Here is a 115,343-nt window from a genome sequence, read left to right on the forward strand (position 1 = left end):
TACAGGGTGATCAGCGCCCAGAAGTGCACGATGGACAGGCGGTAGGAATACACCGGACGACCGGCCTGCTTGGGCACGAAGTAGTACATCATGCCAAGGAAGCCGGCGGTGAGCAGGAAGCCCACGGCGTTGTGGCCGTACCACCACTGCACCATGGCGTCGGCGGCGCCGGAGTACATGGAGTAGGACTTCATGCCGCTCAGCGGGATCGCCATGCTGTTGACGATGTGCAGCACCGCCACGGTCAGGATGAAACCGCCGTAGAACCAGTTGGCCACATAGATGTGGGAGGTGTTGCGCTTGTACAGGGTACCGAAGAACACGATGGCATAAGACACCCACACTACCGCAATGGCGATGTCGATGGGCCACTCCAGTTCGGCGTATTCTTTGGTGGTGGTATAGCCCAGCGGCAGGGTGATCACGGCCGAAAGGATAATGGCCTGCCAGCCCCAAAATACGAAGGACGCCAGCGGGCCCCCGAACAGACGGGTCTGACAGGTACGCTGCACCACGTAAAAGGAGGTGGCCATCAGGGCGCTGACACCGAAGGCGAAAATAACCGCATTGGTGTGCAACGGGCGTAACCGGCTATAGGTTAGCCAGGGAGTTTCGAAGTTGAGGGCAGGCCAGATAAGCTGTGCCGCGATCAGCACGCCCAACGACATACCTACAACGCCCCAGATTACGGTCATGACCGTAAACTGACGAACTACGGTGTAGTTGTAGTTTGGTTGATTATTAGTTTGACTCATCGTTATAGTTCCGCTTCCACTGCTGTTATTCAGGTTTTGTGCTCACCCAGGGTGCTCACATCGGAAGGATAAAAGACAACCGGTTTTACATCGGCGGTTCCGGATGCCTGTCCGCTTTGTTAAGCCTTTGTTAATAAAGAGGCCGGGCACCAAAACACAGCGCAGATGATAAATGAGTGGCTGCAAAAATAACAGTATAAACAGTAATATGATTACCACTTAACGCCGCCATAAGGCATAAGGGCACGCCTTGATCGAGATCAACCGGCCCGGTGGATTGTGTGCAAAACAGGATGATAATGGGGATGAGAGAGCGTCTTACCGGCCCCCGGCTGGTCCAAATTTTGGTGGTGACAGGGGTTTTGTCCGGCGCCTTCTGGCTGCGAACCTGCACTACCGTATCCGAGCCGCCGGAAAAAGCGGCGGAAAAGATTCCGTTTTGTGACATTGCTCACCATCTCTGCCGGCAGCAGCAGGATGGCGTGGAGGCACAGGCCCGGCTGGTCACCGAATCGCTGGGCGCCGAGCAGCCATTCGCCCTGGAAGTGCGCTTTTCCGATCCCGAGATTCGGGTGCTGCGCAGCGTGCTGGAAGGAGAGAGCATGTACATGGGGACACTACCGGCGCTGCTTGAGCAGGCCGAGCCCGGCCTCTGGCAGGGCCAGGCCCTGGTGGGGGCCTGCACCGAGGCCCGCATGGTCTGGGCCTGGGTGCTGGACACCGAGCGGCAAGGAGAGCGCCGCCGTTTCCGCTTTCATTTTGAAGTGCGGCGCTGAGCCGCCCGCTTATTCCTCTTTGCGGGCCAGGCTGGCCTGCAAAAACGCCTGCAACTGCCGCCAGGAGTCCTGATCCGCATCCCGGTCGTAGCCCAGGGGCAGGCCAAACCGGGCTGCGGCCTGGTCCGCCGCCGGATTGGTGAAGCCGTGCAGCGCGCCGGGATAATCCACCAGCAGGTAATCGGCGCCGGCGGCCTCCATTTCCTGGCGAAACGCCCTGAGCTGTTCGGCCGGCACCATGGGATCGGCGGCGCCGTTGAATACGGCAATACGGGTCTGGCTGCCGGCGGGCAGGGGAGCTGCCAGGGGGGTTAGCGAGCCGTGGAAGCTGGCCACCGCATCCAGATCGGCACCGCTTCTGGCCATGTGCAACACCACACCACCGCCGTAGCAATAACCGATGGCGGCGATGCGCTCGCCATCCACCCGTCCATCCCCGGCGAGCAGGGCGAGGGCGGCATTGAAACGGGCCTCGGCCTGGGGCAGGGAAGCCAGCGAGGCCTGGGCGAACTCACCGGCCTGTTCGGGGTGGCTGGCCTGCCGGCCATCGCCGTACATGTCGAGGGCGAGGGCGGCATAACCCAGCTCAGCCAGCATGTCGGCCCGTTGGCGGGCATAATCGTTGTGTCCCCACCATTCATGAACCACCAGTACGCCGGGCACCGGGCCGGGGTGGGCATCGTCGATCGCCAGGTATCCCTTGAAGGTCTGATCGCCGACCCGGTACTCCAGCTCTTCGGTGATCACGGCAGCCTGGGCGGAACAGGCCAGCAGGCCGGCCAGGCTCAAAGCGGCAATTCTCATGGGCAACTCCTTGATATGTTGGGCATACCGGGACCTGGAATTGTCCCGGTGTCCCGGTTATAGTAGCCGCCTGATGCCGATAACTGGATTTATCGGCATTGCGCCGCCACGGCGCCGCGACCTCACAACCCCAGACCGGACCCGGCCCATGATGCTTCCCCCCGTTATCCCCCTGTTTGATGCACCCCATCTGCTGGAAGAGGGCAACAGTCTGATCAACCAGCATATTGCCGAGGTGACCCTGTGCCGGGTGCCCGACGCCGCCTTTGTCTATGAACATGCGGTGGACTGGCTGGCGGAAAGCCGGTTCAACGACAACAACTACAAAACCTACCGCAGCGAGCTGACCACCTTTTTGCACTGGTGCTTCGACGTGGAGCAGTTGTCGCCGCTGGAAGCGGGCCGGCGCACCATGAATCGCTATGTGGACTATTGTCTGGCGCCGCCGACGCCGCTGATTGCCTATCGCAACGTGGCCCAGTTCGTGGCCGACAAGGAACTGGGCGAACGCCGGCCCAATCCGTTGTGGCGGCCGTTTCTGGGCAAAAAGATTGACGCAAGGGAGCAGCCTTACCGGTTGAGCGACAAGGCGCTGAAAACCAAAATGGCGGTGTTGTCGTCCTTTTATGCCTATCTCATCAACGAGGAAGTGACCGAACGCAATCCGGCGATGATGTGGATGCGCCACAGCCGCTTTGGCTCCCGTCCCGGCCTGGCGCCGATGCCCGGCGAGGAGGACGAGGTGAGGGTATTCAGCGATCTGCAGTGGTCATACGTCATGGCCACGGCCCGGCGGTTGGCGGATACCGAGCCCGATCGCCACGAACGCACCCTGTTTTTGGTGTCGCTGATGTACGGCTGTTACCTGCGCATTTCCGAAGTGGCGGCCCGGCCCGGTTTTTCGCCGGTGATGAGCCAGTTTCGGCGCGACGGCAACACCGACATCTGGAGTTTTCACATTCCGCTCAGCAAGGGCGGCAAAAGGCGCACTGTGGCCGTTTCTCGCGAACTGCTGGCAGCGCTTGAGCGCTACCGGCACCACCTGGGGCTGGCATCGCTGCCGGCGCCGAATGAACAGATTCCCTTGTTTGTCCGCCACCGGGCCGCCGGCCGGGGCCGGGACCAGGGCCTGATCAACGCCAATCTGGGTATTCGCCAGTTGCGGGAACTGCTCAATGAACTGCTCGACAACGCCGCTATGGCCGCCGCCGCCGATGGTTTTGCCCAGGACGCCGCCGAAATGCGCACCCTGACCGTGCACAGCATCCGCCACACCGGCATTACCCACGACATCAACTACAACGGCCGGCCCTTGTCCCATGTGCAGGCGGACGCTGGCCACGACAGCATAGACACCACCAGCCAGTATTTGCATACCGGCAAGGTGGAACGTCACGAAAGCGCCGCCAACAAGCGCCTGGACCGGTTAAGTGACTAACGCCGGAAAAGCCGTCCGGCAAGGCCTGCCGGGCGGCGGTTACCTCTGACATGACGCTTCGCATAATGTATATTATGTTAAATAATAAATTATAAGGTTCAGAACACCCGGGTTCTGCCGCCCGGTTTTAAAGATTTATCGGTACCGTTACTTTGGCCGCTGTGATTTTTTGCGGCATTGTTCCATTACTATGGATTAAGCCCGAAGATCACCGACGCCACCCTGGGATCCGGCCATTCTCGCCCCAGCGCTCCCTTCATCTTTTGGCTGAAGATCTCAAACTCGAAAGGCGTTTGTTTTAGTTTTTTCAGCACATCCCGGTACCGGACCAGCCGTTTATTGCCGTCCCGTTTGAGTTTTTCAACATAAAGGGGCTTGATCATCTGCTGGAAAGTGTCGGCTATCGCTTCCAGTGCCACAGCATTCGGTATGTCGAACAGACCATCGTGTTTGTGGCCACCAGGCAGACGTTGTGCCAACTCAAAATAAAAGTCCAGCTCGGCCTGGCACCGGCTTTCGGCGGCCATTTTCGACAGTACCGGATAAAAGGCGTCCGCTCGTCCATTCTCCCGTTGCGACTCGCCAAAACAGGCGAAAGTGTTATCCAGTGGCTGGACACGAACCTACTGACCGCTCCGGCGCCCGGTTAGTGCTCGCCGGAGCCGGTCACCAGATGGATGATGTCCAGGTAGTCGCTGTGCTCCACCCGGGTTACCGCCAGCGCCTGCTGGCTGGCCAGAAAGGGGGCCAGTGCGCGTGGCGATCCGGTCAGCAGCGCGGCAATGCGGTCCTTAAGCGGCGGGCAGAGTCCGGCGCGAAACACGAAGGGATCGTAATGGATGGGCCGCGAGCGCCACAGCTCGCGCACCTGGCCGGCGGCCATAATGCCCCGGCTAAGGTACTCGTCCGCCCGGGCGCTGGAGACAAAGGCCGCTTCCACCCTCCCCTCGAGCAGCGCGTCCAGCGCCTTGTCGTGGGAGCCCGCATAAATCCGGGCGCCGAACAGCTCGTCCAGCGGCATCCCTGCGGCCCGAGGAAACTCGCTGGCCGGGATCAGCGCGCCCGAGGTGCTGGCCGGGTCGCTCAGGGCCACCCGCACACCCTGCAACTGCTCCAGCCGGTGCAGTTCGCTGTCTCCCCTTACCAGCAGCAGGGCGTGGTAATAGGGTCCGGCCGGGGTGAAATGGCCTTCGGCCATCGCCAGCGAGGCAAAGGGCTCCAGCCGGGGCTCCCTTTGCTGTGCCAGGGCGTAGGCGGCCGGGCCAAGGACGGCAAAGTCCACCCCGCCGGAGACCAGGGCGTCGATCACGCTGTCGTAGGAGCTGGCCCTGAATACCTCCACCCGCCGGCCGGTCGCGTGCTCCAGCAGCTCGAACAGGGGCCGGTATTCGGCAATTTGCTGGTCGATGTCCTTTTTCGGGATCAGGGTGAACCGCAGCCGCTCCGGGTGGCAGTCGGCCAGCAGTGGCGGGCTCAGGAGCAGGAACAGCAGGGTTATCCAGACACGCATCATGCGCTTGCCCTCATGGTGGAAAAAGCCTGTTCAAATTCCGCCAGCTGTTCGGCCGGCATGGGCCGCCCCAGATGATAACCCTGGGCAAAGTCGCAGCCGGCCAGTTTGAGGTAAACCAGCTGCTCCGCGGTTTCCACCCCTTCGGCCACCACCTGCAGGGCCAGCCGTTTGGCCAGGGTTATGGTGGAAGAGACGATCAGACTGTCGTCGTGGCTGTTGGAAAGCTGGGCTATCAGGCTGCGCTCTATTTTCAGGCGGGTCAGCGGCAGTGCCTGCAAATGGGCGAAGCCGGCATAGCCCTTGCCGAAATCGTCCAGGCTAATGCCCACCCCCGCCGCCTTCAGCCGGCACAGTTGCTGGATGGCCAACTGCTGGCGTTCCAGCACCGAGGTTTCGGTGATTTCCAGCTCCAGCCGGGCGGGATCCAGCCCTTGCTGGGCCAGCTCGGCCAAGACCCGCTCGGCAAAGTCCGCCTGACCGAGTTCCATTGGCGACACGTTTACCGCCAGGGTTCGCTCCGGCGGCCACTGGGCAAGTTCCCGGCAGGCTAGGCGCAGCACTTCCCGCCCCAGGGCGAGGATAAAACCGCTGCGTTCGGCGATGGGGATGAAGCGATCCGGATAGATAAGCCCGAATTGCGGGTGCTGCCAGCGGGCCAGGGCCTCGTAACCGGCCAGGCTCATGGAGCCAACCCGCACCAGGGGCTGGAAATGCAGGCGGATCTGGCCCAGCCGCAGGGCATCGCCCAATGCCTGTTCCAGCTGGAACTCTTCCATATCCACCCGGTTTAACGAGGGATCGAAAAAGCGGTACTGGCCCCGCCCCGCCCGTTTGGCCGAATACATGGCGGCATCGGCACAGCTCAGCAGGCCGTCGATATCCTGGGCATCCCGCGGACAGATGGCGATGCCGATGCTGGGGCTGGTGTTGAGCTCGCTGCCCTCCAGGCTGTAGGTGGCCGAGAGCCGTTCGGTGAGGCGCCGGACCCATTCCTCGATGCGGCTTTCGCTGCGCTGGCCGGCCAGCAGTACCACGAATTCGTCGCCGCCAAAGCGCGCGGCCTGATCCCCTGCGGCCAGCATGCGCCGGATCCGTCCCGCCACCGCCTGCAACAGCAGGTCGCCCGTGTGGTGGCCCAGGGTATCGTTGATGGATTTGAAGCGGTCCAGGTCGATAAACAACAGGGCGCTCAGCTCTCGCCGCTGGCGCTGCTCGGCCAACTGGCGCCCGGCCAGCTCGATAAACTGGCGGCGGTTGTACAGGCCGCTCAGGTGATCGGTGGCCGCCGCCGCCGAGCTGCGGCTGTGAGCCTGTTCCAGGCGCTGGATGAGCAGACGGTTTTGCTGGCCGGACTGCTCCAGTGCCTGCACGAACTGGCGCTGATCGCGCAGCAGCCGCACCAGCCAGCCCACGGCGCCGGCGATGGCCAGGCTCAGCAGCAGTTTAAGCAGCCACTGGCGGCTGCGTTGCTGGTAAAAACCGGCCAGCATGTCGTCGTGCAGACGGCTGACCAGCACCGCAAACCCCTGTTCAGGCAGGGCATGAAACAGGCTTTGTGCTCCGGCGGCGTCCACCCTCCCCTGGTGCTGCCCGGTCTTAGGCCAGCCCGGGTTATCGGGTGCGTGGCCGCCTTCCACCATGCCGCTGCCGTTGGCGCGCATCCGTTCTTCTCCCTGGCGGTCGACCAGTCGGATAAGCCCGCTGTGGCCCAGCTCAAGGTGTTGGTAGAGACCGGCGAGGTAGCCCAGTTCCAGCTCCAGCAGCATGATGCCGGCCAGGTGGATGCCGCCGGTGTCGGCCAGGGGCACCAGCAATGGCAACCGCCAGCGACCGGCCAGGGGCTGGTCTGCCGTTTGGGTGGGCAGAAAGGGCACGAAGCCAAAATGCGCAACCTGACTGTTGACCTGGGCCAGCCAGCCCGGCGGCAGCGTCGCCAGGGGGGAATGGCTGGCATGGCGACCCTCGCCGCCTGGCCCGTAAAGGCTGAGCCGGCTGAACATGGGATCGGCCGCCAGAAAGCGGCTCAGCTCGGGGCCGAAGGCGGCGGTAGCCGGGTCGGCCAGGCGGGCGATGGCCACCGCCCGGTCGGTGATCTGGCGCAGGTGCTCGGCCACCATCACCGCCACATGGCGGTGCTCGGCGGCCCTGGCATCCAGCTGTTCTGTCCGGGCCAGGGCGTTCTGGTGCACGAACAGGCCCCAGATAAAGAGAATCATGAGAATACCCAGGGCAAGCACCAGGCCCTGGATAACGGAAAGTGAAACCGGATGCCTGCGACCCATGGATCTGGGCGTTCCTGTGCCATCAAATAACACCAGTGTGCCAGGCCCAGATGACGCGGTTATGACAGCCCCAGGCCGGGCGGAAAACGCACCTCTGCCCACAAGGATTGGCACAGTGCCTGGCGCTGTTCCCAGCGGCCCGCCAGCACCCAGTCCGCCACCCGGGGAGCGATCTCCGGATACGCCACCGGCATGGCGGCCGGAGCGGCCAGCCAGCCGGCCACCGCCTCCCGGTCCAGTTGCGGCATCACCCGGGCCAGTCCCAGCCGCTGCAGGGCAAGGGCATTGGAGGCCTGCTCAAACTGGCCCTGTACCGGCTTGACCAGCAGTTTTCGGCCAAGGCTCAGGGCTTCGGAGGGCAGTTCGAAGCCGCTGTTGGCAATGACTCCGGCACTGTGTTGCAGACAGTCCCGGAATGCCTGGCGGGAGGGCGAATACCACTCCAGCGTCCCCTTGCGTCCGGGCTCGGCCCGGGGATGGAAGCTGACGAAACGATAATGGCCAAAGGGAGCCAGCAAGCGAGTGATGGCCGAAGGACATTCAAAGGGCAGATAGACCAGGATTTGATGCTCATCGGCGCGTCCGGCCGGCGGGTGCGGCTCTACCAGGGGCGGCAGCAAGGGCTGATCGAAGTGGTGCCAGTGCAGGCCAAGATGATAATCCGCCGGGGCAAAGCGGTGCAGCAGGATGTCCGCCAGCCAGCCTCCGCCCGCTCGCGGCACCGGGTGCAAAAAGGAGGCCTGGTGGCTCAGTGCCAGGCAGGGCACGCCCGCGTTCCGGGCTGCCCAGGCGCTGATGGGCTCGAAGTCATTGATCACCAGGTCATAGTCGAGCACGCGCAGTTCGCGAATATCGCGCAACAGTTGCCCCGGTCGGCACCGGCGCAGGGTGCCGAGCGGGCGAATGCGGCCCCGCCGGGTGACAAAGGTCAGCCCCTCGCGGGTCTGGTAATCGCCGAAGGGCGCCATGTCGAAATATTCCCCGGGAGGGCGCCCGGAAAAGATAAAATCCACCCTCGCCCCGCGGCGGGCCAGGGCGTTGGCCATCAGCCGGGCCCGGGTAATGTGGCCGTTGCCGGTTCCCTGAACGCCATAAAGCAGTCGCATCCTGTTGCTCCTAGGTCCCGGCCAGCAGGGCGGCACTGGCGCCCAGGGCAATGCCGGCAATGATGTCGCCGGGAAAATGTACCCCCAGCCAGACCCGGGACCAGCCCACCAGCAGTGCCCAGGGCAGCAGCCACAGGGCCAGGAACCCCGCCTGCAGCCACAGCAGGGTCAGTAAGACGAAGGCGGCGGCGGTATGGCCGGAGGGAAAACTGAAGGTATCGGCGGGGGTGATAAATACCCGTGCCTGGGGCAGGGCCACGGCCGGGCGGCGTCGGCGAAAGAGCTGCTTGAGCAACAAATAACAGGGCAGCTCCCAGGCGAAGGCCTGCAACGCCTGCTGTACATACCCCTGCAGCGCGGGCTGGCCGCTGCTCCACAGCAGCAGCCCGAGCAGGGCATAGGGCGGGCCGTCGCCGGTACGCGACACCCAGCGGGCCAGCCGGGCCCGGCGCTGCCAGTGGCGGTGGCCCTGGCTTTTGAGAAACAGGCGATGATCGAGGCGGGTCAAGTGTTCCAGTACCATGGCGCTTCCTCCCTGACCCTTTCACCTTAGGGCCAAAAAATGACAATCCCATGATCAACCGGGCGAGATTTTGCCGGCGAGGCTCGATCTGTCCGCCGGCTCAAGTATACTGGCAGCAATTTACCCCAGATGATGAGTTTTCGAGTGCAACCACTGAGTCCCGCCGAACTGACCCCCGTATTTCCGCTTCCCGAGCTCACCACCCTGAACGATGCCTTTGCCCTGCCCTTCAGTGCACTGCAGGCCAGGGCCGATTCGGCCTTTGCCACCCTGGCGGGGCTGAACGCGGTCAACCCCATCCTGCTGCTGAACGGCTTTGCCGGCGCCGATTACGAAGAGCTGGTGCAGGATCTGGTCAAGAAGCACGCCAACCACGCGGATTTGTTCGATCTTTGCTATGCGGAAAACCTGCATCATCCGCAAAAGCCAATTTGGCTGCGACTCAAGGTGGGCACCGGCATCGAGTTTTGCGAACTGGTGGGCCAACTGCTGGAGCTGTCCTCGCGCCACCTGGAGGCGGAGCATATCGTCCAGCGGATCCTGAAAAAACAGGACAACGACGAGAAGATTGCCGATTACCTGTCGCTGCTGTCCCAGCACGTGGCGGCCGGTGGTGGCTTCAGCCACCCTGTCCTCATCAACCTGATGGTGCATCGTCACGACAGCACCATCCCCATCGTCCATGCCCGCCAGTTCAGCGCCGAGCAGCTGTTCGGGGCCATCCATTTCCAGACCGAGCAGGGCTCGGTGTTCAGCCACCATCACCTGCTCGAGCCCGGGCTTATCCACCAGGCCAACGGCGGCTACCTGATCGTCCCCATCGAGGAACTGCTGGATCAGCCCAACCTCTGGTTCCGGCTCAAAAATGCCCTGGTCAGCCGCCGGGTGGACTGGAGCCGGCCGGCGGAAATGGCCGCCTTCTACTTCCAGCCCGAGCCGCCGCCCCTGGATATCCACCTTATCCTGGTGGGGGATAGGCTGTCGGTGGCCGAGCTGTACATGCTCGACCGGGAGCTGGATACCCTCGTCTTTTTACGGGCCGACATCATTCCCGAATGGGATGCCCAGGCGGATCTGGCTTCCTATCTCGGCTACCTGGCCCACCTGCGGCGCAAACACGACTTGCGGGATCTGGACGCCGGCGCCGTGCAGCGGCTGTGCCGCTATGGCAGCCGGCTGACCGAGCACCAGCACCGGCTTTCCCTGGTGGAGGCCCAGCTGACCGCCATGATGCAGCTGGCCGACGTCATCGCCCACCGGGAGCAGTCGCCGCTGATCACCGAACAACATGTGCGCCAGGCCCAGCAGGAGCAGGACTACCGGCTCAATTTCCTGGTTGAACACTCGGATCTGGGGGTGCGCGATGGCCAGTACCTGATGCAGACCTGGGGCAGTGAAATCGGTCAGATCAACGGCCTGTCGGTGATCCAGATAGCCGGCCACCCCTACGACTTCGGCGAGCCGGTGCGGCTCACCGCCACCGTGCACCTGGGCGACGGCGATATCGCCGACATCGAGCGCAAGGCCGAGCTGGCCGGCCATATTCATGCCAAGGCGATGATGATCATCCACGGCTACCTGGCCAACCTGTTCGGCGCCGAGCACCCTTCGCCCCTGTCCGCCAACCTAGTGTTCGAGCAGTCCTACCATGAAATCGACGGCGACAGCGCCTCCCTCGCCGGCCTGTGTGCCCTGCTGTCGGCCCTGGCCCGGGAGCCCATCCACCAGCATTTCGCCATCACCGGGGCGGTGGATCAGTTCGGCAATGTCCAGCCGGTGGGCGGGGTGAATGAAAAAATAGAAGGCTTTTTCCGGCTGTGCCGCCTGCAGGGCCTGACCGGCGACCAGGGCGTGCTGATCCCGGCCAGCAACCGGTTGCAGCTCAACCTGTCCGACGAGGTTGCCGAAGCGGTGGCCGAGGGACATTTCCACATCTATCCGGTGGCCCACGTAGAGCAGGCCATCGAGTTGCTCACCGGCTGTGTGGCGGGTGATGTGGAGCAGCCCGACACCCTGTTCGGGCGGATCCGCGAGCGGCTGGACGAGCTCAACGGCCATACGGTGGAAAGCGGTTTTCTGCGCCGCCTGTTCCGCCGTGGCTGAGCCCGGCATGCCGGCTTTGTGAAATCGATCCAGAGATCGGACTTGTCTGGCGCACAACTGTTCGCTAAAGTGGCGCCAATTTTGTCAACGGGCCCAGGCCCGACCGGAACGGAAACATCAGATGTCTTCACAAAAAGAACTGGGCAAGCACGCCTTTAGCAAAGACGAACTGCTGGCCTGCAGCCGCGGCGAGCTGTTCGGCCCGGGCAACAGCCAGCTGCCCGCCCCCAACATGCTGATGATGGACCGCATCGTGCACATCAGCGACGAAGGCGGCGAGCACGGCAAGGGCGAAATCCTGGCCGAGCTGGATATCAACCCCGAGCTGTGGTTCTTCGACTGCCACTTCCCCGGCGATCCCGTCATGCCCGGCTGTCTGGGCCTGGACGCCATGTGGCAGCTGGTAGGCTTTTTCCTGGGCTGGAAGGGCGGCCCCGGCAAGGGTCGCGCCCTGGGCGTGGGCGAGGTGAAATTCACCGGCCAGATCCTGCCCACCGCCAAGAAGGTGAGCTACAAGATCACCATGAAGCGGGTGATCTGGCGCAAGCTGATCATGGGCATCGCCGACGGCATCGTGGAAGTGGACGGCCGCGTGATCTACGAAGCCAAGGATCTGAAGGTCGGCCTCTTTACCGACACCTCCAGCTTCTGAGCCATAAACAGATACGTTAAGGCCCCGATGATCGGGGCCTTTTTGTTGAATGGATGGAACCTTTGCTTATTTCATGAAGAGGCCAGAGCCTTTGTCTTCCATTGCGTCTCGCCAGCCCCCCAACCAATGGCCTTTGGCATCAAAATCGTTGTAGGGACACTGCTCTTTAGAACGACCACTGACTCCAGCTTGGTAACCGCGGGTACGCGCTCTTTCCAGACGGTCACGTTTTTGTCTCTTCATAGGTATAACCCTCATTTGATCAACAAAAAGTGGGCGGCTTGTCCAACAGCCGCACCCTATGAATAGTTGAGTTGGGGGTCCGGATCAAGGCCAATTTCTGAGCGTAGTTCAGCTTAAAAGATTAGCCACTGATATTTATGAAGTTTTGATGAAAGAGCAAAAGCCGGAATTGTGAGCCGGCTCACTCAGCCGGCGGCCATTTCCTCCAGTTCCTCCCAGCGGGCGAAGGCCTGCTCCAGCTCGGCTTCCACCGCCGCCAGGGCCTGCAGCCGGGACTGGGTGACCGCCTCCGGCTGGGCGAAGAAGTCCGGCGCATTGATTTCTTCCTGCAGGGCGGCGATTTGCTGCTCCAGCTGCTCCAGGCGGGCGGGCAAACCGTCCAGCTCCTGCTGCAGCTTGTACGACAGCTTCTTGCCGGACTTGGGCGCCGGCTTCTCCACCCGGGGCGCGGGCTTCTCTTCCCTCTCCCTGGTTGGCGTTGCCTCGGTCTGGTGAGCACGCTGGAACAGCATGTCCTGGTAGCCGCCCACATACTCGCTCACCCTACCCTCGCCTTCGAACAGCCAGCAGTGGGTGGCGGTATTGTCGATAAAATCCCGGTCGTGGCTGACCAGCAGCAGGGTGCCCTGATAGTCGGCGAGCAGCTCTTCGAGCAGCTCCAGGGTTTCCACATCCAGATCGTTGGTGGGCTCGTCCAGCACCAGCAGGTTGCTGGGCCGCAGGAACAGCCGGGCCAGCAGCAGCCGGTTCTTCTCGCCGCCGGACAGCGCCTTCACCGGGGTGCGGGCGCGCTTGGGCTCGAACAGGAAATCCTGCAGGTAGCCCAGCACGTGGCGGCTCTTGCCGCCCACTTCCACTTCCTGCTTGCCGTCGGCCAGGTTGTCCATCACGGTGCGCTCGGGATCGAGCTGCTCCCGGTATTGATCGAAATAGGCCACCTCCAGCTTGGTACCGCATTTTAGAATGCCGCCCTGGGCCTCGAGCTTGCCCAGCAGCAGCTTGATCAGGGTACTCTTGCCGCAGCCGTTGGGGCCGACCAGAGCAATCTTGTCGCCCCGCTGCACCAGGGCGGAAAAATCCCTGAGGATGGGTTTGCCCTCGTAGGCAAAGTCCAGGTGTTCCGCCTCGAACACGATTTTGCCCGAGCGGCGCACCTCGTCCAGGGTCACGCTGACCTTGCCCAGGCTCTCCCGCCGCTGGCTGCGCTCATTGCGCAGCGCCTTCAGCGCCCGCACCCGGCCTTCGTTGCGGGTGCGCCGGGCCTTGATGCCCTGGCGGATCCAGGCTTCTTCCTGGGCCAGGCGCTTGTCGAACAGGGCATTCTGCTCCGCCTCCACCCGCAGCGCCTCTTCCTTGTTGACCAGGTAGTCGTCGTAGTTGCCGGGCCAACTGGAGAGCTTGCCCCGGTCCAGATCCAGGATGCGGGTGGCCATTTTGCGGATAAAGGCCCGATCGTGGCTGATAAACACAATGGCGCCGCGAAAATCGACCAGGAAACCCTCCAGCCAGGCGATGGCGTCGATGTCCAGGTGGTTGGTGGGCTCGTCCAGCAGCAGGATATCGGGATCGTTGGCCAGGGCGCGGGCCAGGGCCACCTTGCGCAGCCAGCCGCCGGACAAGTCCTGGAGCCGGGTATCGCCGTTCAGGCCGAGCAGGGTCAGGCTCTGGTTGATGCGGGTGTCGAACTGCCAGCCGTTGGCGTGCTCCACCTGCTCCTGCAGCCGCATCAGCTCCTTCATCGCCTTGTCGGAGCCGTCGTGGCCGACCCGTTCCAGTTGATGATGGTAGGCGGCCAGCAACTCGCCCAGCTCCGCCAGGCCGCCGGCCACGTAGTCGAACACCGTCTGATCGTCGCCAGCCTTCGGCGGATCCTGCTCCAGACGAGCGATATTAGTGCCCTGCTGCAGCTGTCGCCGGCCGTCGTCGAGTTGGATGTCGCCCGCGATCACCTTCATCAGGGTCGATTTGCCGGCGCCGTTGCGGCCGACGATACACAGCCGTTCACCGGCCTGAATGTTCAAGTCCACCCCGTCCAGCAGCGGGGCATCTCCGAACGCCAGCTGGGCGTTCTGCAGGGTCAGCAAACTCATGATATTACTCGGCTAAAGTCGGTAAGGTCGGCGGCACTAAAGGGCCAGTCCAGCTCGGCGCCGTCGGCGCGGCGCAGCACCGGGATGCGTACCGCGTAGGCGGCAAGCCAGCGTTCGTCGTCGATGATGTCCTTGATGTCGGTGTCGGCGGCCAGGCCGGCCTGCTCCAACAGGGCCCAGGCCTGCTCGCACAGGTGGCAGCCGTCGGTGGAAAACAGTGTCATCCGGTTACTCATGGGGTTGGCTCCAGCGGATTTCCCAGCAGTTGTGGATCTGCGGGTTGCGGGCAAAGTCCTTGGGCAGGCTGGCCCTGGTGATGTCTTTCGCCGCCAGTCCCAGCTCGGCCAGGGCGTCGTGATCCAGCTTGAAGTGGCGCTTGTTGTTGGAAAAAATCAACAGCCCGTCCGGGCGCAGCCGCTGGCTCAGCAGGCGCAGCAGCTCCACATGATCCCGCTGGACGTCGAAGCTGTCCTCCATCCGCTTGGAGTTGGAGAAGGTCGGCGGGTCGACGAAGATAAGATCATAATCGGCACCGGGCTGGCTCAGCCAGCCCAGGCAGTCCGCCTGGATAAACTGGTGGCGCCGGCCGGAGAGGCCGTTGAGCGCCATGTTGCGCTCGGCCCAGGCCAGGTAGGTGCGGGACATGTCCACCGTGGTGGTGGAACTGGCGCCGCCCAGGCCGGCGTGCACGGTGGCGGTGCCGGTGTAGGCAAACAGGTTGAGGAAGTCCTTGCCCCGGGCCAGCTCCCCCAGCCGCTTGCGGATGGGCCGGTGATCCAGGAACAGGCCGGTGTCCAGGTAGTCGTACAGGTTGACCAGCAGGCGGGCGTTGTGCTCCTGCACCTCCATCCACTGTTCGCGCCGGTCCAGCTTTTCATACTGCTCGGTGCCCTTCTGCCGGGCGCGCACCTTGAGCACCACCTTGTCGCCGGGCACCCCGGTCACCGCCATGGTGGCCTGCACCAGATCGAAGAAGCGGGCCCGGGCCTTGTGCTCGGGGATGCTCTTGGGCGCCGCGTATTCCTGGATCACCAGGTGATCCCGGTAGCGATCGATGGCGGCGTTGTACTCGGGCAGATCCGCATCGTACAGCCGGTAGCAGTCGATCTGCTCGGCCCTGGCCCACTTTTCCAGCACCTTGAGGTTCTTGGCCAGGCGGTTGGCGAAATCCTCCGCCAGCGGGCGGGCGGCCCTGGCATCCTCGGCGATGCGGTAGTTGCGCAGCTCGCAGGCCAGGGCGCCGTTGAACAGCTTGTAGCTTTTCTCGGGCCGCAGCCGCAGGCAGCTGAGCAGCTCCGGGGAGCTTGAGATCAGGCTCACATGCCAGCCCTTGAACTGATCCCGCAGCTTGTCGCCCAGGGCCTGGTGCAGGCCAAGCAGGGACGGAAACTCGCTCAGGCGCTCGCCGTAGGGCGGGTTGGAAATCACCCAGCCGGGTTGTTCGGCGGGATTGACGAGGGCATCGACGCTGCCCTGCTCGAAACGCACCAGCGCCGCGACCCCGGCCGCCTCGGCGTTGTCCCGGGCGAAGCCCAGCACCCGTTGGTCCTGATCGAAACCAAACAGCACCGGCTCGGCCTGCTTGAGGCCGCGGGTGGCGCGCACCGTGGCTTCGGCGTGCAGGCTTTGCCACAGTTCACGGTCGTGACCGGACCAGGCCATAAAACCAAAGCGCGGGCGCAGCAGGCCGGGAGCCTGATCGGCGGCCATCAGCGCCGCTTCTATTAATAGGGTGCCCGAGCCGCACATGGGATCGACCAAGGGAGCGCCTTTGTCCCAGCCGCTGCGCAGCAGTATGGCAGCGGCCAGGTTCTCCTTGAGCGGCGCCTCCCCCGCCTGCTGGCGGTAGCCGCGCTGGTGCAGGGCGGGGCCGGACAAATCCAGGGTGATGCTGAGCTGGTTGCGCTTTAGGTGAGCCAGGATGCGGATGTCGGGCGTGCGCTTGTCCACGTTGGGACGCTCGCCCCGGCGCTTGCTCAGGCGGTCGACGATGGCGTCCTTGATCTTGAGGGCGCCGTACTGGGTATTGGTGATGGCGTTGTTGCCACCGGAAAAGTCTACCGCGAAGGTCTGCCCTTCCTGGATATGCCGCTCCCACTCGACGTTGGCCGCCCCTAGGTAGAGGTCCATGTCGTCGCGCATGGTGAAGTCGGCCAGCTGCAGCATAATACGCGAGGCCAGCCGCGACCACAGGCAGGCCCGGTAGGCGATGTCCAGTTCGCCCTTGAAGGCCACGCCGGCCACGGTCTCCTGGAGCTCGCTGGCACCCAGTTGTTGCAGCTCTTCGGAGAGTAAGGATTCCAGCCCCTTGGGGCAGGTAGCAAAAAACGGCAGCATAATCACGCTTGTCTGATAAAAGAAGGCGCCATTATACCCCAAAGCAGGGTCGGGCTGTAAAAATTGCCCGGCTCGCTGGCTGACAGATGAACATACCGACGGATTATTACGCAACTGAAATAAAGTTTTGGCAAAGCGCTTGCGTTCAGTGATGGGGATCACTAGTATACGCAGCCTGAGGACGCGGGATGGAGCAGCCTGGTAGCTCGTCGGGCTCATAACCCGAAGGTCGTCGGTTCAAATCCGGCTCCCGCAACCAGTTCTCGGAAAGCAATGCAAGGTTTACCTTATCAAGGTCAGGCGCGGGATGGAGCAGCCTGGTAGCTCGTCGGGCTCATAACCCGAAGGTCGTCGGTTCAAATCCGGCTCCCGCAACCAACTTGATAACAGACAACCTGGCAGGCACGCTGTAAGACGTTAAGTACCGGACGCGGGATGGAGCAGCCTGGTAGCTCGTCGGGCTCATAACCCGAAGGTCGTCGGTTCAAATCCGGCTCCCGCAACCAACTTGACGCACCACAGCCTGCAGGCACACTGCAAGACGTTAAATACCGGACGCGGGATGGAGCAGCCTGGTAGCTCGTCGGGCTCATAACCCGAAGGTCGTCGGTTCAAATCCGGCTCCCGCAACCACTTCTTCCGGTAACCCCCTAGCCTACCCTTCTTATTTCATCTTCTTGTTCCGCTTCCAGGCTGAACAGGCGATCGTTCATTACCTTGATGGCACCGAATACAGGCAACTGCTTGCTGTCGCCGAGCTGTATGTCCGCCGACAGGGAAACGCACAGGGACACCGAAGGCGAGGTTTCCACCACCATCATGGTCAGCCGGCGCTGCCCGGCGTTAAGCCCAATGAGTTCTCCCTGCTGGGGCTGGTGATAATCCGCCTGTTGTTCAAAAAACCAGCTTTGGGGCATCAGTGGCTTGTAAAATCTGGCCACCGCCACGCCGTTGAGCGCGGCCTGCACCCGCCGGGAGGGTGTGGCCACGCAGCCGAGGCGATCGAGAAAGGTATAGAACAGGCCGGTGTCTTCCACCGAGAAGCCCTGGCTCATGGGCGCCTGGCAAATCAGGTTCTTATGTGGGTAGGGAGTGGCGAACAGCATGTCGTCACCCAGATCCAGCATCAGGCACCGTTCATCTCCAATAAACCAGCGCCATTGATCATTTGGTTGTAGCAGCATCCGTTCACACCTTGTGCGATTGAAACATTATTTCCCCAATACCTTAATATATATTGAATTTTGCAAGCCGGAGCAAATTATCGGGGTAAAAGCGCATATCTTTCGCTGAACCGCCCGGTTTTGACGGTTGCGGGCGGGCCTGATGCCCACCCCTTTCATTATAGGTGGGTAGCCAGGGTCCGGATAAGACGCGGGCCCTGGTAAATAAAACCGGAATACAGTTGCACCAGGCTGGCGCCGGCCGCCATTTTTTCCCGGGCGGCGGTGAGCGAGTCTATCCCCCCTACCCCTATGATGGGCAGGCGACCGTCGAGCCGGCGGGCCAGCTCGGCAATCACCCGGGTGCTCTTGGTCTGAACCGGCCGGCCGCTCAGGCCGCCCGCTTCATGGGCATGGGGCAAATCGAATACCAGATCCCTATCCAGGGTGGTATTGGTGGCAATGACGCCGTCTATTTCAAAGCGCACCAGGCTGTCGGCGATTTGCTCGATTTCCCCGCTGGTCAGATCCGGCGCTATTTTCACCACCAGGGGCACGTATTTGCCATGGCGTTCGGCCAGCGCCTGCTGTTTTTGCTTGAGGGAAGACAATAAATCGTCGAGTGCCTCGCCATATTGCAGGGAACGCAGATCCGGGGTATTGGGCGAGGAAATATTAACGGTGATATAGCCCGCATGGGAATAGGATTTCTCCATGCAGATCAGGTAATCGTCCTTGCCGTGCTCAATGGGGGTGTCCTTGTTTTTGCCGATATTGATACCGAGCACGCCCTGGTAACGGGAGCGCTTGACGTTTTCTATCAGGTAATCGATGCCCTGGTTATTGAATCCCATGCGGTTGATGATGCCTTCCGCCGGCTTCACCCGGAACAGCCTTGGCTTGTCGTTGCCCGCCTGGGGCCGGGGGGTGACGGTACCCACTTCGATAAAACCGAAGCCCATGGCGGCGAAGGCGTCGATGCAGTCCCCGTTCTTGTCGAGCCCGGCCGCCAGGCCCACCGGATTGGTGAAAGTCAGCCCCATCAGCCGCACCGGATTGTCGACGACGGGACGACGATAAAGGGCGGCCAGCGGACCATGCTGGGTTTTTGCCAGCGCCTTGATGGTCAACTCGTGGGCATGTTCGGGATCGCATTGGAACAACAGGGATTTGGCCAGTGAATACACGTTTTCTTCCTCATAAAAAAGCCCCGGTCATGGCCGGGGCTTTTGTGTTTTACGCCGTGATCAGACAGCGTTGATACAGTTGAGATTGAGCAGGTTCAGCTCGCGCAGGGCGACCGAGAACTTGGCGAATTCATGGCTGCCGGAGGTCTTGAAATCCGCCAGCAGGTGCCGCCACCGATTGAGCAACTGCTCATGCTCATTAAGCCACTGGTCGAGCATACTAGCGCATTCGTCCTGGGCTTTACAGTGTTTCAGCACCACCGACGTGAGGCTGCGCTGCTGGTAGTCCAGCTCCTCGCGGAAGGCGGCGCGGGCCAGGGCCTGCCAGTGGTTGCCCACCGCCTGCTGGTTGATCTGATCCAGGAACCAGTGCAGCTCGAGCTCGGCACCGAGGTGGAAGTAGAGCCGGGCCACCACGGCGATGTCCCGCTGCTGCTCGTTGGCCACCTGGGCCAGGTCCAGCGCCGAAAACAGGCTGCTCATGTGCGCCACCCGGCCGGCCACGCCGGCGGGCACGCCCTGCTCGGTCAGCCGGGCCACGGCCGCCTGATGCTCGGCCACCTCGTCTGCCACCATCACTTCGTAGAGGTGCTCGGTCAGGGCCTCGTAGGCGGGCCGGAACTGGGCGATGGTCTGCTCTATGCTCAGGTTGCGGTTGCGGCTGCGCAGGAACCAGCGGGTTGCCCGGCGGACCATGCGGCGCACCTGGTAGAACATGTGCAGTTGCAGCTCGGCCGGCACCTGGTTGTCGAGCGCCTCGATGTCGCGCATCAGCTGGTTCATGCCGAACACTTCCCGGGCGATCACGAAGCTGATGGCGATGTCGGTCATGCTGGCGCCGGTTTCGTCCAGCATGCGGTTGGCGAAGTTGAAGCCCATGTCATTGACCATGATGTTGGCCAGGCGGGTGGCGATGATCTCGCCGCGCAGCGGATGGCTCATCAGCGCCTCGCCAAACCGCTCGACCAACTGGGCGGGCATGCTGGCGGGCAGCAGGCGGGCGATGTAGTCGTTGTCGGTCAGCTCGGGCACATTGAGCATGTCCTTGAGCACCATCTTGCCGTAGGCCACCAGTATTGCGAGCTCCGGCCGGGTCAGGCCCCGGCCGGCGGCCATGCGCTCGGCCAGCTCCTCATCGTTGGGCAGGTATTCCAGGTTGCGGTCAAGCCGCCCTTCCCGCTCCAGCCACTGCATGAAGCGCTGGTGCTCCTTCAGGGTTTCGGCTCCCCGGTGCTGGGTGATGGAGATGGTCTGGGACTGGCGGTAGGCATTGGTCAGCACTATAGCTGCCACGTCCTGGGTCATGTCGTACAGCAGCTGATCCCGGTGTTTCTTGGTCAGCTCGCCCTTGTCGACCAGGGCATTGAGCAGGATCTTGATGTTGACCTCGTTGTCGGAGCAGTCCACCCCGCCCACGTTGTCGGTGAAGTCGGTATTGATGTGGCCGCCGCCGGCGGCGTATTCGATACGACCGAGCTGGGTGCAACCCAGGTTGCCGCCCTCGCCCACTACCCGGGCGCGCACCTCCTCGCCGTTGACCCGCACCGCGTCGTTGGCCCTGTCTCCCACGTCGGCATCGGTTTCCCGGCGCGACTTGATGTAGGTACCGATGCCGCCGTTCCACAGCAGATCCACCTCGGCGGTCAGCAGGTGACGGATCACCTCGGTCGGGGTCAGGCTGGCCTTCTGGGTGCCCAGCAGCTTCTTCATCTGGGGCGTGAGTTTGATCGACTTGGCCGAACGCAGGAAGATACCGCCGCCCTCGGAGATCAGCTCCCGGTTGTAATCGTCCCAGCTGGATCCGGGCAGTTTAAACAGCCGCTCCCGCTCCTTGAAGGTCGCCGCCGCATCCGGCTCGGGATCGATGAAGATGTGCATGTGGTTGAAGGCGCCCACCAGCCGGGTATGACGGGACAACAGCATGCCGTTGCCGAACACGTCGCCGGCCATGTCGCCAATGCCCACACAGGTGAAGTCGGTGGTCTGGCAGTCGATGCCGAGCTCGCGGAAGTGGCGCTTGACCGACTCCCAGGCGCCGCGGGCGGTGATGCCCATCTTCTTGTGGTCGTAACCGACCGAGCCGCCGGAAGCAAAGGCGTCGCCCAGCCAGTGGCCGTACTCGGCACTGATTTCGTTGGCGATGTCGGAGAAGGTGGCGGTGCCCTTGTCGGCGGCCACCACCAGGTAGTAGTCGTCCTCGTCGTGGCGCACCACGTTCTTGGGCGGGATCACCTCACCCTGGACGATGTTGTCGGTCACATCCAGCAGGCCGCGGATAAACAGGCGGTAGCAGGCCTGGCCTTCCTTGAGAAAGGCAGCGCGATCGCCCACCGGCAGCTGCTTGCACACGAAGCCGCCCTTGGCGCCCACCGGCACGATAACGGTGTTCTTTACCTGCTGGGCCTTGACCAGGCCCAGCACCTCGGTGCGGAAGTCTTCCCGGCGGTCAGACCAGCGCAGGCCGCCCCGGGCTACCTTGCCCCAGCGCAGGTGCACCCCTTCCACCCGCGGCGAGTACACGAAGATCTCGAACTTGGGCAGCGGCAGCGGCATTTCGCTGATCAGCTCCGGCGCCATCTTGAAGGAGATATAGGCCTTGTCGCGGCCGTCGGCGGCCGGCTGGTAGAAGTTGGTGCGCAGCGTCGCCTCTATCATTTCCATATAGCGGCGGATGATGCGGTCGTCGTCCAGGTTGGCGACCTGATCGAGCTCTTCCACCAGCTGTTGGTGCAATTTCTGCAGTTGCTTGGGATCTTGCTTGAGGCGGGGCGACAGTCGGCGCTGGAACAGGCTGAACAGCAGCGCGGCCAGGCCCGGGTAGCGGGACAGGGTTTCCTCGATATAGCTCTGGCTGAAGCTGACGCCGGTCTGGCGCATGTACTTGGCGTAGGCGCGCAGCACGCTGACTTCCCGGCCCGACAGGCCGGTGGCCAGGATAAGGCGGTTGAAACCGTCGTTTTCCAGGCCGTTGTTCCAGATCTGGGCAAAGGCATCCTGGAAACGCTCCTGGCTGGCGTCCAGATCGAGCGGGCCACCGGTATAGAGCATGGAAAAGTCGAGGATCCAGAAGGTCTGTTCGCCGCAATCGATCTCGTAGGGGGTTTCACCAATAACGCGCAGCCCCATGTTTTCCAGCATGGGCAGCACATCGGACAGGTGAATGGGTTCGGCTCTGTGATACAGCTTGAGCCGTACCCGCTTGGAGTCCTTCTCTTCCTCCTGGGCACGGTAGAACAGCATACCCAGGGTATTGTCGTCGCTCAGCGCCTCGAGTTTTTCAATGTCGGCCACCGCCGAACCCGGCATCACTTCTTCGGTGTAGGCTCGGGGGAAGGCGCTGCGGTACTTGTTTTTCAGCCGGTTGCCCTCGGCCTCGCCGAAACTGGCGGACAGGGACTGCTCCAGCTTGTCTTCCCAGCTGCGGGCCGCTTCAATCAGGTTTGCCTGGATTTCGTTCACGTCGATGTCCATTGAGTTGTTCTGCACCCGGATCAGGTAATGGGTGCGGGCCAGCACGCCTTCGGAGAAATAGGTGGTGAATTCCACCTCTTCGGTGGAGCCGAAATAGCGCTGAAAAATACGCTGGGTCTTTTCCCGCAGGGCGGTGTTGTAACGCTCCTTGGTGACGTACACCATGCAGGAAAAAAAGCGGCCGAACAGATCCCGGCGCACGAACAGCCGGGTCATGTCCCGCTCCTGCATGCCGAGCACGCCCAGGCCGATGTCGAGCAGCTCCTGCTCGTTGGCCTGGATCAGTTCGTCGCGGGGATAGGTTTCGAGAATATTGAGCAGCGCCTTGTAGGCATGAGAGCCCGCTTCCAGCCCGGAGGCGTCGATAATGCGCCTGAGCTTGGCGCCGATCAGCGGAATTTGCATGGCACTGGTGTTGTAGATGCTGGAGGCATAAAGACCGATAAAGCGATCCTCGCCGATGACCCTGCCCTGCTCGTCGAAGCGCTTGACGCCGATGTAGTCGATGTAGGCGGGCCTGTGTACCCGGGATTTGTGGTTGGTCTTGGTCAGCACCAGGATGTCCTTGCTGAGCGCCGCCTCCCGCGCCGAGGCGGTCAGGCTGCTGAGCCTGAGCCCTTCGCTGTGCTGCGCCTTGCGCATCAGGCCCAGGCTCGACTCGGGCTCGGGCACCAGCTCGTAGTCGCCCTCGATGGCGGACACATTGTAGCGGCGGTAGCCCATCAGGGTGAAATTGTGATCCGCCACCCAGCTTAAAAAGGCCAGGGTCTGCTGCAGATCTTCCCCGTCCTGATGGCGGGCCTGCCGGGGCAGCGTCGCTATGATGCCGTTGAGTTGTTCGACCATGGGTTGCCAGTCGCCGACCGCCAGCGCCACTTCCTCCATCACCGACAGCAGCTCTTCACGCAGCCGCTCCCGCGCCGCCGTTTCCGGCTGGCGGTCTATCTCTATCAGGAAGGCGGTCTCCACCCGGTTTTGCTGTGCCTTGTCCTTGCTGCCGAGGATGTTCTGCAGCCGGCCCTGGTTGTCGCGCAGCAGGTGCATGGGCTGGTGCAGCATCAGGTGGGAGGTAATACCGAGGCGGGTCAGCGCCATGCGGATGGAATCCACCAGAAAGGGCGCATCCTTGATAATCAGTTCCACTATGGTGTGCGGCGACTGCCAGCCATGGCGTGACAGCTCGGGGTTGTAGACCCGCACATAGGGTGACTGCTCGGCTCGGGTTTCGAAGGAATTCCAAAGACTGATGGCCGCACCGTACAGATCGCCGTCGTTACGATGGTTGAGATCATCGGCCGTCATGCCGCTATAAAGCTTGCTGACAAAGGTTTGCACCAGGGGCGCGGTCGATTCGGGAAATTTGTGGTTTACCAGTTGATTGACGTTTTCAAGCAAAACGGATGCTGTGGCGTCTTTGAATATCATGGCGTCGTGTTCCTCGGGTACAGGCAATAACCATGGGGAGAGTAGCCCCAACGGGACCCGTCCAGTTTAAGCCCGGCCCATGGCGAATGCGAGTAAAGCAGAGAAACAAGGTCTAAAAATATCGACCAGGTCACTTGTGGCTGGAATATATACAAAGAGAAATTGGGTGCTTACGGGATAATATTCTAAAAGTAAATGAATTGTTTATTTCTTATTTTGAATAAATAGGCATTTTCGTTATTAATTACGATAAATGGCTGAATAAAAAGATAAAAGGCCCGGAAAACGGGCCTGGTTAAAGCTGTGCTGGTCGGATCAGAGCCGGAGCAGGCGGTGAAATTGATTACCGCTGCTCAGTTCGATTTCAAAACGACCGTTCAGGCCATCGTGACCGACAAAGGGGCGGAAATGATGGAGCGGCACCTGCAGCCGCAGTCCCTGCTCCGTCATCACCGACAGGGAAGCCACCCTGCCCTGGTAATACTGCAGCAATTCGGGCCGGGAAATGGCCAGCCGAAACCGCAGCCGTTTCATCAGTCCAGCGCCTTGCTGATTTTTTCGAACAAATCCCGGGCCAGATCCGGCCTGTCCATCAGCCGTTGCAACCGCTCGCGGATCAGCAGTCGGCGGGCCTCGTCCAGCCGGGCGAACTGGATCAGCGGGGTCAGCAGGCGTGAGGCAACCTGGGGGTTGCTGTGGTTGAGTTGCTCCAGCACCTCCAGCAGCAGGTCGTAGCCGGCGCCGTCGATACGGTGGAACTGCTCCGGGTTGCCCTGGCTGAAGGCGCCGATCAGCGCCCGTACCCGGTTGGGGTTGCCCAGGCTGAAGGTAGGATGGGACATCAGCTCACGAACCCGCTGCAGGGTGTCGCTATCCGGTGCCGTGGCCTGCAGCCGGAACCAGTTGTCCAGCACCAGGCCATCGTGGCGCCATTTGGATTCAAAGTCGTCCAGCATGCCATGGCGCGCCTCCAGGCCGGCGCGCACCGCCGCCCGCATTGCCGCCAGGGTATCGGTCATGTTGTCGGCAGCGGCGTATTGCCGCTCCACCCACTGCGCCTCTCCGGCCAGGGCCAGGTAGCCCAGGGCCACGTTTTTCAGCGCCCGGCGGGCCATATCCTGGTGATCGATACGATATTCGGGGGTCAGGTTATCCTGGTAGGCCTGCCGCCAGCAGGGGGCAAGAGCCTCGGCCAGATCCCGGGCCAGCCGGCGGCGAACCTCGGCCAGCACGGTGATGTCCACCTGCTCGAACAGCTCCAGCAGGCTGGCCGGATCGGGCAGGGTCAGCATCTCCGCCTTGAGCGCCCGGTCCAGGCCGGCATCCTCCAGGGTGGTGCGGAAGATGTCCACCAGGCTGCGCGGCAGCACGGCCGGCTGGCGGCGCAGGCAAAGTTCAACGTTGTGCTTCACCGTTTGGTTGACCAGGGTCTGCACCGCGTCCCAGCGGACGAATTCGTCGATACTGGCGCGGGCCAGCAGCGACAGTTGCTCGTCGCTGTAGTCGTATTCCAGCTTCACCGGCGCGGAAAAACCCTGCAACAGGGCCGGCACCGGCCGGGAAGGCACCTGTTCAAATTCGAACCGCTGCTCCGCCTCGAGTACGTCGAGCACGGGGCCGACCGACTCGCCGCCCGCCATCAGCATGATGGGCTCGCCCTGCTCGCTGTACAGGGCGAGGCTGAGGGGAATATGCAGCGGCAGCTTTTCCTGTTGATCCCGGGTCGGCGGAGTGTGCTGGCGCACGCTCAGGGTATAGCGCTGATGCTCGGCGTCGTAGTCGTCCGATACCTGCAGCACCGGGGTGCCGGACTGGCTGTACCAGCGCTTGAAACGGCTCAGGTCCCGGCCGCTGGCTTCGCTCATGGCCGCCACAAAATCATCGCAGGTGGCGGCCTGGCCGTCGTGGCGCTGCAGGTAGAGGGCCAGGCCGGCCTGGAATGCCTGCTCGCCGAGCAGGGTGTGCAGCATGCGGATCACTTCCGAGCCTTTTTCATACACGGTGAGGGTGTAGAAGTTGTTCATCTCGATTACCGCATCCGGACGGATGGGGTGCGCCATGGGGCCGGCGTCTTCGGCGAACTGGGGGCCGCGGATGATGCGTACGTTGCGGATGCGGTTGACGGTGCGCGAGCCCAGATCGGAAGAAAACTCCTGGTCGCGGAACACGGTCAGCCCTTCCTTGAGGGACAGCTGGAACCAGTCGCGGCAGGTAACCCGGTTGCCGGTCCAGTTGTGGAAATACTCATGCCCGATCACCCGTTCCACATCCAGGTAGTCGTCGTCGGTGGCGGTGGCGGCATCGGCGAGCACAAACTTGGCATTGAATATGTTCAGCCCCTTGTTTTCCATGGCGCCCATATTGAAGAAGTCCACCGCCACTATCATGTAAATGTCGAGATCGTACTCCAGGTGGCAGCGTTGCTCGTCCCAGCGCATCGAGGCCTTGAGGCTGTCCATGGCGTGACCGGCCCGGTGCAGGTTGCCCTTGTCGACGTAGATTTCAAGCGCCACCTGCCGCCCGCCGTGGGTGGTATAGCTGTCACGCAGCACGTCGAAATCCCCCGCCACCAGGGCGAACAGGTAGGCGGGCTTGGGAAAGGGATCCTGCCACTGCACCCAATGGCGACCGTCATCGAGCTGCCCCTGCCCCACCCGGTTGCCGTTGGACAGCAGGAAGGGATAGCACTGGGCATCGGCGGTGATGCGGGTGCTGAAGCGGGCCAGGACATCGGGCCGGTCGAGATAATAGGTGATGCCCCGAAACCCCTGGGCCTCGCACTGGGTGCAAAAGGCCGAGCCCGAGCGGTACAGCCCCTCCAACGCGCTGTTGGCGGTGGGATTGATGCGGGTCTTCAGGGTCAGCACGAATTCCTGGGGAACCTGGGGCAGGATCAGGCAGCCCTCGGCCAGTTGATACTGCTCGGTGGCCACGCCATTGACCGAAACGGCCAGCAGCTCCAGCTGCTCCCCGTCCAGTACCAGAGGCTCGCTGTGCTCGCCGTTGCGGCGCACCCGGCTGATGGCCACCACCTCGGTGGCAGTCTCGTCGAGCTGGATATCCAGATCCAGGGTGTCTATCCAGTAATGGGGCGGCTGATAGTCTTCACGGTATTGCACTTGGGGTTTGCTCTGGGTCATAACGGCATCTCGTTAAAGTCTTCGGGCGGGCTTTAATAAGAAAGCCCGGCACCCGAGGGGCGCCGGGCCGGGGATTCAGCCCAGCATGTCGGCCAGGTCGGCGGTGATGCGGGCAGCTTCCTGCAGATAGCTGTCTTCGGGCTCGAAGTCGCCGGGCGCCTGATCGAGGCTGTCCACCGGCTCCTTACCGGCGCGCTGCAGCCGGTCGTTGAGCCGTGCCAGGGTGCGGGCGTCCTGCTCGTCCAGCTCGGCCCGGCGCTCGGCCAGATTGAGGGAAACCGAATCCCTGTCCTTGTGCTGGCGGTACTCCTTGATGTCCTCGAACACATAAGCGAATTCGGGGTCCTGCTCTATCCGTGCCTGGTGGCGCTGGCGCAGTTTGCCGAGCAGGGGGTTGAGATCCTGAATCCGGCTGTAGTCGACGCTGGAGATCTGATCCCAGGGCAAGGCGTTCTTTTCCATGCTCTCGCCGGTCTCCTCCGCCTCGATGGCGGTGGGGAACGGAATGTCCGGCTGCACACCCCGGTTCTGGGTACTGCCGCCATTGATACGGTAGAACTTGGCGATGGTGAACTGCACGAAGCCCATGGGGTTTTCGTAAAGATCGTAAATGCGCGACAGGCTGCGGTGTTGCTGCACAGTGCCCTTGCCGAAGGTATTTTCGCCGAGGATCACGGCCCGGCCGTAGTCCTTCATGGCGGCGGCGAAAATTTCCGAGGCGGACGCCGAATAGCGGTCTACCAGCACCGCCATGGGGCCGTCGTAGGCGAGCTGGTTGTCTTCGTCGCCATTGACCGAAATCCGGCCCAGGCCGTCGCGGATCTGTACCACGGGGCCGCTGTCGATAAACAGGCCGGTGAGCGAGGAGGCCTCGGTCAGGGCGCCGCCGCCGTTGGCCCGCAGGTCGATCACCAGGCCGTCGATGCCCTGCTGCTTGAGCTTGTCGATTTCCTTGGCCACGTCCACGCTCAGGTTGACGTAAAAACTCGGGATCTCGACCACCCCTATGTTGCGCCCGCCCGCCTCCAGCACCTTGCCGCTGGCGGCCCTGTCTTCCAGCCGCACCGTGTCGCGGGTCAGTTCAACGACGCGCGGCGTGGCGGCCACAGCCTGGCCGCGCTGGATCTGCAGCCAGACCTTGGTGCCCTTGGGACCCTTGATCAGATCCACCACCTCATCCAGTCGCCAGCCGATAACGTCGGTGATTTGATCCGCCTGCTGCCCCACCCCGATGATGCGATCGTCGGGTTGCAGTTCGCTGGAGCGGGCCGCCGGGCCGCCGGGCACCAGGGAGCGGATCACGGTGTAGTCGTCCTCTGCCTGCAGCACCGCACCTATGCCCTCGAGGGAGAGGTTCATTTCGGTTTCGAAGCGTTCGGCGTTGCGCGGGCTCAGGTAGCTGGTGTGGGGCTCGATGGCGCGGGCGAAGGCGTTGGCAAAGCCCTGGAAGGCGTCCTCGCTTTCGCTCTGGGACAGGCGCTTGATGGCGTTGTTGTACCGCTTGGCCAGGGTGTCCCGGATCTCGTCCCATTCCTTGTCGGCCAGGGCCAGGCTCAGGGCGTCGAATTTCACCCGCTGCCGCCATAGCTCGTCGAGCGCCGCCTTGTCCTCGGGCCAGTCGGCCCGGGTACGGTCGAACTGATATTCCTCGTCGCCATCGAAGGTCATGGGCGTATCGAGCAACGACAGGGCATAGACCAGGCGATCGTAGCGCTTGAGCAGGCTTTCGTTGTACATCTCGAAGGCGGTGTCCAGCCTCCCCGCACGCAGCAGATCGTCGAAGCTGTGCCGGTGGCGCTCGAAGCGACGAATGTCGTCCCGGGTGAAAATATTCTTGCTGAAATCCAGGCTCTCGATATAGCGGTCGAAGATTTCCTCCGAGAAGGCATCGTCGAGCTGGAACTGTTGATAATGGGAGCGGGTGAACAGCGCGGTGATCCGCTTGCTGGCGGCCGCATGCTGACTCTCCGGCGCCAGGACGGGAATGGCCGAGGCCTCGATGGCCGGTGGCACTGCCCAGGCGATCCCGGCGGCCAGCAAGCCCGCGGCCACCAGGGACAAACGAATTCCGTGACTGATCAAACCCTACTCCTTAGAGAATAAGATGGTCAAACTTGACGCGGACCGACATGCCGGTCTTGAGCTCCACCTGAACGTCGTCGCGGGTCACTTCCTTGATGGTAGCGGGAACCGGCGACTTGCCCAGCAACACTTTGACATTCTGCTCCACCGACAAGTTCGCAGGATCGACCTTGCGCGGGCGGGGCTTGGGTTTGCGGGCGGCGGCAGGTTTGTCCTTGCGGGCGCCAAACACCTTCTCCTTGCTTTCCTTGAGGGTGCCCTTGGCGTGATCGATGTGTTCCTGGGTCAGCTCGCCGCAGACGTTACCGTCCAGATCGACCCGGCTCATACCCGGCTTGAGGCCGTGCAGGTAACGCCAGCTCGAGGTGTACTGGCGCAGAGCGGTACGCAACAGGGTCTTGGATACCTTGGGGTCTTCTGCCAGGCGTTCGGCCAGATCCTGAAAAATCCCTATCTTCAGGGGCTTTGCCTCACCGGTTGCAACGAAGCACAGGGGAAAGCGTTCGGCCAGGTAGGCGATGACTTCTTTACTGTTTTTAAGTTTTTCCGAGTTTTCCATGAAATACCTTGGGATTAAGACCAGAGGGCGCACCGCCCGTTGAAACAGTCACATTATAAAGGGCGCACCAACAAAAGCGACCCCGTCGTTATCACAGCAGCGGCAGTACCGCCGCCACCAGGGCCTGGAGCCCGACCTCGTCCTCCTCGTCGAAACGGTCAAAGCGGGGACTGTCGATGTCCAGTACGCCCCATACCGCGTCGCCCTGCCCCAGAGGCAGCACGATTTCCGAATTGCTGGCCCCGTCGCAGGCGATATGGCCGTCGAATTCATGTACATTGGCTACCCGCAGCACCCGGCTCTGGGCCGCCGCGCCGCCGCACACGCCCCGTCCCATGGGGATGCGCACGCAGGCCGGCTTGCCCTGGAAGGGCCCCAGTACCAGGGTGTCCTGTTCACGCAGATAAAAACCGACCCAGTTGATGTCGTCGAGGGACAGGTTGAGCAGGGCCGACAGGTTGGCGAGTTTGGCAATACGGTTGGGTTCGCCTTCGCACAGGGCCCGGGCCTGGGCAGCGAGGCTTTGATAAAATGCAGCTTTTTCAGTCATAAAGGAAAACACCGTTAATTTTCGCCTAACTTACCTGCCCTTTCCCCAAATGAAAACCCGATGATGGTGATTGATGGAGAAAAAAAGTCTGAACGGGCCGCTTTTGTACTGGTCCACCCTGGGGGGCATGATGCGCCGCCACAAACCCCTGTTGATCAATGCCCATCTCTACGCCCTGGTGGGCACCCTGCTGGCGGTTCCCGTCCCCCTGCTGATGCCGCTGCTGGTGGACGAGGTACTGCTCGACAGTCCGGGCACCCTGCTGGCCTGGCTGGATCGCCTGCTGCCCGGCGCCTGGCAGGGCGGTGTCGGCTATATACTGGCGGTACTGGTGGTGACCCTGTTGTTGCGGCTGCTGTCGTTGGGCTTCAATATTTTGCAGGGGCGCCAGTTTGCCCGGGTGGCCAAACACATTACGTTTCAGATCCGCCGCCGGCTGACCCGCCAGCTGATGCGCACCCCGCTGCGGGCATTCGAGTCGGTCGGTGCCGGCAGCGTCAGCTCCCACTACATCACCGACGTGGAAACCCTCGACAAGTTTCTCGGGGAAACCCTGAGCCGGTTGTTGATCAGCCTGCTGAGCGTGCTCGGCACCGCCGTGGTGCTGCTGCTTATCAATTGGCAACTGGGCCTGTTCATTCTGTTGCTCAATCCCGTTGTGGTGTACTTTTCCAGCCGCCTGGGCGCCAAGGTCAAACACCTGAAACGCAATGAAAACCGGGCGTTCGAGCTGTTCCAGCAAGCGCTGGTGGAAACCCTGGACGGCATTCAGGAGATCCGCGCCGCCAACCGCGAACGCCACTACCTGTTGCGGGTCATTGACCGGGCCCGGGGCGTGCGCGACAGCGCCATCGAGTTTCACTGGAAAAGCGAGGCCGCAGGCCGGGCCAGTTTTTTGCTGTTTTTGTCGGGCGTCGAGCTGTTTCGTGCCGTCGGCATGATCATGGTGCTCTATACCGATCTCACCGTTGGCCAGATCTTTGCTGTATTCAGCTATCTCTGGTTCATGATGGGACCGGTGCAGGAGCTGCTCAACATGCAGTACTCCTTCTATGCCGCCGACGCCGCCCGCAAGCGCATCAATACCATGCTGTCCCTGGGCGGCGAGCCCGAGCCCCAGGGCCGGTGCAACCCTTTTGCCGGTGTCCCTACCCTGCCCATCGAGGTGGAACGGCTGCGGTTTTCCTACGATGGCGAGCGGCGGGTGCTGGACGACGTCAGCCTGCAGATCCGGGCTGGCGAAAAGGTTGCCCTGGTCGGAGCCAGCGGCGGCGGCAAGTCGACCTTTATCCAGTTGCTGCTGGGGCTGTACCCGGCGGACGAGGGCCATATCCGCTTTGGCGGCGTCGACAGCAGCGACATCGGCTTTGCCACCATCCGCGAGCATGTGGCGACCGTTTTGCAGCAGCCGGTGTTGTTCAACGACACCGTCAGGGCCAACCTTTGCCTGGGCGATGAACACCGGGACGATGCCATCTGGCAGGCGCTCAGGGTTGCTCAGCTGGATGAGGTAGTGGCGACCATGGCGCTGGGGCTGGACACGGAAATCGGCCGGCGCGGAGTGCGCCTGTCGGGCGGCCAGCAGCAACGGCTGGCCATTGCCCGCATGGTGCTCAAGGAGCCGGCCATCGTGATCCTGGATGAGGCCACCTCGGCGCTGGATACCGACACCGAGGCGCGCCTGCATCAGGCGTTGGCCGATTTCCTGCGCGGGCGTACCACCCTGATAGTGGCGCACCGGCTGAGCTCGGTACGCCAGGCCGACCGGGTGCTGGTTTTCGAGGATGGCAAGATAACTCAGTCCGGCACCCACCACGAGCTGCTTGAGCAGCCGGGACTGTACCGGACCCTGTATCGATGAGGGGGCTCAGGCGACGGCCTTGATGTCGCCCTTGTCTTCCTTTTCCTTGTCTTCCTTTTCCTTGTCTTTGACCGGTTTTTTGCGCGGTCCGGCGAGCTGGTCCTGGTGTTGGGCCAGATACAGGGCCAGGGCTTCCCGTTCCTGCTCCGCCAGGTTTACCGGCGCCTCGGCCAGCAATTGCTCGATGTGCTCGGCCAGATCGAGCAGGCGATCATAGGCATCCGCCTCTTTCTTGTTGGTAAAGCTCATTTTTTCGATCCCGTTTCTGACAACCAGGTATTGGATGGTTACGGCCATAGCTGACTCCTTTTTTCTGTATATAAATACAGTACTTGGGCTTTTGCCCGTATGCAAGTCTTAGCTGGTGGCGGTTTTTCTTCCCCCTGGCTGGCGGGCTGGTCATTTATGACTAAAATTCAAGCAGAAGTGCACCCTTTCGGTGACTTCTCACTAGCGCACGGCTCAGCAAATGAGCCATTCCCCTAAGCCAGGTACACGGATTTTGTACCTGGCTTTTTTTCATCCGGTTCGTGCACCGAAAGATTATGTAAAATAAACGGCTTTTCTTGTTAGCCCTTGGAGCTTTGTGGTTTGGCGATCTTGCAGTTTCTGAGCGATACGGTAATGTGTTTCTCTACTATTGTATGTTGGCATAATAAATGATGATGTTTACCCTTGCCGCGCAACTGCGCGATACCCTGTTGCAACTGGAAAACGCCATGGCCGATCTCGGCCAATGGCTGCGCCCAGATCGAGCAGGCGATCATAGGCATCCGCCTCTTTCTTGTTGGTAAAGCTCATTTTTTCGATCCCGTTTCTGACAACCAGGTATTGGATGGTTACGGCCATAGCTGACTCCTTTTTTCTGTATATAAATACAGTACTTGGGCTTTTGCCCGTATGCAAGTCTTAGCTGGTGGCGGTTTTTCTTCCCCCTGGCTGGCGGGCTGGTCATTTATGACTAAAATTCAAGCAGAAGTGCACCCTTTCGGTGACTTCTCACTAGCGCACGGCTCAGCAAATGAGCCATTCCCCTAAGCCAGGTACACGGATTTTGTACCTGGCTTTTTTTCATCCGGTTCGTGCACCGAAAGATTATGTAAAATAAACGGCTTTTCTTGTTAGCCCTTGGAGCTTTGTGGTTTGGCGATCTTGCAGTTTCTGAGCGATACGGTAATGTGTTTCTCTACTATTGTATGTTGGCATAATAAATGATGATGTTTACCCTTGCCGCGCAACTGCGCGATACCCTGTTGCAACTGGAAAACGCCATGGCCGATCTCGGCCAATGGCTGCGCCATAGCGCCGGCGAACACCCCGATGCCGCCTGTTACCTCCTGCCAGACACTCCCCTCGGCCAAGAACACGAGCCGATCGACACCATCGCCATTCAGGGCCGGCTCACCGGCCGGGACGCCCTTGAGGCGAGCATCAATGCCTATACCCGCTGGCACCTGCAACCCGACTGCTCGGCCAAGGCCAGTTTTCGCCTGCCGGGCTATATCTGCCTGCCCGCCGGCGCAGCCCCGGAGCTGGCTCCGAGGATAGAGCATATCAATCGGCTCAAGCAGTCTTTCCGCGATCAGGTCCAGCAGTTGGGAAGCCGGGACCGCAAGTTTGCCCTGGTGCACGATACCCTGCCCGGCCTCATCACCCTGCAGGTGTACCGCAAGCTGGTGCTGTTGCCCCGCCCCGCCGCCCGGCTCGGCTTTACCTGGGCCAACAAGCAGATTATCCGCAAGCTCGACAAGTCCGAGCTGGTCGGGCAACTGACCCAGGCCCGGCTCACCCCGCCCCCCCTGGTGGATGCCCAAACCTGGCAACAGTGTGTCGATCGGGAAATTTATGACGTCAAACGGCTGCCGCCCGGGGTGGAGCTGCGCCTGCGCCGACCGGTCAAGACCCACCCCATGGTCAATGTGCGCTGGATGGAGGAAAACCAGCCCCGCCAGCAGCAGTTCAAGGCCCACCTGCCGCTGTTGCTGTGCCAGGATTCCCCGGCCAGGGTAACACCGCTCGGGGATTATCCGCCGGCACGCCGGCGGCAGCGACGGGCGGCGGAGATCGACGGCGAGCCGCTGATCCCGCGGCTGCACATTTACCCCTACCGGCCCTGAGCCCGGTCCATGCCGAACTGGCATGATAATGGTTATCATGTTTAAATTGGTTTCACTTGTTACTTCTGGACCCCGCCATGGCCCTGCCCCTTTCCCTGCTCCTGCTGTTGGCCAGCCTCGCCGGCCTGACTCCGCTCGCCATCGACATGTACCTGCCCAGCCTGCCCACCATAGCGCGCGATCTGGGGGTGCCCATCGCCCAGGCCCAGCTGACCATCAGCGTCTTCCTCGCCGGCTTTGCCCTGGGCCAGCTGTTCTATGGCCCGCTGGCCGACGCTGTGGGGCGCAAACCGGTGATGCTCGGTGGCCTGGCCCTGTTCACCCTGGCCAGCCTGGGCTGCGCCTTCGCCAACAGCATTGAAACCCTGATGGCGTTCCGGCTGCTGCAGGCCATCGGTGGCGCGGCGGGATCGGTGGTGCTCAACGCCCTGTTGCGGGATTTGTTCGAGCGGGACATGTTCGCCCGGGTGATGTCCATGGTGATCCTGGTGATGACGCTGGCACCGCTGCTGGCCCCCATTGTGGGCGGCTACCTGCTGCTGATTGGCCACTGGCACAGCATTTTCTGGCTGCTGGCGGTCATCGGCGCCCTGGTCAGCCTGACCCTGGCCATCAAGATACCGGAAACCCTCAGGCCCGAGCATCGGCAAAGCTTCCGGTTGCTGCCGGTCTTGCGCAACTATGGCCGGGTGCTGGGCAACCGTCCGGCACTGGGCTACATCGGCTGCGGGGCACTGACCACGGCGTCCATGTTCGCCTTTATCTCCGGCTCGCCCATGGTCTATATCGAGCTGTTCGGGGTGGCTGCTGAGCATTACGGCCTGCTGTTCGGCCTGAACATACTGCTGCTGATGCTGCTCACCTTCGCCAACAGCCGGCTGGTGAAAACCCTGGGCAGCAACCGCCTGCTGCGCATCGGCCTCACGGTCGGCTCGGGCGGCGCCCTGCTGCTGCTGGCCACCGCCGCCACCGGCTTCGGCGGCCTGTGGGGCATAGTGCTGCCGGTGATGCTGGTGATCTCCCAGATAAGCCTCATTGGCGCCAACGCCATGGCCGGGCTGCTCGGCCATTTCCCGGAGGCCGCCGGCACCGCCTCGGCCCTGGCCGGCACCACCCGTTTCGGCCTCGGTGCCCTGTCCGCTTTCGCGGTCAACGCCAGCCACGAGCTGTCGGCCCTGCCCATGGCGCTGGTAATGACCCTGTGTACCTGGCTGGCCCTGCTCAGTTACTGGCTGCTGGTGCGCCCGGCACTGACCGGCCGGGCGCAAATTCAGCCCTGAAAGCCGTTTTTTAATACCGGCGCAAGTGTTATAACTAATGGCCGTCGCAGTTTGCGACCCGGACAACATTTATTATCACAAGGAATTAACAATACTATGTTTGAGAAGGTCACCGCCGCACCGGCCGACCCCATCCTGGGCCTGACCGATGCTTTCCGCAAGGATCCCCGTACCGACAAAATCAACCTGGGCGTGGGCATCTACAAAGACGAAGCCGGCCAGACCCCGGTGCTGCGTTGTGTCAAAAAAGCCGAAGCCCGCCTGGTGCAGGAGCAGACCACCAAGAACTATCTCAGCATAGAGGGCACCGAGGCCTACGGCCGCGTGGTGCAGAAACTGCTGTTCGGTGCCGGCTCCGCCGTAACCGAAGCCGGCCGCGCCCGCACCGCCCAGGCCCCCGGCGGCACCGGCGCCCTGCGCATTGCCGGCGAATTCATCGCCCGCCAGCTCGGCGGCGGCACCATCTGGATTTCCAACCCCACCTGGGCCAACCACAGAGCCGTGTTTACCGCCGCCGGCCTGGCCGTGAAGGAATACGGTTATTACAACGCCGCCACCAAGGATCTGGACTTTGACGCCATGCTGGCCGATCTGTCCCAGGCCAAGGCCGGCGACGTGGTACTGCTGCACGGCTGCTGCCACAACCCCACCGGCATCGATCCCACCGCCGAGCAATGGCAACAACTGGCCAAACTCTCCGCCGAGAAAGGCTGGCTGCCGCTGTTCGATTTCGCCTACCAGGGCTTTGCCAAGGGCATAGAGGAAGACGCCTACGGCCTGCGGGTGTTCGCCGAGCACAACCAGGAACTGCTGATCGCCAGCTCCTTCTCCAAGAACTTCGGTCTGTACAATGAGCGGGTGGGCGCCTTCACCCTGGTGGCAACCGACGCCGCCGTGGCCGACACCGCCTTCAGCCAGGTGAAAACCATCATCCGCGCCAACTACTCCAACCCGCCCTCCCACGGCGCCGCCGTGGTAGCCATGGTGGCCGAGGACGCCGAGCTGTACCAGGACTGGCTCAAGGAGCTGGCCGAGATGCGCGACCGCATCCAGGAAATGCGTACCCTGCTGGTGGAAAAGCTGTCCAGCCGCGGTGTGGATCAGGACTTTGGCTTTATCGCCCGCCAGAACGGCATGTTCTCCTTCTCCGGCCTGGACAAGGATCAGGTGGAGCGGCTGAAGAACGAATTCGGTATCTACATTGTCGGCTCCGGCCGTATCAGCGTGGCCGGTATCACCAAGTCGAACATCGACGCCCTGTGCGACGCCATCGCCGCCGTGATCTGAGCCCTGCCCCGGGCGAATAAAAAAAGCCCCGCTTGTAGCGGGGCTTTTTCATGGCCGGCGTTTAGATCACAAAGCGGGTCACCAGGGTGTTCAGCTCGCCCGCCAGGCGTGCCAGCTCCTGGCTGGAGGCGCTGGTCTGGTTGGCCCCGGCCGAGGTCTGCACCGAGAGATCGCGGATATTGACGAGGTTGCCGTCCACTTCCCGCGCCACCTGGGCCTGCTCCTCGGCGGCGCTGGCGATGGCCACGTTGCGATCGTTGATCTGGGAAATGCTGGTGGCAATCTGCACCAGGGCATCGCCCGCCTCCCGGGCGATTTTCAGGGTATCGCCGGTGCGGCTGTTGCTGCTTTGCATGGCGGCTACCGCCTCCTGGGAGCCACGCTGCACCGCCTGGATCATCTGCTCGATCTCCTTGGTGGACTCCTGGGTGCGGTGCGCCAGGGCACGCACTTCGTCGGCCACCACCGCAAAGCCGCGGCCCGACTCGCCGGCCCGGGCCGCTTCGATGGCGGCGTTGAGCGCCAGCAGGTTGGTCTGATCGGCGATCGCCCGGATCACATCCAGCACAGTGGTGATGTCGTTGACCCGGGTCGCCAGGGTCTCGATTTCCTGCATGGTCTCGCCGATTTCTCCGGCCAGGCCCTCGATGGAGGTCACCGTCTGCCCGACCCGCTCGCGACCGAACTGGGCGCGCTCGTCGGCCAGCTCCGATTCCTGGGAGGTGGTGGCGGCATTGCGCGCCACTTCCTCGATGGCGGTGGTCATTTCAGTCACTGCGGTGGCCGCCTGCTCCAGCTCCTGGCTCTGCTGGTGCAGCCCGCGGGTGGAGTCCTCGGTGACCGAGCTCAGCTCTTCGGAGGTGGACGCCAGCTGGTGGGAGGAGTCGGAAATCAGCTTTACCGTATCCTGCAGGCTGCGCTGCATCCGCCCGAGGGCCGCCAGCAGCCGGGCCGGCTCGTCCTTGCCGGACACCTTCACCGGCCGGGTCAGATCGCCGGCGGCGATCACCTCGGCCACCTTTACCGCATCGGAGATGGGTTGCACTATGCTGCGGGTCAGCAGCCAGGCCAGGGCCGCCATGCCGGCCAGCGCCAGCAGCATCAGGATGATGATGGCACTGCGCGACAGGGCATAGGTCCGGTCGGTTTCGTCGTTGGTGTCACGGATGCGCTGCTGTTGCAGCTCGTTGAGTTCACGCAGCACCGCCGTCATCTGATCCGCCAGGGGACCCAGTTCGTCCCGGGAGACCACTGTGGCACGCCAGGTATCGCCGGAAGCCGCCAGATCCAGGGCCTGACGCTGGGTTTCCCAGTAACGGGCTTCCAGCCCGAGGAAGCGTTCGGTCAGTTCGCGGGCCTCGGGCAGGCTCGCCAGTTCGCCGTAGCGGGCCTTCTGTTCATCCAGCTGTTGGCGGGCATTGGCCAGCCGGCTGCGGTACTCCTGCTGTTCATCCCGATTAACTGCGTGGATCAGGCCCAGGGTATGCAGCCGGATACGCAGGAATTCCTTGTTGATGTTCTCCACCGCACTCAGGCTGGGCACCCTATGATCGGCAATCTGGGTGATCTGGGCGTTGAGCCCGGACAGCTGGACCAGGCTCAGCACACCGAGCACCAGCATCAGTATCCCTATGATGCCAAAGGCCAGCGCGGACCTCAGGCCGATATTGATTTGACGAAACACATCTCCTCCCCGGATTCATAATTTTTGGCAATCACTATATCGGCAAAGCGACCGCAACACTTACCAATAAGGACATAAAATGACGCCAAGCGGCGGTATTATCGCCAATTAAGCCGGCATTAAGTGCCAAAATACCTCTTACTGAGTATCAGCCCACCCCCAGATGGACCACCTGCTTCTTGCCCGCCTGCTTGGCCCGGTACATGGCTTCGTCGGCTCGCTGGATCAGCGCCTGCTCGTCCCGTTCCCCGGGCAGCGACAGGATAAGCCCTATACTCATGCTCACCGGCAGCAACAGATCCTCCCAGCTGATCGGCTGGCACAGCACCGCCAGCAGCTTGCGCGCCACCCGCTCGGCAAGGTCGCTGGTCATTTCGGGCAGCACCACCACAAACTCGTCGCCCCCCAGGCGGGCTATGGTGTCGGTTTTGCGCAGCGTTTCGCTCATCCGCTCGGCCAGGCAGGTCAGCACCTTGTCCCCGGCATGATGGCCGTGGCTGTCGTTGATGATCTTGAAATCGTCCAGGTCGATGAACAACAGCGCCACCTGCTGGCCCTGCTCGGCGGCGGTTGCCAGGGCCTGGGCCAGTTGCTGGTTGAGCAGGGTGCGGTTGGCCAGGCCGGTGAGGGCGTCGTATTCGGCCCGCTCGCGCAGTGCTTCCCACTGATCCTTGCGCTCAATGGCAAAGCCCGCCACCTGGGCCAGCCCCTCCAAAAAGGCGGCCTCCCCCGCCGAAGGCGGCATGGTCTGCTCCACCAGTACCCAGAGGTCCCCCAGCAGGCGCAAGCCGTCCTCGCTCGGCAACGGAAAACGCCAGCCGGCAAAGCGGCCCGCCCCGGGCACCCGGCCATCGTCCGCCGCCAGGCAAAGGGCGTCCATGCCGTCCACCCGCGGCGCCGGCAGGTCGTCCAGCCCGGGATGGGAGACGTATTCCACGTTCAGGCACTCGCCCCGGCGGTGGCTTATCAACACCCGGGCGCCCGGCCGGTGGTAGACAATGGCCTCGCCGATGGAGCTCAGGATCTCGTTCAGGCTGTTTTCCAGGGTCACTTCCCGCAGGGTGTGGGCCTGGGTGTCGCGCAGGGTTTCCTCCAGCCGCTCCTGGGTCTTGTCGGTGACCACGCAAAACAGGTAGGGCTGATCGTCCAGCCACAGCCGCTCGGCGTTGACCCCGGCAATGCGCAGGGCGCCGTCCTGTCCCAGCAGGGGCCAGTCGCCGTCCACCCGCAGGCCCTGCTCCAGGCTGGCGGCAATCAGGGTCTGCACCTCGGCACGGGCCGACGGCAGGGTCAGCTCAACCGGATTGGCGCCCTTCAGCTGTTCGGCTTCCAGTTCCAGTATGCTGGCCACCTTGTCGTTAAGCTCGACAATGCAACCGGCCTGGTCGAGCAGCACAAAGCCGATGCCGGAGGCGCGCTTGATCGCCTCCAGCAATTGGGACTGGCGATTACGGGTACGCTCGGACTCGCGCAGCCGGCGGATCACTAGGCGGCTACGCAGCCGTTCGCTGACCAGTTCGGCCAGGGTGCCCAGTTGCAGCAGTTGCAACTTGCTCAAGCCCTCGGGCCTGGGCTCGGTGCCGGCCACGCACAGGGTGCCGAGGGCGCTGATCCCGGGCTCCACCACCAGCGGTACGCCGGCATAAAAGCGTATCCGCCCCTCGGTCACCAGGGGGTTGTCGGTAAAGCGCGGATCCAGGGCGGTGTCGGGGATCACCAGGGGGGCATCCTGCAGCACAGTGTGGCCGCAAAAGCTGATGTCCCGCCCGGTTTCGGACAGGCTGATCCCCAGCCGGGACTTGAACCACTGGCGTTCGGCGTCCACCAGGGTCACCAGGGCGATGGTGCAGCCGGTCACTTCCGCCGCCAGGCGGGTCAGGGCATCAAAGCCCTCTTCCGGTTCGCTGTCGAGAATGGCCAGCTCGTGCAACAGCTGCAGCCGTCTGGCTTCGTCGTCGGGGTGGTGGGGACGCTGCAAGGCCTTTACTCCAAAACTAGGTTGGGACTCTCCCCGGTCGAGCCGGAACCGCCGCCGATGGATGGGCCGGAACAAATCCGGACGGCGGGCGGCGCTATTTTCATCATTTGTTAATGGCCGTCAATAGCCGTTCACGGTTTTGCGCCAAAAATTCGAGCAGGGCCTCCAGGGGCATGGGCCGGGCCAGCAGGAAGCCCTGGTAATAGTCGCACTGGCCGCGCCGCAGCCAGTCCAGCTGGTCCTGGGTTTCAATGCCCTCGGCCACCACCTCCAGCGCCAGCTCGTGGGCCATCACCAGGATGCCGCGGGTAATGGCGGCATCGCGCGGGCTGGTGGCCAGGTCGGTGATAAAGCTGCGGTCAATCTTGACCTTGTCCGCCGGCAGGTGCTTGAGGTAGCTCAGGCTGGAAAAGCCGGTACCGAAGTCGTCGATGGCCACCCCTATGCCGAGCCGGCGGATTTCCTGCAACAGGCCGATGGCGTACTGGGTGTCGTTCATCAATATGCCCTCGGTCAGCTCCAGCTCCAGGCTGCCGGCGGGCAGGCGGTGGCGCGCCAGCACCCCGGTCAGCGCCGCCAGAAAACCGCTGCGGTAGAATTGCAGCGGCGACAGGTTCACCGCCACCCGGTAGCGGCCGTCCTGGTTGAGCCTGACCGCATCCCGGCAGGCCCGCTCCAGCACCCATTCGCTGATGGCGATGATCTGGCCGGTTTCCTCCGCCAGGGGGATAAAGTCCGCCGGCGAAACAAATCCCTGCCGGGGATGGGGCCAGCGCAGCAGCGCCTCCACCGCCACCACCTTGCCGTCGCGATTGAACAGCGGCTGGTAGTGCAGCGCCAGCTGATGGTGGTCGATGGCGTCCTGCAATTCGTTGCGCAACACCAGGCGGCGCTTCATCAGGGTATTGAGGGTTTCGTTGTACCACTGAAAATGGTTGCGGCCCTGGCGCTTGGCCTCGTACATGGCCATGTCCGCCTGCTGGATCAACACCGCCGCCGCCGGCTCGCCGCCCTCGCTCAGGGCCAGGCCGATGCTGGCGGTAATGAACAGCTCGTTATGGGCCACCCGGTAGGGCTGGGCCAGGGTGGTCAGCAGCCGCCCGGCCAGCGCCTCGGCGGACGCCACCAGGGAGGTCCCGCGCAGCAGCAGCACGAATTCGTCACCGCCAAAGCGCACCAGCAGGCCCTCTCCTTCCAGCCCGCGCAGCCGGCGCGCCACCTCCACCAGCATCAGATCGCCCACCTCGTGGCCCAGGCTGTCGTTGATCGGCTTGAAACCGTCCAGATCGATAAACATCAGCACCAGCTGGTCCCGGTAGCCGGTCAGCTCGCGCAGCCGCTGTTCGAGCAGGTTGCGGTTGGGCAGGCCGGTAAGGGCATCGTGGCTGGCGTTGTAGGCCAGCCGCTGCTGATCCTGCTGCTGGCGAGTAATGTCCTTGCCGATACCGTATACCCCGGTAATGCGTCCGTTCACCACCATCGGCAGCGCGGTCAGATCGAGCACCGGCCGCCGGCCCTGGCCGTTGTCCGCCGTCAACTGGTAGCGGTGCGATCGCCCGGCCAGTACCGACGCCAGCATCTGCGCGGTGGCGGGCCGGTCCGCCGCGTCCACCAGCCGCTGCCAGGGCCGGCCCAGCACCGCCTCGGGCGCCAGCGCCAGTTGTTCGCAAAAGGCGCGGTTGACGCTGGTGACATCGCCCCGGGGATCCAGCGCGAACACCAGATCCGGGTGGTTGTCGAACAGCGAGCGATAGCGCTGCTCGCTGTCGCGCAGCTGGGCCCTGTCGTCTTCCCGCTCCATCGCCAGCGCCATCAGGTTGACCGCGTTGTCGATAAAGTCCGGCGCCTTGGGCGGCAGCGCCGCCGGATGGCACAACAGCAGGCCGCCGAGCACCCGCCCATCCGCTGCCTGCACCGGACAGGCCAGGGCGCCGCTGAAGCCGGCCGCGCGCAGCAGCGCCAGCAGGCCGGGCAGGCTGTCTTCGTGCTCTTCGCCGAACACCAGGGTACGCCCCCGGCACAGGGGCCCGGCGGCGGCGGCCAGCAGTTGCTGCTGCAGCCGGGCGGGCAGCCACAGCTCGCCGATGGGCTCCAGCCGGTCCTGGTGGCGGCGCAGCAGCAGGCTGCGACAGGCCGGCAGCTGGCCACCGAGCAGGCGGCCGATCACCGCCAGTATGTCGTCCAGGGGCTGCTGGCGGATCACCATGGCTTCAATCTGGTGCTGGTTTTGCAGGTGATCCCGGGCCAGCTCCAAGGCCCGGCTCTTGGCCAGTCCCAGGCGCATCAGCTCGATGCTGATGGCGGCCAGAAAACTCAGGAAAAAACCGCTCAGGGCCATCAGCAGCCGCAACTGGGCCGAGCGACCGAGGGAAGACATGTCGCCCAGGTAGCTCTCCAGCTTGATTTCGGGCCCGTAGGGCAGGATGGAATGACGCCGGTTCATGAACAGCGGCCGGCGGGCCGGATGCTCGCCGTCGCTCAGCTCAAGCAGGGTACGTCCGTCCAGGTTGACCCGCAGCAGGAAAGGGAACAGATCCATACGGATTTCCTGGCGCATCAGCATCGCCAGGTCGACCCGCGCCAGCAGTTGCAGGCCGGCGTAGCGGCGCTGGATGGCGGGCACGCTGATCGCCACCAGCGCCGGCGCCTGCATGGGATAAAGGGTGTCGAGCACCACCATGCGCGGACGCGCCACCGCGCGCTCCAGCCAGGATGCCAGCGCCGGATGCTCCAGCGCCAGAGGCTCGCCGCTGCCCGGACGCAACTGTCGCCACAGAGGCGCCTGCCCCGGCTGCAACAGGGTGATCTCGCTGATACTGGGCACGTCGCGCAAATAGGCGCGGGCGTCCTGCAGGTGCTGATACTGCTGTTCGGCGTCCGGGCTCAGGGCGATGCGCTCGGCCAGCCGCTGCAACAGTTTGACGTGCACATTCATCACATCGATCATGGCGTTTTCGGCGTTGTCCATCATGGTGCCGCTGGCCCGGCGGATATCCAGGTGGTGCTGAAAGCTCATCAGATACCACAGCAGGCAGGTCACACCGATGCCCAGTGCCGCCACCACGCCGGCCGGGCGGCTCGGGCCGCCCGCGGGCCGGGGCGCACAGGCGAGTAGCAGGGCCAGGCCGAACACCAGCATGAACAGGCTGCCGATACTGGACGAAGCCGGATGCGGCCCCATCAGGGTGGAGAGATCGAACAGCCACTGGCCCACCAGCAACACCCCGCCCCCCACGATCATGCCCAGCCCGCCGATCAGCCGCCACAGCCAGCGACCGTGCCGGTGGCAAGGCGGGGTCAGCAGGCACAGCGACACCAGCAGCAGCGCCAGCCGCATCGGCGCCGGTGGCGCCAGGACAACCGCGCCCATGGAGACGGCGGGGAGCATGGCAACGCCGACCACCGCCAGCAGCGCCAGGGCCGAAAACTGCCGCCCGCGCGGGGCACCGCCGATGGCGCACCCCAGGCCCAGGCCGGCCAGCATCACCCCCAGGGCGCCCAGGGGCGTGATCACCATGCTCAGGGCGTCGTCCGCCAACAGGAAAAAACCGGTGACAAACCCCAGTGCCCCCATCAGGGTACAGGCCATGGCAATCAGCAGCAGGTAGGTATGGCGGGCAATCAGCCTCGCGTCTGTGGGCATCGACAACGGCCAGGGCCTCCGGGCAAGGGAATACCGGCATGGCGCCGGCCAGAGAGGCGTTACCGGAAACATGCCACCAGAAAATCATCTTCCGCCTTTGCGGGACAAGACTCAATAGAAGATAGCCGCCCGGCCCCACAAATGCCCCGCCGGGGCCGATTCGACTTTATTCTTCGCGCCCAACTGTCGTAGTATCAAGCCCCGTTTTTTCATTGCCAGACAGGCTTGCCTTTGACCGACAGCGCACACCCGCCCTACCCGCCGCACGGCGCCGGACCGCACCGGCGGCGCTCGGTGTCGCGCCGGCGCCTGCGGGTCTGCCACGAGTGCGATCTGCTGGTGGCGCTGCCGACCCTGCGCCCGGGGGAAAAGGCCGACTGCCCCCGCTGCGGCCATACCCTGGTGCGCCGCCACGCCAACCCGGCCGAGCGCAGCCTGGCCCTGAGCCTGGCCACCCTGATTACCCTGGCGCTGTCGGTGGCCTTTCCCTTTATCGGCTTTGAAATCAGCGGCATCGGCAACCGCATCGGCCTTACCGACAGCGCCGCCACCCTGATCGGCCTGCACCAGCCGCTGGTGGCCCTGTGCGTGCTGCTCACCGTCATCATATTGCCGCTGGTGTATTTGTGCAGCGTGGCCTGGCTGTGCCTGGGCCTGCTGTTGCACCGTCCCCTGCCCCGCAGCCGGCATATCGCGCGCACCCTGCGCCATGTCACGCCCTGGATGATGGCCGATGTGTTCGTCATCGGTACCCTGGTCAGCCTGATCAAGGTGGTGGGCATGGCCGACATCGAGCTGGGGCTGTCGTTCTGGACCTTTTGCGCCTACGCCCTGCTGCTGTTGCTCACCACCCAGTCGGTGGACAGCGACTGGCTGTGGTTTTCCCTCGACCGGCGCAACCTGGCCCCGGCGGGCAGCCGCCCAGGCCTGAGCGCTGCCGCCCAGGGCCTGGCCGGCTGCACCACCTGCGGCCTGGTCAACCGCCTGCCGGCGCAGGGCAAGGCCCGTTGCCGGCGCTGCGACGAACCCCTGCACCCCTGGCGGGGAATCCGCAACCAGGCCACCCTGGCGCTGCTGGCGGCGGCGCTGGTGATGTATATCCCGGCCAACCTCTACCCCATCATGGTCACCACCTCCCTCGGCAACAGCCTGCCGTCCACCATCATGGGCGGCGTCATGCTGTTCATCCAGCACGGCGACTGGCCCATCGCCTTTATCATTTTTACCGCCAGCATAGCGGTGCCGGTGAGCAAGATACTGGCCCTGTTGTGGCTGTGCCGGGTGGCCGGCCGCCCCCGGGACGGCCTGAGCCGGCTGTCCCGCATCCGCCTGTACCGGATCACCGAGTTTGTGGGCCGCTGGTCCATGGTGGATGTCTTTGTGGTCGCCATTCTGGTGGCCCTGATCCGCAACGGCTCGCTAATGTCCATCGAGCCCGGCCCGGCCGCCCTGGCCTTTGCCGCCGTGGTGGTGCTGACCATGCTCGCCGCCATGCTGTACGACCCGCGCGGCATCTGGGCCGGCGCCGACGCCAACCCGACCCCCACCGAGCCGGCCAAGGCCGCTCAAGCCAAGGAATCCGATTATGTCTGACCCCCAGCGCGCCGAGCGCCGGACCCAGCGCTCCCTTTCCCCCATCTGGATAGTGCCCCTGGTGGCCGTGTTGATCGGCGCCTGGATGATCTACGACAACCTGAGCCGGCTCGGTCCTTCCATCACCCTGATCATCGACAACGCCGAGGGCATAGAGGCGGGCAAGACGCTGATCAAGACCCGCAATGTGGAAGTGGGCCGGGTGGAGCGGGTCAGCCTGTCGGACGATCTCGGCCATGCGGTGATCAGCGCCCGCATGAGTCCCCAGGCGGAAGCCATGCTCAACGACGACACCCGCTTCTGGGTGGTCAAGCCGCGCATCGGCCGGGAAGGCGTGAGCGGCCTGGGTACCGTGCTGTCGGGCGCCTACATCCAGTTGCTGCCGGGCAACAGCGACCAGGGCCGGCGCGAATTTACCGTGCTCGAACAACCGCCGGTAGCACCGCCCGACGCCCCCGGCCTGCGCATCAATCTGGTCAGCCAGGTGGGCAACGCCATCAGCACCGGCGATCCCGTCACCTACCAGGGCTATACGGTGGGCCGGGTGGAAGACAGCCGCTTCGATCCGGACAAGCGGGAAATGCGCCACCTGCTCTACATCCAGTCGCCCTACGACGTGCTGGTAACCACCACCACCCGCTTCTGGACCGGCTCCGGCGTGGACGTGCGCCTGGATTCCCAGGGATTCAGGGTCAATGTAGCCTCGCTGGAGTCCCTGGTCGGCGGCGGCGTCACCTTCGGCGTGCCCGACAACGCCGCCATGGGCCACAAGGCCAAACCCGGCGCCACCTATGTGCTGTTCCCGGACGAGGACAGCGCCAACGAGGGCAGCTATGAGCAATACCTGGAATACGTGCTGCTGGTGGACGACACGGTACGCGGCCTGAGCCCGGGCGCGCCGGTGGAATACCGGGGCGTGCGCATCGGCACCGTGGTCAGCGTGCCCTGGAATTTCACCGCGCCCCAGCCCGACTCCCTGAGCCGCTTCGCCATTCCGGTACTGATCCGCATCGAGCCCCAGCGCTTCGACGACAGCGTGGAAGACATCGACACCGAAGACTGGTACCAACGCCTGGACCGCATGTTCGGCCATGGCCTGCGCGCCTCCCTCAAGGCCGGCAACCTGCTCACCGGCGCCCTGTTCGTGGATCTCAACTTCCACCAGGACGTGGTGCCCTTCCAGCGCATGAGCTTTGTGGAGCGGCGGGTGTTCCCCACCACCTCCGGCAGCTTTGCCCAGATTGAACAGAAGGTGTCGAACCTGCTCGACAAGTTCAACAACCTGGAAATCGAACCCATTCTCGGCACCCTCAATGCCACCCTGGAAAGCACCCGCCAGACCATGGAGAAGGTGAACGGCATCGCGGCCTCCCTCGATGCCCTGCTGGCGGATCCGGCCACCGGCCAGTTGCCGGACAACGCCAACGCCACCCTGCGCCAGCTGCGCGACACCCTGCAGGGTTTCAGCCCCGACTCCCAGGGCTACAACGAGCTGACCCAAACCCTGTCCCGCCTGGAAAAACTGATGCGCGACCTGCAACCCGTGGTGCGCACCCTGAACGATCAGCCCAACGCCCTGATCTTTGACAAAAAACTCACCGAAGACCCACAACCGAGGGCCGCCCCATGATCCAGACCGCCTGTCGCCGCCTGCCCGCCCTGCTGTTGCTGCTGGGCCTCGCCGCCTGCTCCGCCGCCCCCGGCGGCGGCCAGCCCGGCTACCTGCTGCCCGCCGGCACCGCCGCCGCCACCCACCCCGAGGCCGGGGCCGCCATTGCGGTGGCGCCGGTGCGGGTGGCCGATTTTCTTGATGGCGAGGGCATAGTGATGCAGCTCAGCGACATCGAGGTGTACCCGGCGCGACAGCACCTCTGGGCCCAGGAATTGCCCGGCCAGCTGCAGCAACTGCTGCAACAACGGCTGGCCGCCGCCCTGCCCGCCACCCAGGTGGTGAGCCGGGGCCAGCCGCTGCTGGCGGGCCTGCCCGCCCGGGAAGTACGCCTGCGGCTCGACCGCTTCCAGGGCCGTTACGACGGCGTGGCCCTGGCACAAGGCCAGTGGCAGTTGCTCGACGGCCAGGGCCGCCTGCTGGCCCAGGCCGACTTCAGCGTGGCCCGCCCCCTGCCCGAGGACGGCTATCCGGCCCTGGTGCGCACCCTGGCCGCCGCCTGGGAACAGGTGGCGGACGAACTGGCCGCCGAACTGGCCCTTGGCCTTTGATGCCGGCCCATGCCCCACAGCCTTAGCCCGGGCCGGCTACCCCAGGGCGGCGGCCTGCGCTGGAAACTCTGGATACTGACCCTGCTGGCGGCCCTGTGTATCGGCCTGCTGGCCGGCGCCACCCTGTACCAGTCGGTGGGCGGTTTTGTGCGCGCCAAGCTCAATGCCCGCGCCATCAGCCAGTTTGCCGCCAGCTTCGAGGCCGCCAACCACATCTCCGCCGAGCGCGGCCCGGCCAACGACCTGATGAGCGCCGACCCCGCCCGCCGGGAACCGGCCCGGCGGCGGCTGCAGCAATACCGCGCGCGCACCGATCGGAGCCTGCGCCGCCTGGCCACCACCCAGCTGCCCGCCGGACTGCTGGCGAGGGTGGAACGGGATCTGGAGCTGGCCCGGCAGCGGGTCGATATCGTGGCGCTGCTGGATCCCGCTGCGCGCCGCTTCGATCAGGTGCAGGCCGCCATCGACGCCATGTTTGCCGCCTGGGACAGCTATTCCCGCCTGATCCAGTGGCAGGCCGCCCAACTGGTCCGCCAGGACGAGGCGCTGAGCGCGGCGGTGCTAAAGAGCATGAGCCTGGGCAACCTGCGCGAGTACGCCGGCCGGATAGGCTCCTACATCGTCGCCCCCATGGCCGCCGGCATGGAAGTGCCGGTCGCCAACCGTATCCAGCTCCAGATTGCCCGGGGCCGGCTGCTGGAGCTGTGGCAACTGCTCTCACCGGGCATCGAGGTATTACCCGCCGCAGACCCGGTGCGCCAGCAGCACGAACTGGCCCGCCGCCATTATCTGCGCCACGGCCTGGCCCTGGTGGATCAACTGCTCAACGAATACCCCTATCCCATGGATGCCCTGGCCTTTACCGATCACTACGTGGCGACCATGCAGCCGCTGGAAACCCTGCGCAACCTGCTGCTCGGCCAGACCCTGGCCCAGGCCGAGCAGCACCGGCAACAGGCCTGGCGCACCCTCTGGCTGCTCGGCCTGATCACCCTGCTGGCCCTGCTGCTGCTCGCCGCCCTGGTGCTGGCTCTGCAGTATTATGTGTTCGGCCCCCTGCTGCGGGCTGCGGACGCGGTATTTGCCCTGGCCGACGGCGACGCCGAACCGCCCCGGGCCCGGCGGCAGGATGCGGGCGAAATCCGCCGCCTGTTCGCCGCCATGGGCATAGTGTCGGACCGGCTGCGCGAGCGGGCCCGGCTGACCCGGGAGCTGGAGCAGCTGGCGATCACCGACAGCCTGACCGGCCTGCTCAACCGCCGGGCCATCGACCGGCTGGGGCGCAAGGCCCTGGCGGGCACCCGGCGCCAGGACACTCCCTGCCTGATCCTGATCGACGTGGACCATTTCAAGGCCATCAACGACACCCATGGCCACCCCGCCGGGGATCAGGTACTGCGCGAGCTGGCCGGCCTGATGCGCGCCCAGTTGCGCCCGAGCGATCACCTGGGGCGCTTTGGCGGCGAGGAATTTGCGGTGCTGATAGAGGGTGCCGGCCTCGCCCAGGCCACCCGGCTGGCGCGGCGCCTGAAACGGGCCATTCGCCATCACCGCCTGGATCTGGACAACGGCGCGCGCCTGACGATCACCGCCAGCCTGGGCGTGGCCGGTGGCCCGGGGCTCGACTGGGAACAGATGATTGCCCTCGCCGACCAGGCCCTCTACCGGGCCAAGGCCGCAGGCCGGGACAGGGTGCGCAGCCAGCGGGCGCCCGACACGCCGGACTGACCGGGCCTGTTGTCCGGCGTTCGGCGGGCGGCGTATCGGCCTTTTATTGTATGTTGGCATAATATTGTCGGCACGGGTGGGGGATTTTCCGGCCGCCGACACGGTCTTGCACAAGTAAGCCTGGGAGAACCGACGATGACGATGCTGAAATGGGGATTACTGTTGCTGCTGGCCCTGGCCGGGCCGGCCGCCGCCAATACCGACGAGGCCTGGCAGGCGCTCAGGGAAGGCCGCGCCATGCTGCTGATGCGCCACACCCATGCCCCGGGCACCGGCGATCCGCCCGGCTTTGTGCTCGAACAGTGCCATACCCAGCGCAACCTCGACGAGCTGGGCCGGGAGCAGGCCCGGGCCTGGGGCGACCGGCTGCGCGAGCAGGGTATCCACCAGGCACGGGTTTACAGCAGCCAGTACTGCCGGGCGCAGGAAACCGCCACCCTGCTCGGCCTGGGCGAAGTGGTGCCGGAACCCACCCTCAGTTCCTTTTTCGCCCGCCGCGAGCGCCGGGCCGAGCAAACCCGCGAACTGCGCCGCTTTGTGGCCGGGCTGGAGCCCGGCCTGCCGGTGGTACTGGTCAGTCACCAGGTCAACCTGACCGCCCTCACCGGCCTGTTTCCCCGCGCCGGCGAAGCATTGATCCTGGCCCTGCCGCTGGAAGACAGGGTCAGGGTACTGGCACGCATCAACCCCTGAGCCGCGCCCTCAGTCCTGCTCGACGTAAATCAACCGTTCGGTGTCGAAGCCGGCGGCAGGCCAATCACCGGACAAAAACAGAATCATATGGCACCAATCACTGATTCAAAAGGGGATAAAACACCGACAAATGGTATTCAAATGCGTAACTTGCTGGCAAGATAGCGCCAAAACCCGGTTGCAAGGATGCCTGGCATGTGGAATACCGCTTTGCTGTTTGCCTGCGCCCTGTTGGTCGCCGCCCTGCCCGCCCGGGCCGCCGAGCGGCTGGTGGTGGCGACCGAGGGCACCTATCCGCCGTTCAGCTACCACGACCAGGAAGGCCGGCTCACCGGCTTTGACGTGGACATAGCCGAAGCCCTGTGCCGCGCCATGCAGGCCGAGTGCGAGCTGGTGGCCGCGCCCTGGGACAGCCTGCTCGACGGCCTGGAGCAGGGCCGGTTCGACCTGGTGGTGGCGAGCATGGCGGCCACCCCCGAACGCCAGGCCCGGGCCGATTTTTCCGACCACTACTACCGCACCCATTCCATGTTTGCCGGCCCCGCCGGGCGCTATCCGCGGGTGTCGCCCGACGATTTGGCCGGCCTGCGCCTGGCCACCGGGGCAGACACCATACAGGCCGCCTTTTTGCAGCGTCGCTACCCCCGCAGCCGGATCCTGCTGGCCCGGGACCAACAGGAAGCACTGCGCTGGCTGGAGCAGGGCCAAGCGGATCTGGTGCTGTCGGACACCATCAACCTGTTGAGCTTCCTGCAAAGCCCGGCGGGCGTGGCCTTCGACTATGCCGGCGAGCCCCTGGCCGACAACATGCTGCAGTCCGAGGCGCGCATTGCCGTGGCCAAGGGCCGGCGGACCTTGCTGGCGCGGGTGAACCGGGCCATCGTCACCATTCGTCTTAACGGCAGCTACGACCAGATAAACCGCCGTTACATTCCGTTCAGCCTGTACTGAGCCCGGAGGCCACCCCGGTGACATCCCCCTACCGCCAGTTTCACCCCCGCCTTTCCACCACCCTGTCGCTGGTGGTGTGCGCCCTGCTGCTGTTCATGGGGGTGATCTCCTGGCTGGTGGTGCCGCTGCTGTCGGGCATAGACCAAAGCTCGGGCCAGACCCGGGAACGCTACATGCCCAGCATCCTCGACCACCAGCGCAATGCCCTCAAGGTGGAGAAGATCAGCGGCTACCTCAACACCGTGTACTGGGCCCAGGATCCCGACGCCGAGCGCCGCGCCCGGCTGCAGGCCCAGGTACTGATCCAGAGCTTTATGCTGGAGGAGACCTTCGCCCTTGCCGGGCGCACCGCCGAAACCCTGGACATCATCAAGCGGCTGATGGAACTGCGCGAACGCCAGCGCCGGCAGATGGAGCAGGTGGCGCTGCTGCTGGGCCAGTCCGGCTCCCCCGCCCTGGCCGGGCTGGGCCGGCGGCTGCTGCTCACCCCCCTGCGGGAAGTGCGCTGGCCGCCGTTCGCGCCCCTGCTGGCGGCAATACCGGCGCCGGACGACGAGGACCGGATCCGGCTGCAACGGCTGGCACGGCACCTGCAGCAGGTGTCCATCCTCAATTCCCAGGCCGACCAGTTGCTGGAGCGGGGCCAGGCCCAGCTGCAACAGGTGGCCGGCGCGCTCACGACAGACGCCGCCCTGCGGGTACAGCAACTGACCGAAGACATCGGCCGGGACGCCGGCGCCGTGGCCCGCTATACCTACCTGCTGATCGGCGTGGTCACCCTGATCTCGGTGCTGCTGTTTGGTGCCCTGCACCGCTTTGTGCTGCGCCCGCTGCAGGCCTCGCTGCAGGGCCTGCGCGCCATCGAGCAGGATCACAACGACCATGTCCGGCTGCCGCCGGTGCTGTTCAGCGAGCTGAACACCATTTGCCGGGCGGTGGAGGATTATTCGGCCATGACCCGGGAGCTGCGGCAACTGAACGAGGAGCTGCAGCAGCTGTCGCACCAGGACGGCCTCACCGGCCTGGCCAACCGCCGCCATTTCGACCAGGTATTGCACGATGCCTTCAACCGCGCCCGCCGCCATCACGCCCGGCTGGCGGTGGTGATGCTGGATATAGATCACTTCAAGCGGCTGAACGACACCTTTGGCCACCTTAACGGCGACGAGTGCCTGCGCGCCCTGGCGCGGGTGCTCAAGGACTATGCCCTGCGCAGCGGCGAGGTGGCGGCCCGCTACGGCGGCGAAGAGTTCGCCCTGGTGCTGACCGATGTCAACCGCCAGCAACTGGTGCGGCTGTGCGAGCAAATCCGCCAGCAGGTGGCGGCCCTGCAACTGGTGGACGCCGCCGGCCAGGCCATGCCCTTTACCGTCAGCCTCGGCGCCGCCCTGCTGCCCGCCGCCGCCCTGGAGCAGGAATGCGCGCTGCTGCAACTGGCCGACCAGGCCCTGTACCGGGCCAAACAGGAAGGCCGCAACCGGGTGGTGCTGAGCGAGGGCGAAACCCGCCCCGCAGAGGCCCTGGCCTGAGCTTGGCGGGTCCCGCCCTCCCCGGCCCCGCTACCAGGGGCCGCGAGCGGCCGACTTGCCGACTTGCGGGAACGACATACCGATCTGTCCCACCAGCGGGGTGTCGGCGGAAGATCCTCCCACCAATACCCGGTACTGGCCGTTGGCTTCCTGCCAGTCGCCATGGGCCCAAAGGGTGAGATCATCGGGGTAGTCGGGCACGAAGTAAGAGAAGGGATGGTTGGCGGCGCCGGCATCGATCTCTATCCGCACCCGGCGGCTCTCGCCCGGCTCAAGAAAGACCTTTTCAAACCCCACCAACCGCTTGGACGGCTGCTGTGCCTGCCTGGGCAGCATCAGGTACACCTGGGACGCCTCGGCCCCCGCCCGCTCGCCGGTGTTGGTGAGAGTGTATTCCACCGTCAGCACCGGAACCAGCGCGGCCAGTTTCTGCATGGCCGAGGCCGGCCGGCCCTTGCCCGGGGGCATCAGGGGCCCATACTCGCTGCGGAATGCCTTGCTCAGCTTCAGGTCGCTGTAGGCAAAGCGGGTATAGGACAGCCCGAATCCGAAGGGAAAGGCCGGCGCCACGCCATTGGCTTCGTACCAGCGATAGCCCATCTCCAGGTTTTCGGTGTAGTTGCTGATCAGCTGAAGGCCGTTGAGGTCATCCCAGTCGTCCACGTCGATACCGGGAAAACCCGGGCCGCCGGGCTGGCCGGTATCCTCACGGGTGCCCGGGTACTGCTCCAGGGTGGCAAAGGCCGCTTCACTGTTACTGGCGGGAAAGGTCACCGGCAGTTTGCCCGACGGGTTGATCTCGCCGAACAGGATATCGGCCAGGATGCCGCCGTCTTCCTGGCCGGGGAACCAGGCGGCGATCAGGGCGGCGACATTATCCAGCCAGGGGGTCCATCAGAATGCCGGCACCGCTATATAGCACCACGGCGGTCCAGCGCTCGCGCTGGAACTCGTGCTCGTTGCCCACAAAGTGCTTGAGCTGGGCCTGCACCCCCTGGGACTGGATCCCCCTTACCTGGGCGGCACCCACCATCCCGGCCAGGAAAGGGTCTTCACCCGGGTATTCCTGGGCGCGGCCGGCATAGGGAGTCCGGATCAGGTTCAGCGCCGGCCCCAGCAACACCTGGCTGGCAAAGGAAAAGGCCTCTATGCCCACGACTTCGCCCCAGGCCTCGACCCGGGGCGGGTCGAAACTGGCCGCGGCCAGGGTCATGGAAGGCCCGCCGGTCATCACCGGCTCCTGGCTGCAGGAGCCTCCCCGAATACCGTTGCCGCCGTTTATCTGGCGCACCGTGGGGATGCCGAGCCAGGGAATACCGGTAATGCTGCGCCCCACGGCCGAAAAACCGCATTCCCGAAGCGTGCCGCTGCCACCGGCCCGATACTGGCCCAAGGGCAGGCTCTCGGCTTCGGGCAGATTGCCGATTTGCTGGATTTTTTGTTCAAGGGTCATTTGCGACAGCAGGCTGTCGGCAAACAGTTGGTGAGGGCTTGGGTCGGCCGCCAGTCCAAAGGACAGCAGGGTGCCTGCCAGCATGGACATGCCTGTCCTGGCAACACCGGCCGCATGTGAAGAAACTACCATTGTCGTGTCTCCCATCTACCACTTGGGTCAAAGGCGGACACTCCCTGTCCAGACAACAAAGGACGGTTGCTTCGGTGGTGCGTGCGGCGCATCGCACTGGATAGGATAAATAATGCCACCTGTCGAAAAGAAGCAGGCCTTTTCTACCCGAAGCACCCGGCCGGGATGAGCCCGGCCGGTTTAGATAACTCAATAAAAAAGCATAGTGGCGAAACGGCAATCCGGCGAAGCAGGCCCCCAGGGCAGGAGGAAGCAGGCCGCCCCGCCGTTATTCAAACCCGGCCTGCTGCCGGCGCAGGCGCTTCAGCTCGTCCTGCTCTTCCCGGATTTTGCGTTGGTATTTGTCGACCTTGTCCTGCTTGCCGGCCGCCCTGGCTGCTTTGAGATCCGCACGGTAATCCGCAAGCTCGCCTTCGCTGTTGCGGATGTCGTCGGCCAGCTCCCGCCGGAGCCCCTCGTCGGTACAGCTTTGCCTGGCTGCCCGCTGCGCCTTGGTCAGCCCCGCCAGCCGGTGCGTATGGCCGGACTCGCGGGCTTGCTCAATCTGGCCTTCCAGTTCGCAAAACTTCCGCTCGCACCCCGCCAGGCCGGAGCAATTCGACGACGCCAAAGCGCCGAAGGACAGCGCAGACAACAGGAATACCGAGGTTTTGATAAGCATTTTCATCATTCACCTGTTTTTAGTCGGGCAAGCGAAGCCCACAAACAAAAAAACGCAATGCCGGCACCCCGACATTGCGTTTTACGCTGTTGCGCTTACTGAAGACGGAACGCGGTTCAGGACTTTTTCACAAAGGCGGCGGTCACCATCATCTCGCCAATGCCGTCCACCTTGCAGTCCAGCTCATGATCCTTGGCATCCACAATGCGGCGGATCACCGCCTTGGTACCGATTTTAATGACCAGGGAGCTGCCCTTTACCTTGAGATCCTTGGCCACGGTGATTTTGTCCCCTTCCTGCAGCAGGGTGCCGTTGGCATCCTTGGCGGTAAGGGGCGCGTCTTCGGCGGCCGCATCGGCCGGGTTCCACTCATGGCCGCACTCGGGGCAGATAAGCTGCGCCTGATCCTGATAAACGTATTCGGAGCTGCACTTGGGGCAAGGAGGTAATGACATGATTTGCTTCTTCTTCAACGTGAATTTTGCCGGCCATTCTACCCGTTATTTCCCGACTTTTCGAGTGGGTTTGCACCGATACCCGGTTTGACCGACGTTCGCGTTATTTGGCCGTAATAACACCAGTTACTTGCATAAAATGCAATGCATTAGATCACTACAAGCTCAGTTTTCTGGTGTCAATTTTTTCTATTGATGACAACGGTAACACTTTATCTATTTGTAAGCCAGGTTAATAAGTCGACTTTTTCAAAAGCATTTTTATGGAAAAATAAAAGACCAGAGTAGTTTCACTTAGAAAGCTTACAGTTATCCTCTACATACCAAATAATTATTTGTTCAGTATCACCTTTAGATAAATTCTTACCATTGGCAACTTTTGTCCAATACTCTACGCATGCATCAAAGTCAGTTCTTTGATCACATCCCACCAAAAAAATAACGCAAGCAAAAAAAAACAAAAAGCATTAATAAAATTCATATTCACACCATAAAGCCACTGACACAATTGATTAGAGCTGTAAATTTTACGTTCAATCCTAACTTGTTAAATAAGAAAATCTACTTCTATCATCCATGAAAACCCTATACACCATCATTATTTTTCTGCTACCACGCTACCGCCAAGATCTTGCGGGCGAACAGACCACTTTGGTTTTGCTGTAATAAGTACAGTTATTGTGGCTACAAGCCTGGAAAATTCAAATGGAACTTTTGCATAACGGGGGTTTTGCGTGGCGTTTTGAGTGGCTGGCCGCACTCCACGTAAAGGCAAGGGCCCTGGCGTTGGCGCTTCGCGCCAATTTGCAGGCGGGCCGCCTGCGCTCCATGTAGGGCGCAGCGCAAGACTGCACGCACAAATAAAAACGCCCGCGGTGGCGGGCGTTTTGGCACGTGGGGGGGTGGCGTTACGCCGCCTCCCCCGCAAAGCCGCGCAGGCCCACTACGTGCACGTGCTCCTGGTTGCCGTGCACCTTACGGATGAGCTTGTAGGTGGTGCCTTTTTCCGGGCTGATGTTTTCCGGCGCGGCAATCAGCAACTGCATGTCCTGGCGCTCGCACAGCTCGAACAGAGTGGCAATGGAGCGGGCATCCAGCCGCGCCGCTTCGTCGAGGAACAGCAGTCGGCAGGGCAGCACGTCGCGGCCGCGCAGGTGGCGGGCTTCTTCTTCCCAGCTTTGCAGCACCATCAGCAAAATGGCCTGGCCGGTGCCAATGGCCTCGCCGGTAGAGAGTGCGCCGCTTTCGGCACGCAGCCAGCCGTCGGCACCGCGCTGCACTTCAATGTCCAGCTCCAGGTAGTTGCGGTAGTCAAGCAGTGCCTGGCCCAACACCTGCGGGCTGCGATCGCCACGCTCCAGCTCGGGGTTCAGCCGCTGATACAGTTTGCCCATGGCCTCGGAGAAGCTGAGCTCCTTGCTGCCGAACAAGTCCTGATGGCGGCCTTCCGGGTCGCTCAGGGCATCCAGCAGGCGCTGGTAGGTATCGCGAATGTTCACGTTCAGGCGCACCCCGGCCACCAGACCAAAGCGAATGTTCTGCAGGCCCTGGTTAAGCTGGCGAATACGGGTTTGCTCCCGGCGAATAATGGTGTTGATCTTGGCGGCCACTTCCACGGAAGACAGCGACAGCTGGCCTTCCCGCAGGGTGAGCTCGTCGGCCAGGCGCGCCAGCTCCACTTCCATTTCTTCCAGCGCTTCCACCGGATCGTCGGCGCGGATGATGTCGTGGCGAATGCGCGCCTTGAGGTGGCGGAACACCAGAATGTAGAACTGCACCTTTTGCAGGGTGTTGCGGTTGCCCTCGGAAAGGCGCAGGGCATCGCGCAGCTCTTCGTCGTGCTCCACCGCCACCCGCAGGGTGCCGAGCGCCTTGTCGGACATGGAGCGCAGCTCATCGGCATCCAGGTAAGCCAGCTCCGGGCGCTTGAGCCGGCGCTCAACATCGTGCTCCCGGGCCAGCCGCTCTACTTTCGACCAGTTGGCCTTGTGAGCCACCAGCGCCTTGCGGGCGGCAAAGTAGCCCTGGCCGTCTTTGGAGAGGCGCTGGCTGAGGGAGTCGATCTCCCGCTTGGTCACCTGGCGCTGGGCCTCGGTCTGGCTGCGCTTGTTGCGGGTCTGCACCAGCTCGTTTTCCACCTCGCGCTTGGCGTCCCGGGCTGTTTGCTCCATGTCGTCGGCAAGGGTAATGCCCAGGGCCGAAAGCTCTTCACGGAACTCGCCCAGCGTGCGACTGCGGGCATCGCGGCCGGTTACCAGGGCGGTGCGCGCCTGCAGGGCATCGCTTACCCGGCCGGCCAGCTGCTCGGCGCGCAGGCCGGCCTTGCGGCGGGCTTCCTCGGCCTGGGCCAGCTTGGCCTTGAGGCTGTCGTTCATGGCGGAGCTCTGGCTCAGCAGCTGCTCGGCATCTTCATAAGCCAGGTGCGGCAGCCGGGCCACCAGCTGGTTCAGGGCATAGGTGCGGGCACGGGCTTCACGCAGCTCGCTCTCGGCCTGCTCGGTGGCGGCCTTCAAGGCATCAACACCGGCGGGATCCTGGCGCAGCACCTGCACCTGCTCGGCCAGCCGGCCCAGGCGCTGGCCATGGGCGGCCATAACATTGCGGGCCTCGTTCAGTTTGTCGGCCTCGGCTTTGGCGGCTTGCAGCCGCTCGGCCACGCCGTCGTCGGCCAAGAGGGATGCCAGAGGCAGCAGTTTGTGCAGCAGGCCCTGCTGCTCCCGCAGGCTCTCCACCTTGCTGGCCCACTGGGCGCGCTGCTCGGAAAGCGCCGCCCGCTCCTGCTCAAGCTGTTGCTGCTGCTCCGCCAGCTCCGCCAGCAGCGCTTCCGGGCTGGGGGCAAAGGCCTGTTGCAAACCGCTGCTGACAAAGTCGCTCAGCTGATGGTACAGCCGGCTGTGCTTTTGCTGGGCAAAGGCGGCCTCGGCGTAGCGGGCGCTTTCCACTTCCAGTTCGTCGCGCAGCTTGTCCACCTGAGCTTCCCGGGCGGCACGGCCAAACAGCGGCACGGCAGGAAAACGGGAATAACGCAGCTGGCGCTCGCCGTTTTGCACATACACGGCCCCTTCCAGCTCGGTGGCCTGCAGCAGGTCTTCGTCAAAGGCGTCCGGGTTGCCCTGTATGAGATACACATCCGGCGGGCAGGTTTCCAGCGCCTGTAGTTTTTCCAGGGCTGCCTGGGGGTCCGCCACCACAATGGCGTTGCGGGCCGGGCCATAGAGCGCCTCGTAGTAAGGGGCGTCTTCCACAGCGATGTCGTCATACACCTCGCACAGCAGGGTGCCGCCCAGGTGCTCGCACAGGGAGACCAGCTCGGGGGACGCATCGCTGCCGCCGCTCAGCACCCGAATGTGCTGCTCCAGCCGCTGCTTGGCGGCCAGCGCATTTTGCTTGGTCTGCTCGGCCTGATGCTCGTCGCGCAGGGCCTGCTGCATGGCGGCGGTAATTTCGCTGCTGTCGGCAAGGGGCTGGTTCGACAGCTCCCGCAGCCGCTCCAGCGCCTGCTGGGCCTTGTGCCAGGCCGGAGCCTGGGCTTTAAGCTCGTTAATGCGGGGCGCCAGCTGGCCTTCGGCAGACTGCAGCTGGCGCTGGGCCTCGCTGCACTCCGCCAGCTGCTCTTCGGCTTCGGCCTTTTGCTCGTCCAGCTCCGCCAGTTGCAGCTCAAGCTCGTCTTCGCTGTGCACATGGCGGTTGTGGCGCGCCAGCTCCCCTTGCAGCTCGCGCACCTTGTGCAGCCGGGCCTCGGCCTGCTCGGCGTCTTTAAGACTGCGGCGAATGCCTTCTTCCCGGCCAAGCAGGCTCTGGTGCTCCCGGCCCTGTTCAATCAATTGAGTGGCCTTGCTGAAGGCGGCGGCCCTGTCCACGGGGCCGGCCACGGCTTCCAGCAAGGCCAGCGCCTGGTCATACTGGGCGCGAGCGGCCTCGGCCAGGCTCAGTTGCTGGCGTTGCTCCAGCACGGTTTGGGTCAGCTCCTGCTCGCGCGCCTGATGACGCAGCTCTTCTTCCTTGGCCTGCTCGGGCTCAAGGTTCGGCAGCTCGCAGCGGGCGCGCACGTCTTCCAGCGCCTGGCGGGCCTGACGATACTGAATGGCGCGGGTCTGCTGGGTGTCGAGCGCCTGCTGATAATCCGCCAGCTGGCTTTTCAGGCTGTCTACCTCGGCGTCGGCCTCGGTGCGGGCGTCCTGCGCTTCCTGGTGTTCGTCCTGCAGCTCGGCCAGCATGTCTTCCTGCATGGCGAGCTTTTCTTCCAGCTCGTCCAGCTCCAGCTGGTAGGCCTGAATTTTCTCATTAAGCTTCACGCCGCTCATCACCTTGGCCAGGTGCTCGGAGGCAATATCCAGCTCGTCGGTCAGCATGCGCTCTTTGGCCTGCAGGTGCTCGTGTTCATCGGCCAGATAAATCAGCCGGGCCTTTTCTTCGGCCAGAATGCGGCGCTCTTCCGCCAGCGCCTTGCGGGCCGAGAGGGCGAGATCGGACAGCCGCTGCTTCTCCGCGCTGTTGCGCACATAGTCGGCGGCGGCGTAGTGGGTGGTTTCTGTGATCAGCTGGCGGAACAGATCGCGCTGGCGCTGGGTTTCGCGAATGGACTCCAGGGTGCGGCGGTTTTCAAAAATCGCCGCTTCCATGTCGGTAAAGGCCTTGCGAATGCCGGCGTTCTCGGGCAGCAGATAGTCTTTCAGGCTGCGGCTGATGGTGCTGGAAATACCGCCATACAGAGACGCTTCAATCAGGCGGTAGAACTTCACCCGGTCGCGCTGATCCTTCAGCTTGCGGGGGGTCACGCCCATATCGAACAAAAAGTTGTGATACTCGCTCACCGTATTGAAACGGGTGAAGCGCAGGCCGGCGTCCACGGCGGCGGCCTTCAGCTCGTTCAGGGAGCGCACCTGGCCACGGCCGTCGTCCAGGCGGCTCAGCAGCAGCTCGGTGGGAGCCGTGCCTTCGGCCAGATTTTGCAGGGCAAAGGGCACCATGTTGACCTTGTTGTCCCGGTTGGCCACCTGCTCCAGGTGCACGCCAAACCACACCCGCTCCTGCTGAGAGGTGGTCACCTCAATCAGCGAATAGCAGTGGCCCCGCTGCAGCTTGCCATACAGGCCCTTGTCGCGGCTGCCGGACTGGCTGCCCGCTTCCGTGGTGTTGCGAAAGTGCAGCAGGCTAAGATCGGGGATGAGTGCTGCTATAAAGGCCGCCATGGTGGTGGACTTGCCGGCGCCGTTGCCGCCGGACAGGGTGGTTACCAGCTGGTCCAGGTCAAAGGTGCGGGCGAAAAAGCCGTTCCAGTTGACCATGGTCAGGGATTGAAACTTGCCTCGGGTCACACTCACTGCTCGTTCTCCTGCTCGTCCTGCTGTTCGGTGCCGGCCACGGCTTCGCCTTCCTTAATCATGCGCAGCTGCAGCTCGCGGGGGTCTTCGTCGCTGCGCACATCGGCGGCAAAGCGGAACACCGCTTCGGTAATACGGAATTTGTCCTGGCTGCCCACGCTGCTCACCATGCCCATGCGCTTGAGCCTTCGAATGGCGCTTTTCAGCTTGTCGGCCAGCTTGCGCTTGTCGAGGTCGCTGCCGCCGGCGCGCTGGTTCACCATGCGCAGCAGCGCCTGCTCGTTGGACAGGGTCAAAATCTCTTCCTGCAGATCCTCAACGGAAAACACCCCTTCGTTGATCAGGCGGTCCGGGCTCAGGTAGAGGTAGCACAGCACCTTGCCCACCAGCATTTCCAGCTCGGAGAGAATAGAAGTGCCCAGTTCACTGGTGGAGCGCGGCCGCAGGTAATAAAAGCCCTCGGGGGCGCGCACCAGCTCGGCCTGGTAGCGCTGATAAAAGGCGTCAAGCTCGGGGTAATACTCCTGCAGCAGCGAGTGCTGCTCCAGCTCGTCGGCGGTAATGTGCCGGCCCGAGCGCAGCTGGTTGTCGAGGGCCGGAAACAACGGATTGGCAATGGCCAGAACCAGTCGCGGGTCCAGGGCCTGTTCAGTATTGGTCGATAACATGTGCTTGTACCTTGGCCCCGTGGGCATTAATGGGTTGCCAGTCGGGCATGGGCGCGCCCGCCAGTTCACCGTCGGCATGGCCGAGCTTGACCGCTTCGTCAATCAGCAGGCGCGCAATGTCAAAGTGCTGGTAATGGGGGTAATCGTGAAGGTAATCCCGCAGCACCCCGGCCAGATCCAAAGGCTTGCCGGCCATGGAAAACACCGCCAGGTGCTCGCGAATGCGCCCCGAAAGCTCGGCGGCCACGTCTGTCATGTCCTGATATTCCAGCGCCACCGGCAGCTCGCCGGTCACTTCCTCGGCGTAGGCGGCCATGGTTTCGTCCCGCAGCTCCAGGAGCGGCAGGGTCTGGCTCACCCGCAGCCGCCAGTTGTGGGCGTCGAAGTGGCGAATGGACTCGCGCAGCCGCTGGCTGAAGGCGCGGTTTTTGTCCATGTCGATGGCGGTACGAATAAAGCGATGCACGTGGCGGTCGTAGCGGGACCAGAGCTCAATGCACTGGCTGCCCCAGTGAATAATGGCGTCGAGCCTTGCCTGCAGTTGCTGGCACAATACCGCCACCGCTTCGCCTCTGGGGCTTTGCTGCAGCTGCTCTTCAATGTTGAGCAGGCTTTGTTGCAGGCCATGACCGGCTTTATCCAGGGTGTCCTGCAGTTCCCGCAGGGTCACGCCGGTTTCCCGCAGCAGTTGCTCACAGGCGTGAATGGCCTCGTGCCAGTTCTTGTTAAGCAGAGCGGCAATGTTGGCTTTGACTGCGTTTTGCTGCTCGTCCATGGTGCGTTGAGTGTCGTCAATGCGCGCCAGCTGCTCGGCCACGGAATATTTAAGCCGGCCTTCCACGTTCTGGGCCCAGCCCTGCTCATCCGGGTTGGCGGCAATGGCCTTGGCGACCTTGTCCAGCTCCTGAGATATGTGCTCCAGCAGCAGCGAGAGTTTTATCTGGCTCACTTCCCGCTGGGCGGCGAAGAACTCCACTATGGCCAGGCCCAGCCGGGTTAAACGATAAAGGCTTTCCCCCTCGCCGCCGTCGCCCTGAAAGCGGCTCAGCAGGCGCTGGCGCACCAGATCGTTAATGGCGTTGTTGGCCCGGCTGACTTGCGTGTCGGCGGCCTGGTCAAAGCCCTTGCTGACATAGCCAAAGGCGTGGTGCAGCTCGGCCTCGGAAAGCTGCGGCTGCTCGCCGCCCCGGCCAAAGATGTGCACCGCCAGCAAAAAGGCCAGCCGGTCGGGGGGCAGGCTCAGGCCTAAATTTTCCTCTCTGACCCAGCCGATCCAGTCCGGCAGGGTGCGGGACATTTCCGTCATGGTGTTGCTCTCTTCACTTTGAATGCCGCCCGGCCAGGCCCGGCGGCGCGTGTTTTTTGCACTTGGGTGCCTTTTTATACGGCTTATACGGCCTCGTCCATACCTGCAGCGCTGATGCAGGCGGGCCGCCCCAAACGGTGCCGGCGTTGGCGCGCGGACGGCCCGTCCGCAGCCCGGTGCCTAAGGGCAACCCGTTATTCTGGCGGAGGAAAATGACTCTTTTGCGCCAGCACATGGATATAACGCCCCAGGTGCACAAAGGGCTCCCGGCGGGCATGGGCCAGTTCCATGGCTACCAGTTCGTCCGGGCACCGCTGCCTGACCTCGCGCTCCACCAGGTAGTCGTGGATCACCCGCACGCCGCTGCGCCCGGTTATAGCAAAGCCCAGCTCCGCCAGCCACCGGTAAACCTGCTCGGGCCGGCAGGGCCAGGCCGGCGTCAGCTTCTGGCGTCGTTTCTTGACCAGGTCGGCGTGTACATAATCGAAGTTGCCCATCACCAGGCTGTGGAACAGGAGGCCGTCGCGATTGTAGAACATCAACGACAGCTCGCCGTCGTCCGCCAGCAAGGTATCCAGGGTGGCCAGCAACCCGGCCTGATCTTCCACCCACTCCAATACCGCATGGCACAGGATCAGATCGAAGCGGCCCAGCTTTTGCGCCGATAACGACTGGATGGGGCCATGAATAAAGTCGAAACGGTCATCCAGCCCCTTTTCCGTTACCTGGGCCCGGGCCAGGTCCAGCATTTCGGCGGAAAGATCGCACAGCACCACCCGGTGGCCCCGGGCCGCCAGCCCCTGGGACAGGGGGCCAAAACCGCCGCCCGCGTCCAGGATACGCAGGGAGCCGGGGGAACGGCGGGCCAGCAGCTCGTCCAGATCCCGGCCCAGCACCGCCAGCCGGATACGGCCCTTGGTGGTGCCATAAATATTGTTGGCAAAAGTCCGGCTTTTGCCGTCGAAACTGGTATTGCGCTGCACCTGGGTGTTTCATCGTGTCTCGGGGGAGGCTATTCTGGCACAACCATTACGGTTAACAAACGCGTGAGTGCATGGGGACGATGTTTTTGGCCAAAAAATGGCTCGGCGGCCTGCTGATGCCACTGCCCTTGCTGTTGATGCTGGCCCTGATTGGGCTGTTTCTGCTGGCAAGGCAGCACAAACGCAGCGGAACATCCTGCCTGCTGTTGTCTCTTTGTGCATTGATGCTGCTGTCCACCCGGCCGGTGGCCAACGCCCTGATCACCCCGCTGGAGTCCCGCTATCCGCCCCATGAGGTCGGCACCGCGCCGATACAGGACATCATAGTGCTGGGCGCGGCCCAGGTGGCGGACCCGCGCCTGCCGCTGCTGAGCCAGCTCGGCAACGCGGCCCTGGCGCGCATCAGCGAAGGGGTGCGCCTGGCCCACGCCTATCCCGACGCCCGCCTGATCGTTACCGGCTATGCGGGCGGCGAAGGCCGCACCAGCGCCGAGCTGTACGCCGAGGTGGCCGTGGCGCTGGGCATAGGGCCCCGCCGCCTGCTCCTGTTGCCCGAGCCGAAAGACACGGCGGAAGAAGCCGCCGCCGTAGCCCCGCTGATTGCCGGGCGCCGGGCGCTGCTGGTGAGCTCCGCCAGCCATCTGCCCCGGGCCATGGCACTGTTTGCCGCCGAAGGAGCCCACCCCCTCGCCGCCCCGGTCGATCACCAGGCCAAGGAAAGCGCCGCCGCCCTGCCGCTCTATACTTACCTGCCCCGGGCCCGCTACCTGGAGCGCAGCGAACGGGCCTGGCACGAATACCTGGGGCTGTTGTGGCGACGCTGGGCCAGCATTTGATCAAAAACAGACAAAAGTCGAAAAATTACATCAAACCGTGCCCTGCTTCTTGGTTTTGGCCGGATACAATCCTTATAATGGCGTTATTTAACTGAAAGGAAACAACTCATGAGACAGACTCTGGTAATGGGCAACTGGAAACTCAACGGCAGCAAAACCCTGGTCGAGGAGCTGATCACCGCCCTCAAGGCGCCGGCCGCCGAGGCCAGCAAGGTGGCCGTGGCCGTGTGCCCGCCGGTGCTGTTCCTGGGCCAGGCCCAGGAGCTGCTGGCCGACAGCGCCATCGCCCTCGGCGCCCAGGACGCGGACGTGCACACCCAGGGTGCCTTCACCGGTGAAAACTCCCCCGCCATGTACGGCGAGTTTGGGGTGCAGTATGTACTGGTGGGCCACAGCGAGCGCCGCACCCTGCACGGGGAAAGCGATGCGGTGGTGGCCGCCAAGTTCGCCGCCATCCAGCAGGCGGGCCTGGTGCCGGTGCTGTGCATCGGCGAAACCCTGGAGCAGTTCGAGGCCAATGAAACCCAGGCGGTGGTGGAGCGCCAGCTGCAGGCGGTGATCGACCAACACGGTATTCAGTCCCTGGCCGACGCCGTCATCGCCTATGAGCCGGTGTGGGCCATCGGCACCGGCAAAACCGCCACCCCCGAGATTGCCCAGAACGTGCACGCCGCCATCCGCGCCTTCCTGGCCCAGCAGGACGCCAATGTGGCCGCCGGCGTGCAGATCCTTTACGGCGGCTCGGTCAAGGGCGCCAGCGCCGCCGGCCTGTTTGCCATGGAAGACATCGACGGCGCCCTGGTGGGCGGTGCCGCCCTGCAGGCGGACGAGTTTGCCGCCATTATCAAGGCGGGTGCCTGAATCCCCTTTGCCGGCCCCCGGGCCGGCCTTGCGGGTTTGATCCATGTGACTGAACCGAGGCCAAGATGATTAAACGAATTGGGGTACTGACCAGCGGCGGCGACGCCCCGGGCATGAACGCCGCTATCCGCGCCGTGGTGCGGGCCGGCCTGCACCACAACCTGGAGGTATTTGGCATCTACAGCGGCTACCTGGGCCTGCACCAGGACAACATCCAGCAGCTTGAACGGCACAGCGTGTCCGACGTGATCACCCGCGGCGGCACCTTCCTCGGCTCGGCCCGCTTTCCCGAGTTCAAGGAAGAGAAGGTGCGCGAGGAAGCGGTCGAAAACCTGAAGAAGCACGGCATCGACGCCCTGGTGGTGATCGGCGGCGACGGCTCCTACATGGGCGCCATGTGCCTGACCGAAATGGGCTTTCCCTGCATCGGCATTCCCGGCACCATCGACAACGACATTGCCGGCACCGAGTTCACCATCGGCTTTGATACCGCCCTGAACGTGGCGGTGGAAGCCATCGACCGGCTGCGCGACACCTGCAGCTCCCACAACCGGATTTCGGTGGTGGAGATCATGGGCCGCCACTGCGGCGATCTCACCTCCTCCGCCGCCGTGGCCGGGGGCGCCGAGTACGTTATCGTGCCCGAAATCGCCTTCGACAAGGACGAGCTGATCCAGCAAATCCATGAAGGGGTATCCAAGGGCAAGAAGCACGCCATCGTGGCCATCTGCGAAAACGTGTGCGACGTCAACGAGCTGGCCCGGGAAATCCAGAACGCCACCGGCCGCGACACCCGCGCCACCATCCTCGGCCACATCCAGCGCGGCGGCACCCCCACCGCCCAGGACAGGATCATGGCCAGCCGCATGGGCGCGCGGGCGGTGGAGCTGCTGCTGGAAGGCTACGGCGGCCGCTGCGTGGGCCTGCAGAACAACCAGATAGTGCATCACGACATCATCGATTGTATCAAGCACCTGCGACGCCCCTTCAACGAAGAGATGTACCAGCTCTCCAACACCCTCTTCTAAGAAAAAGGGGTCGGAGTCATTTTTAAATTGACTCCGACCCCTTTTTAGGGGCAGTGACCTCGCTGCCTTCCCCCGCCGGTCGCCATTGGCCATAATGGCCGCCTTGCTCGCTGACCCAAGGCTTACGCCGGATATGATGGAATTCGACCCCCTGCTGCTGCTGTTCGCCGCTCTGGCCTGTTTTACCGGTGCCTATGTGCAGACCGCCATCGGCTTTGGCATGGCCATCATTGCCGCTCCCATCCTGTTTTATCTGGATCCGGCCCTGGTGCCCGGCCCCCTGGCCTTCGTGATCCTGATGATGTGCCTGATCAACGGCTGGCGGTTTCGCAAGGGGCTGGAAATCGGCCTGCTGGCCCCGGCCTTGCTGGCTCGTATTCCGGGCAGCCTGGTAGGGGTCTGGCTGCTGGGGGTGATGTCCCCGTCGTGGCTAGCCATCCTTATCGCCTTTACCATCATGCTGGGGGTGCTGGTGCGGCTGTGCAATCTGGCCCTGCCCACCAACGGCGCCACCCTGTCTCTGGGCGGCTTTTTGTCCGGCGTGATGGGCACCAGCACCACCATAGGCGGCCCCCCCATGGTGCTGGTGCTGCACGGGGCCGACATGCACCGCATCCGCGCCAACCTGGCCGGTTTTTTCCTGATTTCCAGCCTGATGTCGGTGATTGCCCTGATCGGCGGCGGTTATTTTGGCCAGCCCCAGTTGCTGCAGTCCCTGCCCCTGGTGCCGGCGGCCCTGCTCGGCAACTGGCTGGCGGTGCACACCCTGCACCTGGTGTCCCGTCCGGTGATGCATTACGGCTCCCTCGGCCTGTGTACCCTGGCGGTGATCGGCATGCTGTTCAATACCCTGGCCTGAACGTCCGGGCATTAAGTGGCATATGATAAGCACATTTTATTGTCCCCGATCAAACCCGCCCGGCTGCGCCCGCGTTATGCTGGCACCCTCATCAACCCAGAGGAGAAGACCATGAGCGGATGTTGCGGAGCCTGCGGCGGCCAGGACAAAGAACAGGAGCAGCAAAAACAGCAGGAACAGGAGCAGGCCGAGGAATAGGGCCCTTCAGGAGCTGAGCGGCTGACCGGTGTTCAGCTCCCGTGCTGCGGCCGTCGCCCCGGCGGCCATTCTGGCGGCCTGCTCCCGCTGATCGCATACCCGGTTGCGGCCCAGCCGTTTGGCCAGGTACAGGGCGTCGTCCGCCCGCTTGAGCAAGGGATCCATGTCGTCGTCTTCGGCACGCCAGCCGGCGATCCCCATCGATACCGTTACCCCTATCCATTGCCCGTCCCCCTGCCGGTAAGGCCGGCGCTGAATGATCTGGCGCAGCCGCTCGGCGGCCATGCGCGCTTCCTCCTCGCCGGTCTCCGGCAGCAGCAGCAGGAATTCCTCGCCGCCGATACGCGCCACCACGTCCATTTTGCGCAGGGTTTCTCGGCACAGGGCCGCTACGTGCATCAGCACCCGGTCGCCGGTGCCGTGACCATGGGTATCGTTGATCTGCTTGAACAGGTCGATATCGAGCATCACCAGGGAAAAAGGCGAGCCATAGCGCCCGGCCCGGGCCAGCTCCTGCTCCAGCAGGGCCATCATGTAGCGGCGGTTGTACAGGCCGGTCAGGAAGTCGGTGCGCACCTGCTTTTCCAGCTCCTGGTTGAGCCGGCGTACCAGTTGTTCGCTGCTGGCCCGGCGCAGGTTCTGCCCGGTCAGCAATACCAGCATCAGGGCCAGCAACGCCATCACGGCGCCGCCCCCGAGCAGCAGCCAGCGGTGCTCCCGCCACAGGCTGGCCGGCTCGCCCAGAATACGGCTGCCTGCGGGCAGCTGTGCCCGGGTCAATTGCCAGCGGCCAAGTTGCCGCCAGTGGAACTGGGGTTCGCTCAGCGCCAGCCCGGCCAGCAGCGACGGGTCAAAGGGCCGCTCGCCCCTGAGCAACTGCGCCGCCAGGGTACCCATCTGGCGGCCGATATCGGCGGTGCGCAACACCACGCCGCCGAGCACGCCTTCATCCATATAGGCATCCAGGGTCACGAACAGGGGCTGACGCGCCAGGGACGACACCTGCAGGGCCACGTCCGCCGGAATAAAGCTGCGCCCGCTGAGATCGGAAAAATAGGGGGAATAGAGGATAAGGGCATCGTCGGGCTGGTTCCTTACCCGGGCCAGCATCTGCTCGTAGCCGAGCCGGTCGGTCAGCTCAGCCTCGAACGGCTGCGCCATCTGCTCCAGGGCCTGCTGCAGGGCATCGCGAACAGGCAGGAAGCGGTCGTTGGCGCCGGTGATCACCAGCAGGCGCGAGCGCTCGGGAAAGAGCCTGCGCATGCTGGCCAGGGTGGCGGCGATGTCCGGCTGCCAGGGTACCGCCAGGGACGGATGCCGGCCCCGGACCAGGCCGGGCGGATGGGTCGGCGCCGTGCTCGCCAGCAGCGGTACTCCCGCAGGCACTATGGGGTATTGCTGGATAAAGTCGTAGGCCGGCTGGGTAATGGTGATCACCAGGCCAACCTCGCGTCCGGCCAGCTTGTGGCCAAGCTGGGCCGCCAGTGCCGGTATGTCGGCCCCCGGGCGCAGCAGATCGAGATGCTCGACATAGATGCGCTCCAGCCCCACGCCATGTTCCGTCAGGGCGGCGACCGCGCCGCGGGTGATGTTGTCGGGAATGGGCACGCCGTACTGATGGCTGTTGAGCACCAGCACGCCGGCCGGCGTGGCCGCCCAGGCGGGCGACAGGATCAGCAGGCAAAGGCCGAGCAGCCGCATGACGATCCTGGTGCAATGGTGCTGAAGCATAGGTTCCCTACCCGGTCGCGGTCCGAGCGGACCCCGCTTTCAAGGCTAGTCCATGGGCGCGCGACCTGCTAAACCGGCCGGCGTGGCCGCCCTGGGCAATCCATGCCGGTAGTATGGGTTATCATGATGTTAATCAAGACCTTGAACCAAGACCCTTTGATCTGTGGCATTGTTAAAAGGGGCGTAAAGTCCGATAATACCGGCCGCCATTCAACATTGCCGAGCGATCATGTCTGAATATCTCCTGCTGTTTATCGGCACGGTGCTGGTCAATAACTTCGTGCTGGTCAAGTTCCTGGGGCTGTGTCCCTTTATGGGCGTGTCCGGCAAACTGGAAACCGCCATCGGCATGGGCCTGGCCACCACCTTTGTGCTGACCCTGGCGGCGGCCTGTTCCTACCTGGTCAACCAGTATATTCTGCTGCCCCTGGATCTGCTCTACCTGCGCACCCTGTCGTTTATCCTGGTGATTGCCGTGGTGGTGCAGTTCACCGAAATGGTGGTGCACAAGACCAGCCCTTCCCTGTACCGGCTGCTCGGCATCTTTCTGCCGCTCATCACCACCAACTGCGCCGTGCTGGGGGTAGCCCTGCTCAACATCAACGAACAGCATAATTTCATGCAGAGCCTGGTGTACGGTTTTGGCGCCGCGCTCGGCTTTTCCCTGGTGCTGGTGCTGTTCGCCGCCATGCGCGAGCGGCTGGCCGGGGCCGATGTCCCCGCGCCCTTCAGGGGCGCGGCCCTGGCCATGATCACCGCCGGCCTGATGTCGCTGGCCTTCATGGGTTTCACCGGACTGGTTAAGTTGTAACGATGACTCATATTCTTATCGCCGTTGCCGTCCTGGCGCTGCTGGCGCTGCTGTTCGGCCTGCTGCTGGGCTTTGCCGCCGTGCGCTTTCGGGTCGAATCCGATCCCATCGTCGACCAGCTCGACGAGCTGCTGCCGCAAACCCAGTGCGGCCAGTGCGGCTATCCGGGCTGCCGTCCCTATGCCGAGGCCGTGGCCAACGGCGACGACATCAACAAATGCGTGCCCGGCGGCGAGGCCACCATGCGCAAGATTGCCGACCTTATGGGGGTCGAGCCCCAGTCCATGGGCGAGGCCGCCGCCGAGCCGGAGAAGCGGGTCGCCTTTATCCACGAGGACATGTGCATCGGCTGCACCAAGTGCATCCAGGCCTGTCCGGTGGATGCCATCGTCGGGGCCACCAAGGCGCTGCATACCGTGCTCAGGGACGAGTGCACCGGTTGTGACCTCTGTGTCGACCCCTGCCCCACCGACTGTATCGAGATGATCCCGGTGCCGGTGACCACCGACAACTGGAAATGGCAGCTCAATGCCATCCCCATCAAGCAGGTAGAACACTAAGATGTCGCTGTTTCACGACCTGAGCACAGGCAAGCTGCACCGCTTTCATGGCGGTATCCATCCGCCCGGGCGCAAGGCGCCCGCCAACCAGTCGCCCCTGGTCGACGCAGGCCTGCCGCCGGAGCTGGTGCTGCAGGTGCGCCAGCATATCGGCCAGCCGGCCCGGCTGCGGGTGGCGGTGGGCGACCGGATACTGAAGGGCGCGCCGCTCACCGAATCGCTCAATCCCATGATGATCCCCGTGCACGCACCGACCTCGGGCACTGTGGTGGCCATCGAGGACAGGCCCCTGTGCCATCCTTCGGGGCTGGAAGGACAGTGCGTGGTGCTGCGTCCGGACGGCGAGGACCGCTGGCGGCCACGCTACCCCATGGCGGACTACCGGGCGCTGGCCCGGGATGTGCTGCTTGAACGCATCCACGAGGCGGGCATCACCGGCCTCGGCGGCGCCGGTTTTCCCTCCCATGTGAAGCTGCGCCCGCGCAAAAAAGCGATGGACACCCTGATCATCAACGGCGTGGAATGTGAGCCCTATATCAGCGCCGACGATCTGCTGATGCGCGAGCATGCCGCCGAGATCCTCCAGGGTGTCGCCATACTGCGCCATATTGTGCAGCCCCAGGTCACTGTGCTGGCGGTGGAGGACAACAAGCCCGAGGCCCTGGCGGCCCTGCGTGAGGCGAACGACGACGAAAGCCTGCTGGTGGTCGCGGTGCCCACCAAGTACCCGTCCGGCGGTGAACGGCAACTGATTGAAATCCTCACCGGCCGCCAGGTACCGCGCAACGGCCTGCCCGCCGACATCGGCATAGTGGTGCAAAACGTGGGCACCGCCTTCGCGGTCAAGCGGGCCGTGATCGACGACGAACCCCTTATCCGCCGGGTGGTGACCCTGGCCGGCGACGCCTTTGCCCGGCCCGGCAATGCCTGGGTGCACATAGGCACCCCGGTGCGCTATCTGCTCGAGCGTTTCGGACTCATCCCGGAGCCGGAGCAGCGCATCATCATGGGTGGCCCCATGATGGGCTTTACCCTGCACACCGCCGCGGCCCCCATCATCAAGGGCAGCAACTGCCTGCTGGCACCGACTGCCCGGGAACTGCCCGAGCCCGCCGCCGAACAGGCCTGCATCCGCTGCAGCCAGTGCGCCGATGCCTGCCCCGCCAGCCTGCTGCCCCAGCAGTTATACTGGTATGCCCGGGCCGGGGATCACGATCAGCTGGATCGCCATCACCTGTTCGACTGCATCGAATGCGGTGCCTGTGCCTATGTCTGCCCCAGCCATATTCCGCTGGTGCAATATTACCGGGTGGCCAAGGCGGATATCCGCCAGGCCCAGCGGGACACCGAGCAGGCGGAACGGGCCAAACAACGCTTCGAGGCGCGCCAGGCCCGGCTGGAGCGGGAAAAGGCCGAGCGCCAGGCCCGCCAGGAAAAGGCCGCCGCCGAACGCAAGGCCCGCATGGCCGAGCAGGTGGCCGCCGGTGGCGAAGATCCGGTGGCTGCGGCGCTGGCCCGGGTCAAGGCCCGCCGCCAGGACAGCGAACAGCCGGACATGGCTGCCGCCCGGGCCGCCCGCAAGGAAGAGGCCCGCCGCAATCGGGAGCAAAAAGCCCTGCAGGCCGAACAGGCGAGCCCGACCGCCCCCGTCGCCGACGACAAGCAGGCCGCCGTGGCCGCCGCCATTGCCCGCGCCAAGGCCCGCAAGGTCGAGCAGCAGGGTGACGCCGCCCCGGCAGCGGAACCCTCCGCCGACCACAAAAAAGCCGCCGTGGCCGCCGCCATTGCCCGCGCCAAGGCCCGCAAGGCCGAGCAGCAGGGTGACGCCGCCCCGGCAGCGGAACCCTCCGCCGACCACAAAAAAGCCGCCGTGGCCGCCGCCATTGCCCGCGCCAAGGCCCGCAAGGTCGAGCAGGCAAGCCCGCCTGCGTCGGCCGCGGACGGCAATACCGGTCCCGCGCCGGACGATGCCCGCCAGGCCGCCATCCGGGCGGCCGTGGCCCGCGCCAAGGCGCGCAAGGCAGCCGCTTCTTCTCAATCTGACCCGGAAGACGAGTCCTGATGGATTTCAATATCAGCAGTTCACCCCATGATCGCACCCCCATGAGCACCGCCGTGCTGATGCGCCGGGTCTGTTACTGCCTGCTGCCCGGCATTGCCGCCCAGTGGTGGTTTTTTGGCTGGGGCAGCCTGGTGCAGATGGCGCTGGCGGTGGTTACCGCTTACGGGGCCGAGGCGCTGGTGTTGCGCCTGCGCGGACGCTCCCTCGCCTCCCTGGGCGACGGCTCGGCCCTGCTCACCGCGCTGTTGATAGGGCTGGCCATTCCGCCCCTGGCGCCCTGGTGGCTGGTGGTGATCGGCACCGCTTTTGCCATCATCGTCGCCAAGCAGTTGTACGGCGGCCTGGGGCAAAACCTGTTCAACCCCGCCATGGTGGCCTATGTGCTGCTGCTGGTGTCCTTTCCGCTGCACATGACCAGCTGGCTTCCGCCCCTGTCGCTGCAGCCCTATCCGGCCACCCTGGCAGACAGCCTGTCGGCCATTTTTACCGGCTTTACCCTGGACGGTTTCAGCCCGCACCAGTTGCGCGAGCTGGCCGACGGCAGCACCATGGCGACCCCCCTGGATACCCTGAAAACCGGCTTCGGCCAGGGCCGTACCGCCGCCGAAATCCAGGCCTCGCCGGTGTTCGGCGGGCTCGCCGGCGTGGGCTGGCAGTGGGTCAACCTGGCCTACCTGGCGGGCGGCCTGGCGCTGCTGCGCCTGCGCCTGATCAGTTGGCCCATTCCCCTGGCCGTCCTCGCCAGCCTGTTCCTGTTCAGCCTGCTCGGCTGGCTGGTATCGCCGGATACCACCGTCGCCCCGCCGGCGCACCTGCTGTCCGGCGCCACCATGCTGGGTGCCTTTTTTATCGCCACCGACCCGGTGTCGGCCGCCACCACGGTGCGTGGCCGCCTGGTCTACGGTACCCTGATCGGCCTGCTGGTTTACCTGATCCGCACCTTCGGCGGCTACCCGGACGCCATCGCCTTCGCGGTGCTGCTGGCCAACATGACGGTGCCGATGATCGACAGCCTGACCCGGCCCAAAACCTACGGGGAGCCACGCTGATGCTGGAGATGATGCGTAAAAACGGCCTGGTGCTGGCCGCCTTTGCCCTGGTATGCACTGCCCTGGTGGCCTTCACCAACCGGCTGACCCGGGATACCATCGTCGCACAGGAGCAGGCCCAGCTGCTGCGGGTGCTGAACGAGCTGCTGCCCGCCGAGACCCATGACGAGCCGCTGTTTGAGCATTGTGTGCTGCTCTCCAGTCCCGACTACCTGGGCAGCCACACCCCCTTGCCGGTGTTTACCGCGGTCAAGGACGGCGAGGTGCGCGGCCGCGCCATCGAGACCATCGCCCCCGATGGTTACAGCGGCGAGATCAAGCTGGTGGTGGGCGTCACTGCCGACGGCAGCCTGTCCGGAGTGCGGGTGCTCAACCACAATGAAACCCCGGGGCTGGGCGACAAGATAGAGCTGAAAAAATCCGACTGGATGCTGCGCTTTGATGGCCAGCGGCTCGAGGGCGCGGACGATCCGCGCTGGGCGGTACGCCCCGACGGCGGCCAGTTCGACGCCTTCACCGGTGCCACCATCACGCCCCGGGCCGTGGTGGGCGCGGTCCGTAAGGTGCTGCTGCTGGTCAACGAACAGCCCGGCCTGCTGCAACAGGCCCCCGCCTGTGGAGAATCGCTGTGAACGAACAATACAAGGACATCATCCGCCAGGGGCTGTGGGCCAACAACCCGGCCCTGGTACAAATCCTCGGCCTGTGCCCGGTACTGGCGGTCACCAACACCCTGACCAACGCCATGGGCCTGGGGCTGGCCACCCTGCTGGTACTGGTGGGCTCCAACGTCAGCGTATCACTGGTGCGCCGCTGGGTGCCCAACGAAGTGCGCATCCCCATCTATGTGATGATCATCGCCAGCCTGGTGACCTGTGTACAGCTGCTGATGAATGCCTACACCTATGGCCTGTACCAGTCGCTGGGCATCTTTATTCCGCTTATCGTCACCAACTGCGTGATCATCGGCCGGGCCGAGGCCTTCGCCTCCAAAAACAGCGCGCCCCTGGCCGCCCTGGACGGCCTGATGATGGGCCTGGGCTTTACCGCCGTGCTGCTGGTGCTGGGCGGCCTGCGCGAGCTGCTGGGCATGGGCACCCTGTTCGACGGCGCCGAGCTGCTGCTGGGCGACTGGGCGGCGGGGCTGCGCATGGATGTGCTGCACCTGGACAACGGCTTTTTGCTGGCGATACTGCCGCCCGGCGCCTTTATTGGCCTGGGGTTGCTGGTCGCCGCCAAGAACTGGCTTGACGGACGGCGTGCGGCCCGCCGCGCTCCGGTGCCCAAGGCCGATATCCCCAGAGCAAGGGTCACCTCATTATGAACAAGGACAAGCGCCGCGAAATCCTGGAGCGGCTGCGGGCGGAAAACCCCCACCCCACCACCGAGCTGAACTACAGCAACCCGTTCGAGCTGCTGATCGCCGTGCTGCTGTCGGCCCAGGCCACCGACGTCAGCGTCAACAAGGCCACCAAGGGCCTGTTTGCCGCCGGCCCCACCCCTGCCGCCATGCTGGCGTTGGGTGTGGACGGGGTAAAAGAGCACATCAAGACCATAGGCCTGTTCAATTCCAAGGCCGAGAACGTGATCAAAACCTGCGCCATCCTGCTCGAGCAACATGGCGGCGAGGTGCCGCAAGACCGTGCCGCCCTGGAGGCCCTGCCCGGGGTGGGCCGCAAGACCGCCAACGTGGTGCTCAACACCGCCTTCGGCTGGCCCACCATAGCGGTGGACACCCATATTTTCCGGCTGGCCAACCGCACCCGCTTTGCGCCGGGAAAAAATGTGGACGAGGTGGAGCAGAAGCTGCTGAAATGGGTGCCGGCGGAGTTCAAGCTGGACGTGCACCACTGGTTCATCCTCCACGGCCGTTATGTCTGCACCGCCCGCAAGCCCCGCTGCGGGGCCTGTGTGATCGAGGATTTATGCGAATTCAAGGACAAGCAATACCCGGATAACTGAGCGGGAGCGCCGCTCCGGCCGCCATCATCAACAAGGGATGTTTTCCTTTACCATCAATACATACTGGGAGTGTCAAACATGCGTATTCTGCATACCATGCTGAGAGTGGGTAACCTGGACAGGTCCGTCGATTTTTACACCAAGGTCATGGGCATGAAACTGCTGCGTACCAGTGAAAACCCGGAATACCAGTACACCCTGGCCTTCGTCGGCTACGGCGAGGAAAAGGACGAGGCGGTGCTGGAGCTGACCTACAACTGGGGCACGGAGCAGTACGACCTGGGCAATGCCTATGGCCATATCGCCATCGAGGCCGAAGACATCTACGGCATGTGCGAGCAGATCCGCGCCGCCGGCGGCAAGGTGACCCGGGAGCCGGGCCCGGTCAAGGGCGGCACCACGGTGATCGCCTTTGTGGAGGATCCGGACGGCTACAAGATTGAGCTGATCGCCAAAAAGGATGCCGGCAAGGGCCTGGGGGACTAACCCCCGGCTTTCAGCCGAGCGCGGGGCCTGCCGGCACAATGCCGTGCCTGCAGGCCTGTGTATTATCATTCCGGCCCCGGGCCGGAATCCATGTGAAAGATTTCTACAGACCCGGCGCTGAACGCACCATCCCCACCGCTTACCGCGCTTGGCAGGGGATCACCGCATTGGCAATTCGATGTCTTCAAACAGCTTTTCTATTTCCTCCGGCGCCCGCAGGGCGATCGCCTTGTCGATCCGCTCCCGGGTCAGGTGCGGTGCAAACCGCTCCATGAAGTCATACATATAGCTGCGCAGGAAAGTCCCCTTGCGAAAGCCGATTTTGGTGGTGCTGGCGGCGAACAGGTGGCTGGCATCGATGGCCACCAGGTCGTCGTCCTCCTCGGGATCCACCGCCATGCTGGCCAGCACGCCGATACCAATGCCCAGGCGCACATAGGTTTTGATCACATCGGCGTCGGTGGCGGTAAAGACCACCTGGGGCTCATAGCCGGCCCGGTTGAAGGCGAGGTCGAGCTCGGAGCGGCCGGTAAAGCCGAATACATAGGTGACCAGCGGAAACTGGGCAATATCGGCGATACCGGGGCGGGACACCGCGGCCAGGGGGTGGTTCCGGGGCACCAGGATGCAGCGGTTCCAGTGGTAGCAGGGCAGCATGATCAGATCCTGGTAAAGATGCATGGCCTCGGTGGCGATGGCGAAGTCGGAAGCGCCCTTGGCCACCGACTCGCTGATCTGTACCGGGGTGCCCTGGTGCATGTGCAGCGAGACCTTGGGATAACGGGCGATAAACCCCTTGATCACCGCCGGCAGCGCATAGCGGGCCTGGGTATGGGTGGTGGAGATATTGAGCGAGCCCTGGTCCGGATGGGTGTGCTGGCTGGCGACCGCCTTGATGCTCTCGACCTTGCCCAGGATTTCGCCGGCGATGCGGATAATATCGCGCCCGGCGGGGGTGATCTGGGTCAGGTGTTTGCCGCTGCGCTCGAATACCTGTACCCCCAACTCGTCTTCCAGCATGCGGACCTGCTTGCTGATCCCCGGTTGCGAGGTATAAAGGCTTTCGGCGGTGGCGGATACGTTCAGGTTATGGTTGGCTACTTCGACGATGTAGCGCAACTGTTGCAGTTTCATGGCATCTCGGGGTTGGAGTGACTTAGCTAAATACTATCAGACCTTGACCAAAGATCCTCTGCCCCGCATCCACCAAAGCGCATAATGGGCGACCCGGTTGCGGCAAGTCTGAGCGCTTGGTGCCCGGGACGTTAGCCAAAGCCCGATTAGTGGGTTAACATTTCGATCCATGCGTTTTTTCTCACCATAGCGAGCCGTTGCCGATGATCCTGACCCTGGTACTCGTAGCCATAGGCCTACTGCTGTTTCTCGTGATTATTTACAATATTTTCCAGCAATACCGGCAAAAACAGGATACCGAAAAACGCGCCCTGCTGATGAAGCACAAACACATCATCAGCGAAGCCGAGGAGCTGCTGCTCAACGCCAGCCAGATCCCCTACAGCCGGACCCTGGTATCGGTGCTGCACCAGCGCATTCTCACCAGCCTGCAAAGCATGCTGCAGCAGGACCCCCGCAACAGCCAGCTCAATGCCCGCATCAACAACACCCGCCAGCAGCTGGAGCAGCTCAAGGAGGGCTTCCCGGGCGAGCAGGAGGGGCTGAGGGCGCCCGAATCGGACCAGCAGGCCATCCATATGCTGAAGGTGGTCAAGCGCTTGCGCGGCCTGTTGCGCATCGAGCACAACAACGGCAAGGTCGGCACCCAGACCTTTATCAACGAAGACCGCAGGCTTGAACTCATCCAGCTGAAAATCAATCTGTCCAACCTGCTCAAGCGCTCACGCCTCGCCCTCGAAAACCGGGAGGCCGCCATGGCCCGGCAGATGCTGGAAAAGGGCAAGAAGGTGCTGGAACAGGTCAGCGACAAGGACGAACAGCTGCGTAAAGTCGAGGAAACCATCCAGAAATGGCTGGACGAGATGACCCGTAAACAGCACAGCGAGATGGAGCAGAAAGAGCAGGAAGAGCAGCAGGAAGAAAAATCCGAGCTGGACCTGCTGTTCGAGCCCAAGCGCAAATGGTAACCGGCCTCGATGCCCTGCTGGGCGACCCCGGGGCCTTTCTCCGGCAACTGGCCGGGGCCATGGCCAGGGCCGGGCTGCCGGCCGACCTCGGCCCCATGGATCACCTTTGCTACCGCGCCCGCGACAAGGCCGACTACCTCAGGCTCAGGGCCGCCCTGGCGGAGCACGGCGAACCGCTGGTGGAGGGCATGATAGGCGGACGGCCCATCCTCACCCTGGCCCTGCACCGGCCCCTGTCCGGCCCCTTTGGTCCCGTGCCCTGCCTCGAGCTGGCCGCGCCCAAGCCCGGCCGGGTGCACCACCACGGGCTCGAGCACGGCGAAATCGTGGTGCCCGACCTCGCGGCGCTGCAAGCCCGTTACCCCGGGGTGTCTTTCGATACCGGCGGCCTGCCTCACGAACTGACCCTGCCCCTGCCGCCCTGGCAGGTGAAATTCCACTGTACCAGCCTGGCCGACACCATCGCCCGGGAACGGGCCCAGGGCCTGGTGGTGCCGGTACCCGCCGACTACTTCGGCTGAGCCAGCGGCATCGCCCGTTCCCGCCGCTGCAGCCGCAGCGTCAGCCCTCCGGTTACCCCCATAACGGCGATCATGCCGGCGGCGATGCCCGGCAGCCCGGCCCATTCCCAGAAGGGATAGAGGTAAAGGCCGCCGAGGCTGGCGCCCAGGTAGTAAAACACCAGGTAAAGGGAAGACGCCAGCGCCCTGTGCTGCTGCACGCTGCGCCCTACCCAACTGCTGGCGCAGGCGTGGGCAAGGAAAAAAGCGAAACTGTCCACCAGCAGGGCCAGCAGGATCACCGGCACCCGCTCGCTGAGCAGGCCCAGGCTGCCCACGGCCATAATGGCAATGGCCGCCAGCAGGGTGCGGCACAGGCCGAAACGGTTGATCAGCAGCCCGCTGATGCCCGAGGCGAAGGTACCGCTCAGGTAGGTGAGAAACAGCAGCCCGATGGCCGCCGGCGCCAGCCCCACGGGCGGCGCCGCCAGGTAAAAGGCGACATAGGTGTACTGGTTGAGGAACACCATGAAATTGAGCCCGCCGATAAGATACACCGGCCACAGCAGCGGATTGCGTATGTGATCGAACAGGGCACGGGTGCCCTGGCCCTTGCGGGCCGGCACAAAATGGCGCGACGCGGGCAGCAGCCTCACCAGGGGTAGCCACAACAGCAGGCTGGCGAGCCCCAGCACCAGGAAGCTGGCCTGCCAGCCGGACCATTGGGCCAGCAGCCCGCCGAACACCCGCCCGGCGATGCCGCCCACCGAATTGGCGGCGATATAGATGCCGATGCTGGTCACCAGCGCCTTGGGCGTGAACTCCTCCCCCATATACGCCACCGCCGTCGCCGGCAGTCCGGCCAGGAAAAAGCCCTGCAGTCCGCGCAGCAGTACCAGCAGACCAAAGGCGGGCACCCAGGCGATGAGAATGCCGAGCACAATGGCCGCCAGCAGGCAGCCGAGCATCACCGGCTTGCGCCCCAGCCGATCCGCCACCCGCGCCCAGAACAGCAGGCCAAAAGCCAGCCCCAGGGTCGAGGCGGACAGCGCCCAGCCGGCGCTGAGGGCCGACAGCCCGAAGTCGTCGGCCAGCAGCGGCAACAGCGGCTGGGTCAGGTAAAGGTTGATAAACACCAGCATGGAGCCCAGGCCCAGGGCCAGGGTGGCACGCCACCAGAGTGCGGTTTTCAGATCGATCATGGTCTTCCCCCTGTGGAGCCTTGACCTTACGCGCCGTCAGTGCATAAATGAAATATATTTAAATTATGGATTTAATAATAAAAAATTATGCTTGATACCAAATGGCTGCGCCAGTTCTGTACCGTGGCCCGTACCGGCGGCATAACCCGGGCGGCAGAGCAACTGCACCTGGCCCAGCCGGCAGTCACCATGACCATCAAGAAACTGGAACAGCAGCTGGGGGTGGCCCTGTTCGAGCGCAAACAGGGCAGGATGCAACTGACCACCGAGGGCGAGCGGCTTTACCAGCATGCCGAGCGGATACTGGCGGCCCTCGCCCTGGCGGAGCAGGACATGGCGGCGCTGCACGACCTCAATACCGGCGAGGTCAGCATCGGTATTCCCAGCATGCTCGGCTCCTTTTACTTCCCGCCGTTGCTGATGGCCTTCAAGCACCGTTATCCCGGCCTGACCCTGCGCATCGAGGAAGCCGGCACCCAGGATTTGCTGGAGCGCCTGTGCCAGGGCCGGCTTGGCCTCGGCATTGTGCTGACGTCCTCGCTGCCGCCCGGCCTCACCGGCCTGCCGCTGCTGCGTGAGGAGATGGTCGCCGTGGTCGCCCGGGATCATCCCCTCGCCGGGCTCGGCGCACTCGATACCGGCACCTTCCTGTCCCAGGAGCTGGCGGTATTTCGCCACGGCTTCTTTCACCGGGAATATATCGAGGCGCTGGCCAGGCAAAGCGGCCTCAGCCCCAACATCGGCTTTGAAAGCAATCTCATTCCCCTGCTCAAGGCCGTGGTGCGCCAGGGTTTTGCGGTGACCACGTTTCTGCGCATGGTGATCCGCGACGAGCCCGACCTGATCCCTATCTCATTCGCCGAGCCCTACTTTCTCGATCTCTGCCTGGCCTGGCCCCGGGAGCGGCGGCTGTCCCGGGCCGAACAGGCCTTTATCGACTTTTTGCGCCGCCACCACGGCGAGGCTTTACAGTCGCCGCCAAAAGACGTTATAACATAACAAAAACCAATTCAATGGGAGCCTTCCATGAAACCTGTTCTTTCCGCCCTGCCCCTGGTACTGCTGTCTCCGGCCCTCACGGCCCAGCCCGGACTGGGCGTGCATGAGCACGGCGTTGGCCGGCTCAGCCTGGCCCTGCAGGAGCAACACCTGGTGCTGGAGCTGATGGCCCCCGCCGCCGACATAGTGGGGTTTGAATATCATCCCGTGACCGACGAGGAACAGGCCCGCTACCGGGCCGGGCTGGAGCGCCTCCAGCAGGCCGATGCCCTGTTCACCCTGCCCGCCGCCGCCGGCTGCCGGCTGGAGCGGGTCGCGCTGGCCGAGCAGGAGCCACACTCCGAACATGAACATGAACATGAACATGAACATGAACATGAACATGAACATGAACATGATAACGGCGAGGGTGACGAACACCAGGCCGGCCACAACGATATCCTGGTCCACTACGCCTACCATTGCGAGCAGCCCCAGGCCCTGCAGCGGCTGGATTTGGCCCTGTTCGAGACTTTTTCGAGCTTCCATCGCATCAAGCTGCAGGCTATCCTGCCTACCGGCCAGTTGGCCGCCACCTTGACCCCGGAACAACCCCAGGCCCACTGGTAACCATGAGCCCACTTCTTCGCATCGATACACTGGAATTCGCCTGGCCGGGCCGGCCGCCCCTGCTGCGCCTGCCGCGGCTGGAGCTGGAGGCCGGCGGCAGGCTGTTCATCAAGGGCCCGAGCGGCAGCGGAAAAAGTACCCTGCTCGGCCTGCTGGCCGGTATCCAGCTGCCCAGCCAGGGCCGGATCGAGATCCTCGGCCAGGACCTGTCGCGCCTGTCCGGTCGCGCCCGGGATCGCTTTCGTGCCGATCACCTCGGCTATATCTTCCAGCAGTTCAACCTGCTGCCCTTCCTGTCGGTACGCGATAACGTCACCTCGGCACTGATTTTTTCCCGCCATAAACGGCGCCGGCTGCAGGCCGGCGCCGAGCGGGAGGCCGCCCGCCTGCTTGAGGGGCTGCAACTGCCCGCCACCCTCTGGCAACAGCCGGTGCACCAGCTCAGTATCGGTCAGCAGCAGCGGGTGGCGGCGGCGCGCGCGCTGATCGGCCGCCCCGAGCTGGTGATTGCCGACGAGCCCACCTCGGCGCTCGACGCCGACAACCGGGCGGCCTTTATCGAGTTGCTGTTCGGCGAGTGCGATCGCCAGGGCAGCGGCCTGGTGTTCGTCAGTCACGACCCCGGGCTGGAGCCGCTGTTTCCCCGGGTGCTGTCCCTGCCCCAACTGAACGAGGTACCGCCATGTTGAGCCTGGCCCTGAGAAGCCTGTGGGCTCGCCGCCTGACCGCCGGCCTGACGGTAGCGGCCATCGCCATCAGCGTGCTGCTGCTGGTGGGGGTGGAAAAAATCAGGGTCGAACTCAAGGACAGCTTCGCCCGCACCATTTCCGGCACCGACCTTATCGTCGGCGCCCGCTCCGGGCAGGTCAACCTGCTGCTCTATTCGGTGTTCCGCCTGGGCAACCCCACCAACAACATCAGTTGGGAGTCCTATCAGCGTATCCGCGAGCAGTCGGGTGTCGCCTGGACCATTCCCCTCTCCCTGGGCGACTCCCACCAGGGTTTCAGGGTGCTCGGCACCAATGAGGACTATTTCCGCCACTACGCCTACGGTCGACAGCAGCCCCTTGTCCTGGCCGAGGGACGGCCCTTCGCCGATACCTTCGAGGCGGTGATCGGCGCCGAGGTGGCCCGCCGCCTGGGTTACCGGCCGGGGGACAAGCTGGTGATCGCCCATGGCGCCGGCAACACCTCCTTCAGCCTGCACGAAGACCTGCCCTTTACCCTGGTGGGCATACTGGCGCCCACTGGCACCCCGGTGGACCGCACCGTCCATGTGCGTCTGGACGGCCTGGAAGCCATTCACCTGGGCTGGCAGAGCGGCCGGCGCACCCGTGAACTGACCCGGGAAGACGCCCTCGCCGCCGACCTGACGCCCGCCGCCCTGACCGCCTTTCTGGTGGGGCTGGAAAACAAAGTGCAGACCTTTCAGTTGCAACGGGCCATCAACCAGTACCGGGGCGAACCCCTGTCCGCCATCCTGCCTGGTACCGCCCTGCACGAGCTGTGGAGCCTGATGAGCCTGGCGGAAAAGGCCATGGCCTTTATCGCCCTGTTCGTGGTGGTGGCGGGCCTGCTCGGCATGCTCACCACCCTGCTCGCCGGCCTGTCGGCCCGGCGGCGGGAACTGGCCATACTGCGCTCCCTCGGGGCCGGGCCGCGCCACCTGTTTGCCCTGCTGGCGATGGAGGCGGCCACCCTCACCGCCCTGGGGATGTTCTTTGGCCTGTTGCTGTTGTATCTTGCCCTCACCCTGGCGGCTCCCCTGGTGCAGGCCGGTTACGGACTGCAGCTTTATCCCGGGCTGCCCACGGCGGGCGAATGGCGCCTGCTCGGCCTGATTTGGCTGGCGGGGCTGCTGATAGGCCTGTTGCCGGCGGCCCAGGCCTATCGCTACTCGGTCAACGATGGAATGAGTATCAAACAGTGAACAAATTGATGATGTTGCTGGCGGGCCTGCTCCTGCTGTCGGCCCCGACCCGGGCCGATGAATTCACCCTGCTGGAATGGGACGATCTGATCCCCCTGGAAGAACGGCTCAACCCGCCCCCCTTCCCGGAGGTGGACCACGAGGATGAATTCGCCATCCCGCCCCAGCCGGTAGGCCAGGTGGTGGATTCGCTCAACGGCAAAAAGGTGCGGCTGCCGGGGTTCGTGGTGCCGCTGGAAGGCGACAGTGAAGAGATCACCACCTTTTTCCTGGTGCCCTACTTCGGCGCCTGCATCCATGTCCCGCCGCCGCCCACCAACCAGATTGTCTATGTAGACTACCCCAAGGGCGCCCGGGTGGACGATCTGTGGGACGCGGTCTGGGTGTCGGGCACCCTCAGCACCGTCAGCGCCAGCCACGACATCGCCAACGCCTCCTATTCCCTCGAAGGGGTGAGTGTCGAACCCTACGATCTCTGAATCTCCTGCTCAAGCCGCCGGCGCAGCCGCGCCGGCGACAGGGGTTGCATAATCAGTTTCCGTCCCAGCAACAAGGCCCGCTCCCGGCAGTGCCGCCACAGGGCAAACACCTCATTGAGCAGGCTATCCCGCCACAGCCATTCCGCCATGGGGCGCAACCCTTGCGCAATCCGGTTGCAGGAATGATCCCGGTAGGGATGCTCGAAAAACACCGCCTCGGTGGCGGCGCACAGCTCGGGATTGCCAAACCGGGCCAGGGCGGCCCGCTTGCGCGGCGAGGACAGATGAAAATCGCTGCCGTGATAATGCACCTGGGCCAGGTAATCCCCCAGCCTGGCCGCCGCCCCGGCGGGGGCAAAGCCGTCTATCAATGTCCTCCGCCACAGCGCCATGGCGGACAAGTCCTCCAGCAGCAATACCGACTGTTCGGCGTCGTGATGCAGCAGCGCCACCCTGTATTCGGGACAATGTTCGCCGTGGCAGCGCAGCACCTGGGCCTCAATCCGGACCCTGTCACGGGTCAGGGGCCAGGATTCGCCCACACTGCGGATGTAGGGCAGCGCCTGCTTGACGATAACGCCCCGTCCGCTGTCCTCGTCCACCACTCGGAATACCCGGTTGAGGTTGCCATCACCCACTTCGGCAACCGACAGCCGGGCGTAGTCGAGGGCATGCTCGGGGCTGAAGATATGGTAATGGCTCATGGACGGCCTCGGTGAGAGCGATATCGGCGGGCGGCGGGGCGGCAAAACCTGACAGCGCGCCGAGAAGCTGGAAACCCAGCCCGCCCATCCCCGCATCCTGCTCACCGTACCGGGCATCGGCTACCGGCTGGTACTGCCCTGCTCCCCAACACGCCACAAGCCCGCACCAGGCGGGCTTGTGGCGTGAACCTTAAACAGCCTTATTCCGAGGCCGCAATCAGGCTGGCGTTACCGCCGGCGGCGGTGGTGTCGATGCACAGGTGGCGTTCGATCACGAAGCGCTCGGGCAGCGCCTGCTCGGTAATGAGCGGCAGCAGGGCTCCGTCGCGGCGCGCCAGGGCCAGCCGGTACTGGCGCAGGGTGGCGGTGTCGGCATAGCTTGCCACCGCCTCGAAGCCAGTGAGGGTCTCGAGGGCGGCGGGTTGCAGCAGGCCGTCCAGGCCGATGGCCGGAATGCCGGCCGCCCCGGCGCCTGCCAGCACCGCGCTCGCCCCGGGCGCCACCACCACCACGGCATTGCCCTGGGACAGGGCGGTGCCGGCCTGCTGCATGGCCGAGGCCAGATCCGGCCCCAGGCAGAGCAGGGTGCCGCGGGCAAAGCAGCGCAGCCGGTTGAGCTCGCCGGTCGGGCCCGGCATCTCTTCCGCCGTGGCGTCCAGCGCCGCCGGCACGGTACCGAAGATGGGCGCCAGCCGCTCGGCCCGGTGCTGGGCGCGGGCCCAGTCCTTGCCGTCCAGCCGGCCGATGGCCTCCTGCACCTGGGCCGCCGTTACCGCGGCCGCCGCCGCCGGCACGCCCGCCCCGGTGTCCACCTTCATAAAGCGGCGCACATACTGGGGACCGCCCGCCTTGGGACCGGTGCCCGAGAGCCCTTCGCCGCCGAAGGGCTGGGAGCCGACGATGGCGCCGATCTGGTTGCGGTTGACGTAGATATTGCCGACCTTGACCCGGTTGACGATGCGCTCCACCCGCTTGTCGACCCGGGTATGCAGGCCGAAGGTCAGGCCGAAGCCCTGGGCGTTGATCCGGTCCACCACCTGGTCGAGCTCATGAGCCTCGAAGGTGGCCACGTGCAGCACGGGCCCGAAGATCTCCTCCTCCAGCTCGTGGATGCCCTCGAGCTTGATCACCGTCGGCGCCACGAACAGCCCCTCGGCGGGCACCGGCAGCTGCTTGAGCACCCGCCCCCGGCGCGCGAACTTTTCGCAATGCGCCTCGATGCCGCGCTTGGCGTTCTCGTCGATCACCGGGCCCACGTCGGTGTCGAGCTGCCAGGGGTTGCCCAGGCGCAGCTCGTCCATGGCGCCGAACAGCATCTCCAGCAGGTGATCGGCGATGTCCTTCTGCACATAGAGCATGCGCAGGGCGGAGCAGCGCTGGCCGGCGCTCTGGAAGGAAGAGGCCAGCACGTCGCGCACCACCTGCTCCGGCAGCGCGGTGGAGTCCACTATCATGGCGTTGAGGCCGCCGGTTTCCGCCACCAGGGGCGCGTCCGGCGCCATGGACTCGGCCATCACCTTGTTGATGCGCTGGGCGGTGGCGGTGGAGCCGGTAAAACAGACGCCGTCGATGCGCGGGTCCGAGGTCAGCGCCGCGCCCACGGTGCTGCCGCTGCCGGGCAGCAGCTGGATGGCCTCCCGGGGAATGCCGGCCTCGTGCATCAGCTCGACCGCCCGGGTGGCGATCAGCGCAGTCTGGCCGGCGGGCTTGGCGATGACGGCGTTGCCCGCCGCCAGCCCCGCCAGCACCTGGCCGGCGAAGATGGCCAGGGGGAAGTTCCAGGGCGAGATACAGGCGATCACCCCCCGGCCGGCGCCGACGTCCTGGTTGCGCTCGGCTTCGTTCGGGTAGTAGCGGGCGAAGTCGACCGCCTCGCGGATTTCGGCAACCCCATCCAGCAGGGTCTTGCCCGCCTCCCGGGTGGCCAGGGCGAACAGCTCGGCGGCGTGTTCCTCGAACAGGTCGGCCACCCGGCGGATGCGCGCACAGCGCTCGGCCACCGGCAGGGCGGACCAGAGCTCGAACCCGGTGCGGGCGGCGGCGATGGCGGTGTCGATATCCTCGGCCGAGGCCTGGACCACCTGGCCCACCAGATCGGACGGCACCGCCGGGTTGCGCACTTCCTCTGTCAGGGTGCTGCTCACCGGGCCGGCGATCACCGGGCCGCCGGCCCACTGGTGGTGCTGGTAAGGCGCGCGGGCGGCGTCGATCTCCGCCACCTCCACCGGGTTGGTGATGTCCCAGCCCCGGGCGTTGCGGCGTTTGGCACCATAGAGATCGGCCGGGCGCGCTATGGTCTTGCTCGACACCTGGTCGCCCATGGCCGCCACCGCATCGAAGGGATCCCGGGCGATATCCTCGGGCTGGATGCGGGTGTCGACAATCTGGTTGACGAAGGAGCTGTTGGCGCCGTTTTCCAGCAGGCGGCGCACCAGGTAGGCCAGCAGATCCTGGTGGGCGCCCACCGGCGCATAGATGCGGCAGCGGGTGCCCTGCTTGGTGAGCAAGGCGTCGTGCAGGGACTCGCCCATGCCGTGCAGGCGCTGGAACTCGAAGCAGTCGCGGCCCTGGGCCAGCTCGAGGATGGCCGACACCGAGTGGGCGTTGTGGGTGGCGAACTGGGGATAGATGCGGTCGGTCATGCCCAGCAGCTTCTTGGCGCAGGCGATATAGGACAGATCGCTGTTGACCTTGCGGGTGAACACCGGAAAGTCCGCCAGCCCCATCACCTGGGCGCGCTTGATCTCCGCATCCCAGTAGGCGCCTTTCACCAGCCGCACCATGATGCGCCGGTCGAGCTTGTCGGCCAGGGCGTACAGCCAGTCGAGCACGTGGGCGGCCCGCTTGCCGAAGGCCTGCACCACGATGCCGAAGCCGTCCCAGTCCGCCAGGGCGGGATCGGACAGCACCGCTTCGATCACGTCCAGGGACAGGTCCAGGCGATCCGCTTCCTCCGCGTCGATGTTGAAGCCCATGTTGGCGGCCTTGGCCTGTTTGGCCAGCTCCAGGGTGCGGGGCACCAGCTCGTTCATCACCCGTGCTTTCTGGCCGAACTCGTAGCGGGCGTGCAGCGCCGACAGCTTGACCGAAATGCCCGGGTTCTGGCGGATGTCCGGGTGCCGACAGTGGGGCGCCAGGGCGGCGATGGCGGCCGAGTAGGCCTTGTGGTAGCGCAGGGCGTCGGCGTCGGTACGGGCAGCCTCGCCCAGCATGTCGTAGGAATAGGTGTAACCCCGCTCCTCGTATTTTTTGGCGCGCTTGAGCGCCTCCTCGATGTTGCGGCCCAGCACGAACTGGCGCCCCATCTCCTTCATCGCCTGGCCGACGGCGGTGCGCACCACCGGCTCGCCCAGGCGCTTGATCATGGCACGCAGGGTGGTGGCCAGGCCCTGGCGGTCCACCGGCGACAGCAGCTTGCCGGTGACCAGCAGCGCCCAGGTGGAGCTGTTGATCAGCGAGGAGCTGGAGCGGCCGCGGTGCTCACCCCAGTTGCCGGATGAAATCTTGTCTTCGATCAGCTCGTCGATGGTGCTCTTGTCCGGCACCCGCAGCAGCGCCTCGGCCAGGCACATCAGCGCCACGCCTTCCTTGGTGGTGAGGCCGTACTGGGCCAGGAACTTTTCCATCATGGTCGGGGTGGAACTGGCGCGCACCTGGCGCACCAGCTCGGCGGCCCGGGCCGACATGCGGGCGCGAACGTCGGCAGACACCTGGGCATTGGCCGCCAGGGCCTTGACCACCCCGGCTTCGTCCGCCAGGTAATGACTCCGAACCTGCTCCCGGCAAGCCGCCAGCGACAGTGCATGATCTTTCATCCGACCTTCTCCTCGGTGTGTACGATGTTGTTGGCATCATGCTAACCGAAAGTGAATACCCATTTTTCCTATATAACCCTCTTTAACTTCACTTATGGACTTTTTATTGGCATTTGTTTTTAATCTTTAACCACAAAAAATGGTAAAAATAGCCATATCGACCAATCACCGGTTTTTGGCCGGGAACAGGGCGCGCAACGCCATGGGCACCTTGAACAAATAGGGAGGAGAACAATGGGACAACTGGACAGGGCGGACCTGCAGATCATCCAGGAGCTGCGCGAAAACGCCCGCATCACCCTCACCGAGCTGGCCGCCCGGGTCGGGCTGTCGAAAACCCCCTGCCAGCTGCGCATGCGCCGGCTGGAGGAGCAGGGCTACATCACCGGCTACACCGCCCTGGTGGATCAAAGCAAGCTGGGGCTCAGCCATATCTCCTTCGTGCAGATCACCCTGAACGACACCAGCAGCAAGGCCCTTACCGCCTTCAACAAGGCGGCGCTCAAAATAGCGGAAGTGGAGCAGTGCCATATGATCGCCGGCGGCTTCGACTACCTGCTGAAGATCCGCACCAAGGACATGGCCTCCTACCGCATGGTGCTGGGCGAAAAGATCTCCGCCCTGCCCCATGTGCTGCAAACCAGCACCTTCGTGGTAATGGAAAACGTGCGGGATATCGGGCTGTAGGACACCGAACAGCGTAACAGTTGATCTGCATGATGCTTCTTGGGGCGCAGGCGGGCCGCCTGCGCCCCACCAGCAAGGCGCACATCTGCTAACGGCATGTGCTGCTGCCCTTCGATATCAGCACCTCGGAGAGCGCCGTGCTCTAAACCTCCCGCCCGGGGACCGTCCGGTTAATAGAGAAAGCATCCCGCCTGGCCAGGCGGAATGCGTGAATCACTTGCTGATGGCGCCGTGACGGTACATGCCCAAAGCGGTTGTAGCGGCTTACTGCTGGATCTGCGCCAGGGTCAGTCCATTTTCCGTCCAGAAGCGGGCCGCGCCTTCATGGACCTTGTTCACCACGCCATTCAGCCCGGACGCCATGGTCATGGCCCTGGCGGCGTCATGCACCCGGTGCAGGTATGCCAGGCCTTCCGGCGAGTAGATGCTGCCCGTCAGCTGGTAAACCCTGTCCTTGTCCATATGAGGGCCGGCTACCCAAAGGGCGGAGTCCTGGATGGTGACCACGTCGTAATCCACGCCCGGGTAGGTACCGGCGGGGATGATCACGGTGGCGTAGTAGGGATGATCATCGAACAGGGTGCCTTGTTCGGCGGCCTCGTTCAGCTGCAGCAGGCGGATCCTGTTGCCGTTGGCGGCCTGATTGACAGACTCGTTGGGAAAGCCGGCGAACACCCAGAGGGCATCGAGCCGGCCTTCTCCCAAGGCGGCGGCGCCCTGGTTGTTGCCGATATATTGGGGCTCAATCTTGTCCCACAGTCCCACCCCCTCGAAGAAGCGCCGGGCGGAGGCGGCAGCTCCGGAGCCAACCTCCCCCACGGCCACTTTCTTGCCGGCCAGTTGGGTTACGCCGGTGATGCCGGAGCCCTCCAGCACGATCAGGTGGGCCGGGGCACCGTACAGGTAGGCGACGGCCCGGACGTTGCGGTAGCGGCGGGGGTCGTTGTCCAGCTTGCCCTGCAGGCCAAGATAGACATCGCCGGCATAGACGATGCCGAAGTCGGCGTCCCCGGCATCGACCCGGCGCAGGTTTTCCACCGAGCCGGCGGAGGCCAGGCTGGACAGGTCCACCCCCTCCATGGAGCTCGACAGCCGGCTGGCGAGGCCCTCGGAGAAGGACTGGAAAGTACTGCCGTCGGGGCCGCCGGAGAAGGTCAGGGGCTCGGCCGCGACCGGGGCGTTCATGCCGACGGCCGCCAGGGCGGCCAGGATCAGGGAGGCCAGCGCCCTGAAGGGGTTGAACCGTTGCGTCAGCGTCATGGTGATTTCCTTATTTATGATGGGGCGGGGTCCCGTATCCGTCAGGCGCCAATTCCGCGCCGGAGCGCGGCGGCCGGAGCCGGCGTCGACCGGACTTCCACCACCGACATACCGAGCCCCCGCCACAGCATGCCTGCCCGGTCCGTCCGGTCGCCACCCTTGTCTCCCGCCGCCGCGCTCCGGCCCTTTGGCCTGCCCGGATACCGGGCCCCATGGCGTGTTGCGGCTTATTTGATGAAGCGGACCTGCTCGTAGATTTTTTCCAGCACCGGTTTTTTCTTCTCGTTAAAGCGGGCCTTGTTCTGCTCGAAGATGTTATTGCCCTTGGTGTCGATGGAGATGATCAGCGGGCCGAATTCCTTGACACGATTGACCCACAGCGTTTCCGGCATGCCCAGATCCTGCCATTCAGCACGCTCTATGGCCTCGACCTTGGTGGCCGCCACCACGGCGCAGCCGCCGGGGAACACCGCGTGCACCGCCTTGTGCTCGAGGCAGCCCTGGGCCGTCTCCTCGCCCATGCCGCCCTTGCCGACAATCAGCTTGACGCCGGTCTGCTCGATAAAGGCCTTCTCGAACTTCTCCATGCGCATGCTGGTGGTGGGGCCGATGGACACCATCTCGAAGCCGCCGTCTTCTTTTTCCCGGACGATGGGGCCGGCATGGAAAATGGCGCCGCCCTTCAGATCGACCGGCAGCTCGCGCTTGAGCTCGATCAGCCGCCGGTGCGCCACATCACGGCAGGTGACCAACTGCCCGGTCAGGTACACCACGTCGCCCACGTTGAGGGACTCGAGATCTTCGTCTCTGATGGGGGTAGTCAGTACTTTTTTCATAACACAACTCCTTGATGTGACAAGACTTCATACGACAGGTCGGCATTGAAGCGGATGGTGCCGCGGCGGTGCGCCCAGCAGCCGGTGGACACCGCCACCCCGATGGTGGAAGGATGACGAGCGGAGGACTCGATATTGACCCCCATGACGCTGGTGTTGCCGGTCAGGCCCTGGGGACCGATGCCGATCTCGTTGAGGCCGTCGGTCAGCAACTCTTCCATCAGGGCGGCGTTGTCGTTGGCGTTCTTGCTGCCCACCGGACGCAGTATGGCCTTCTTGGACAGCCGCGCCGCCGTTTCCACCGAGGTGGACACCCCGACGCCGACCAGCAAGGGCGGGCAGGCATTGATGCCGCGGGAGGTGATCACATCGAACACGAACTCGGCCACGCCTTCATATCCCTGACCGGGCATCAATACCTTGGCGGAGCCGGGAAGGGTGCAGCCGCCGCCGGCCATATAGACTTCGATGGTGGCGCTGTCGTCGCCGGGGACGATATCCCAGTCCAGCCACGGGATCTTGGAGCCGGCGTTGGTGCCGGTATTCTTTTCGTCGAAGGTTTCCACCGCGTTGTGCCGCAGGGGGCCGATACGGGTGGCTTCAATGGTGGCATTGCGCAGTATTTCTTCCAGCTCGCCCAAATAGGGAAACTTGGCGCCGACGGTAAGAAAATATTGAATCACACCGGTATCCTGACAGCTGGGTCTATTCAGCTTGTCGGCGGCATCCTGGTTCTCCGCCATGGTATCGAAAATAGCGATAGCCAGCGGGTTGGTTTCTTTTTTTCTCAGCTCGGCCTGTTTTTCCTTTACATCCGTCGGCAGTCGCTTACCGATATAACTGGTAAACTTGGCGATGACATCGGTCAATTTACCTACGGCTTCGTCATGATTTAAGCTCATTACGGCTATCCTCTTCTTGTTCAGAAATCGGTATTTCCTGTCGGCTTGTCAAAAATAAAGACAAGAGGCACGTCATTTGAATTGGTTCCAGGTTAAAACCCGATGCGTTATTGCCGCATCCATTCAATATCCATGTGGTAAATCCCTTTTTTATGGAAGGGATGTTCATATGGTACAATTGCATTGTAAGCTGTTAATCAAATGTTGAGGTTGATTAGGGCTCACTTCATTCTTTCCTTGAGGTTAACAATGAACCAAGTTTCCGAGCTGGGCTTCTTCGTCCTGCTGGCCAAGGCCGGCAGTCTGGCCGCCGCCGCCCGGGAGATGAACGTCACTCCCTCCGCCGTGACCAAGCGGCTGTCGAGCCTGGAAGACCGGCTGGGGGTGCGGCTGCTGAACCGGACCACCCGCAGGATCAGCCTGACCAACGAAGGCGAGATCTACCTGCACCACGCCCAGCGGATACTGACGGACATCGCGGACATGGAAGGGCTGGTTGCCCACAGCCGCACCACCCCCAAGGGCTTGCTGCGCATCAATGCCCCGCTCGGCTTCGGCCGCTCCTACATCGCCCCGGTGGCGTCCGAATTCATGCAGCTTTATCCCGAGGTGGAAATACAGCTGACACTGACCGACAGGCCGATCAGCCTGCCCGACGAGGCCATCGACATCGCCATCCGCTTCGGCGAGATCCCCGACTCCCGGCTGTTCGCCAGAAAAATCGCTGCCAATCGCCGCTTGCTGTGCGCCGCCCCCGGCTATCTCAAGCGGCACGGTCGGCCGGCCACGGCCGCCGAGCTGTCCGGGCACCAGTGCATCGTGCTCCGGCAGAACGACGCTACCTACGGCCTGTGGCGCCTGTCCAAGGACGGCAAGACCGAAAACATCCGGGTCAGCGGCAAGGCCAGCACCAACGACGGCGAAGTGGCGCTCAAGTGGGCCCTGGACGGCCACGGGATCCTGATGCGGGCGGAATGGGATCTGGCCCGCTACCTGCGCAGCGGCAGGCTGGAGCTGGTGCTGGAGGACTACGCCACCCCGCCGGCGGACATTTACGCGGTTTACCTGGAAAAACTGAACATCTCGGCCAAGGTCGTGGCCTTTCTCGATTACTTGCAGGAATCCTTCCTGCCGGAAAGGCAGGAGCGGGATGACAACCCTTCCATCTGGTAGGCAACGAAAAAAGGGCGGCATCCCTTGCCGCCCTTCGTCATTTTATATCACCGCCCCGAGTCTCAGAGCATGCCGCCGAAGATAAGCGGCACCAGGTACGAGATGATGATCACCGAGAACACCACGCCGAGCAGGTTCAGCCATATCCCGGCCCTGACCATGGTACTGATCTTCAGGTAACCGGTCGCGAACACGATGGCGTTGGGCGGCGCGGCAACCGGCGACATAAAGGCGAAGGTCGCCCCCATGCAGGCCGCCACCATCAGGATGATGGGATCCATGCCCAGGGCGGCGGCCCCGGCGGCCACGATGGGATACACCATGGTGGCGGTGGCGGTGTTGGAGGTGAACTCGGTGAGCAGGGTGATCACTCCCACGATCAGTGCTATGGTCAGCCACAGCGGCACCTCGGTGAAGTTGACCAGTTGCCCGCCTATCCACTGATCCAGGCCGGAGCTGGTGATACCGCCGGCAATGGCCAGGCCGCCGCCGAACAGCCACAGTATTCCCCAGGGCAGCTTCTTCACCGTGTCCCAGTCCAGGATATTGCCGACGGCGTTCCTGGCCGGCAGGATAAACAGCACGAAGGCGCCGCACAGGGCGATGATGGTGTCGTCGATGCCAGGGATCAGGGCCTTGAGCACGAAGCTGCGGGTTATCCATGCCAGGGCGACCAGCGAGAACACCGCCAGCACCACGGCTTCCTCGAAGCTCATTTTGCCCAGTTCCTTCTTCTCCTTTTTAATCACTTCCACGCCACCGGGGAGATGCTTGACCTTCATCGGAAAGGCAATCTTGACCAGGTACAGCCAGATCAGCGGCACCAGGATGGCCACCAGCGGAATGCCGAACAGCAGCCACTGGGCAAAGGAGATCTCCACGTCGTACAGCTTCTTGACGGTGGCCGCCAGTATGGTGTTGGCGGGGGCGCCGATCAGGGTACCGAAACCACCGATGGTGGCCGCATAGGCGGTGCCCAGCATCATCGCCGTGCCGAAGGGAAAGTTGCCGGGCGTGGTGTCGGTTCCGGGGCTGTTTTTCTGGATAGAGTCGGCAATGTGTTTGGTGACCGCCAGGCTCATGGGCACCATCATCATGGTGGTGGCGGTGTTGGAAATCCACATCGACAGAAAGGCGGTGGCCGTCATGAACCCGAGGATAATCATGTTCGGGTTGGTGCCGATGAAGGAAATGATGCCGAGCGCGACCCGGCGGTGCAGGTTCCATTTTTCCATGGCCAGCGCCATCATGAAGCTGCCCACGAACAGGAAGATCAACGGATCGCCGTAGGAGGCGGACACCGCGCCCGTCTTCATCACGCCCATCAGCGGGAACAGGATCAGCGGCAGCAGGGAAGTGAGCGGAATGGGAATGGCTTCCGTTATCCACCAGGTCGCCACCCAAGCCACGATGGCCAATACCGCCACCGCCTCGGCCGACATGCCTGCCGGCGCGAAAAAGGCATTGATAATAAAGAACAGGGCCGGCCCCATCAGCAGCCCCATATATTGCGCGTTACTGTAACTCCTCAATCTTTTATTGTCCGCGGCCGAATCCTGATTACCCGGACTCAATCCCAGGGTGAGAATAAACCTCAGCGTTTTTTTGGCCTGATCGTTCCAAGCCCACATTTGATTCCAGAATGTCCTGACGGATGACATGGCCGATAACTCCCTTTTCTGTTTGGGCCGGTAAAAACCCTTTCAGCTATTTCCATTGGCATATAAATAGGGACGAGTCTATTTATTACATCCGGGGCGGATGCAATCATAATCCTTATATACCTTGCCTGGCGTTAACGTCAGGCATCAATTGCCACAACCCGTTAACGTGTTGTTAATATAACTCCCTGCAAGATGTAATGGATTAACGTGGATTCACTTCATTATTGAAATGAGCTCAATAATTCATGCCCGGCGATACCGTCATTCGCCGGGCAGGCTTTTTCGAAGGGAGATACCGTGGGCGGGCAGGCTCAGTCCCAGCGGACGACCTGTTTTCAGCCAGCATTTTTTTCATCGGCGCCGGGCTGTGCGGCAGCAGGCCCTTCCTCGAGGCCGAAGGGTTTGAAGATGGTGTTGGACACCGCCAGGATTGAGCTGTCGCTGCCCCGCTCATTGAGCAAAGTTATGCTCAAAAATCATTGAATCTGGCTTTTTGAGCGACATTTTGCTCAAGATGGCTCGAAAGCATCGTATCCCGACGTCCGCGGTGGCCCGTCTGGCGACAAGGGCCAAAGTGGGGGCAAAGCCGGCCACTCGCGATCCGGCGTCCTCAGTCACCCAGGTTTTCCGGGGTGAACAGGGTGAAGTCGATGCGGCCGCCGCCGGCGGGCGGGGTGGTCCGTTCCAGGTGGCAGATCAGCAGCTCCAGGGCGCGGAAGGCGTGCAGCTCCGGGTTTTGATCCAGGGTCAGGTGCATCTTGCCCTGGCGCAGCAGGGCCTGGGTGGTGGGGTGCAGCTCGTGGCCGATAAAAACGCAGCGCCCGGCCAGCTGCCGCCGCTCCAGCAGGCCGGCGATGATGCCGTTGCCGGGCCCGGTGTTGTACAGCCCGGCCACCTCCCCCGCCGCCAGCCGCTCCCGCACCAGGGATTCGATCAATTCGTTCTGCTCGCGCCCTTCCAGCACCCGGGGCTGTAACCGAGGGCTGGACCGGGCCAACCGCTCCAGGCAGCCGCGCACCCGCTCCCGGTGGGCGGTCAGCTCCAGCCGGCCGCACACCACCAGCACCTCCCCCGGCTCCCGGCACAGTTGCCCGAGCAGCCAGCCGGCGGTGCGCCCGGCGGCGTACTGATCGATGCCCACATGGCAGAGCGGATGGGTGTTGGGCAGCACGGTAGCCAGGGTGACCACCGGCACGCCGGCCTGGCCGGCGCGGTTGACCGCCGTCGCCACCGCCGGATGGGCGGGGCCGAACAGGACGATGCCGTCGCGCCGCGACGCCGCCTGCTCCAGCAGCCGGGCCAGCCGTTCCGGCTCCGGCTCGCGCACCAGGGTGCGGTGCAGCACCAGTTGACGCTTGCCGAGCACCTCGGCGGCGCGCACAAAGCCCTGCTCCAGCCGGCGGAAAAAGCTGGCGCCGTTGTCGCAGAGCACCACCTCCAGGTGGCGCAGCGGCTGCCAGGCGTCCGGCAGGGTGCGTTTCAGCCCCAGCTCCCGGGCCGCCCGCAATACCCGCTCGGCGGTGGCCGGGGTGACGTTGCCCCGCTCGTTCAGCACCCGGTCCACCGTGGCCCGGCCCACGCCCGCCCGTTCGGCGATCTCGACGATGGTGGTTTTTTTCACGCTGCTCCGCCTTGCATCAGGTTGTTGCCGCTAAGGCCGCCATTTCAGCACAAGGGGGGAACGAGTATCCAGTATTCCCCGTCATGCCCGCGCAGGCGCTGACCGGCATCCAGCACCGGCGCCACCTGCCAGGGTTGCCGCTACGCGGCAAAAGCAGGCGGGCCGCCTGCGCTCCAACGAGCCTAGAACGCCATATAGTTTAAAACTTAGGCTGTGTCTTGGGGCGCGGGCGGCCCGCCCGCATGAGGGTGGCACCGAGGTGGGGAAGGCACAGCCCAACCCGCGATGCCTGTTCTGACCCGCGCCTTTTTAAACCTGCGGTGTGGTAAGCCAACCCGAGGGTTCACGCTGCGCGTGAATGCAGGCGGGCCGCCTGCGCTCCAACGGGCCTAGGCTTGCGGCGCCACTTCCGCCCAGATGGTTTCGGCCAGTTGCTTGAGTTGCAGGGATTCGGCCCAGCGGTCGGTGATGTCCTGCCCGTCCGCGCCGGTGATGGCATAGGGACGGGTGCCCAGCTCGCAGGTGAAGGCCAGGCTGTCGCCGGGGGCGGCCCGCGCGCACCAGTTGGCAAAGCCCCAGTGCCACAGCCGGCGGTACTGCTCCAGCCAGGGTTGGTGCTGGGCAAAGCTTATCGGCAGCTGCACCTGCTCGCAGTTGGACACCCGGCCGTGGTAGGCGTGGCAGTGGCGCATGATCTCCCTGAGCTGTGCCTCGGCCTGGGGGTCGCCCTCCACCAGCGGCAACTCGTGCCCGGCCACGTAATGGGACAAGTCCCCCACCAGGCGGAGGCTCGGCAGCTCCTCCAGCAGCTCCAGGGTGAAGAACAGATCGTTGGTCAGCCGGTAGCGGTGGGTCTCCACCAGCACCGGAAAGTCCACCTGCTCCGCCAGCCGCTGCCAGCCCCGCAGCAGGGCCAGCGCCGCCTGCTTGTCGCGGGTGCGCACATCGGGCTGGATGGTGACGTGGTGGCAGCCGAACTCGGCCGCCAGCTCCAGGGTCGGCTGCAGCTCGTCCACGCTTTTAGGGAAACACTGGGCCTCGGCGGTCAGCCCCAGCGGCCGCAGCTCTGCGGTCAGCCGCCGCACGTGGCGGCGATCGGTAAAGTGGTCGGTCACCCCGGCAAAGCCGTGCTCGGCAATGCGCCGGACCGCCTCGGGCAGCGGCAGGGTGTCGCCGCCCGGCAGGATGTTTTCCATGGCCCACATGGATTGCAGGATCAACAGTTTCATGCGGCCTCCTCGGTGGTGGCGGACAACAGTTGCTTGAGCCTGACGCCGGGATCGGCGAGCAGCGCAGGATCGGGGCGGGCCCGCAGGTTGATCAGCCGCTCGGCCAGCTTGATGTCCTTGGCCACGGCGTTGCCGGGGCCGATGCCGCTCGCGGCCAGCAGGCGGCCGTCCTGATCCAGGTGGAACAGCAGCCGGGCCCGCTCGCCCAGCTCCCGGCACAGGGTGCGGCCGGCCAGATGGGGCAGGCCCACTATCTGCAGGCCCAGATCGAATTGATCCGACCAGAACCAGGGCGCCGGGGCGTAAGCGTGCCGGCCGCCCAGCATGTTGAGGGCGGCGGTTTCGCCCTGCTCCCGGGCGCAGCGCCAGGACTCCAGCCGCAGCCGCTGTTGCCGGTACAGGGCATGGGGAAAGGAGCAGCAGTCGCCGGCGGCGAAAATGGCCGGATCGCTGGTGCGAAGCTCGGCATCCACGGCGATGCCGTTGTCGAGCGCCAGCCCCGCGCCGGCGGCCAGCTGGGTGTTGGGCTCGGCGCCGATGCCGGCCACCAGCAGCTCGGCCTCGAGCTCGCGGCCGTCATTGAGCGTCAGCCGGGCGCCCTCGCCCCGGGGCTCGGCCCGCGCTATGCCCGCGCCCAGGTAAAGCGCCACGCCCCGCGCCCGGTGCTCCTCCTCGACGATGCGGGCCAGTTCCGCCGGCACCGCCCGCTGCAGCAGCCGGGGCTGGCTTTCGAGCAGGCTGACCCGCGCGCCCTTGCCGATCAGGGCGGCAGCCAGCTCCAGGCCGACGAAGCCGCCGCCGACGATGACCACCCTTTTGCCCGGGGCCACCCGGGCGAAGATGCGGCGGGCGTCGTCCAGGGTGCGCAGGGTCAGGGCCGCGTCCGCCGCCAGGCCGGGCAGCACCAGCCGCCGGGCACGGGCGCCGGTGGCCAGCAGCAGTTGCCGGTAGGGCAGGCGCTCGCCGTGCCGGGTAACCAGCTGGCGATGGGCCCGGTCGATATGTTCCACCCGTTCGCCCAGGCGCAGCTCGACCCGTTCCATGGCCACCAGGTCGCCGATGGCCACCGGCTCGCCGCCCCCGGCCTTGGACAGGGGCGGCCGTTCGTAGGGGGCGTGGGGCTCGTCGCCGAACAGGGTGATCGGCGTCCGGCAGCCCTGTTGGCGCAGGGTGAGGGCGGCGCGGATGCCGGCCTCGCCGACGCCGATGATGATGATGCGCTCGTCCATGCTCACCTCAATCCAGGCAGACGTAGACCCGGCCGCCTTCCACTTTGGCGGCATAGGTCTTGAGGTGGACGCAGGCGGGGGCGTTCTTGGCCTCGCCGGTCTTGTAGTTGAAACGGCCGTTGTGCTTGGGGCACTCGATGATGTCGCCCATCACCAGGCCGTCGGCCAGGTGCACCGCCTCGTGGGTGCAGAGCCCGGCGGTGGCGAACACCTCGTCGTCCGGGCTGCGGTATATGGCCAGGGTCCGCTCGCCGCGGTCGAGCCGAATGACATCCTCTTCGTCGATATCGTCGAAGGCGCACACTTCAATCCAGTTGCTCATCTTGCTCTCCTCCCCCAGGGGGACTTACAGGGAATGGGCCGGACGCAGATCGGCGTCGGCGGGTGGTTCGGCCGCCGCCGGCAGCGGCCGGTCGACGAAATAATCCGGGTCCCGGCGCTGGCGCCACAGGGCCGGCACCAGTTCGCACAGGGCCGCCCAGGTGCTGGGATACACCGGCGGCAGATCGTGCTTGATCTGCTCGTGCAGGGCCGGCAACGCGTGATAGGGCACCATGGGGTACATGTGGTGCTCGGTGTGGTAGTTCATGTTCCAGTAGATAAAGCGGAACACCGGGTTCATGCGGATGGTGCGGCTGTTCTTGCGGTGATCCAGCACGTTGTCGGCCAGGCCGGCGTGCTGGGTCAGCCCGAACAGATAGGCCAGCCAGGCGCCGTACATGGTGGGCAGCACCCCCACCAGCATCACCGGCAGCCAGGACTGCAGCCCCACCGCCAGCAGCAGCACGGCCATCTGCAGGGCCAGGTACATGCGCGCCTGCTGGAACACTTTGGGCCACTCCATCTCGGGAATGAAGGCCCGCTCGTCCTCGGTGAGCCGGCCGCCGCTGTGGCGCAGCAGGCTTTGCAGGGTGCCCAGCACGGCGGGAATGGCCAGCAGCCCGAGCAGGTGGCACAGCACCGGGGTGGGACGGGGCGCGTTAATCTCCGGATCCAGGCCGACGATGATGGTGTCGGTGTGGTGGCGGGCGTGGCTCCAGCGCCAGACGGTGGGCTCGCGCAAGATCATGAAGCTGGCCTGGCGATAGACCAGATCGTTCATCCAGGGGGTGCGGAAGGCGGTGCCGTGGCTGCACTCGTGCCAACGGGAGTCCGACGCCGAGCTGTACAGCACGCCATAAACCAGAAAACAGGGCACCGCCAGCCAGCTGCCCCAGGCCAGCACGCCCAGCGTGGCGAACAGCAGCAGCAGCGCCCACCACAGCAGGGTATCGCGGATGGCGCTGCGGTCCTGGCGCTGCATCAGCGCCTTGAGGGTTTTGCGCGGTACCGGGGTCTGGTACCACTGGGCCGAGGCCAGGCCCCGGGCCACCGCCTCCCGGGCGCTCGGGCCGGTAAGGCGGTAATCGCGTGTGCTTGCGGGTGTTGTCATTGCTCTCTCCCTGTCCGTTATGCGGCCCAGGCGGGCCCTTCGACAGGAAAAGTAAACAAAGCGTTAACCGTTAAACAGCACGGCGTTGATGCAAAAGCATCAAGGCTTCGGGCTTACCTAAACAGGCAACGCTCATGCCCAAACAGGCGGACAAAGGGAACGGCTTACGCGGTCATGGCAAAAACGGTGTCATCAAGCTGCATGTGCCATCTGGGCGCATTGGCATTAGTATGTGATCCCTGCCCGCCACCCTGTCACCGGAGAAACCAAGATGTTTGCAGGCCTCAGCGCATTTCCCCTCACCCCCATGAACGAGAGCGGCATCGACGAGCACGCCTTCGTCCGCCTGGTCGAACGCCTGGCCGGCGCCGGGGTCGACTCCATCGGCGTGCTCGGCTCGACAGGGAACTATGCCTACCTCACACGGGCCGAACGGGCCCGTATCGTGCAGCTGGCGGTGCGGCACGCGGGGACGGTGCCGGTGATCGCCGGCATCGGCGCCCTGCGCACCCGCGCCGTGCAGGACCTGGCCGAAGACGCCCAGCAGGCGGGCGCCGCCGGCGTGCTGCTGGCGCCCGTGTCGTACCAGAAACTGTCGGACGACGAGGTATTCGGCCTGTACCGGGACGTGACCCGCACCCTGTCCGTGCCGCTCTGTGTCTACGACAACCCCGGCACGACCCACTTCACCTTCAGCGACGAGCTGCACGGCCGGATAGCGGGGCTGCCGAGGGTGGCCTCCATCAAGATCCCCGGCGTGCCGGACGACGCCGAGGCCGCCCGGGCCCGCGTCGAGCGTCTGCGTGCCCAGCTTCCCCCGCACCTGACCATAGGCGTCAGCGGCGATGCCCTGGCCGCCAGGGGCCTGAACGCCGGCTGTGAGGCCTGGTATTCGGTAATAGGCGGCCTCTTCCCCCAGACGGCCCTGGCCATCACCCGGGCCGCCCGGGCCGGCGACGCCCACGGGGCCCTGCAGTTGTCCGGCCGGCTGCAGCCAATGTGGGAGCTGTTTCGCCAGTACGGCAGCCTGCGGGTCACCGCAACCGCCGCCGAGCTGCTGGGTCTGGCCGAGGCGCCCAGCCTGCCGCTGCCGCTCAACACCCTGGCCGGCCACGACCGGCAACGGCTCGCCGAATGGCTGGCGGAGCTGGCGTTGGCGTAAGGTCTCCGCAGGGAGGGTGGCCCGCGTAGGGATTATGTCCGAGGCTGACGCGCTGCTTTCCTGGCCAGAGGTCCCGCTACGCGCGAAAGCAGGCGGGCCGCCTGCGCTCCACCAGTTCCTGCACCTCCCGGCGTTTCCCCTCGATGCGTTCTGGTCAAAGGTGTAGTGGCAGCAGATGCTTCGGCGGTTCATCGACGAGGGTGTCGTCGGTTACTGCGGGGTTAACTCGACCATGGCCGGTACGAGCATCGCCGGAGTCCGTGGTTACCGATGGCAAAGACCCGGCCTCCCGCACCACACACAAAAAAAAGCCCCGCCATCACCGGCGGGGCCTTGCTGAACATCAGCAACAAACGAGATCTTCTTGTTATTCCACCACTTCGTGAGCGGCCTTCATCTTGCGGCGCAGCAGGGGGCCGACTACCACCGGCGCCAGCAGGCCGATGATGGCGATGCTCCAGATGGTAATGGCGATACCACTGTTCCACAGGATGCCGACGTCGCCGCCGGACAGGCTCATGGCGTTGCGCAGGTTGACTTCCATGGTGGGCCCGAGCAGGGTGCCCAGCACGATCGGCACCAGCGGAATGTCGAGCTTGCGCAGCACATAACCCAGCACACCGAAGCCGATCATCATGTACAGCTCGGTGGTCGAGTTGCTGATGGAGTAGATCCCCACCACCGCCACCATGGTTACCATCGGCATCAGGTACTTGGACGGCACCGACAGTATCTTCACGAACAGGCCGATCATCGGGATGTTCATGAACAGCAGCAGTATGTTACCGAACAGCAGGGCGGCGATCACGCCCCAGACCACGTCGGCGTGTTGCTGGAACATCAGCGGGCCCGGCTGGATGTTGAGGGTGACCAGCATCGCCAGCAGCACGGCGGTGGTGCCGCTGCCGGGCACGCCCAGGGTCAGCATGGGCACCAGGGCGCCGTTGGCGGCGGCGTTGTTGCCGGCCTCGGGCGCGGCCACGCCGCGGGGATCCCCCTCACCGAAGTGACCCTTCTTGCCCTGCACCTTCTTCTCCAGGGTGTAGCTGATAAAGCTGCCCAGCGAGGCGCCGGCACCGGGCAGCACCCCGGCGATAAAGCCGAGCAGGCTGCCCCGCAGCGCGGTCGGCAATACGAAGAAGATATCCCTGGCGGTGAGCTTGAGTTTGGCCACCTTCACCATGTCCCGCCCTTCCCGGGCATGGGACTCGACAAAGATGAACAGCTCCGACACCGCGAACAAGCCGACGATGATGACGATAAACTCGATCCCCTCGTACAGGTGGAGGTTGCCGTAGGTAAAACGCTCCACCCCGGTGTTCATGTCGACGCCGATGGTCGACAGCATCAAGCCGAGGGCGGTGGCCAGCACCGTTTTCATCGGGTTCTTGCCGGTAATGCCGCCCAGGGTGGCGAAGGCCAGGATAAAGAGCGCGAAATATTCCGCCGGGCCGAAGTGCAGGGCGAACCTGGCCAGCAGCGGCGCCATGATGATAAGGCCGATCACCGCCAGGAAGCTGCCAATGAAGGAGGCGATGGCCGACAGCGCCAGCGCCTCGGCCGCCTTGCCCTTGCGGGCCATGGGATAGCCGTCCAGGCAGGTCATCATCGCCGGCTCGTCGCCGGGGATGTTGAGCAGGATGGAAGAGATCCGGCCGCCGTACATGGTACCGGCATAGACCGAGGTGAGCATGATCAGCGCGCTGTCGGCGCCCAGCCCCAGCGAAAAGCACAGCGGCATCAGGATGGCGATGCCGTTGGCGGGCCCCAGGCCCGGCAGGCAGCCGATCAGGGTGCCCAGAAAGGCGCCGATCAGGGCATACATGATATTTTCCGGTGTCAGGGCCACCGCAAAGCCCTGCATCAGCAACTGCAAGATATCCATCAGTTCATTCCCCACAAGGTGCCCACCGGGAGGGCCAGGTCCAGCCCGTAGGTAAACAGCGCGAACATGAACGCGCTGCTGCAAAACCCGACCAGGGCCGCCGGTTTGAGTTTGGCGCTCATGCGCCAGGCCAGCAGTGCTATCGCCAGTCCCGCGGACAGGATGAAGCCGACCGGTTCGAGGATGAGCACAAAGCCGACCAGCACGACGAGGATGATCGCCAGTTCACCCAGGGTCTTGAGGGGCGGCCAGGCTTCGTCGGGATCGGGCTTCACCATCAGGTAGATGCAGGAGATGGCCAGCAACACGGCCAGCAGCGTCGGAAAAGCGGAGGGGCCAATGGCCCCGCCGCTACCGAACGCCGGTTGAAACTCCTGGGCATGAAGGCCGTAAATAACGGCCAGGATCAAGCCCAGGAGTCCCAGGACGCGATCGTTAATCATGACTTGATGATCCCCAGTTCTTGTGAAATCTGGCGCACTTCACCGATTTGTTCATTGATGTAATCGGTAAACTCCGCCCCCGTCTTGTGGAAGGGGATCAGGCCGTTCTGCTGCATGATCTGCTTCCACTCGGGCGTTTCATACAGGTTGCTGAAGGTCTGCTGCCACCAGTTGTACTGCTCGTCACTGATGCCCGGCGCCACATAGACGCCGCGGAAGTTCAGCCAGGTCACGTCGACCCCCTGCTCCTTGGCGGTGGGCACCGAGGCCAGCTTGCCCTCCAGCCGCTCGTCCGCCAGCACCGCCAGGATGCGCAGATCGCCGGATTCGAAAAAGCCCAGGGATTCGGACAGGTCGCCGGTAAAGACGTCCGTATGACCGCCCACCACCTGTACCAGGGCATCGCCGCCGTTGTTGAACGACAGGTAACGCAGCTCTTTGATCTTGTCGACGCCGGCCCGCTTGGCGGTCAGCAGCACCCGCAGGTTGTCGTCCCCGCCGAGCGGGCTGGCGCCGGCGAAGGTCACGCTGCCCGGATCCTGCTTGAGGGCATCGAGCACCTCGTTCAGCGACTGGTAGGGTGAGTCCTTGCGCACTGCTATCACCCCCGGCTCGGCACCCATGGCCGCCGCCCAGTTGACCATGGAGGAATCCAGGCCCGGGTAGGCGTTCTGGGCCAGGCGGGTAACGGTGCCGGTGCTGGTGGCCACAAACACCCCGGCGTCGCCCTTGCGCTTGGACACGGTATGGGCAAAACCGACGCCGTGGCCGCCGCCGGGCATGTTGGTCACCTGGATGTTGCCGCTGACGACGCCTTGATCATTGAGCGCCTTGCCGATGCTACGGCAGATAAAATCCAGGCCGCCGCCGGGACCGGCCGGGGCGATGCACTCGACCCGCTTGGGGGCTTCGAGCGCCATCACCTGGCTGGTGGAAAGCAGGCAGGCTGCCGCGGCTATCATTTTCAGATTGTTTACATGCATAGGTTTGTCCTTCCTTGTTACACACGATTTATCTCTCGGAGATAAGGGTTAAGCGCAGTACCAGGCCGGGGCCCCTCAATTAACTGTACATTTACGCCTTAAAATGCAATTTACTCTTGATTTAACGCATCGTCAACATTGTAATTGCACTTTTAAAACTAAAAATACAATACATGACTTAGATCATAATGCACCCGCGCATCCCGCCACTGTATTGCCCGACGCCAAACGGAGCCGGGTCCTCGTCCGGCCAGCACCAGAGTGAACTTAAGCGCGCCTTTATCCCGTCATCCGGAGCCGTCACTAGCGGGACTGCCCGGTAAAAACCAGGGAGTCAGGCCCCGGCCGCCAGGGCCGCGGGCACCACCACCACTCCATCCTCGTCCGCCACCAGGTAGTCGCCGGGCTGGCAGCGCACGCCCTGGATGTCGATGGCCAGTTCCGTCAGCCCCAGGCCGCGCCGGGTCGAGCCCATGGGCACCACGCCCAGGGCGCGCATGCCCAGATCCATCTGGGCGATGGGCTCGGCGTCGCGGATATAGCCATAGATGACGAAGCCCTCCCAGCCGTTGCGGATGGCGGTGGCGGCGCTCATGTCGCCGAACACCGCGCAGCGCTCGCTGCCGCCGGCGTCCACCACCATCACCTTGCCCTGCCCCGGTGTTTCAATCAGTTCCTTGATGCGGGAGCTGTCCTCGAAGCATTTCACCGTGACCACCTCGCCGGCGAAGCGCGGCCGGCCGCCCAGATCCCGCAGCCGGGGAGTGAGGAAGCCGATGCGCTCGCCCAGCCGATCGCATAATTCCGTTGTGTTCATGCCTGTGTCCTCTTCTTGTTGTCCATATGAATCAGTTATGGGTGTCGGCGGTGACCTTACGCACCACGTAGGGCAGGATGCCCCCCTGGCTCAGGTAGCGCAGTTCCTGGCGAGAGTCGATCCGCAGCCGCAGCCAGACTCGTTCGAAACGGCCGTCGGCCCGGTCAATCTTCAGCTCCACCGCATTGCTGCCCACCGCCAGCGCGTCCAGGCCGCCAAACGACAACCGCTCGTCACCCTTCAGCGCCAGCCGCGCGGCATCGATGCCGGGCTCGAACTCGATGGGGAACACCCCCATGCCGATCAGGTTGCTGCGGTGGATACGCTCGAAACTTTGCGCCACCACCGCCCGCACCCCCAGGGTGGCCTGCGCCTTGGCGGCCCAGTCGCGGCTGGAGCCGGCGCCGTAGTTGAAGCCGGCGAACACCACCAGGGGCACCGCCTCGGCCGTGTAGCTCAGCGCCGCCTCGTACACCGGCAGCAGCCGGCCGTCCGCCGCCCTGGCCCAGCCGCCCTCGCCGGGCTGCTCCGGCAGCAGCCGGTTCTGCACCGCCCGGTTGACGAAGGCGCCGCGCATCATCACCTCGTGGTTGCTGCGGCGGGTGGAATACTGGTTGAGATCCCGCGGCGACTCGCCCCGCGCCAGCAGCCAGCGGCCGGCCTGGCTGTCGGCCGGAATGGCGCTGGCCGGCGAGATATGATCGGTGGTGACGTTGTCGCCCAGCACCAGCAGGGCGCGGGCGTTGTCGATGGCCAGGCTGGCCCCGGGCGCGGGCGCGATGGCCTGGGTATAGAGGGGGCGGCGCAGGTAGGTGGACCCCGGATCCCAGGGAAAGCGCACGCTGCCCTCGGCCGACAGCTCCCGCCAGTGATGGGTGCCGTCCCACAGGCTGGCGTTGCGCCGGGCGAACTGCTCCGGGTGCAGGCTGGCAGCCACCAGTTGCTGGATTTCCTCCTCGCCCGGCATCAGCTCGTGCAGGTAGACCTCCCGCCCCTCCTCGTCCACCCCCAGGGGAGCGCAGGTCAGGTCGGTGTTGACGGTACCGATGAGGGCGTAGGCCACCACCAACGCCGGCGAGGCCAGGTAGCCCGCCTGGACCCTGGGGTTGACCCGGCCTTCGAAGTTGCGGTTGCCCGACAGCACCACCGCCGTCCTGAGCCCCTGCTCCACCAGCTGGTCCAGCCGCGGCTCCAGGGCGCCGGAGTTGCCGATGCAGGTCATGCAGCCGAAGCCGGCCAGGGAGAAGCCGAGGGCGGCAAAGTCCGCCAGCAGCCCGGCCTGCTCCAGGTAGTCCGCCACCACCCGGGAACCCGGCGACAGCGAGGTCTTGACCCAGGGCTTGGGCCGCAGGCCGCGGCGGCGGGCGTTGCGGGCCAGCAGCCCGGCCTGGATCATCTGCGCCGGGTTGGCGGTATTGGTGCAGCTGGTGATGGCGGCGATGGACACGGCGCCGTGCCCCAGCGCCTCGCCGAAGGCCGGCTCGACAAAGCGGGCGTCCGGGTCCAGGGTGCCGGCGATCACCCCCTCGCCCAGGCCCAGCACCTCGCGCCGAAAGGAGGCACCGGCCTCGGCCACCGGCTGCCACTGGTGGGGCTGGTGCGGGCCGGCCACCGCCGGGGCGATGTCCGCCAGATCAAGCTCGATCAGCTCGGCGAACTCGGGCTCCGGCAGCGCATCCCGCCGCCACAGCCCCTGGGCCTCGAGGTAGGCGCGGATCTGCGCGCGCAGCCCGGGGCTTCGACCGGTCAGCTCCATGTACTCCATGGTGACGTCGTCGAAGGGGAAGAACACCACGGTGGCGCCGTATTCCGGCGCCATGTTGGACAGGGTGCCACGCGCCGCCCAGCCCAGCTCCGCCAGGCCCGGGCCGCAGAATTCGACGAACTTGCCCACCACCCCCTTGCGACGCAGCAGCTCGGTGACCTTGAGCGCCAGATCGGTGGCGGTGACCCCGGGGCGCAGCCGGTTGCGCAGGCGGATGCCGATCACCTCGGGAAAGCGGATCGGCACCGGCTCGCCCAGCATGGCGGCCTGCCCTTCCAGCCCGCCCACGCCCCAGCCGAGGATGCCGATGGCGTTGATCATCGGGGTATGGCTGTCGGTGGCCACCATGTCGTCGGGGTGCAGCAGCGGCGTGCCGTCTTCGGTGCGGCTCTCCCACACCACGGTGCCGAGGGATTCCATGTTCACCTGGTGGATGATGCCCGTGCCCGGCGGCACCACCCTGAAGTTGTCCAGGCTCTGCTGGGCCCACTTGATGAAGCGGTAACGCTCGCCGTTGCGGCGGTAGTCGATGTCCAGGTTGCGCTCCACCGCCGCTTCCTCGGCATAGTGCTCGACGATGACCGAGTGATCGATGGTCAGCACCGCCGGTATCATGGGGTTCATCGCGCCGGGATCGCCGCCCAGCTCCGCCACCCGGTCGCGCATGCCGGCAAAGTCGGCCAGCGCCGGCAGGCAGGTGGTGTCGTGGAACATCAGGCGGTTGGGGTAGAAGGGCACCTCGCAGGCGGCCCCTTGGCCCCGGGCGCAGGCGAGCACCTCGTCCAGCATCTCGGGAGAGCAGCGCGCCACGTTCTCGAGCAGGATACGCAGGGAATAAGGCAGGCGGCACAGCGCCGCCGGCTCGAGCAGCTTGTGCAGATCCACGTAGGCGTAGCGCCGGCCGTCGATCTGCAGCTCGCTGAGGTGGTCGGGACTGGGGTTTGTCAACATCATGGGTATCACCATTACCAAATTTGCCAGGGATCCTCGCCGGAGGACCGGGTTGGGCTTGATTCTAGAAAGGCCCCGGGGCCGTGAAAATTGAGCATTGGCCAAGCCCGCGTTCGCCAACGGCGAACGCTAGCCGCAGAGGTGCTCGACAAAGCTGTGCGCCACCGCCGGCAACTGGCCGAAGTCCCGGGCGACCAGCAGCAGCTGCCGGCGCGCCCAGCCGTCTTCCAGGCCCACCAGGCGCAGGTCGAGGGCCTGCCGGTGCGATGCCGCCACATCCCGAGGCAAGAGGCAGATGCCCAGGTTGGTCGCCGCCATGCGGCACATGCACTCGAAACTGCCGACCCGCACCCGCTGGCGCAGCGCCTGGCCCAGCAGGGCGGCCTGGACCGACAGCAGCTGCTGCAGGGAGCTGTCCGGATGGGAGCCGATAAATTCGTACGGCAGGGCCTCGGCCAGGCTCACCCGGGTACGCTCCGCCAGGGGATGGCGGGCCGCCATCACCAGCACCAGTTCGTCGCTGCGGTAGGGCCGGCTGGCCAGCCCCAGGGTCGGCGTCTGCTCGGCGATGATGCCGAGATCGGCGCGGCCGTCGGCCACCGCCGTCACCACGCCGGTGCCGACCCCCTCCTCGATGTCGAAGCGGATCATCGGATGGGCCTGCATAAAGCCGGCAATGTCGAGGGTCAGCTGCTGGGCCAGGGCCGAGGTGATGGCGTGCAGGCGCAGGTGGCCCGTGACGCCGGCACCGTATTCGCTCAGCTCCCTGTCCATCTGCTGCAGGGTCGCGCGCAGCTGCCGCACATGATGGTGCAGCGACTGGCCGGCCGGGGTCAGCTCCATGCCCCGGGGGGCGCGGACGAACAGCGGCGCCCCCACCCTGGCCTCCAGCTCGCTGATGCGCTTGCTCACCGCCGAGGTGGCCAGGTGGCAACGCTCGGCGGCCCGGGTCAGGTTGCGTTGCTCGGCCACGGCCATGAAGATCTCCAGGCTGAGCAGGTCGTAGCGCATCATGGCGGCCTCCTAGCGCTTGGCGAAACGGCGTTGCAGATCGGCCACCTGCTCCGGCGTCAGGGTTTTGAACTTGTGCTGGAACAACAGCAGGAACAGCTGGGCCGTGGCTTCCAGTTCCTCGGTCGCATCCACCGCGGCATGCAGATCCGAGCCGGCCACGACGGGGCCGTGGTGGGCCAGCAGCATGGCATGGTGCCGGCCGGAAAAGCGCCGCACCGCCTCGGCCAGGGCGGGGTCCCCGGGCGCGTAATAGGGCACCAGGGGCAGCTTGCCGACCCGCATGGCGTAGTAGGCGGTGATGGCCGGCAGCACGTCCTCCGGATCCAGCTGATCCAGCACCGACACCGCCACCGAATGGGTCGAGTGCAGGTGCACCACGGCGCCGCTGACCGGCCGCTCCTGGTACATGGCCAGGTGCAGCATGGCCTCCTTGGACGGCAGGTCGCCGCCGATATGGCGCCCCTGCCAGTCCAGCTTCGACAGCCGGGCCGGATCCAGCCGGCCCAGGGACGAGCCCGTCGGCGTCAGCAGCCAGCCATCGTTCAGCCGGACGCTGATGTTGCCCGTGCCGCCGTGGGTCAGGCCGCGGTCGTACATGGACTTGCCGAGCAGCACTATCTCTTCCCGTTGCTTGTGTTCGTTCATTCCACTCTCCCCAGGGCTTTCTCGAAAAAGTCGACGGAGCCGAAATTGCCCGATTTCAGCGCCAGCAGCAGGGGCCGGTCGCCCAGGGTCCGGGTCCAGGGCACCCCGGGATCGATGAGGGCGCCGATGCGCAGGGCGCGCACCTCCAGCGCCTTGACCACGGCGCCCGAGGTTTCGCCGCCGGCCACCACCAGCTTGCTCACGCCCAGCTCCCGTAGCCCCACCGCGATGCGGGACAGCGCCTGCTCGACCAGCTCCCCGGCCCGGGCCGCGCCCAGTTGCTCCTGGGCGGCCCTGACCTGCTCCGGCCGGGCACTGCCGTAGATCAGCACCGGCTCGCGGGCGACGAGGGGCGCGGCCCAGGCCAGCGCCTCCGCCACCAGATCCCGCCCCTCGGCCAGGTACCGCGGATCCAGCTGAAAGCTGGGCCTGTGGCGCTGCCAGTGCTCCACCTGGGCATTGGTCGCCAGCGAACAACTGCCGGACAGCACCGCCGACGGCCCTTCCAGCCCGGGCAGCTCACCGGCCTGCCGGTTATCGCCCAGCAGGCCCGCGCGGCGGAAGTTCTCCGCCAGGCCCAGCGCCACCCCCGAGCCCCCGGTGATCAGCCGGTGCCCGGCGGCGGCCTCGCCGATGGCCCGCAAATGCTGGTCGTCCAGGGCGTCGACGATGGCGTAGCCATGCCCCGCCTGTTCGAGCTGGTCGAAGGCGGCCCGGATGGCCGTCGCCCCGCGGGAGACGGTGCGCCAGGGCACCAGCCCCACCGGTCTCGCGGTCTGCTGCTGCAGCACCCGCACCAGGTTGGCGTCGGTCATGGGGGTCAGGGGGTGGTGGCGCATGCCGGATTCGCTCAGCAACAGGTCACCGACGAAGAGGTAGCCCTGGTACAGGGTCCGCTGGTTGGCGGGAAAGGCCGGGCAGGCCAGGGCGAAGCGGCACTCCAGCGCGGCCAGCAGGGCATCCGCCACCGGCCCGATATTGCCCTGGGGGGTGGAATCGAAGGTGGAGCAGTACTTGAAGAAAAACTGCCGGCAGCCGGCGGCCTTGAGCCAGTCCAGGGCGGCTAGCGAGTCCGCGACCGCCTCGCCGGCGGGCTGGGTGCGGGTTTTGAGGGCAATGACAATGGCGTCGATATCGGCGGGTACCGGCTCGCGCGGCACCCCGATCACCTGCAGCGTGCGCATGCCGCTGGCGACCAGGGTGCTGGCCAGATCCGTCCCGCCGGTAAAATCGTCGGCAATGCAGCCGAGCAAGGGTTTGTTCACCGTCTTCTCCTTTTTATGGACGGGCCGGCCTGAAGCCGGCCCGTCACGGGGTTCAATCCATGAGCCGGGTCCGTCAGCCGTTGATGACCTCGGCCACCGCCTCGCCGAAGGCGCGGCAACCGAGCCGGCCGCCGAGATCGGCGGTGCGGCGGGCGGGATCTTCCAGCACCCGGTCCACCGCCTGCTCCATGACCCGGGCCGCTTCCGACAGGGCTGGCTTGCCGTGGTGCTCGCCCATCCAGTCCAGCAGCATGGCCACCGACAGTATCATCGACACCGGGTTGGCCTTGTCCTGGCCGGCGATGTCGGGGGCGGAGCCGTGCTGGGCCTGGGCGCAGCAGTGGGTGTCGCTGGCCATCATGGAGCCGGCCAGGCCCAGGCTGCCGGACAGCTCGCTGGCCAGGTCGCTGATGATGTCGCCGTAGAAGTTGGTGGCCACCAGCACGTCGAAGCGCTCGGGGCTGCGCACCAGGTGGGCGGTGGAGGCGTCGACCAGCAGATCGTCGAGCGCCACCTCGGGGAAATCCCTGGCCACGTCGCGCACGCACTCCAGGAAGAGTCCGTCGGTCATGTGGAAGCTGTTCGACTTGTGGATGGCGGTGACCTTCTTGTTGCGCTTCATGGCCAGCTCGAACGCCCGGCGGGCAATGCGCTCGCTGCAGTGGCGGGTGATCTTGCGGGTGGACAGCGCCATGTCGGGGCTCGGCATCACCTCGCCCCAGCCGCGGGTCATGTTGCGATCCGGGTAAAAGCCCTCGGTGGCCTCGCGCATGATCACCAGGTCCATGCTCTTCCCTTCCTTCATGTTGGAGGCCAGGAAGGGACGGGTGCGGGCCGGGCGCACGTTGGCGTAGAGATCCAGCCCGATACGGAAGCCCGCCGACACATTGCGCCCGCCCTTTTCCGGCGCGGGGTAATCCGCGTGGGACTGGGTACCGAGGATGATGCCGTCGTAGGCCTTGGCTTTTTCCAGCACCTCGTCGCGCAGGGTGGTGCCGTATTGTTCGAGGCTCTTGAAGCCCACGTCGTCGTAATCGAACTGCAGACCCAGGTTGAACTTGCCGTTCACCGCCTGCAGCACAGACATGGACGACTGGACAATCTCGGGGCCGATACCATCACAGGGAAGAACCAGAATTCGCATCACACTCTCCTAACATGGGTTGATCTCAGGCTGTCCATGACGGGGTCGATTGCCGCGGCGTCAAGCTCCGCGAATGACCCGGCGACCGTGGGACATCTGCCTGGTTGCACGTAAAAATGAAATGTTCATCACACAAACGGGAGATGGACTCCGTTCCGCGCCACGAACATATTGCATTTTATTGCATGAAAATACAATATAGGCAACTCTTTTAACGATTCGACCAACCGCAATGGCCCAGGAGGGAAAATGACATTCAACACCACGGATCTCTGTGACGAGCACGGCGACCAGGCGCGCGTAGTGGCGCTGCCCCTTATCGACTTCGGCGCCCGCGCCCGCTGCGCCGGCCCCGCCATCACAGTGAAATGCTTCGAGGACAATTCGCGCATCAAGGCGCTGAGCATGCAGCCGGGCGAAGGCCGGGTGCTGGTGGTCGACGGCGGCGGCAGCCACCGCTGCGCCCTGCTGGGCGACGTGATCGCGGAAGATCTGCTGAACAACGGCTGGGCGGGCGTGATCATCAACGGCTGCATCCGCGACAAGGCGGCCCTCGCCGGGCTGAACATCGCCATCAAGGCGCTGGGCACCTCGCCGCGCAAGTCGGTCAAGCGGGACGAAGGCCAGGTCGGCCTGGCGGTGGACATCGGTGGCCAGTCCATCACCGACGGCGACCGGATCTACGCCGACGAAGACGGGGTTATCGTGCTCGATACCCCCGCCGGCCAGTAGCCCCAGGAGCGATGACGATGACAGCACCCCGTATTTTTCTGATCCACGCCACCCCGGTCGCCGTGGAGCCCATCAACCAGGCCTTCGCCCGCCTTTGGCCCGAGGCGGAGCTGGCCAACCTGCTGGAAGACGCCCTGTCGCGGGATCTGGCCGCCGAAGGACGGCTCACCGCCGCGCTCAGGGGGCGTTTCCTGGAATTGGCCCGCTACGCCGACGGTGCCGGCGCGGACGGCATCCTGTTCACCTGCTCGGCCTTCGGCGAGGCCATCGAACAATGCCAGCAGGCCCTGTCCATCCCGGTGCTCAAGCCCAACCAGGCCATGATCGAGGAGGCCGTGGCCCAGGCCCGGCGCATCGCCATCCTGGCCAGCTTCGAGCCCTCCATCGGCTCGATGAGCGAGGAGTTCCATGCCCACGCGGCCGCCGTCGGCAAAGCACTGGAACTCAGCGCCTTCGTCTGCCCCGAGGCCATGCAGGCGCTGCGGGCGGGGGATGCCCCGCGCCACGATGCCCTGCTGGCCGAGATGGCGGCCCGCATCGAAGGCGTCGACATCATCTGTTTCGCCCAGTTTTCCATGGTCTCGGCGCTGCCGGCCGTGCGTGCCGTCAGTGCCGTGCCCGTGCTCGCCACCACCGACAGCGCCGTGTTGGGGATGCGCCAGGCCCTCGCCGCCCGGAGGGGATAGCCGCCATGCTCAACTTCAGTGCCCACCTCGGTTTTCAGTTCACGGAAGTGCCTTTTGCGGCGCGCTTCGGCGCGGCGGCGGCGGCCGGCTACCGCGCCGTGGAGTTCCCCTCCCCCTATGAACAGGATGCCGGCGAGCTGGCCGAACTGCTCGCCCGCCACCAGCTGCAACTGGTGCAGTTCGCCACCCCCATGGGCGACGGCAAGGGGCTGGCGGCCCTGGCCGGGCGCAAGGAGGAATTTCGCGAAGGCCTGCACCAGGCCCTGCACTACGCCCGCCGCCTGGGCTGCCGCCGCCTGCACCTGATGTCCGGCTGCGCGGGGCCGGATGAGCCGGCCGACGCCACAACCTACCTGGACAACATCCGCTATGCGGTGGCGTTTTTCGCCGATCAGGGCATCCAGAGCCTGATCGAGGTGATCGGCGAGGCCAGCGCCCCCGGCTACTTCATGAGCCGGTTCGAGCGGGCCGAGTGGCTGTTCGACGCAGTCGACTCCCCCGGCCTGGGGCTGATCTTCGACAGCTACCACGCCAGCCGGCTGGGCGGCGATCCCCTCGCCCTGCTGGACGCCTGGTGGCCGCGCCTGGGCCATGTGCAGGTGGCCGACGACCCGGGCCGGCACGAGCCCGGCACCGGCCGCCTGGACTTTCCCGCCCTGTTCGCCCTGCTGGAGCGGCGCGGCTACCCAGGCTGGATCGGCTGCGAATACCACCCGCACAACGGCACGGAAGCCGGACTGGGCTGGCTCGCGGCCTATATGGCTGGCCGATGATACCTATGACAGGGAAGTATCCACCCATCAAACTAATGGAGCGGCTTGTGCATTTGCTACGACAATTCAGGATTGCCCATCGGGCCCTGCTCGGCTTTGCCATCATCGCCCTGCTCGGCATGCTGCTGGGCACCTTCGCCCTGGTGCAGATGGACCGGCTGCAGCGGCATGGGCTGGATATCAAGGACAACTGGCTGCAACGGGTGAGCCTGCTCGCCAATGCCGACAGCGCCCTCAACCGCTACCGCATGGGCGCCATGCTGCATATCCTCTCCCCGCGGGAGGAGGAAATGGCGTTATACGAAGGCGACACGGCCCGCCAGTTGAGCCGGCTGCGGCGCCTGATGACGGACTACGCCGCCCTGCTGCAGGACGAGCGGGAGGTCGCGCAGTTGGCCGCCTTTACCACCAGCCTGAACACCTACGAGCAGATCAGCCGGGAGCTGCTGGCCCTGTCCCGCGGCGGCGACAAGGAAGGCGCCGCCCTTTACCTGCTGCTGGTCCGGGACGCCTATGA

96 protein-coding genes, 4 tRNA genes and 2 pseudogenes (2 of these 102 cut by a window edge) are annotated in these 115,343 nt (G+C 64.4%); 46 read left to right on the plus strand and 56 right to left on the minus strand.

Annotated elements, in window-relative coordinates; genetic code table 11:
• Positions 1-755, minus strand: the 5' portion of a protein-coding gene (gene ccoN, locus C7I36_RS01915) for a cytochrome-c oxidase, cbb3-type subunit I (RefSeq protein ID WP_106452060.1). The gene continues 670 nt to the left of window position 1, outside the view; only the first 755 of its 1,425 coding nucleotides appear in the window; its start codon is at positions 753-755; the stop codon falls past the left edge of the window.
• Between the two features lie 130 nt (positions 756-885).
• Entirely contained in the window at positions 886-1,203 is a 318-nt protein-coding gene (locus C7I36_RS17660; RefSeq protein WP_245880002.1) for a hypothetical protein, read from the minus strand.
• Positions 1,204-1,237: 34 nt separating this feature from the next.
• On the opposite strand from C7I36_RS17660, the gene C7I36_RS17665 reads away from it, so the two are divergent.
• Positions 1,238-1,531 carry a hypothetical protein gene (locus C7I36_RS17665; RefSeq protein WP_245880003.1) on the plus strand — a complete coding sequence of 98 codons (294 nt, stop codon included), beginning with the start codon at positions 1,238-1,240 and terminating at the stop codon, positions 1,529-1,531.
• A 9-nt stretch (positions 1,532-1,540) separates the two neighbouring features.
• On the opposite strand, the gene C7I36_RS01925 is transcribed toward C7I36_RS17665, so the two are convergent.
• Positions 1,541-2,335, minus strand: coding sequence for a dienelactone hydrolase family protein (locus C7I36_RS01925; protein WP_106452062.1), 795 nt, complete (start codon positions 2,333-2,335; stop codon positions 1,541-1,543).
• Positions 2,336-2,483: 148 nt separating this feature from the next.
• On the opposite strand from C7I36_RS01925, the gene C7I36_RS01930 reads away from it, so the two are divergent.
• Positions 2,484-3,773, plus strand: coding sequence for a tyrosine-type recombinase/integrase (locus tag C7I36_RS01930; RefSeq protein ID WP_106452063.1), 1,290 nt, complete (start codon positions 2,484-2,486; stop codon positions 3,771-3,773).
• 188 nt (positions 3,774-3,961) lie between these two features.
• Here C7I36_RS01930 and C7I36_RS01935 read toward each other — a convergent pair whose 3' ends face one another.
• From C7I36_RS01935 to C7I36_RS01955, 5 genes are all read right to left on the minus strand, one after another.
• Positions 3,962-4,300, minus strand: a complete 339-nt coding sequence (locus C7I36_RS01935; protein WP_106452064.1) for a hypothetical protein — start codon at positions 4,298-4,300, stop codon at positions 3,962-3,964.
• Between the two features lie 119 nt (positions 4,301-4,419).
• Complete coding sequence (locus C7I36_RS01940; protein ID WP_181256267.1) at positions 4,420-5,283, minus strand: phosphate/phosphite/phosphonate ABC transporter substrate-binding protein; 864 nt, start codon at positions 5,281-5,283, stop codon at positions 4,420-4,422.
• Complete coding sequence (locus tag C7I36_RS01945) at positions 5,283-7,568, minus strand: putative bifunctional diguanylate cyclase/phosphodiesterase (RefSeq protein ID WP_106452066.1); 2,286 nt, start codon at positions 7,566-7,568, stop codon at positions 5,283-5,285. Before C7I36_RS01945 ends, C7I36_RS01940 begins: the two co-directional genes overlap by 1 nt.
• Positions 7,569-7,627: 59 nt before the next feature.
• A complete protein-coding gene (locus C7I36_RS01950; RefSeq protein WP_106452067.1) occupies positions 7,628-8,674 on the minus strand; it encodes an MJ1255/VC2487 family glycosyltransferase in 1,047 nt (348 codons plus the stop codon).
• A gap of 10 nt (positions 8,675-8,684) precedes the next feature.
• Positions 8,685-9,197, minus strand: a complete 513-nt coding sequence (locus C7I36_RS01955) for a phosphatase PAP2 family protein (RefSeq protein WP_106452068.1) — start codon at positions 9,195-9,197, stop codon at positions 8,685-8,687.
• Between the two features lie 144 nt (positions 9,198-9,341).
• Here C7I36_RS01955 and C7I36_RS01960 point away from each other — a divergent pair, with 144 nt between their 5' ends.
• Both C7I36_RS01960 and fabA read left to right on the plus strand, forming a co-directional pair.
• Positions 9,342-11,300 (plus strand): Lon protease family protein, encoded by a 1,959-nt coding sequence (locus C7I36_RS01960; RefSeq protein ID WP_106452069.1) that lies wholly within the window; start codon positions 9,342-9,344, stop codon positions 11,298-11,300.
• Between the two features lie 121 nt (positions 11,301-11,421).
• Positions 11,422-11,952: a 3-hydroxyacyl-[acyl-carrier-protein] dehydratase FabA gene (gene fabA, locus C7I36_RS01965; protein ID WP_106452070.1), complete on the plus strand. Its 531-nt coding sequence runs from the start codon at positions 11,422-11,424 to the stop codon at positions 11,950-11,952.
• Positions 11,953-12,018: 66 nt separating this feature from the next.
• On the opposite strand, the gene rmf is transcribed toward fabA, so the two are convergent.
• The 4 genes from rmf to rlmKL all read right to left on the minus strand — a co-directional run bounded on the left by rmf (position 12,019) and on the right by rlmKL (position 16,622).
• Positions 12,019-12,195: a ribosome modulation factor gene (rmf, locus tag C7I36_RS01970; protein ID WP_094038823.1), complete on the minus strand. Its 177-nt coding sequence runs from the start codon at positions 12,193-12,195 to the stop codon at positions 12,019-12,021.
• Between the two features lie 185 nt (positions 12,196-12,380).
• Complete coding sequence (gene uup / locus C7I36_RS01975; protein WP_106452071.1) at positions 12,381-14,285, minus strand: ATP-binding cassette ATPase Uup; 1,905 nt, start codon at positions 14,283-14,285, stop codon at positions 12,381-12,383.
• Positions 14,282-14,509, minus strand: coding sequence for a glutaredoxin family protein (locus tag C7I36_RS01980; protein ID WP_181256268.1), 228 nt, complete (start codon positions 14,507-14,509; stop codon positions 14,282-14,284). The genes uup and C7I36_RS01980 overlap by 4 nt, the downstream gene beginning before the upstream one ends.
• Positions 14,510-14,513: 4 nt before the next feature.
• Positions 14,514-16,622 carry a bifunctional 23S rRNA (guanine(2069)-N(7))-methyltransferase RlmK/23S rRNA (guanine(2445)-N(2))-methyltransferase RlmL gene (gene rlmKL, locus C7I36_RS01985; protein ID WP_106452073.1) on the minus strand — a complete coding sequence of 703 codons (2,109 nt, stop codon included), beginning with the start codon at positions 16,620-16,622 and terminating at the stop codon, positions 14,514-14,516.
• 182 nt (positions 16,623-16,804) lie between these two features.
• Between rlmKL and C7I36_RS01990 the strand changes: the two genes are divergently transcribed.
• The 4 genes from C7I36_RS01990 (at position 16,805) to C7I36_RS02005 (ending at position 17,255) form a co-directional block, all read left to right on the plus strand.
• A tRNA-Met gene (locus tag C7I36_RS01990) sits at positions 16,805-16,881 on the plus strand.
• A 42-nt stretch (positions 16,882-16,923) separates the two neighbouring features.
• A tRNA-Met gene (locus C7I36_RS01995) sits at positions 16,924-17,000 on the plus strand.
• Between the two features lie 51 nt (positions 17,001-17,051).
• Positions 17,052-17,128: transfer RNA gene (locus tag C7I36_RS02000), tRNA-Met, on the plus strand.
• Between the two features lie 50 nt (positions 17,129-17,178).
• Positions 17,179-17,255: transfer RNA gene (locus C7I36_RS02005), tRNA-Met, on the plus strand.
• Positions 17,256-17,272: 17 nt separating this feature from the next.
• Here C7I36_RS02005 and C7I36_RS02010 read toward each other — a convergent pair.
• The 8 genes from C7I36_RS02010 to C7I36_RS02045 form a co-directional block, all read right to left on the minus strand.
• Positions 17,273-17,806, minus strand: coding sequence for a cell division protein ZapC (locus C7I36_RS02010; RefSeq protein WP_106452074.1), 534 nt, complete (start codon positions 17,804-17,806; stop codon positions 17,273-17,275).
• A gap of 158 nt (positions 17,807-17,964) precedes the next feature.
• Positions 17,965-18,972, minus strand: a complete 1,008-nt coding sequence (gene pyrD, locus C7I36_RS02015; protein WP_106452075.1) for a quinone-dependent dihydroorotate dehydrogenase — start codon at positions 18,970-18,972, stop codon at positions 17,965-17,967.
• Between the two features lie 60 nt (positions 18,973-19,032).
• The gene (locus C7I36_RS02020) at positions 19,033-23,868 is read right to left on the minus strand and encodes an NAD-glutamate dehydrogenase (protein WP_106452076.1); all 4,836 of its coding nucleotides are present in this window, start codon (positions 23,866-23,868) and stop codon (positions 19,033-19,035) included.
• Positions 23,869-24,183: 315 nt separating this feature from the next.
• Positions 24,184-24,402 (minus strand): DUF2835 family protein, encoded by a 219-nt coding sequence (locus tag C7I36_RS02025; protein WP_106452077.1) that lies wholly within the window; start codon positions 24,400-24,402, stop codon positions 24,184-24,186.
• Positions 24,402-27,008 carry an aminopeptidase N gene (gene pepN, locus C7I36_RS02030; RefSeq protein ID WP_106452078.1) on the minus strand — a complete coding sequence of 869 codons (2,607 nt, stop codon included), beginning with the start codon at positions 27,006-27,008 and terminating at the stop codon, positions 24,402-24,404. The genes C7I36_RS02025 and pepN overlap by 1 nt, the downstream gene beginning before the upstream one ends.
• 75 nt (positions 27,009-27,083) lie before the next feature.
• Entirely contained in the window at positions 27,084-29,090 is a 2,007-nt protein-coding gene (gene prc, locus C7I36_RS02035) for a carboxy terminal-processing peptidase (protein ID WP_106452079.1), read from the minus strand.
• Positions 29,091-29,100: 10 nt separating this feature from the next.
• Positions 29,101-29,649 carry an RNA chaperone ProQ gene (gene proQ, locus C7I36_RS02040; protein ID WP_106452080.1) on the minus strand — a complete coding sequence of 183 codons (549 nt, stop codon included), beginning with the start codon at positions 29,647-29,649 and terminating at the stop codon, positions 29,101-29,103.
• Positions 29,650-29,740: 91 nt separating this feature from the next.
• A complete protein-coding gene (locus C7I36_RS02045) occupies positions 29,741-30,199 on the minus strand; it encodes a GAF domain-containing protein (protein WP_106452081.1) in 459 nt (152 codons plus the stop codon).
• A gap of 73 nt (positions 30,200-30,272) precedes the next feature.
• Here C7I36_RS02045 and C7I36_RS02050 point away from each other — a divergent pair, with 73 nt between their 5' ends.
• Positions 30,273-32,060, plus strand: a complete 1,788-nt coding sequence (locus C7I36_RS02050; protein ID WP_106452082.1) for an ABC transporter ATP-binding protein — start codon at positions 30,273-30,275, stop codon at positions 32,058-32,060.
• Positions 32,061-32,066: 6 nt separating this feature from the next.
• Here the strand turns inward: C7I36_RS02050 and C7I36_RS02055 are convergent, their stop codons facing one another.
• Both C7I36_RS02055 and C7I36_RS17670 read right to left on the minus strand, forming a co-directional pair.
• On the minus strand, positions 32,067-32,357 hold the full coding sequence (locus C7I36_RS02055; protein WP_106452083.1) for a YebG family protein: 291 nt from the start codon (positions 32,355-32,357) through the stop codon (positions 32,067-32,069).
• 438 nt (positions 32,358-32,795) lie between these two features.
• A pseudogene (locus C7I36_RS17670) lies at positions 32,796-32,909 on the minus strand (YebG family protein); the annotation flags it as partial.
• A 362-nt stretch (positions 32,910-33,271) separates the two neighbouring features.
• On the opposite strand from C7I36_RS17670, the gene C7I36_RS02065 reads away from it, so the two are divergent.
• The 3 genes from C7I36_RS02065 (at position 33,272) to C7I36_RS02075 (ending at position 36,744) form a co-directional block, all read left to right on the plus strand.
• Entirely contained in the window at positions 33,272-34,177 is a 906-nt protein-coding gene (locus tag C7I36_RS02065) for a DNA replication terminus site-binding protein (protein ID WP_106452085.1), read from the plus strand.
• 77 nt (positions 34,178-34,254) lie between these two features.
• Positions 34,255-35,457: a Bcr/CflA family multidrug efflux MFS transporter gene (locus C7I36_RS02070; RefSeq protein WP_106452086.1), complete on the plus strand. Its 1,203-nt coding sequence runs from the start codon at positions 34,255-34,257 to the stop codon at positions 35,455-35,457.
• A 96-nt stretch (positions 35,458-35,553) separates the two neighbouring features.
• Complete coding sequence (locus C7I36_RS02075) at positions 35,554-36,744, plus strand: amino acid aminotransferase (RefSeq protein ID WP_106452087.1); 1,191 nt, start codon at positions 35,554-35,556, stop codon at positions 36,742-36,744.
• Positions 36,745-36,805: 61 nt separating this feature from the next.
• Here C7I36_RS02075 and C7I36_RS02080 read toward each other — a convergent pair whose 3' ends face one another.
• The 3 genes from C7I36_RS02080 to C7I36_RS02090 form a co-directional block, all read right to left on the minus strand.
• Positions 36,806-38,428: a methyl-accepting chemotaxis protein gene (locus tag C7I36_RS02080; RefSeq protein ID WP_106452088.1), complete on the minus strand. Its 1,623-nt coding sequence runs from the start codon at positions 38,426-38,428 to the stop codon at positions 36,806-36,808.
• 148 nt (positions 38,429-38,576) lie between these two features.
• A complete protein-coding gene (locus C7I36_RS02085; RefSeq protein ID WP_181256269.1) occupies positions 38,577-40,406 on the minus strand; it encodes a diguanylate cyclase domain-containing protein in 1,830 nt (609 codons plus the stop codon).
• A gap of 103 nt (positions 40,407-40,509) precedes the next feature.
• Positions 40,510-44,049, minus strand: a complete 3,540-nt coding sequence (locus C7I36_RS02090; RefSeq protein WP_181256270.1) for a putative bifunctional diguanylate cyclase/phosphodiesterase — start codon at positions 44,047-44,049, stop codon at positions 40,510-40,512.
• 231 nt (positions 44,050-44,280) lie between these two features.
• On the opposite strand from C7I36_RS02090, the gene C7I36_RS02095 reads away from it, so the two are divergent.
• The 7 genes from C7I36_RS02095 to C7I36_RS02125 all read left to right on the plus strand — a co-directional run bounded on the left by C7I36_RS02095 (position 44,281) and on the right by C7I36_RS02125 (position 52,763).
• On the plus strand, positions 44,281-45,642 hold the full coding sequence (locus tag C7I36_RS02095; RefSeq protein ID WP_146137295.1) for a paraquat-inducible protein A: 1,362 nt from the start codon (positions 44,281-44,283) through the stop codon (positions 45,640-45,642).
• On the plus strand, positions 45,635-47,272 hold the full coding sequence (pqiB, locus tag C7I36_RS02100; RefSeq protein WP_106452091.1) for an intermembrane transport protein PqiB: 1,638 nt from the start codon (positions 45,635-45,637) through the stop codon (positions 47,270-47,272). Before C7I36_RS02095 ends, pqiB begins: the two co-directional genes overlap by 8 nt.
• Entirely contained in the window at positions 47,269-47,862 is a 594-nt protein-coding gene (locus C7I36_RS02105) for a PqiC family protein (RefSeq protein ID WP_106452092.1), read from the plus strand. Before pqiB ends, C7I36_RS02105 begins: the two co-directional genes overlap by 4 nt.
• Positions 47,863-47,871: 9 nt before the next feature.
• Positions 47,872-49,590, plus strand: coding sequence for a GGDEF domain-containing protein (locus C7I36_RS02110; RefSeq protein ID WP_106452093.1), 1,719 nt, complete (start codon positions 47,872-47,874; stop codon positions 49,588-49,590).
• 135 nt (positions 49,591-49,725) lie between these two features.
• Positions 49,726-50,283, plus strand: coding sequence for a histidine phosphatase family protein (locus tag C7I36_RS02115; RefSeq protein WP_219899577.1), 558 nt, complete (start codon positions 49,726-49,728; stop codon positions 50,281-50,283).
• Between the two features lie 195 nt (positions 50,284-50,478).
• Entirely contained in the window at positions 50,479-51,234 is a 756-nt protein-coding gene (locus C7I36_RS02120; RefSeq protein ID WP_106452095.1) for a substrate-binding periplasmic protein, read from the plus strand.
• A 17-nt stretch (positions 51,235-51,251) separates the two neighbouring features.
• Positions 51,252-52,763, plus strand: coding sequence for a GGDEF domain-containing protein (locus tag C7I36_RS02125; protein ID WP_106452096.1), 1,512 nt, complete (start codon positions 51,252-51,254; stop codon positions 52,761-52,763).
• A gap of 30 nt (positions 52,764-52,793) precedes the next feature.
• On the opposite strand, the gene C7I36_RS17675 is transcribed toward C7I36_RS02125, so the two are convergent.
• From C7I36_RS17675 to C7I36_RS02160, 8 genes are all read right to left on the minus strand, one after another.
• Positions 52,794-53,645, minus strand: coding sequence for a glycoside hydrolase family 3 C-terminal domain-containing protein (locus C7I36_RS17675; protein WP_342749473.1), 852 nt, complete (start codon positions 53,643-53,645; stop codon positions 52,794-52,796).
• The gene (locus C7I36_RS17680) at positions 53,638-54,306 is read right to left on the minus strand and encodes a glycoside hydrolase family 3 N-terminal domain-containing protein (protein ID WP_245880004.1); all 669 of its coding nucleotides are present in this window, start codon (positions 54,304-54,306) and stop codon (positions 53,638-53,640) included. The genes C7I36_RS17675 and C7I36_RS17680 overlap by 8 nt, the downstream gene beginning before the upstream one ends.
• A 310-nt stretch (positions 54,307-54,616) precedes the next feature.
• On the minus strand, positions 54,617-55,015 hold the full coding sequence (locus C7I36_RS02135; RefSeq protein WP_181256271.1) for a DUF1090 domain-containing protein: 399 nt from the start codon (positions 55,013-55,015) through the stop codon (positions 54,617-54,619).
• A 110-nt stretch (positions 55,016-55,125) separates the two neighbouring features.
• Positions 55,126-55,464 (minus strand): zinc ribbon domain-containing protein YjdM, encoded by a 339-nt coding sequence (locus tag C7I36_RS02140; RefSeq protein WP_106452098.1) that lies wholly within the window; start codon positions 55,462-55,464, stop codon positions 55,126-55,128.
• A gap of 908 nt (positions 55,465-56,372) precedes the next feature.
• Entirely contained in the window at positions 56,373-60,788 is a 4,416-nt protein-coding gene (gene mukB, locus C7I36_RS02145; protein ID WP_106452099.1) for a chromosome partition protein MukB, read from the minus strand.
• Positions 60,785-61,456 carry a chromosome partition protein MukE gene (gene mukE / locus C7I36_RS02150; protein WP_106452100.1) on the minus strand — a complete coding sequence of 224 codons (672 nt, stop codon included), beginning with the start codon at positions 61,454-61,456 and terminating at the stop codon, positions 60,785-60,787. The genes mukB and mukE overlap by 4 nt, the downstream gene beginning before the upstream one ends.
• Positions 61,437-62,762: a chromosome partition protein MukF gene (gene mukF, locus C7I36_RS02155; protein WP_106452101.1), complete on the minus strand. Its 1,326-nt coding sequence runs from the start codon at positions 62,760-62,762 to the stop codon at positions 61,437-61,439. Before mukF ends, mukE begins: the two co-directional genes overlap by 20 nt.
• Before the next feature lie 194 nt (positions 62,763-62,956).
• Positions 62,957-63,745, minus strand: coding sequence for a methyltransferase domain-containing protein (locus C7I36_RS02160; protein WP_106452102.1), 789 nt, complete (start codon positions 63,743-63,745; stop codon positions 62,957-62,959).
• Between the two features lie 80 nt (positions 63,746-63,825).
• On the opposite strand from C7I36_RS02160, the gene C7I36_RS02165 reads away from it, so the two are divergent.
• From C7I36_RS02165 to C7I36_RS17370, 5 genes are all read left to right on the plus strand, one after another.
• Positions 63,826-64,581, plus strand: coding sequence for an ElyC/SanA/YdcF family protein (locus C7I36_RS02165; RefSeq protein WP_245880005.1), 756 nt, complete (start codon positions 63,826-63,828; stop codon positions 64,579-64,581).
• A gap of 108 nt (positions 64,582-64,689) precedes the next feature.
• On the plus strand, positions 64,690-65,442 hold the full coding sequence (gene tpiA / locus C7I36_RS02170) for a triose-phosphate isomerase (RefSeq protein WP_106452104.1): 753 nt from the start codon (positions 64,690-64,692) through the stop codon (positions 65,440-65,442).
• A gap of 65 nt (positions 65,443-65,507) precedes the next feature.
• Positions 65,508-66,470 (plus strand): 6-phosphofructokinase, encoded by a 963-nt coding sequence (gene pfkA / locus C7I36_RS02175; protein ID WP_106452105.1) that lies wholly within the window; start codon positions 65,508-65,510, stop codon positions 66,468-66,470.
• Positions 66,471-66,603: 133 nt separating this feature from the next.
• Complete coding sequence (locus C7I36_RS02180; RefSeq protein ID WP_106452106.1) at positions 66,604-67,329, plus strand: sulfite exporter TauE/SafE family protein; 726 nt, start codon at positions 66,604-66,606, stop codon at positions 67,327-67,329.
• A 39-nt stretch (positions 67,330-67,368) separates the two neighbouring features.
• A complete protein-coding gene (locus C7I36_RS17370; RefSeq protein ID WP_181256278.1) occupies positions 67,369-67,527 on the plus strand; it encodes a hypothetical protein in 159 nt (52 codons plus the stop codon).
• A gap of 6 nt (positions 67,528-67,533) precedes the next feature.
• Here the strand turns inward: C7I36_RS17370 and C7I36_RS02185 are convergent, their stop codons facing one another.
• Entirely contained in the window at positions 67,534-69,258 is a 1,725-nt protein-coding gene (locus C7I36_RS02185) for a diguanylate cyclase (protein WP_106452107.1), read from the minus strand.
• A 229-nt stretch (positions 69,259-69,487) separates the two neighbouring features.
• Here C7I36_RS02185 and rsxA point away from each other — a divergent pair, with 229 nt between their 5' ends.
• From rsxA to gloA, 8 genes and pseudogenes are all read left to right on the plus strand, one after another.
• A complete protein-coding gene (gene rsxA / locus C7I36_RS02190; RefSeq protein WP_106452108.1) occupies positions 69,488-70,069 on the plus strand; it encodes an electron transport complex subunit RsxA in 582 nt (193 codons plus the stop codon).
• A gap of 2 nt (positions 70,070-70,071) precedes the next feature.
• On the plus strand, positions 70,072-70,629 hold the full coding sequence (gene rsxB, locus C7I36_RS02195; protein ID WP_106452109.1) for an electron transport complex subunit RsxB: 558 nt from the start codon (positions 70,072-70,074) through the stop codon (positions 70,627-70,629).
• Between the two features lies 1 nt (position 70,630).
• A pseudogene (rsxC, locus tag C7I36_RS02200) lies at positions 70,631-72,673 on the plus strand (electron transport complex subunit RsxC); the annotation flags it as partial.
• 17 nt (positions 72,674-72,690) lie between these two features.
• The gene (gene rsxD, locus C7I36_RS02205; protein WP_106452111.1) at positions 72,691-73,740 is read left to right on the plus strand and encodes an electron transport complex subunit RsxD; all 1,050 of its coding nucleotides are present in this window, start codon (positions 72,691-72,693) and stop codon (positions 73,738-73,740) included.
• Positions 73,740-74,372, plus strand: coding sequence for an electron transport complex subunit RsxG (rsxG, locus tag C7I36_RS02210; RefSeq protein ID WP_106452112.1), 633 nt, complete (start codon positions 73,740-73,742; stop codon positions 74,370-74,372). Before rsxD ends, rsxG begins: the two co-directional genes overlap by 1 nt.
• Positions 74,369-75,064, plus strand: a complete 696-nt coding sequence (locus C7I36_RS02215; protein ID WP_106452113.1) for an electron transport complex subunit E — start codon at positions 74,369-74,371, stop codon at positions 75,062-75,064. Before rsxG ends, C7I36_RS02215 begins: the two co-directional genes overlap by 4 nt.
• Positions 75,061-75,702 (plus strand): endonuclease III, encoded by a 642-nt coding sequence (nth, locus tag C7I36_RS02220; protein WP_106452114.1) that lies wholly within the window; start codon positions 75,061-75,063, stop codon positions 75,700-75,702. Before C7I36_RS02215 ends, nth begins: the two co-directional genes overlap by 4 nt.
• 78 nt (positions 75,703-75,780) lie before the next feature.
• Positions 75,781-76,188, plus strand: coding sequence for a lactoylglutathione lyase (gene gloA, locus C7I36_RS02225; protein ID WP_106452115.1), 408 nt, complete (start codon positions 75,781-75,783; stop codon positions 76,186-76,188).
• 159 nt (positions 76,189-76,347) lie between these two features.
• Here gloA and cysB read toward each other — a convergent pair whose 3' ends face one another.
• Positions 76,348-77,322: an HTH-type transcriptional regulator CysB gene (gene cysB / locus C7I36_RS02230; RefSeq protein WP_106452116.1), complete on the minus strand. Its 975-nt coding sequence runs from the start codon at positions 77,320-77,322 to the stop codon at positions 76,348-76,350.
• A 203-nt stretch (positions 77,323-77,525) separates the two neighbouring features.
• On the opposite strand from cysB, the gene C7I36_RS02235 reads away from it, so the two are divergent.
• Both C7I36_RS02235 and C7I36_RS02240 read left to right on the plus strand, forming a co-directional pair.
• Positions 77,526-78,290 carry a DNA repair ATPase gene (locus C7I36_RS02235; RefSeq protein WP_106452117.1) on the plus strand — a complete coding sequence of 255 codons (765 nt, stop codon included), beginning with the start codon at positions 77,526-77,528 and terminating at the stop codon, positions 78,288-78,290.
• A complete protein-coding gene (locus C7I36_RS02240; protein ID WP_106452118.1) occupies positions 78,284-78,811 on the plus strand; it encodes a VOC family protein in 528 nt (175 codons plus the stop codon). The genes C7I36_RS02235 and C7I36_RS02240 overlap by 7 nt, the downstream gene beginning before the upstream one ends.
• Here C7I36_RS02240 and C7I36_RS02245 read toward each other — a convergent pair.
• The gene (locus C7I36_RS02245; RefSeq protein WP_106452119.1) at positions 78,799-79,992 is read right to left on the minus strand and encodes an MFS transporter; all 1,194 of its coding nucleotides are present in this window, start codon (positions 79,990-79,992) and stop codon (positions 78,799-78,801) included. The two genes, C7I36_RS02240 and C7I36_RS02245, sit on opposite strands and share 13 nt — an antisense overlap.
• An 87-nt stretch (positions 79,993-80,079) precedes the next feature.
• On the opposite strand from C7I36_RS02245, the gene C7I36_RS02250 reads away from it, so the two are divergent.
• From C7I36_RS02250 to C7I36_RS02270, 5 genes are read left to right on the plus strand one after another with little or no spacing between them, the layout of a single operon-like run.
• The gene (locus tag C7I36_RS02250) at positions 80,080-80,991 is read left to right on the plus strand and encodes a LysR family transcriptional regulator (RefSeq protein ID WP_106452120.1); all 912 of its coding nucleotides are present in this window, start codon (positions 80,080-80,082) and stop codon (positions 80,989-80,991) included.
• Positions 80,992-81,018: 27 nt separating this feature from the next.
• A complete protein-coding gene (locus C7I36_RS02255; RefSeq protein ID WP_106452121.1) occupies positions 81,019-81,600 on the plus strand; it encodes a DUF2796 domain-containing protein in 582 nt (193 codons plus the stop codon).
• 2 nt (positions 81,601-81,602) lie between these two features.
• Positions 81,603-82,289: an ABC transporter ATP-binding protein gene (locus tag C7I36_RS02260; protein WP_106452122.1), complete on the plus strand. Its 687-nt coding sequence runs from the start codon at positions 81,603-81,605 to the stop codon at positions 82,287-82,289.
• Entirely contained in the window at positions 82,283-83,530 is a 1,248-nt protein-coding gene (locus C7I36_RS02265; RefSeq protein WP_106452123.1) for an ABC transporter permease, read from the plus strand. The genes C7I36_RS02260 and C7I36_RS02265 overlap by 7 nt, the downstream gene beginning before the upstream one ends.
• An 8-nt stretch (positions 83,531-83,538) precedes the next feature.
• Positions 83,539-84,009, plus strand: coding sequence for a DUF3299 domain-containing protein (locus tag C7I36_RS02270; protein WP_106452170.1), 471 nt, complete (start codon positions 83,539-83,541; stop codon positions 84,007-84,009).
• Here C7I36_RS02270 and C7I36_RS02275 read toward each other — a convergent pair.
• Both C7I36_RS02275 and putA read right to left on the minus strand, forming a co-directional pair.
• The gene (locus tag C7I36_RS02275) at positions 83,997-84,713 is read right to left on the minus strand and encodes a hypothetical protein (RefSeq protein ID WP_181256272.1); all 717 of its coding nucleotides are present in this window, start codon (positions 84,711-84,713) and stop codon (positions 83,997-83,999) included. The two genes, C7I36_RS02270 and C7I36_RS02275, sit on opposite strands and share 13 nt — an antisense overlap.
• 200 nt (positions 84,714-84,913) lie before the next feature.
• Entirely contained in the window at positions 84,914-88,528 is a 3,615-nt protein-coding gene (gene putA / locus C7I36_RS02285) for a bifunctional proline dehydrogenase/L-glutamate gamma-semialdehyde dehydrogenase PutA (protein WP_106452124.1), read from the minus strand.
• A 234-nt stretch (positions 88,529-88,762) separates the two neighbouring features.
• On the opposite strand from putA, the gene C7I36_RS02290 reads away from it, so the two are divergent.
• Positions 88,763-89,215, plus strand: coding sequence for an Lrp/AsnC ligand binding domain-containing protein (locus C7I36_RS02290; RefSeq protein ID WP_094038454.1), 453 nt, complete (start codon positions 88,763-88,765; stop codon positions 89,213-89,215).
• A gap of 264 nt (positions 89,216-89,479) precedes the next feature.
• On the opposite strand, the gene C7I36_RS02295 is transcribed toward C7I36_RS02290, so the two are convergent.
• The 3 genes from C7I36_RS02295 to ttdA all read right to left on the minus strand — a co-directional run bounded on the left by C7I36_RS02295 (position 89,480) and on the right by ttdA (position 92,213).
• Positions 89,480-90,475, minus strand: a complete 996-nt coding sequence (locus C7I36_RS02295; protein ID WP_106452125.1) for a TAXI family TRAP transporter solute-binding subunit — start codon at positions 90,473-90,475, stop codon at positions 89,480-89,482.
• A gap of 227 nt (positions 90,476-90,702) precedes the next feature.
• Positions 90,703-91,311 (minus strand): L(+)-tartrate dehydratase subunit beta, encoded by a 609-nt coding sequence (ttdB, locus tag C7I36_RS02300; protein WP_094038452.1) that lies wholly within the window; start codon positions 91,309-91,311, stop codon positions 90,703-90,705.
• Positions 91,308-92,213: a L(+)-tartrate dehydratase subunit alpha gene (ttdA, locus tag C7I36_RS02305; RefSeq protein WP_094038451.1), complete on the minus strand. Its 906-nt coding sequence runs from the start codon at positions 92,211-92,213 to the stop codon at positions 91,308-91,310. The genes ttdB and ttdA overlap by 4 nt, the downstream gene beginning before the upstream one ends.
• Positions 92,214-92,462: 249 nt before the next feature.
• On the opposite strand from ttdA, the gene C7I36_RS02310 reads away from it, so the two are divergent.
• Entirely contained in the window at positions 92,463-93,386 is a 924-nt protein-coding gene (locus C7I36_RS02310; protein ID WP_094038450.1) for a LysR family transcriptional regulator, read from the plus strand.
• A gap of 62 nt (positions 93,387-93,448) precedes the next feature.
• Here C7I36_RS02310 and C7I36_RS02315 read toward each other — a convergent pair whose 3' ends face one another.
• The 6 genes from C7I36_RS02315 to C7I36_RS02340 all read right to left on the minus strand — a co-directional run bounded on the left by C7I36_RS02315 (position 93,449) and on the right by C7I36_RS02340 (position 100,561).
• Positions 93,449-94,891: an SLC13 family permease gene (locus C7I36_RS02315; RefSeq protein ID WP_219899578.1), complete on the minus strand. Its 1,443-nt coding sequence runs from the start codon at positions 94,889-94,891 to the stop codon at positions 93,449-93,451.
• A gap of 769 nt (positions 94,892-95,660) precedes the next feature.
• Positions 95,661-96,671 (minus strand): LacI family DNA-binding transcriptional regulator, encoded by a 1,011-nt coding sequence (locus C7I36_RS02320; RefSeq protein ID WP_106452127.1) that lies wholly within the window; start codon positions 96,669-96,671, stop codon positions 95,661-95,663.
• A gap of 389 nt (positions 96,672-97,060) precedes the next feature.
• Positions 97,061-97,900 carry a sugar phosphate isomerase/epimerase family protein gene (locus tag C7I36_RS02325; protein ID WP_106452128.1) on the minus strand — a complete coding sequence of 280 codons (840 nt, stop codon included), beginning with the start codon at positions 97,898-97,900 and terminating at the stop codon, positions 97,061-97,063.
• Positions 97,897-99,129, minus strand: coding sequence for an NAD(P)/FAD-dependent oxidoreductase (locus C7I36_RS02330; RefSeq protein WP_106452129.1), 1,233 nt, complete (start codon positions 99,127-99,129; stop codon positions 97,897-97,899). Before C7I36_RS02330 ends, C7I36_RS02325 begins: the two co-directional genes overlap by 4 nt.
• A 7-nt stretch (positions 99,130-99,136) precedes the next feature.
• Positions 99,137-99,451 (minus strand): MocE family 2Fe-2S type ferredoxin, encoded by a 315-nt coding sequence (locus tag C7I36_RS02335; RefSeq protein ID WP_106452130.1) that lies wholly within the window; start codon positions 99,449-99,451, stop codon positions 99,137-99,139.
• Between the two features lie 24 nt (positions 99,452-99,475).
• The gene (locus C7I36_RS02340) at positions 99,476-100,561 is read right to left on the minus strand and encodes a fatty acid desaturase family protein (protein ID WP_106452131.1); all 1,086 of its coding nucleotides are present in this window, start codon (positions 100,559-100,561) and stop codon (positions 99,476-99,478) included.
• A gap of 271 nt (positions 100,562-100,832) precedes the next feature.
• On the opposite strand from C7I36_RS02340, the gene C7I36_RS02345 reads away from it, so the two are divergent.
• Complete coding sequence (locus tag C7I36_RS02345) at positions 100,833-101,723, plus strand: dihydrodipicolinate synthase family protein (protein WP_106452132.1); 891 nt, start codon at positions 100,833-100,835, stop codon at positions 101,721-101,723.
• 367 nt (positions 101,724-102,090) lie between these two features.
• Here C7I36_RS02345 and C7I36_RS02350 read toward each other — a convergent pair whose 3' ends face one another.
• From C7I36_RS02350 to C7I36_RS02390, 9 genes are all read right to left on the minus strand, one after another.
• Positions 102,091-103,608, minus strand: coding sequence for a tripartite tricarboxylate transporter permease (locus tag C7I36_RS02350; RefSeq protein ID WP_106452133.1), 1,518 nt, complete (start codon positions 103,606-103,608; stop codon positions 102,091-102,093).
• The gene (locus C7I36_RS02355; RefSeq protein ID WP_106452134.1) at positions 103,608-104,051 is read right to left on the minus strand and encodes a tripartite tricarboxylate transporter TctB family protein; all 444 of its coding nucleotides are present in this window, start codon (positions 104,049-104,051) and stop codon (positions 103,608-103,610) included. The genes C7I36_RS02350 and C7I36_RS02355 overlap by 1 nt, the downstream gene beginning before the upstream one ends.
• Positions 104,048-105,034: a Bug family tripartite tricarboxylate transporter substrate binding protein gene (locus C7I36_RS02360; protein WP_106452135.1), complete on the minus strand. Its 987-nt coding sequence runs from the start codon at positions 105,032-105,034 to the stop codon at positions 104,048-104,050. Before C7I36_RS02360 ends, C7I36_RS02355 begins: the two co-directional genes overlap by 4 nt.
• A gap of 334 nt (positions 105,035-105,368) precedes the next feature.
• A complete protein-coding gene (gene rraA, locus C7I36_RS02365; protein WP_106452136.1) occupies positions 105,369-105,851 on the minus strand; it encodes a ribonuclease E activity regulator RraA in 483 nt (160 codons plus the stop codon).
• A gap of 31 nt (positions 105,852-105,882) precedes the next feature.
• Positions 105,883-108,570 carry an aconitate hydratase AcnA gene (gene acnA, locus C7I36_RS02370; RefSeq protein WP_219899579.1) on the minus strand — a complete coding sequence of 896 codons (2,688 nt, stop codon included), beginning with the start codon at positions 108,568-108,570 and terminating at the stop codon, positions 105,883-105,885.
• A gap of 126 nt (positions 108,571-108,696) precedes the next feature.
• Entirely contained in the window at positions 108,697-109,581 is an 885-nt protein-coding gene (locus C7I36_RS02375; RefSeq protein WP_198401844.1) for a LysR family transcriptional regulator, read from the minus strand.
• Between the two features lie 9 nt (positions 109,582-109,590).
• Positions 109,591-110,226, minus strand: coding sequence for a 3-oxo-tetronate 4-phosphate decarboxylase (otnC, locus tag C7I36_RS02380; RefSeq protein ID WP_096779025.1), 636 nt, complete (start codon positions 110,224-110,226; stop codon positions 109,591-109,593).
• Entirely contained in the window at positions 110,223-111,491 is a 1,269-nt protein-coding gene (gene otnK / locus C7I36_RS02385) for a 3-oxo-tetronate kinase (protein ID WP_096779024.1), read from the minus strand. The genes otnC and otnK overlap by 4 nt, the downstream gene beginning before the upstream one ends.
• A 73-nt stretch (positions 111,492-111,564) precedes the next feature.
• Positions 111,565-112,635, minus strand: a complete 1,071-nt coding sequence (locus C7I36_RS02390) for an isocitrate/isopropylmalate dehydrogenase family protein (protein WP_106452137.1) — start codon at positions 112,633-112,635, stop codon at positions 111,565-111,567.
• A gap of 249 nt (positions 112,636-112,884) precedes the next feature.
• Here C7I36_RS02390 and rraA (C7I36_RS02395) point away from each other — a divergent pair, with 249 nt between their 5' ends.
• The 4 genes in view from rraA (C7I36_RS02395) to C7I36_RS02410 are tightly spaced (at most 47 nt apart) and all read left to right on the plus strand, a layout consistent with a single transcriptional unit that may run on beyond the window.
• Positions 112,885-113,367, plus strand: coding sequence for a ribonuclease E activity regulator RraA (gene rraA / locus C7I36_RS02395; RefSeq protein WP_106452138.1), 483 nt, complete (start codon positions 112,885-112,887; stop codon positions 113,365-113,367).
• 17 nt (positions 113,368-113,384) lie between these two features.
• Positions 113,385-114,053, plus strand: a complete 669-nt coding sequence (locus C7I36_RS02400; protein WP_096779021.1) for an aspartate/glutamate racemase family protein — start codon at positions 113,385-113,387, stop codon at positions 114,051-114,053.
• A 5-nt stretch (positions 114,054-114,058) separates the two neighbouring features.
• On the plus strand, positions 114,059-114,826 hold the full coding sequence (locus C7I36_RS02405) for a hydroxypyruvate isomerase family protein (protein WP_106452139.1): 768 nt from the start codon (positions 114,059-114,061) through the stop codon (positions 114,824-114,826).
• 47 nt (positions 114,827-114,873) lie between these two features.
• On the plus strand, positions 114,874-115,343 hold the beginning of the coding sequence (locus C7I36_RS02410; RefSeq protein WP_219899580.1) for a methyl-accepting chemotaxis protein. Its footprint extends 1,195 nt past the window's final position; the window shows 470 of its 1,665 coding nt (coding positions 1-470); the start codon lies at positions 114,874-114,876; the stop codon falls past the right edge of the window.

The sequence above is a fragment of the Zobellella taiwanensis genome, assembly GCF_003012795.1.
Lineage (GTDB): Bacteria > Pseudomonadota > Gammaproteobacteria > Enterobacterales > Aeromonadaceae > Oceanimonas > Oceanimonas taiwanensis.

Bases quoted from the DNA above. Each gene is read 5' to 3' on its own strand.
- C7I36_RS17660 (WP_245880002.1), bottom strand. From the start codon at position 1,203: ATGTCACAAAACGGAATCTTTTCCGCCGCTTTTTCCGGCGGCTCGGAT.
- C7I36_RS01925 (WP_106452062.1), bottom strand. From the start codon at position 2,335: ATGAGAATTGCCGCTTTGAGCCTGGCCGGCCTGCTGGCCTGTTCCGCC.
- C7I36_RS01930 (WP_106452063.1), top strand. From the start codon at position 2,484: ATGATGCTTCCCCCCGTTATCCCCCTGTTTGATGCACCCCATCTGCTG.
- C7I36_RS01935 (WP_106452064.1), bottom strand. From the start codon at position 4,300: ATGGCCGCCGAAAGCCGGTGCCAGGCCGAGCTGGACTTTTATTTTGAG.
- C7I36_RS01940 (WP_181256267.1), bottom strand. From the start codon at position 5,283: ATGCGTGTCTGGATAACCCTGCTGTTCCTGCTCCTGAGCCCGCCACTG.
- C7I36_RS01945 (WP_106452066.1), bottom strand. From the start codon at position 7,568: ATGGGTCGCAGGCATCCGGTTTCACTTTCCGTTATCCAGGGCCTGGTG.
- C7I36_RS01950 (WP_106452067.1), bottom strand. From the start codon at position 8,674: ATGCGACTGCTTTATGGCGTTCAGGGAACCGGCAACGGCCACATTACC.
- C7I36_RS01955 (WP_106452068.1), bottom strand. From the start codon at position 9,197: ATGGTACTGGAACACTTGACCCGCCTCGATCATCGCCTGTTTCTCAAA.
- fabA (WP_106452070.1), top strand. From the start codon at position 11,422: ATGTCTTCACAAAAAGAACTGGGCAAGCACGCCTTTAGCAAAGACGAA.
- rmf (WP_094038823.1), bottom strand. From the start codon at position 12,195: ATGAAGAGACAAAAACGTGACCGTCTGGAAAGAGCGCGTACCCGCGGT.
- uup (WP_106452071.1), bottom strand. From the start codon at position 14,285: ATGAGTTTGCTGACCCTGCAGAACGCCCAGCTGGCGTTCGGAGATGCC.
- C7I36_RS01980 (WP_181256268.1), bottom strand. From the start codon at position 14,509: ATGACACTGTTTTCCACCGACGGCTGCCACCTGTGCGAGCAGGCCTGG.
- rlmKL (WP_106452073.1), bottom strand. From the start codon at position 16,622: ATGCTGCCGTTTTTTGCTACCTGCCCCAAGGGGCTGGAATCCTTACTC.
- C7I36_RS02010 (WP_106452074.1), bottom strand. From the start codon at position 17,806: ATGCTGCTACAACCAAATGATCAATGGCGCTGGTTTATTGGAGATGAA.
- C7I36_RS02020 (WP_106452076.1), bottom strand. From the start codon at position 23,868: ATGATATTCAAAGACGCCACAGCATCCGTTTTGCTTGAAAACGTCAAT.
- C7I36_RS02025 (WP_106452077.1), bottom strand. From the start codon at position 24,402: ATGAAACGGCTGCGGTTTCGGCTGGCCATTTCCCGGCCCGAATTGCTG.
- pepN (WP_106452078.1), bottom strand. From the start codon at position 27,008: ATGACCCAGAGCAAACCCCAAGTGCAATACCGTGAAGACTATCAGCCG.
- proQ (WP_106452080.1), bottom strand. From the start codon at position 29,649: ATGGAAAACTCGGAAAAACTTAAAAACAGTAAAGAAGTCATCGCCTAC.
- C7I36_RS02045 (WP_106452081.1), bottom strand. From the start codon at position 30,199: ATGACTGAAAAAGCTGCATTTTATCAAAGCCTCGCTGCCCAGGCCCGG.
- C7I36_RS02050 (WP_106452082.1), top strand. From the start codon at position 30,273: ATGGAGAAAAAAAGTCTGAACGGGCCGCTTTTGTACTGGTCCACCCTG.
- C7I36_RS02055 (WP_106452083.1), bottom strand. From the start codon at position 32,357: ATGGCCGTAACCATCCAATACCTGGTTGTCAGAAACGGGATCGAAAAA.
- C7I36_RS02065 (WP_106452085.1), top strand. From the start codon at position 33,272: ATGATGATGTTTACCCTTGCCGCGCAACTGCGCGATACCCTGTTGCAA.
- C7I36_RS02070 (WP_106452086.1), top strand. From the start codon at position 34,255: ATGGCCCTGCCCCTTTCCCTGCTCCTGCTGTTGGCCAGCCTCGCCGGC.
- C7I36_RS02075 (WP_106452087.1), top strand. From the start codon at position 35,554: ATGTTTGAGAAGGTCACCGCCGCACCGGCCGACCCCATCCTGGGCCTG.
- C7I36_RS02090 (WP_181256270.1), bottom strand. From the start codon at position 44,049: ATGCCCACAGACGCGAGGCTGATTGCCCGCCATACCTACCTGCTGCTG.
- pqiB (WP_106452091.1), top strand. From the start codon at position 45,635: ATGTCTGACCCCCAGCGCGCCGAGCGCCGGACCCAGCGCTCCCTTTCC.
- C7I36_RS02105 (WP_106452092.1), top strand. From the start codon at position 47,269: ATGATCCAGACCGCCTGTCGCCGCCTGCCCGCCCTGCTGTTGCTGCTG.
- C7I36_RS02110 (WP_106452093.1), top strand. From the start codon at position 47,872: ATGCCCCACAGCCTTAGCCCGGGCCGGCTACCCCAGGGCGGCGGCCTG.
- C7I36_RS02115 (WP_219899577.1), top strand. From the start codon at position 49,726: ATGACGATGCTGAAATGGGGATTACTGTTGCTGCTGGCCCTGGCCGGG.
- C7I36_RS02120 (WP_106452095.1), top strand. From the start codon at position 50,479: ATGTGGAATACCGCTTTGCTGTTTGCCTGCGCCCTGTTGGTCGCCGCC.
- C7I36_RS17680 (WP_245880004.1), bottom strand. From the start codon at position 54,306: ATGTCCATGCTGGCAGGCACCCTGCTGTCCTTTGGACTGGCGGCCGAC.
- C7I36_RS02135 (WP_181256271.1), bottom strand. From the start codon at position 55,015: ATGAAAATGCTTATCAAAACCTCGGTATTCCTGTTGTCTGCGCTGTCC.
- C7I36_RS02140 (WP_106452098.1), bottom strand. From the start codon at position 55,464: ATGTCATTACCTCCTTGCCCCAAGTGCAGCTCCGAATACGTTTATCAG.
- mukE (WP_106452100.1), bottom strand. From the start codon at position 61,456: ATGTTATCGACCAATACTGAACAGGCCCTGGACCCGCGACTGGTTCTG.
- mukF (WP_106452101.1), bottom strand. From the start codon at position 62,762: ATGACGGAAATGTCCCGCACCCTGCCGGACTGGATCGGCTGGGTCAGA.
- C7I36_RS02165 (WP_245880005.1), top strand. From the start codon at position 63,826: ATGTTTTTGGCCAAAAAATGGCTCGGCGGCCTGCTGATGCCACTGCCC.
- tpiA (WP_106452104.1), top strand. From the start codon at position 64,690: ATGAGACAGACTCTGGTAATGGGCAACTGGAAACTCAACGGCAGCAAA.
- pfkA (WP_106452105.1), top strand. From the start codon at position 65,508: ATGATTAAACGAATTGGGGTACTGACCAGCGGCGGCGACGCCCCGGGC.
- C7I36_RS02180 (WP_106452106.1), top strand. From the start codon at position 66,604: ATGATGGAATTCGACCCCCTGCTGCTGCTGTTCGCCGCTCTGGCCTGT.
- C7I36_RS02185 (WP_106452107.1), bottom strand. From the start codon at position 69,258: ATGCTTCAGCACCATTGCACCAGGATCGTCATGCGGCTGCTCGGCCTT.
- rsxA (WP_106452108.1), top strand. From the start codon at position 69,488: ATGTCTGAATATCTCCTGCTGTTTATCGGCACGGTGCTGGTCAATAAC.
- rsxB (WP_106452109.1), top strand. From the start codon at position 70,072: ATGACTCATATTCTTATCGCCGTTGCCGTCCTGGCGCTGCTGGCGCTG.
- rsxD (WP_106452111.1), top strand. From the start codon at position 72,691: ATGGATTTCAATATCAGCAGTTCACCCCATGATCGCACCCCCATGAGC.
- rsxG (WP_106452112.1), top strand. From the start codon at position 73,740: ATGCTGGAGATGATGCGTAAAAACGGCCTGGTGCTGGCCGCCTTTGCC.
- nth (WP_106452114.1), top strand. From the start codon at position 75,061: ATGAACAAGGACAAGCGCCGCGAAATCCTGGAGCGGCTGCGGGCGGAA.
- gloA (WP_106452115.1), top strand. From the start codon at position 75,781: ATGCGTATTCTGCATACCATGCTGAGAGTGGGTAACCTGGACAGGTCC.
- cysB (WP_106452116.1), bottom strand. From the start codon at position 77,322: ATGAAACTGCAACAGTTGCGCTACATCGTCGAAGTAGCCAACCATAAC.
- C7I36_RS02235 (WP_106452117.1), top strand. From the start codon at position 77,526: ATGATCCTGACCCTGGTACTCGTAGCCATAGGCCTACTGCTGTTTCTC.
- C7I36_RS02240 (WP_106452118.1), top strand. From the start codon at position 78,284: ATGGTAACCGGCCTCGATGCCCTGCTGGGCGACCCCGGGGCCTTTCTC.
- C7I36_RS02245 (WP_106452119.1), bottom strand. From the start codon at position 79,992: ATGATCGATCTGAAAACCGCACTCTGGTGGCGTGCCACCCTGGCCCTG.
- C7I36_RS02250 (WP_106452120.1), top strand. From the start codon at position 80,080: ATGCTTGATACCAAATGGCTGCGCCAGTTCTGTACCGTGGCCCGTACC.
- C7I36_RS02255 (WP_106452121.1), top strand. From the start codon at position 81,019: ATGAAACCTGTTCTTTCCGCCCTGCCCCTGGTACTGCTGTCTCCGGCC.
- C7I36_RS02260 (WP_106452122.1), top strand. From the start codon at position 81,603: ATGAGCCCACTTCTTCGCATCGATACACTGGAATTCGCCTGGCCGGGC.
- C7I36_RS02265 (WP_106452123.1), top strand. From the start codon at position 82,283: ATGTTGAGCCTGGCCCTGAGAAGCCTGTGGGCTCGCCGCCTGACCGCC.
- C7I36_RS02270 (WP_106452170.1), top strand. From the start codon at position 83,539: ATGATGTTGCTGGCGGGCCTGCTCCTGCTGTCGGCCCCGACCCGGGCC.
- C7I36_RS02275 (WP_181256272.1), bottom strand. From the start codon at position 84,713: ATGAGCCATTACCATATCTTCAGCCCCGAGCATGCCCTCGACTACGCC.
- putA (WP_106452124.1), bottom strand. From the start codon at position 88,528: ATGAAAGATCATGCACTGTCGCTGGCGGCTTGCCGGGAGCAGGTTCGG.
- C7I36_RS02290 (WP_094038454.1), top strand. From the start codon at position 88,763: ATGGGACAACTGGACAGGGCGGACCTGCAGATCATCCAGGAGCTGCGC.
- C7I36_RS02295 (WP_106452125.1), bottom strand. From the start codon at position 90,475: ATGACGCTGACGCAACGGTTCAACCCCTTCAGGGCGCTGGCCTCCCTG.
- ttdB (WP_094038452.1), bottom strand. From the start codon at position 91,311: ATGAAAAAAGTACTGACTACCCCCATCAGAGACGAAGATCTCGAGTCC.
- ttdA (WP_094038451.1), bottom strand. From the start codon at position 92,213: ATGAGCTTAAATCATGACGAAGCCGTAGGTAAATTGACCGATGTCATC.
- C7I36_RS02310 (WP_094038450.1), top strand. From the start codon at position 92,463: ATGAACCAAGTTTCCGAGCTGGGCTTCTTCGTCCTGCTGGCCAAGGCC.
- C7I36_RS02315 (WP_219899578.1), bottom strand. From the start codon at position 94,891: ATGGGGCTGCTGATGGGGCCGGCCCTGTTCTTTATTATCAATGCCTTT.
- C7I36_RS02325 (WP_106452128.1), bottom strand. From the start codon at position 97,900: ATGAAACTGTTGATCCTGCAATCCATGTGGGCCATGGAAAACATCCTG.
- C7I36_RS02330 (WP_106452129.1), bottom strand. From the start codon at position 99,129: ATGGACGAGCGCATCATCATCATCGGCGTCGGCGAGGCCGGCATCCGC.
- C7I36_RS02335 (WP_106452130.1), bottom strand. From the start codon at position 99,451: ATGAGCAACTGGATTGAAGTGTGCGCCTTCGACGATATCGACGAAGAG.
- C7I36_RS02340 (WP_106452131.1), bottom strand. From the start codon at position 100,561: ATGACAACACCCGCAAGCACACGCGATTACCGCCTTACCGGCCCGAGC.
- C7I36_RS02345 (WP_106452132.1), top strand. From the start codon at position 100,833: ATGTTTGCAGGCCTCAGCGCATTTCCCCTCACCCCCATGAACGAGAGC.
- C7I36_RS02350 (WP_106452133.1), bottom strand. From the start codon at position 103,608: ATGGATATCTTGCAGTTGCTGATGCAGGGCTTTGCGGTGGCCCTGACA.
- C7I36_RS02355 (WP_106452134.1), bottom strand. From the start codon at position 104,051: ATGATTAACGATCGCGTCCTGGGACTCCTGGGCTTGATCCTGGCCGTT.
- C7I36_RS02360 (WP_106452135.1), bottom strand. From the start codon at position 105,034: ATGCATGTAAACAATCTGAAAATGATAGCCGCGGCAGCCTGCCTGCTT.
- rraA (WP_106452136.1), bottom strand. From the start codon at position 105,851: ATGAACACAACGGAATTATGCGATCGGCTGGGCGAGCGCATCGGCTTC.
- acnA (WP_219899579.1), bottom strand. From the start codon at position 108,570: ATGATGTTGACAAACCCCAGTCCCGACCACCTCAGCGAGCTGCAGATC.
- C7I36_RS02375 (WP_198401844.1), bottom strand. From the start codon at position 109,581: ATGATGCGCTACGACCTGCTCAGCCTGGAGATCTTCATGGCCGTGGCC.
- otnC (WP_096779025.1), bottom strand. From the start codon at position 110,226: ATGAACGAACACAAGCAACGGGAAGAGATAGTGCTGCTCGGCAAGTCC.
- C7I36_RS02390 (WP_106452137.1), bottom strand. From the start codon at position 112,635: ATGCGAATTCTGGTTCTTCCCTGTGATGGTATCGGCCCCGAGATTGTC.
- rraA (WP_106452138.1), top strand. From the start codon at position 112,885: ATGACATTCAACACCACGGATCTCTGTGACGAGCACGGCGACCAGGCG.
- C7I36_RS02400 (WP_096779021.1), top strand. From the start codon at position 113,385: ATGACAGCACCCCGTATTTTTCTGATCCACGCCACCCCGGTCGCCGTG.
- C7I36_RS02405 (WP_106452139.1), top strand. From the start codon at position 114,059: ATGCTCAACTTCAGTGCCCACCTCGGTTTTCAGTTCACGGAAGTGCCT.